The organism is Sphaerisporangium sp. NPDC005289, assembly GCF_040607455.1.
GTDB classification, from domain to species: domain Bacteria; phylum Actinomycetota; class Actinomycetes; order Streptosporangiales; family Streptosporangiaceae; genus Sphaerisporangium; species Sphaerisporangium rhizosphaerae.
Genome location: NZ_JBEXGS010000024.1, coordinates 1 through 115343, shown reverse-complemented (window position 1 = coordinate 115343; position 115343 = coordinate 1). Strand labels below are relative to the sequence as shown.

The window sequence follows — 115343 nt, the reverse complement described above, 5'->3', positions numbered from 1 at the left end:
GGGTGCCGTTGGCGATGTCCACGGCCTCGTCGACGGAGGTGTAGGGGATGAGCGAAAGCACCGGGCCGAAGATCTCCTCCTGCTCGATGACCATGCCCGGCGCGACGCCGGCGAAAACGGTCGGCTCGACGTAATAGCCGCGTTCGAGCGGCCGGTCGCCGCCGCCGGCGACCAGCCGGGCGCCCTCCTCCTGACCCCGGTTGAGGTAGTGGACCACGCGCTCGCGCTGGGCGGCCGACACCAGGGGGCCGAGGCGGGTGCCCTCCTCGAACGGGCCGCCGAGGGTGTAGGTGCGGGCGAGGGCCGCGGCCTGGCCGGCGGCCTCGTCGTACCGGTCACGGTGCACGAGCATGCGGGTGAGGGCCGAGCACGTCTGGCCGGAGTTGATGAACGCCCCCGCCACTCCGAGCTTCACCGCGGTCGCCAGGTCGGCGTCCGGGAGGATCAGGTTGGCCGACTTGCCGCCGAGCTCCAGCGCGACGCGCTTGACGGTGTGGGAGGCCAGCGCCGCGACGCGCCTGCCCGCCCCTGTGGAGCCGGTGAAGGACACCATGTCGACGCCGGGGTGGGAGGCGATGGCCTCGCCCACGACCGGCCCCGGGCCGCTGACCATGTTGAACACGCCGGGGGGCAGCCCGGCGTCGTGCAGGATCTCGGCGAAGGCGTAGGCGGCGAGCGGGGCGACCTCGCTCGGCTTGAGCACCACCGTGCACCCGGCGGCGAGGGCCGGGGCGACCTTGCACACCACTTGGTGCAGGGGGTAGTTCCACGGGGTGATCGCGCCGACGACGCCGACCGGTTCGCGCAACACCAGCGAGTCGCCGACACGGGTCTCCCGATCGCACCGCTCCTCGGCCAGACGGGCGTGGTCGGCGAGCACCGCGGCGGGCATCAGGGTCTGCACCTTGAGCGCGAAGGTGTACGGCGAGCCCATGTCGGTGGCGATGGTGCGCGCCATCTGCTCGGCGCGTTCCTTGAGGAGGTCGGCCGCCGCTTTGAGGATCTTGCCCCGGTCGGCGGCGGCGGTGCCCGACCACGCCGGGAACGCGGCGCGGGCGGCGGACACGGCCCGGTCGACGTCACCCGGGGAGCCCGCGGGAACCCGGTCGATGACCTGCTCGGTCGACGGATCGACGACGTCGATGCCCTCGCCGGACGAGGAGGATACCCAGGCTCCTTGCACGTAAAGCTGACGCATGCCCCTCGATTCTCGCGCGCGGTCGTCGCGGCGGACGGTCACCCCGCCGGGCGGCGCGCCTGCGCCGCCCGGCGGGCGCGACTGCCGAGACCACGGTGCCACGCCGTCGCCGCCATCTGCCGCCTGTCATCTCACATAACGGTCAGGGAAGGAGAACGGATCGAGTTGACCATGGCTTTCAGGCAGGGCGCAACCCTCCGCACGCATCCGGTCACGGACGGGCCGCGGCCCGTCCGGTCAGTCGAAGATCGGCTCCCGGGTGCGCGAGCGCTTCAGTTCGAAGAACCCGTCGGTGCCGGCGACGAGCCGCACGCCGTCCCACAGCCTGGCGGCCGCCTCCCCCTTGGGTGCCGGGGAGATCACCGGGCCGAAGAAGGCGACGCCTTCGACGGAGATGACGGGCGTGCCGACCTCCTGCCCGACCAGGTCGATGCCGTGCGCGTGCGACCGGCGCACGGCGTCGTCGAAGTCGGTGGAGTCGGCGGCGGCGACGAGCTCGCGGTCCAGGCCGGCCGCCTCCAACGCGTCGGCGAGCAGCGCGCGCAGGGCGGCGACGGCGTCGAAGTCCTCCTCGCCCTCGGCGGGCCTGAGGCGGCGCTCGTTGTGGATGCGGACGCCGATCTGGGTGTAGAGGTCGCCGATGACGTGCTCGCCGTACTTCTCGGCGGCGGCCTGCACGACCCGGACCGGGGCCATGGCGTCACGGAGATAGTCGCGGTACTGCTCGGGGATGTCCTTGTCCTCGTTGAGCACGAACAGGCTCATGATGTGCCATCGCGGCTCGACGGGCCGTACCTTCTCCACCTCCAGCACCCAGCGCGAGCTCATCCAGGCCCATGGGCAAAGGGGGTCGAACCAGAAGTCCACCGGGGTTCGTTCAGTCATGGCCAGCTTCCCTGCTCCTGCTCGTGGCGGATGTCCCGATACATCTGCCAGCCCCGGCCACGCGTGCGCTATTCCCAATTCCTGGTATCTCGGTGGGAAATCATTTCACCCGCGACCCCTGATGTCCCTGCACCGGTGCGGCATCATGGCGCCCGACGTGGCAGGATTCATGCATTCCTCTCGCGAAGGGGCAGAGGAGATCGGCGATGAGGAGCGGATGTGGCAGGCAATCTGACCCGTGACGAAGCCCGGGTGCGGGCTCGTCTGCTCAAGGTGCGGTCCTACTCGGTCGAACTCGACCTCACCGAGGGCGAAGAGCGCTTCGAGAGCGTCACCACGGTCCGATTCTCCTGCGCCGAACCGGGCGCGACGACCTTCATCGAGCTGGCCGAGGCGAAGATCCGCAAAGCCGTCCTGAACGGCGCCGAGCTCGACGTGACGACCTACGACGCCGAGACCGGCCGCCTGCCGCTGCCCGGCCTGGCCGCCGACAACGAGCTGCTCGTCGACGCCGACTGCAGCTACATGCGCACCGGCGAGGGCCTCACCCGCTTCGTCGACCCGCTCGACCAGAAGGTCTACCTGCACTCGCAGTTCGAGACGGCCGACGCCCACCGCATGTACGCCTGTTTCGACCAGCCCGACCTGAAGGCCGCCTTCGAGCTCGGGGTGCTGGCGCCCTCCGACTGGGAGGTCATCTCCAACGCCGCCCCCGACTCCGTCGAGGAGCTCGAGGAGCACCAGGGCCGCCACGGCGCGCTCCAGCGCGCCAAGCGCTGGCACTTCCCGCCCACCCCGGTGCTGTCGACCTACATCACCGCCCTGGTCGCCGGCCCCTACGCCGTGGTCCGCGACGAGCACGACGGCATCCCGCTCGGCGTCTTCTGCCGCGCCTCCCTGGCCGAGCACCTGGACGCCGGCAACATCTTCGAGGTCACCAAGCAGGGCTTCGACTTCTTCCACCGCGTGTTCGGCCTGCGCTACCCGTTCGGCAAGTACGACCAGGTGTTCGTCCCCGAGTTCAACGCCGGGGCCATGGAGAACGCCGGCGCGGTGACCTTCCTGGAGGACTACATCTTCCGCTCCCGCGTCACCGACGCCATGGTGGAGCGCCGCGCCGAGACGATCCTGCACGAGATGGCGCACATGTGGTTCGGCGACCTGGTCACCATGCGCTGGTGGGACGACCTGTGGCTGAACGAGTCCTTCGCCACCTACATGTCGGTGCTGTGCCAGGCCGAGGCCACCCGCTGGGGCCAGGGCGCCTGGACGACCTTCGCCAACGTGGAGAAGTCCTGGGCCTACCGCCAGGACCAGCTGCCCTCCACCCACCCGATCGCCGCCGACATTCCCGACATGCAGGCCGTGGAGGTCAACTTCGACGGCATCACCTACGCCAAGGGCGCCTCGGTGCTCAAGCAGCTGGTGGCCTACGTCGGGCTCGACAACTTCCTCGCCGGCGTGCGCGACTACTTCGACGAGCACGCCTGGGGCAACACCGAGCTGAAAGACCTGCTGTCGGCGCTCGAGCGCACCTCCGGCCGCGACCTGTCCTCCTGGTCCAAGGAGTGGCTGGAGACCGCCTGGGTCAACACGCTGCGCCCGTCCTTCACCGTGGACCCCGAGGGCCGCTTCCTGCACTTCGAGGTGCTCCAGGAGGCCCCGGCCGACTACCCGACCCTGCGCTCGCACCGCGTCGCCATCGGCCTGTACTCCCGGGTGAACGGCTCGCTCACGCGGGTCAAGCGGGTGGAGCTCGACGTCGTGGGCGCCCGCACGGCCGTGCCCGAGCTGGCCGGCGAGGCTCAGCCCGACCTGATCCTCGTCAACGACGACGACCTGACCTACGCCAAGATCCGCCTGGACGAGCGCTCCATGCGCACGCTCGTCGACGGCGGCATCGCCGGCTTCGCCGAGTCGCTGCCGCGCGCGCTGAGCTGGTCGGCCGCCTGGGACATGACCCGCGACGCCGAGATGGCCACGCGCGACTACGTCCGGCTGGTCACCTCCAACGTCCACGCGATCGCCGACATCACGGTCCTGCAGACGGTGCTGCGCCAGGCGCGCCTGGCCGCCCAGCAGTACGCCGACCCGGCGTGGCGGGCCACCGGCCTGGCAGAGCTGTCGGCGGCGCTGCGCCGGCTGATCGCCTCGGCCGAGCCCGGCTCCGACCACCAGCTCGCCTATGTCAACGCCTTCACCGCCGGGGCCACCACCACCGAGGACCTCGCCTTCGTCAAGGGCATCATCGAGGGCACGTCGGTCCCCGAGGGCCTGAGCGTGGACGCCGACCTGCGCTGGACGCTGACGCACGCGCTGGTGTCGGGCGGCGTGCTGTCCGCCGGCGACATCGCCGAGGAGCTGCGGCGCGACCCGTCGGCCCGGGGCGAGCAGTCTGCGGCCATGTGCCAGGCGGCCATCCCGACCCCCGAGGGCAAGGCCGAGGCCTGGTCCAAGATCACCGGTGGCGCGCTGAGCGGCGCGGCGCTGCGCTCGACCATCGTCGGCTTCATGGACCCCGACCACGTCGAACTGCTCCAGCCCTACGGCGAGCGGTTCTTCCAGGAGGTCGGCCGCATCTACAAGAGCTGGCCCTCCGACAGCGCCCAGCGGTTCGCGATGGGGTGCTACCCGGCGCTGCTCATCGACCCCGGGACGGTGGCGAGGACGCAGGACTACATCTCCGCCGAGCAGCCGGTGCCGGCGCTGCGCCGCCTGCTGATGGAGGGCGCCGACTCCATCGGCCGGGCCCTGCGCGCCCGCGCCAAGGACTCCTCGGCCGTCTGATCCACCCCTCCTCCGGGGCCCGCCCGCCGGCGGGCCCCCTCGCTCCGAGGTGCACCCTCCTTTGAGCCCGGCCCGCCTGGTGTCCAAGTCCGGTTGAACGCCAGGCGGGCCGGTCGGCCGCACGTTCCGCGGCCGGCCCTCCCAGCGGGCTGTAAGCCTCCTGCAAGCGTTCCGCGGTGACATGAGAGCCAGCGAAAACGGCAGCGGCCGTTCACAGCGGGCCACGACCGGTCTACTGTGCGCGCTGTCACCGTAAGCCGGGAGGCCCCCATGATCGCTCTCGCCGTCGTCGGCGTCCTCGCCCTCGTGTCGCTCTTCCTGGTGGTCTCCACCTACAACGGGCTGGTGCGCAGGCGCGGCGCGGTGGACAACGCCTGGGCCCAGATCGACGTCCAGCTCAAGCGCCGCCACGACCTGATCCCGAATCTGGTGGAGACCGTGAAGGGGTACGCCGCGCACGAGCGCGGCACCCTGTCGGCCGTGGTGGCGGCCCGCGGGCAGGCCCTCTCGGCCCAGGGCCCGCGCGACCAGGCCTCCGCCGAGAACCTGCTGTCCGGCGCGCTGAAGAGCCTGTTCGCGGTCTCGGAGGCCTACCCCGACCTGAAAGCGGACCACAACTTCGCCGCCCTCCAGGACGAGCTGGCCACCAGCGAGAACCGCATCGCCTACTCGCGGCAGTACTACAACGACGCCGTCCTGACCTACAACAACGGCATCCAGACGGTGCCGGCGAACATCGTGGCCGGCATGACCGGCTTCCAGGCGCGCGAGTACTTCCAGGCGCCGGGCGAAGAGCGCGGCCCGGTCCAGGTCCGTTTCTGACGCCCCGATCCGATGATCTTCGTTTGGGCCGCGGCCGCCGCCGTCGCGCTGTGGCTGGCCCTGCTCGCCGCGATGGCGTTCGCCACCCGCAATCCGGGCATCACCCCGGGGCCGCCCACCAGCGAGCTGGGCGAGGAGTCCCCCGCCCTGGTGGACCTGATCACCGGCGACTGGCGCCTGTGCGACGAGGCCGCCTCCGCCACGCTGCTCGACCTGGCCGCCAAGGGCGCGGTGCAGATCGAGGAGATCGGCCCCGAGCTGTCGCTGGTGCGGCTCGGCACGCCCCGAGCACCGCTCGCGCCGTACGAGAAGCTGGTGCTGGACCACGTGGCCTCGCTCGCCACCGACGGCGTGGTGGCCACCGGGGCGCTGGCCGAGGGGGCAAGGAACCTCGGCCGCTGGTGGAAGAGCTTCCGCAAGAAGGTCATCGCCGAGGCCCGCGAGAAGGGCCTGTCGCGTCCGCGGTGGAGCCGCGCGCAGGCCGTCCTGCTCACCGCCGCGGCGGCCGTGCCCGCCGTCGCCGTGGGCGTCGCGGTGGCCGCCACCGCGGACGACGGCCATGAGGGAGGCGGCATCGGCGCGGGGTTCATCGCGCTGGCCGTGCTGAGCGCTCTGATGGACAGGTTCAACGGCGAGCGCGGCACGGCCCTGGGAGCCCGGGTCGCCGGCCATTGGCTGGGCGTGCGCGCCCACCTGTCCGGCGGCGGCTTCGCCGACCGGCCCGCCGCCTCGGTGACGATCTGGGGCAGACATCTGGCGTACGCCGCCGCCCTGGGGCTGGCCAGGCGCGCGGTCACCAGCCTGCCGATCAGCGTCCCCGCCGACGACAGGCGGGCCTGGTCGGACTTCGGGGGCATGTGGCACGTGGTGGACGTGCGCTATCCCCGCCGCATCCTGTGGGGGCGCCCGCCCTGGCCGGTGGTGTTCGGCGGGGTGGTCGCCGGGCTCGCCACGGGGTTCTGGCTCTGGCTGCTGGGCGTCGTCGCCAAGGCCCTGACCGACTGGCCGGACGCGCTGGTCATGCCGGTCGCCTACCTCGGCGCGGCGGTGGCGGCGGGCGTCCCGATCGCCTTCGCCATCGCCGACATGACCACCAGGACCGAGGTCGAGGGCCAGATCGTCCGGCTGCGGGCCTTCCGGGTGGGCGGGGACGAGCATCCCAAGTACGCCTACTGGGTGGCGCTGGACGACGGCCGGCGGCGTCAGGTCAAGGCCCTCGGCGCCGAGGAGGAGCTGTGGCGCCCGCTGGCCGAGGGCGACAGGGTCAGGGCCCGGGTCGGGCGGAGGCTGGGCTGGATCCACGAGATCGAGATCATCGAGCGGTCGCGGCACCGCGGCGCGGCGTCCTACGACGACACCGGCGAGCACGTCCTGCACGCCCCGGAGAACCTCGGCGAGGTCCCCCTCCGCGCCAGGGACGAGGCCCACGGCCCCGACCACCCCGCGGACCCGTTCGCGCCGGCGGGTCTGGTGACGCCGGACGACCTGCGGCGCGTCCTCGGCGTCGCGGTGGGCGAGGCCGGGCCGTACCCGGACGCGCTGCCCACGCCGGCCTGGCTCGCCGTGCGGTCCTGCCGCTACCGGGCGACCGGCGGCACGCCGGTGACCGTGGACGTGCACGCGGCGGCGGGCGCGCGCGGCGGCTACCTGATGGTGCTCGGGCACCTGCTGACCCGGGTCGAAGGACGCCAGGTTCCCGGCATCGGCGGCGCGGCCATGCTCTACCCCGGCGTGGTCGCCGCCCGCACCGCCGAGGGCACCTTCGCCATCCACGTCCACTCCCCTGCCGGCCCGCCGCCGCCCGACGCGCTGGTCGAGCTGGCCCGCGCGGCCGCCGCCCGCATGGACGGAAGATCGCCGGTGGCGTGAGAGGGTGTCCGGGTGGACGAGCCACTTGTGCCCCCCTACCCCCTCGCTCCGCTCGACCTGCTCACCGCGCTGGCCCGGCGGTACGCCTTCGGCGACCTCGGAGCCCTCGCTCCGCTGGTGATGCCGGAGCCCGGCGCCATCCCCGCGTTGTGCGAGTTCGGCCAGCGCCTGCTCACCCTGGACGCGGAGGACTTCGCCGCCGAGGTCGACGCCAAGGCCGTTCCGGCCGCGCTGCGGCGCCGCGCGCGCGAGTGCCACATGCCGCAGACCCCGCGCGAGCAGCCGCGCGGCGCGCTGTCCTCGCTGCGGCCCGCGTACGGGCTGCTGCTGGAGGTCATCCAGGTGCGCTGGCAGCGGCGCGAGCTCAGTTCGGTGATGTCGGCGCTGCACATCGCCAGCGAGTACCTGCCGCTGCTGGCCTTCGAGCCGGTGCTCGGCCACGCCGGCGACCCCGCGCGCTGGCCGCAGGGCCTGCGGGCGGAGGGCAGCCGGTTCGGCGTGATCGGCGACCGCGACTGCGACCACACCAAGCCCGAGAAGTCCGCGGCCGAGCGCACGCTGCGCGTCGCCCACGAGCCGGGCGAGGGCTGGCGGGCGTACTTCGACCGGCAGCACAGCCAGCTCTCGGGCGCCATGGCGGCCTGCGTCGCCAAGTGCCGTAAGCCCTGCACGGCGATGGACTGGATTCCCGAGCCGGCTCGCGATGGGCTGGGCCTGCGCTGCAAGGTGGCGCTCACCTTCGCCGACACCCCGCTGGTCCGGCTGCGCCACGCGGCGCCCGTCGGCCACGGGTTCGGCGTGCCGTCCCCGGAGGAGGTGCTGGACGCCTGGGAGCGCAGCCGGTCCTATCTGGACAAGAACGACATCGGCCACGAGGCGACGCGCGAGGACGGCTTCCCGCTGCCCGGGCTGCCCAGCCTGTTCTCGGCCGTCGCGGCGGCGCCCATCGCCACCTCGGCCCTCCTGTCCGACGTGGCCGCCCACCTGGTCACGCTCATCGGCGCGCCGGCGTTGCGCGGCGCCGGCGTGTGAGCCCGCGTCCTCACCAGATCTCGGGGCGGCGGTCTCCCCAGAAGCCGCCCACCGCGGCCTCCACCTGCGCCGACAGCGAGATGAGGGTGGCCTCGTCGCCGAACCGGCCGGCCAGCATCACCCCGATGGGCAGCCCCGCGCCGGTCCAGTGCAGGGGAAGGTTGACCGCCGGCTGGCCGCTGATGTTGTACGGCGCGGCGAACGGCGCGAACCGCTCCATGCGGTGGAAGGTCTCCTCGGGGTCCTCGACGTCCTCGAACCAGCCGATCGGCACGGGCGGCTGGGTGACCGTCGGGCTGAGGATCGCGTCGTAGTCGTTCATGACCAGGAACGCGAAGCGCGTCGCGGTCTGCAACGTCGCCTGGGCCTGCAGAAAGGCCGGCGCGGGGGTGGCGAAGCCCCGTTCGCGCAGCCACCGCGTCAGGGGCCGCAGCCTGGGCTCCAAGGACGGGTCGACGGGGTGCATGCAGGCGAAGCAGAACCACAGCCGCTCGAACTCGGCCAAGATGGAGCCGTCGAAGGCCGGCGGCATGTCGACGACCTCGTGGCCGAGCGACTCCAGCAGCCGCGACGCCTCCTCGTAGGCGGCCATGACCTCGGGGTGCACCTCGGCGCCCGGCACGACGGGGGTGGCGTTCCTGCCGATGCGCAGGCGCCCGGGCTCGCGACCGGCCGCTTCGAGGAAGCCGACGGGCGAGGGCGGCGCGTGGTACAGGTCACCCGGCTGGTTGTGCGCCATCGCCTCCAGCAGCGCGGCGGCGTCGGCCACGGTGCGGGCGATCGGCCCGTTGGTGGACAGGCCGGCCAGGTCGGGGACGACCGGCGCGAACGAGATGCGCCCGCGCGTGGGCTTGATGCCGTACAGGCCGCACACCGACGCGGGGATGCGGATGGAACCGGCCCCGTCGCTGCCCTGCGCCGCCGGGGCGAGCCCGGCCGCGACCGCCGCCGCCGCTCCCCCGCTGGAGCCGCCGGCCGAGCGCGTCAGGTCCCACGGGGTGCGGGAGGGGGGGCGAGACATCGGTCTCGGTGTAGCAGGGCAGCCCGAACTCCGGGGTGGCGGTCTTGCCGAGCATGATCGTGCCGGCGGCGCGGAGCCGCTCGACCACGCTGTCGTCCACGGGCGCGACGAAGCCCTCGTAGGTGGCCGAGCCGAAGCGGATGGGCACGTCCTTGACGAGGTTCAGGTCTTTGACCGGGATGGGGACGCCGAGCAGAGGCGGCAGGTCGGCGCTCTCCATGACCTGGGCCTCGGCCCGGCGGGCCTCCTCCAGCGCGCGCTCGGGGGTCGGGGTGACGAAGGCGCCGACGCGGGGGTCGAGCCGTTCGATGCGCTCGATGTAGTGCTTGGTGATCTCGACGGGGGACAGCTCCCGGGCTCGGACGGCCGCCGCCTGCTCCAGGGCTGTAAGATCATGTATGTGCGCCACGCTACGGCACAGTAGGGCCTGTGACCACGACTTATCTAGAGAGAAAAGAAAGAGATACCCGTCCTTCCGCCCTACAATGCGCGAACGCGGGGCCACAAAAATGTGAACTAGCCAACACTAGGCACACCCTTGGGCGTCAACTACCGTGAGTTACGTGGATTCCGGTCTAGAACCCGATGACGGTCACAATGGGTCACCCATCTGGGTGAGTGACCGCCCTGCGCAGCCGAGGTCACGGCCCGCCGCCCCGGAGGAGACCTACGCCCCGGTCGGTCGCGCGTCGCTGCTCGGTCTGCTCCAGCAGCCCAGATACCGGCATCTGCGCGTGCGCGCGCTGATCGCCGCCGGCGCCGGGCTGCTGGTCGGCATCCCGCTGTGGAGCTGGCGGCTCGGCCTGGTCGCGGCGATCATCGCCGCCATCGCCGACACGGTGTACCGCGCCCGCACGGTCTCCTCGGTCCCGCCCTGGCGCCGCGCGTCGGCCGCCGAGCGGCGCACCGAGGCGCAGTTGAGGAAGCTCGAACGCAACGGCTACCTCACGCTGCACGCCCGGGCCATCCCGAACAGCGACGCGCAGATCGACCACCTGGTCGTCGGCCCGACCGGCGTGTACGCCGTCGACTCCGAGAAGTGGGACAAGCGGCTCCCGGTCCGGGTGCAGTCGCACCGCAAGCTGTTCCACGGGCCGTTCAACCAGAAGCCCCGGCTCGACGAGGCGCGCTGGGAGGCCTCCCAGGCCGGCGAGCTGATCACCAAGGCCCTCGGCCGCGAGATCACCGTGGTGCCGTCCCTGGCCATCTACGGGCCCGCGATCCCGTGGAAGATCCTGAACATCCGCGAGGTGGACGTCTTCGACGGCTCCCGCGTCCGCAAGTGGATCACCAACCGCGAGCGCTCGCTGACCGGCGAAGAGGTCGAGGACATCTACGCCGTCGCCGAACAGGTGCTGCCGGCGCGTTATCCCGAATAACCGAGAAGCCGACCCGTCGAGAAGGTCCTTCGGGATTCCCGTCCCTGTTCCACCACTGCCCCCGGGGATCCCGAAGGACCTTGTCATGTCCTCCTCCGCCGCGCGGGTGTCCATGCTGTGGACGGCGGGTCTCGTCAGGCGGGCGATGGCCGTACCATTTGAAGACTCAGCAGTCGTCGGATGGGAGAACGGTCATGCCGGCCCTCAGATCTCGCACGGTCACTCATGGCAGGAACATGGCGGGCGCGCGCGCCCTGCTCAGGGCCACGGGTGTAGCCGGCGGGGACTTCGGCAAGCCGATCATCGCCGTGGCCAACAGCTTCACGCAGTTCGTCCCCGGCCATGTCCACCTGCGCGAGGTGGCCGAGGTCGTGGCCGGCGGCATCCGCGAGGCCGGGGCGATCCCGCGCGAGTTCAACACCATCGCCGTGGACGACGGCATCGCGATGGGCCACGGGGGCATGCTGTACTCCCTGCCCTCGCGCGAGCTCATCGCCGACGCGGTCGAGTACATGGTCAACGCCCACTGCGCCGACGCGCTGGTCTGCGTCTCCAACTGCGACAAGATCACCCCGGGCATGCTGCTGGCGGCCTTCCGGCTGAACATCCCGACGGTCTTCGTCTCCGGCGGGCCGATGGAGGCCGGCAAGACGCCGGGCCGCAAGCTCGACCTCATCGACCCGATGATCGCCGCGGCCGACGAGAGCGTCTCGGACGCCGAGCTGCTGGAGATGGAGGAGAACGCCTGCCCCACCTGCGGCTCGTGCAGCGGCATGTTCACCGCCAACTCGATGAACTGCCTCACCGAGGCGATCGGCCTGGCCCTGCCGGGCAACGGCACCACCCTGGCCACGCACAAGGCCCGCAAGGCGCTGTTCGAGCAGGCCGGCCGCCAGGTCGTCGAGATCACCAAGCGCTACTACGAGGGCGATGACGCGTCGGTGCTGCCGCGCAACATCGCCACCCGCGACGCCTTCGAGAACGCCATGGCGCTGGACGTCGCCATGGGCGGCTCCACCAACACGATCCTCCACCTGCTCGCGGCGGCCCGCGAGGCCGGCGTCGACTTCGGGCTGAAGGAGATCAACGAGCTGTCGCTGCGGGTGCCCTGCCTGTGCAAGGTCGCGCCCGCCACCGCCAAGTACCACGTGGAGGACGTCCACCGCGCCGGCGGCATCCCGGGGATCCTCGGCGAGCTCGACCGCGCGGGGCTGCTCCACCGCGACACCCACAGCATCCACGCCTCCACCCTCACCGACTACCTCTCCGCGTGGGACCCGAAGTCCCCGACGGTGTCGCAGGAGGCCGTGGAGCTCTGGCACGCCGCGCCCGGCAACGTGCGCACCGTCAAGGCCTACTCCCAGGAGGCACGGTGGGAGTCCCTCGACCTCGACCGCGCCGAGGGCTGCATCCGCGACTTCGAGCACGCCTACACCCGTGACGGCGGCCTGGCGGTGCTGTACGGCAACCTCGCTCCCGAGGGCGCCATCGTCAAGACGGCCGGCGTCGACGAGTCGATCTGGCGGTTCAGCGGGCCGGCCGTGGTGTTCGAGTCGCAGGAGGACGCCTCCGAGGGCATCCTCGGCAACAAGGTCAAGGCCGGCGACGTGGTGGTCATCCGCTACGAGGGTCCCAAGGGCGGCCCCGGCATGCAGGAGATGCTCTACCCGACGAGCTTCCTGAAGGGCAAGGGCCTCGGCAAGGCGTGCGCGCTGATCACCGACGGCCGCTTCTCCGGGGGAACCTCCGGCCTGTCCATCGGGCACGCCTCGCCCGAGGCCGCCGAGGGCGGCATCATCGCCCTGGTGGAGGACGGCGACCTCATCGAGATCGACATCCCGGGCCGCGGCATCGAGCTGAAGGTCTCCGAGGCCGAGCTGGCCGCGCGGCGCGAGCGCCTGCTGGCCGACCTCGGCCGTTACCGCCCGCGCGACCGCGAGCGGGCGGTGAGCGCCGCGCTGCAGGCGTACGCCGCGCTGACCACCTCCGCCTCCACCGGCGCCTCCCGCGACCTGTCCCAGCTCTCCCAGCACTGAGCTCCCCCGGTCCGGCGCCGAGACCACTCGGCGCCGGACCGCGAGCTCGCCTGGCGCCGTCTTGAACGGCCCCCGCCGGGGCGCGGGGGGTGGTGCGCGGGTCGACGACGCCGCGCCCACCGCGTCGGCGGGCAGGGCGGGGTTGCCCCACGGAGCGATGGCGTGGAGGGAAGGCCGCCGTCACCGGAGGGTGAACAACAGTCACCCTCTGGATGCCCGTGACAAGATCTGGTGTTCGAAAAATGTCGGTGTCGCGACGTAGTGTGGACCTATGGCCAACGTCACCACGCCGCTCCTGACGACCGCCGAAATCGCCGCTCTCGCCTTGTCCCTCGCCCATCTCGGCGAGGGTCCGCAGGCGCAGACCGCCCGACACGGGCTGCGCCGCGTGTTCGACAAGCTCGACCTCGACGACGACGTCATCGCGACGACCCTCGAAACGCTGACCACGCCACTGCCCCCCGATGTCGCCCGGCGCGCCCGCACCATCGCGGGCGCGGTCACCGGCCGGCAGGTGGTGCGGCTCCACTACCGCGACGCGGCCGGGCGGGTCACCTCCCGTGACGTCGAGCCGGTCACCTGCCTGGTCCACCGCGACCATTGGTATCTGGTGGGGTGGTGCCGCTCGAAGGGCGGCATCCGCGCCTTCCGCTTCGACCGCATCGTCGCGGTGGAGCCGACACTGGTGCCGTCCCGGCCGCACCGCGCCGAGCGCTACCTGCCGTTCCAGCGCCGCACAGCTCCCGAACGACGCCCCGGCGGCACCCTCACCCCCCTGAGAGGCCGCCGCCCGGCCTAGCGTTCAACTGCCGACATTCGCCGACTGCCCAGCGGCGCCGACTTGTCGGCGCCGCCTACGGCGCCCGGCCCGGTGAACGTTCGCAGACAGCGCACTGGCCGAACCGGTCACCAGGCGCGCTGTGGCCCAGCCGGGCCACGGCGCGACCGCCATCGTGACCGGTCAAGCGCGCTCGGCCGGCCGTCCTGGCGACCGGCGGGCGGGGTGGGAGTCAGCCGCAGCAACCGCCGCCGCAGCAACCGCCGCCGCTGGGGCGGGGGGCCGCGGCGCCGCCGGTGACGGCGACCGTGGACAGCAGCTTCACCGTGTCGTCGTGGCCCTGCGGGCAGACGGCGGCGTCCGCCGAGGCGGACATGGGGCGGGACAGCTCGAAGGTCGATCCGCAGGCGCGGCAGCGATAGTCGTAACGCGGCATGGCTCAAGGGTACGACGGCCGCCCGCCCGGCGGGCAGAGACCTCCTTTCGCACCGGTCAGGCAGGAGACACCCCTCGTGAGGCGGGGAGACACTTCCTCCCCCGGTCAGGCGGAAGATGCCCTCCCGCCCGTCCGGCGGCGAGATGCCTCCTGTCGCCGGTCAGGCCGGCATGACCCCCCTTACCGCCACGACGACCAGGGCACCCCCGTCGGCCGAGCTGGGTTCCTGCTGGTCAGGCGGGCATGGCCCCTGTTCCCGCCGGAAGGAACGGGGCACCTCCCGCCGACCGGGGGGGCTCCGCTGGTCAGGCGGCGGTCTCGGTGAGGTACGGGGCCCACTGGGGGTCGCCGTCGAGTTGGGCGCCGATGAGCCGCCAGTGGACGCCGTGCGGCACCACCGGGGCCACGCGCAACGTCCAGCCGATCTCCTCCAGGAGCCGGTCGGCCTTGCGGTGGTTGCACGACATGCAGGAGGCGACGCAGTTCTCCCAGGTGTGCAGCCCGCCGCGGGAGCGGGGCAGCACGTGGTCGATGGTCTCCGCCCGCAGGCCGCAGTAGGCGCACCGGTAGTCGTCCCTGCGCATGAGCGCGGCCCGGGTCAGCGGGATGCGGGACCGATAAGGAATGCGGACATATCGCCGAAGCCGGATGACCGATGGGACGTCGACCGTGCGCGAGGCCGACCGGAGCACGGCGCCCCGGCCGTCGCGGTGGACGACGTCCGCCTTCTCCCTGATCACGAGCACGACGGCCCGATGCAGGTTGAGGGTGGTGAGCGGTTCGAACGTGGCGTTCAGCAGCAGGACCTGGCGCATCAGCGGGCCTTCCCCGCCGTCAGCGCCTCCATCGGTTGGGATGTGCCACGGCACACCCCGGCTTGCGGCCCGTCGTCTTGGGCTCCGGATGCTTCCGTCACGTGCACCTCCGCCGGACGGCCCAGCGGATGGGTTCCACGGCACCGCCCTTCAGCAAGTGTGGCCTCTCGGTCGACTCTCCCGCCACCCCAATTAACGGTCGTGTCTTCCAGACCCCGCCTCCCGGTTTATGTCCGGTTCACCCCGCTAAGCAAACCTATTGGGGAAAGATCACTCCAGATCAGGCCAACATCCGCTCTGTCCGCCACCAGCGCAACGGAGCGGAAATGTTGGCCCACGTCGGGTAACGGGGTGTCATAGGCTCGCTCCATGACGCGAACGCCGTACCCGAAGGCACGCCGTGACGACGTGGTCGACGATTACCACGGCACGCCCGTGCCCGACCCATATCGCTGGCTGGAAGACTCCGAGCAGCCTGAGGTCAAAGAGTGGCTCGACGCACAAGGCGACCTGTTCGGCGAGGCGATGGCCGCGTCACCCGGGCGGGTCGCCTTCCGCGACCGCCTGACCGACCTGGTGCGCTCGGGCACCGTGGGCGCGCCGGTGTGGCGGGGTGAGCGCGGCTTCTTCATGCGCCGCACCCCCGAGCAGGAGCACGCCGTGCTCTACACGGCCGACCCCGGCGGGCACGAGCGCGTTCTGCTCGACCCCATGGCGCTGGACCCCTCCGGGTTGACCACCGTCGACTCCTGGCAGCCGGACAAGGAGGGCCGGCGGCTGGCGTACCAGATCTCCGTGGGCGGGGACGAGGAGTCGCGGCTGCACGTCGTCGACGTGGTCTCCGGCGAGCGCGTCGACGGGCCGATCGACCGGTGCCGCTACTCCCCCATCGCATGGCTGCCCGGCGGCGAGGCGTTCTACTACGTGCGCAGGCTCGCGCCCGGCGACGTGCCCGAAGGCGAGGAGCAGTTCCACCGGCGCGTCTACCTGCACCGCCTGGGCACGCCGACCCAGCAGGACGTCATGGTCCTCGGCGAAGGACTGGAGAAGACCAACTACTACGGCGTGGCGGTCTCCAAGGACGGCCGCTGGCTGACCATCTCGGCCTCCCGGGGCACCGCTCCCCGCAACGACCTGTGGACGGCCGACCTGTCGGCGTCCTCGATCGAGGCGCCGGAGCTGACCGTCGTGCAGCAGGACGTGGACGCGCAGACCAGCCTGCTGTACGGCCGCGACGGGCGCCTGTACGTCTTCACCGACCGCGACGCCCCCCGCTCGCGCGTCTGCGTGACCGAGCCGGGCGAGGCCGGGTACGAGAACTGGCGCGATCTCATCCCCGAGGATCCCGAGGCGGTGATGTCCGACTTCGCGATCTTGGATGACCTGGACCATCCGGTGATGCTCGTCGGCTGGACGCGGCACGCCATCAGCGAGATCACGGTGCACGACCTGGCCACCGGCGCCAAGGTCGGCCAGGTGCCGACGCCCGGCCTCGGCACGATCGGCGGCCTGCACGAGCGGCCCGAGGGCGGCCACGAGGCGTGGTTCGCCTACACCGACCACACCACCCCGACGTGCGTCCTGCGCTACGACGCCCGCACGCGCGAGACGACCCTGTGGGCGGCCTCGCCCGGCGCCGTGGAGATCCCGCAGGTCGACACCGAGGAGGTCGTCTACCGCTCGGCCGACGGCACCGAGGTCCACATGATCGTGGTCTCCAAGCCCGGCGACGGTCCCCGGCCGACCATCCTGTACGGCTACGGCGGGTTCGGCCTGCCGATGACCCCGGGCTTCTCCATCTCGACCCTGGCGTGGGTGGAGGCCGGCGGCGTCTACGCGGTCGCCCAGTTGCGCGGCGGCGGGGAGCAGGGCGAGCAGTGGCACCGCGACGGCATGCTCGGCCACAAGCAGAACGTCTTCGACGACCTGCACGCGGCCGCCGAGCACCTGATCGCCACGGGGGTCACCACCGCCGATCAGCTCGCGATCTCCGGCGGGTCCAACGGCGGCCTGCTGGTCGGCGCCGCGCTGACCCAGCGGCCCGAGCTGTACGCGGCGGTGGCGTGCGCGGCGCCGCTGCTGGACATGGTGCGGTACGAGAAGTTCGGCCTCGGGGCCACGTGGAACGTCGAGTACGGTACGGCCGACGACCCCGAGCAGTTCGGCTGGCTGTGGGGCTACTCCCCCTACCACCACGTCCGCGAGGGCGTGCGCTACCCGGCGACGCTGTTCATGGTCTTCGGCTCCGACACGCGCGTCCATCCGCTGCACGCCTGGAAGATGTGCGCCGCGCTCCAGCACGCCCAAGGTGCCGACGAGCGGCCGGTCCTGCTGCGCAACGAGAACGAGGTCGGGCACGGGGCGCGCGCGGTCAGCCGGTCGGTGGAGCTCATGGCCGACCAGCTCGCCTTCCTCGCCGAGCACACCGGCCTGACCGGCTGAGGTTCTCTCGCGGGACCGCTGAGGCGGGCCGCCGGACGCTCCGGCAGGCCCGCCCGTCCCCCCGTTCCAGCCTTGCCCCTTCGCCTTCACCGCCTTGGCCGCCTGGGTGCCTTGGCCGCCTTGGCGCCGGACCTTCGCCCGCCGGCGGCTCTCCCGGTGCGGGACGGCGCCCGGTCAGCGGGGGAAGACGATGGTCTTGTGCCCGTCGAGCAGAACGCGCTGCTGGGCGTGCCAGCGCACGGCCCGGGCCAGCGCCAGGCACTCCACGTCGCGCCCCATGGCGGCCAGGTCCTCCGGCGAGTGGGTGTGGTTGACCCGCGCGACCTCCTGCTCGATGATCGGGCCCTCGTCCAGGTCGGCCGTCACGTAGTGCGCTGTGGCGCCGATGAGCTTCACGCCCCGCGCGTGGGCCTGGTGGTAGGGCTTGGCGCCCTTGAACGACGGCAGGAACGAGTGGTGGATGTTGATCACCTTGCCCGAGAGCTTCGCGCACAGGTCTTCGGAGAGCACCTGCATATAGCGGGCCAGCACGACCAGTTCGGCACGGTAGTGCTCGACGAGGGTGAGGACCTCGGCCTCCTGGCGGGGCTTGGTCTCGGCGGTCACCGGCAGGTGGTGGTAGTCGATGCCGTACGACTGGGTGAGCGGGCGCAGGTCGGGATGGTTGGACACGACCGCGACGATCTCGATGTCGAGCAGCCCTGAGCGCACCCGGTAGAGCAGGTCGTTCAGGCAGTGGCCGAGCTTGCTCACCATGACCAGCACGCGCGGCTTGACGGCCAGGTCGTGCAGGCGGAAGTCCATGGCCAGGTCGGGCGCGAGCTCGGCGAAGGCCGCGCGCAGGTCGTCCTCCGGCAGCGAGGAGGTGAACTGGACGCGCATGAAGAAGCGCGCGGCGCCCTGGTCGCCGAACTGCTGGCTCTCGGTGATGTTGCATCCGCGCGCCGCCAGCAGCCCGGAGACGGCCGCGACCACCCCCGGCCGGTCGGGGCAGGACAGGGTCAGGACATACTCGGAGATCACCGGGCACCCACCTCTTCGCTCACGTTGAGGCAGATTACCGCTCCGGGGCGTCGTTGCCCCGGCGACTTCCTGAAGCTTTCCCCGCGACTTGCCCGACGGGCGCGGCGGACGCCGCCGGCCCACGCGCGGCGGGCCGGACCGATCCGCCGGGTATTAGGGACGTCAAACTCTCTTACGGTCACCCAGCTATAAGGTGGCGTAATCCGACGCGGGCGGTTGCCCGCCGTTGACCTGGGGCTTCATACCCTTTATGACGTGAAATGGGTCGACAGCAGGGGATTTGAGGTCGAGGCGCTGGTGGTGGGCAACCAGCCCTGCCTCCGCGTGAGCAGGGGGCGCCAGTACGTGGCCTACTATCCCGACGTCGCGGAACTGTCCCGGCACCTGGACCTGACCGACCTCGTCGTCACCGCCGAATGATCGCGGCCTGACCGCCCACCGGGCGCCGCCCCGGCGGCGGTGCTGCCGCCGGCCCTCACCGGCGAAGGCGTACAGTGGCGCCCGAAGGAGCGGGAAGGAGCCGGCGGGTGCTGAAGTGGGATGAGTTGTCAGCTGGGGAGAAGCGCGCGGCCGTCGCCCTGGCGGCCATGCTGCCCGGTTACATCAACGCCGTGTTCGTCGCCGAGCATCTGGCCGAGGCCATCGCCTGGCAGCGCGGTGAACTGACCGACGAGCAGCTCATGGAACGCACCGGCTGGACGTTCAACGCCACGCCCGAGCAGTACGCCGACATGGCGATGCGGTCGGCCGAGCGTGCCGGAGTGGACCCGGTGGAGTGGCTCGACGCGATGAAGGGCGCCTACGAGGAGCAGCGCGCCATCGCCGCCGAACTGCAGCGGCAGAGCGCCAGGAAGAGCGCCGACCGGCCCGACGAGTTCTGGGACATCATCAAGGCCAACACCTGGCCGGACGACCTCAACGGCCCCGACGACCTCGCCGGGCCGGACGATCTGCAGGGCCCCAAGGACGGCCGGTCCTAGGCGCCGGCCCGATGCAGATCAGCGATCGCCCCGCCGCCCGCGTCCTCTGCCTGGACGGATCCAGCCGCGTGCTGCTGCTGCGCTGGCGTGATCCGGTCGCCGGCGTGGTGTTCTGGGAGCCGCCCGGCGGCGGCATCGACCCCGGCGAGACCCCGCTGGAGGCCGCCCGCCGCGAGCTGACCGAGGAGACGGGTCTGCCCGGTGACGCCGTGGCCGACACGTGGGTCCCCGTGGAGCGCGACTACCACTGGCTGGGCATCCGCTATGTGAAGGTGGAGCGGTTCTACCTGGCACGCTTCGCCGCCACCACACCGAAGGTCGTCCCCGCCATGCTGACGGGCGAGGAACGCGACCTCCTCCTCGGGCACGCCTGGTTCGCCCCGGCGGATCTGGCCGCGCCGCCCGACCTGGTCGAGCCCCCGTCCCTGGCCGAGGTGATCACCCTGCTGACCGACGCGGCCGGACGGGAGTGACCGCGCCGGCCGGGGTCAGGCCTCGCTGAGGGCCTTCAGGACGTCGGGGTCGTGCGGGTCGAGGTCGTGGGCGCGCCGCAGATCGTCCACCGCCTCCTCCCGCCTGCCGAGATCCCTGAGCGCGACGGCACGGTTGTAGTAGAGCGCGGCGTCCTCCCCCAGCTCTATGGCCGTGGTCAGGTCGGCCACGGCGCCTTCGTCGTCCCCCGTCTCGTGCCGCAGCACCGCCCGGTTCGCCCAGGCGGAGGCGAGCCCGGGGGCGCCCGAGATGGCCCGGTCGAAGGCCGCCATGGCCACATCGTGCCGTCCCACCGCCGCTTCCAACTGCCCGAGGACGCACGACAGGTGCGGGTTGCCCGGGTCCAGGGCCAGCCCCGCCGTCACGTCGGCGCGCGCCTGCTCCTCCAAGCCGAGCTGGACGAGCAGCCCGGCCCGGTTGATGCGGGCGTCCAGGTAGCCGGGGTCGAGCTCCAGGACGTGGTCCAGATCGGCCCGCGCCCCGTCGAGGTCTCCCGTGGCGACGCGGAGCTGGGCGCGGTTGTAGTACCCCTCGGGCAGCGGCGGACTGAGCGCGATCGCCTCCTCGTAGTCGGCCAGCGCCGCCTCCGGGCGGCCCATCCGGTAGAGCAGATTGCCGCGGTCGAGGTGGTGGTCGGGGTAGGCGGGGTCGATCGCGACCGCGGCGTCCATCTCGGCCAGCGCTTCCACCGGCCGTCCCAGCATGCCGAGGAGCTGCGCCCGGTTGGCGCGCAGGACCATGCGGTGGATCGGGTGCCGTCCCGGCGGCAGGTCGCTCTCGGCCAGCTCGATGGCCTCCTCCACCAGGGCCAGCGACCTGTCGGTGTGGCCGCCGCGCATCTCGATCAGCGCCTTGCCGTTGAGGTCGAAGCCGAGCTTGAACGCCCGCACGGCCCGGTCGGGCAGCAGGCCGGAGATGGCGATGGCCTGGTTGATCCAGCCCCGCGCCCGGCCAAGGTCGCGCCGGGCCGGGTCGGGATGGCGCGCGTCGAGCATGGCCGTGCCGTACGCCACCGCCGAGTGCACCTCCGCGTCCACGCTCTGGCGGCGAGCCTCCTCGTACAGCTCGCGGGCCCGGTCCCTGCGCCCGAGGCCCGCCTGGGCGGTCGCCGTGCCCTGCAGCAGTTCCCACCATCGCCGCGTCTCGGGCTCGGCGAGCCGCAGGCCGCGCTCGCCGAGGTCGGCGGCCGCCTCCAGGAACCCCTCGCGCATGCAGTGCTCGTGCGCTGCCCACAGTGCTTCGACGCCGGCGCCGCGCGGGTCGCCGCCGTGTTCGCGGTGGTAGGGGATGGCGCCAAGGGTCCAGGAGGGCCGGCCGGTGGCGGCGAGTTCGTCGGCCCGCCGGTCGTGCATGCGGGCGCGCTCGGCCTCGGGCAGTGCCCGGTACGCCGCGAGCGCCCGCGGGTCGTCGAGCACGCCGTCCGAGGCGACGTAACCGGCCGCGGAGCCCTCCGGGCCCGCCGATGCGGATATTTCCGTGTTTATGTCATGACCATAGAAAAATTCCGGCGGAGGTTTACTGGAAAGCACGACAATTGTCAATCGACCGGGGTCCGAACGGCGCATAAGCGTGGCGATGAGTTCGCGGTCGGTGCCGTCCGCATCGTCCACGTTGTCAACGGCGATGACGGGCGGCGCCACCCCGCCGTCCCGTACGAATTCGGCGATTCCGTTCGCAATGCGCATGCTGCGGCGGGGCGCCGGGACCAGGATGCGCTCCTCGGCGGACAGGCGCGCGTCGAGGGGCTCCCGGCGGGCGACCACCCGATCACGAAGATCGGGCGCCGCCGCCCGGATCTCGGCCCCGTGCCGCGCCACCGCGTCAGAGCAGTGCTCCAACGCGGGCGGCAGCAGCCGGGCGAGCAGGGATCCGCCGAAGGTATAGGGGCCGCACAGGCGGCGATGGGCGTCGAACACCGGAACCCGGCGGGCATCCATGCCCAGGCCGGCCTGTGCGCCGAGGGCATGGAGCGCGCCGCGGCGGTCCCTGGAGCGTCCTCCGTGGATCCAGAGGTGGTGACCGGTGCGGCCGGTCACCCCTTGTGGATCGCGCTGGCGGATCCGGTCAGGTGGACCATACCCGGCTTGCGAACGACGATCTTCTTCATTGGGTGTCCTCCTCGGCTCCCAGGTGCAAAGAACCCATTATCAGGAGGAAAATCACCAATTTGCAAGCATTGAACATGATTTGTACTAAATAAGTGAATACATGTCGCTAATGAGTTAGTTGGGTGGACGGGCGGGCGGCGAGCGTCTTCTCGCCGTAAACAACCACGAGGCCTCCCCTGTCCTCTCTGCGCACTTCACGCCACCCGTACTTGCGGTACAGCTCCAGCGCCGCACCCTGCAGCAGGGTCGTGTCGCCGCGGAGCGTGCGGTAGCCCAGCCGGACGGCGGCCTCCTCCAGCGCCTCCAGCATCAGCGTGCCGAACCCGCGCCGCTGGTGGTCGGGATGGACGCGCAGCCGGCACATCTCGGCGGACCGCTCATCGACGCGCCGCAGCCCGCCCATGGCCACGACCCCGGCGCCTTCGACCTCCCCCACCAGGAACTCGCCGCGGTCGGCCAGGTAGACCTGGTTGATCCGCGGCATGTCGTCCTCGTAGTACACCCCGTCCCCCTCGGTGATGCCCACCTGCGCCAGACAGGTGCGATGGAGCTCCCAGACGGCTTCCCGATCGGACCAGCGATACCGCCTGAGCGAAAGCGTCATACATCGACCTCCGAGGTCGCGGAAGTGGAAGGCGGCGGCGAGGCGAGGATGTCCTTGAAGGTCTGCAGCCCGGCGATGTCACCGCATCTGGCGTGGATGTTGCGCGCGAGCTCGGTGGCACGGCGCAGGATGATGTCGGTGCGAAAGCTCTCGCCGACCTGCCGCACGGCCTCCATGCCCATGCGCAGCGCCTCGTCGCCGTCCCCCTCGAGCAGCCGGCAGTGCGCCTGGTCGAACCGGATCAACGTCTGGTCGAGCAGGTCCCCCTCGTACTTCTCCAGCGCCTGCTCCAGGATCAGGTCGGCCTCGATGGTCTGCCCGAGACGCGTCAGCGCGTCGCCCTGGTGGAAGTAGAGCTGGCGCTCGGTGTAGCCGAACACCGTGTCCTCCTGCTGGGCCGGCGTCATCTGGGCGAAGGCCGCCCGGGCCCGCGACAGCGCCCGCTTGGCCTGGTCGACGACGTCCTTCTTGCCCCCGGAGTTCGCCAGCATCGACAGCGCCCGGGCCTCCACGACCGGGGCCATGGCCTTGGCCGCGCACGGCGTCTGCCCGGCCAGGTCGCGGCTCTTCTTGGCCAGGCTGAGCGCCTCGCGGGGGTCGCCCAGGAACAGGGGGACCAGCGCCTCGCGAGCGGTGACCCAGGCGCGCAGCGCGCGGTCGCCGGTCTCGTCGGCGGCCATGCGCGAGGTGCGGAAGAACGACCGGGCCATCCGCTGGTCGCCGAGATCGATCATGATGATGCCGGCCAGGCCGGACAGCCGGGCGGCGAGGGCGCACAGGCGCTCCTGAAGGTCGATGGGCTGGTGGCGCTCCATCGCCTGGCGCACGGTGCTGAACTCCAGCAGCACGTCGCACAGTTGCCGCATCGGCGGCGTGTTCATGTACTGCCGGCCGAAGGAGGTCGCCGCCTCCTCCCAGTGGTCGAGCATGGCCGGCGACACGGTGGTCGACACGAGGGTCTCGTCCATCCGGCGGCGAATGCCGTCGGCGGCGCCGAGCACCGGAGCGCTCAACGTTCCGGCGGCACCCGCGCCGCTCGCGATGATCTGCAGCAGCGTCCTGCGTAACACGTTCTCGTCCTCCTCACCCCCGTCCGACGAGGGATCGCTGAGCGGCTTGATCCACAGCTCGCGCGATTCGGGGGGACTGTCGGATTCGGCCTCCTGCTGACCGCCACGTACGACGCCCGGCATCCGGTGGCCGTGGCCACAGATGCACGGGCCCTCGTATCCGAGGGCGACCGGCTCCACCCGGTAGACCGAGCACAGGTAATGGAGGTACTCCGGACCGGGGCGCTTCAGCCCGCTCTCGTAGGCGCTCAGAAGCGTCTCTCCGATGCCGGGCTGGGCTTTCCCGTCACGTTCGAACAAGGCGCGCACCTGTTCGATGACGTCGGCCAGAGCGATGCCATGGGCGAGACGGTGAGATTTGATTCGAGTTGTCCTGAAATGAGGAGAACACTCATCGAAAATCTCCTCGGCGATTCGGGCCGTAGTGCGCCCCACCGCCAGGCCGCGCGCCCGGGTTCGCCGCGCTAACTCCGTTTCCTTGTGCTGTCTGCCGGACATCCCGGCCCCTCTCTCGTGGCCAGTCGCCATCCTGGTCACCGACCCCGACCGGTCCCATCTGCGCGGACGCGGCCTCTTGCCGGTCAACCGCGTCTAACGAGAATGATGGACCAGTAATGACAGGACCTGAAAGGACGCTCGAACCTGCTGACATAGAATCGTCCCCCGCCGGGGACGTTCTTTCAACCCACTTGAAATATCCCCTTACCCGAGACGCGACCGAGCTTCGTTGACCCATCGGCACGGGTGAGTCAGATTTGGCCAACCAGCCTCGATTCACCGGCTGTGATCGCCGCGAATCGGTCTAGAGGAAGGCTCGAAGTGGACGACAGCTTCCAACACCTGGAACGCCTGGCCGACGAGCTCGACGCTCGGGGGCTGCTCGCCCGGGTGGTGCACACACAGTCGGGGCGGGCGTTCGTCCGCGTGATCAACCCCAACGCCACCAGCCTCGCCGAGAACGTCACCTGCCGGCCGCAGGCGACCCCCGCCTACTACTGGTGGTCGTGGGGAGAGCGCATGCACCAGGTCGACGATCCGGCAGGAGCGGCCACCAAGGTCGCCCGCGTACTGGCCGCGGTGAGCGAGTAGGACACGTGACGGACGCGGTGCAGCGCAGTCACCGCCGTCCGCCGTGGACACCGCGGCTCTTCGGGGTCGGCGGGGTGCCCGGTGCGGAGCGTCCGGCGTCCGTGGAGACACGGCCGCACGGACGCTGGGCATCCCGTCGGCTCCACCTCCCTGGCACGTGCCAGAACCATCGCCCGGCGGCGCCACGCGGCGCGCGCCGGCATCCCAGAGCAGCCATCGGGTCCGAGCCTTCATCCTGGCCCGATGGTGATCGGGGATCTCCCCGATCGGAAACGGAGCGGGGCGCGCTTCCGGGTGCGTGCCCCGTCCCGGGCCGCTCGTCACCGGGGTGCCCGGGCCCGCCCTCCGCGGCCCCGGGTCCGGGCACTCCCGTCTTCCCCGGCGTCACGTGACGGCGGCCGGGCCGGTCGGCGGAGTCAGTCGGTTCAAGTACCGTTCCGTCTAGGTCGAGGACCGATAATTGTCTCCGCCGACCGACCCGATCCGAGAGGTGCCCACCGCGTGTCCATGCTCGCCGTCGACCCCACCGCCCCACCGGCGTCCGACCTGTCTGTTCTGGCCGATATGGGCAAGCAGGTGGCGGGCACCTGTGTCAGCGCCGGCGGGGACGACGTGACGTGCACGTTCCTGCTCAACTGGCTGTCGCCCGGGTGGGCCTCCCCCCTCGCGTGGCTGATCAGCGTCGTCCTCATCGCGGTGTCCGCGCTGGTCGCGCGGGCGATCCTGCACCGGCTGATCGACCGGGTCATCCGGCGCGCGGCCGACGGCGTGCTGCCCGAGCGCCTGCGCCTGAGGGGCGGCACGAGCGTGGACGGCGCCGCGGCCCTGCTCACCGAGCGCCGCCGCCAGCGGGCCGAGACCCTCGGCTCCGTGCTGCGCAGCCTCATCTCCGTGATCGTCTTCGGCACCGCCGCGATGATGATCCTCGGACGGTTCGGCCTCAACCTCACCCCCATCCTCACCAGCGTGGGCATCCTCGGCGTCGCCGTCGGCTTCGGCGCGCAGGAGCTGGTCAAGGACTTCATCGCCGGCATGTTCATGCTGATGGAAGACCAGTACGGCGTCGGCGACATGATCGACACCGGCACGGCCGTCGGCACCGTCGAGGCCGTGACCCTGCGCATCACCCGCCTGCGGGACGCCGACGGGCGCGTCTGGTACGTCCGCAACGGCACGATCAACCGCATCGGCAACGAGTCCCAGGGCTGGTCGCGCGCCCTCGTCGACGTCCCGGTGGCCTACGACGCCGACATCGCCGCCATCCGCGACCTGCTCAAGAACGTCGCCGAGGAGGTCTGGGCCGACCCCGCCTTCCGTGACTCGGCGATCGTCGAGGAACCTGAGGTGTACGGCCTCGAGCAGATCTCCGACAAGGCGATGATCTTCAGGATCACCGTCAAGACGGTTCCCGCCCACCAGGCCGAGGTGGCGCGCGAGCTGCGCATGCGCGTCAAGTGGGCGCTCGACCGCGCGGGCATCACCCTCGCCGGGGTCTGAGTAGGCTGGAAGGCGTGTCCGCTACCCCTGCCGAGTCCATGTCCTTCTACGACGCCGTGGGCGGCTCAGAGGCCTTCGAGCGCCTCGTGCACCGCTTCTACCAGGGCGTGAAGGACGATCCGCTGCTGCGCCCCCTCTACCCCGAGGAAGACCTCACCGGGGCCGAGGATCGGCTTCGCATGTTCCTCGTCCAATATTGGGGTGGCCCCACCACCTACGGCGAGCAGCGCGGGCACCCGCGGCTGCGCATGCGGCACGCCCCGTTCGTGATCGGCGAGCCCGAGCGCGACGCGTGGCTGCGTCACATGCGCGACGCCGTGGACTCCCTCGAACTGCCCGACGACCTCTCCGCCAAGCTCTGGACCTACCTGCAGTACGCGGCCCACAGCCTCGTGAACGCATAAGTGGCCGCCTCGGGGGGCAGCCAAGGACGTGTGAAGAACTCCCCTTGGTGGCGTGATGCCGTCGTTTACGAGATCTACGTTCGCAGCTTCGCCGACGCCTCGGGAGACGGCGTCGGCGACCTCCAGGGGATCCGTTCCCGCCTGCCCTACCTCGCGGAACTCGGCGTGGACGCGATCTGGCTGACTCCCTTCCAGCCTTCTCCCATGGCCGACGGCGGGTACGACGTGGCCGACTACCGGGGCGTCGACCCGCTGTTCGGCACGCTGGCCGACTTCGACGCCCTGGTCGCCGACGCCCATGCCCACGGCCTGCGGATCATGGTCGACGTGGTGCCGAACCACAGCTCCTCCGCCCACCGGTGGTTCCAGGCCGCGCTGGCCTCCCCGCCCGGCAGCCCCGAGCGCGACCGCTACATCTTCCGCGACGGCGACGCGCCGCCCAACAACTGGACATCGGTGTTCAGCGGGCCGGCGTGGACCCGCCTGCCCGACGGGCAGTGGTACCTCCACCTGTTCGCTCCCGAGCAGCCCGACTTCAACTGGCGCAACCCCGCGGTCCACGAGGAGTTCCTGGACATCCTGCGGTTCTGGCTCGACCGGGGCGTGGACGGGTTCCGCATCGACGTGGCGATGGGCCTGTACAAGGACGCCGACCTGGCCGACGTGCCGCCCTCGGAGGAGGGGTTCCAGTCGCGTTCGCCCATCTGGAGCCAGCCCGAGGTGCACGAGGTGTACCGCGAGTGGCGCAAGGTGCTCGACTCCTACCCCGGCGACCGCGCCGCCGTCGGCGAGGTGTGGACCGACACCGCCGAGGACCTCGCGCTCTACGTCCGGCCCGACGAGCTGCACCAGAGCTTCAACTTCGCCTGGCTTGAGGCCCCCTGGTCGGCCACCGCCTTCCGGAAGATCATCGACGACACGCTGACTGCCGTCACCGCGCCCACCTGGGTGCTGTCCAACCACGACGTGGTGCGCCACATCACCCGTTACGGCGAGGGCTCGCTGGACCCCTCGGCCGGCCTCGCCCGCGGACGTGCCGCTCTGCTCGCCATGCTCGCCCTGCCCGGGTCGGCGTATCTGTACCAAGGGGAGGAACTGGGCCTCCCGGAGGTCAAGGACCTTCCCCCGGAGTCGCGCCAGGACCCGATCTTCGCCCGCTCCAAGGGCGAGCTGCTCGGCCGGGACGGCTGCCGGGTGCCGATCCCGTGGTCCGGCGACGCCCAGCCGTACGGGTTCTCACCCGGCGGCGCCGGCCCGTGGCTGCCCCAGCCGGCCTCATGGGCGGCTCTCACCGCCGAGCGCCAGGCCGGCGACCCCGCCTCCACGCTGGCGTTCTACCGCCGCGTCCTTGAGCTGCGCCGGTCGCTGCGGGGCACGCTGCCCGACGCCATCGCCTGGCTGGAGGCTCCCGGCGACGCGCTCATGTTCACGCGGGGCGAGCTGATCTGCGCCATCAACTGCGGCGAGGAGGCCGTCCCGTTGCCGCCGCACCGGGAGGTCCTGTTGTCCAGCGGCAACGGCGAGGGGACTTCCCTGCCCCCCAACACCGCCGTGTGGCTCCGCTCCGCCTGAACCGGGGAAGACCGGGGGCGGCATCAGACCGTCTCGGAGGTAAGCACGTCCACCTGGGTGGTAAAGAATCCAACCCAGGCAGGACGACCGGCCGGTGTGTGTCACCGGGGAGGAGATATCTCCACCACAGTACGGCGAAACCACATCACAGCTCGGCCGAGTGCTACAGATCTCCACCCACCGCTCGCCCCCGGTTCACCCCACCCCCACCCGGTGGAACGATTCCCACCCCGGTCTCGCTCACCCGGCCTCGCTCACCCGGCGTTCACTCACCGGGCGTCGCTCACGGAGCGAGCCGGTGCAGGTCACGCGGGAACAGCGCGACCTGGCGGACGTTCGGCACGTCGAGCAGGCGTGCCATGAACCGTTCGAGCCCGAATGCGAAGCCACCGTGTGGTGGCATGCCGTAGCGCATCGCGTCGAGGTAGCCCGAGTACGCCGACAGGTCGGTCTCGCCGCGCGCGGTCAGCGCTCGCACGTAGTCGGCGTACCGGTGCATCCGCTGGCCCCCGCTGACCAGCTCCAGGCCACGGAAGATCAGATCGATCGCGCGCGAGTAGCCGGGACGAGCCGGGTCCGGATGGGTGTAGAACGCGCGATGCGCGGTCGGGTAGCCCTCGACGAACACGAAGTCCGAGCCATGCTCGCGCAAGGCCCACTCGCCGATCCACCGCTCGTGCGCGGGCGCGAGGTCGGGCTCGCCGGTCACGTCCTCGCCGGTCGCCCTGCTGATCATCTCCAGTACGTCGGCGAAGTGCACCACCACGGGTTCGTCCGTCAGCGCGGGCATGGTGACGTCGAGAAGCTCAAGTGAGGCGCCGGCCGATGCCTGGATGCCGGCCAGCATGCCCCCGACCGTCGCATGGCACGCGGCGATGACGTCACGGTGGTCTTCCACGAAGCCCATCTCGGCATCGAGAGAGGTGTAGGAAGCCAGGTGGCGGGCGGTGTCGCTCGGCTCGGCGCGGAAGACCGGTCCGACCTCGTAGACCCGCTCCAGGACGCCGACCATCATCTGCTTGTAGAGCTGAGGGGACTGCGCCAGGTACGCCGGACGGCCGAAGTAGTCGAGCTCGAAGACGTTGGCGCCGCTCTCGGTGGCCGCACCCACGATCTTCGGGGTGTGGATCTCGACGAACGACATCGCCTCGAGCGCCGTGCGGAAGCCGCCGACCGCGGCCGCACTGATGCGGTGGACGGCGGCGAGCTTCGGGTGGCGCAGCGCGACCGGCGCGTAGTCCAGCATCGTCGGCAGGCTCGCGCGCAGGTCGGGCCGGTAGAGGTCGAACGGAGCCGGCTCGGCCGGGTCGGTCAATGCCTCGATCACCGGCGAAGTGATCTCCACTCCGCCCGGAGCGGACGGCTCGACGGTGACCGTGCCCACGACGGCGACCGTCGTCTCTTCCGGCAGGGTCTCAAGCAGAGCGCGGGCGGCCTTCTCGGACACGACGATCTGGGTCAGGCCGGCGGCGTCGCGCAGAATCAGGAAAGCGACCGACTTCAGCAGCCGGCGACGATGTATCCAGCCCGCGATGCGTACGGTCTCACCGACGTGTGCGGACAGCTGGGTGGACAGGATGCGTTGCATGGTGGTGGCCTCCTCTGGTCGCAACGCGTCCCCTGAGAGGCGTGGGCGAGCGGGATCCTCGCGGTACCACCACACCTTCACCACGCCGTCGTGCGGCGTGGCCTCTGCAAACCCGTGACGTGGGCGATTCGGCGGGACTCTACTAGACGCGAAGGTCGTTCTTCCCCGCAGCTCAGGAGGGTCTTCACGCCCCGGCCGGAGTCCGCCTTCGCAGCTGCCGGCGGCTCTCTCCGACTCCGGTGATCGAGGTGCTACTCGGCTCCGTCGTCGCTGTTGGACGCCATCTTACGCAAATCTGCGTTCGTCGATGAGAGGCGACAGCGTCCGCCAACGAGTTCGGCCGGCACATGGTGACCGATTCGCACCGATATGACGGTGAGAGATGGCAGCGTGCCATGCCTTGCTGGACGTCGGTCAGCGTCCCTGGCGGTCGTCGGATGTGAGCTGCTCTCGTATGGCCGTGCGGTTCACGCCCAGGTGGTCGAGCAGTTCGGCCACCGGGTCTGGTCTCTGCTGGGCGAGCAGCGCGAGGAGGAGCTGGTCGGGCCCTTCGGTGTTCCGGTTCTTGCGTGTCGTGGCCTTGATCGCCCGATGGACGGCGGCTCTGGCGCTGGTGCTGAGCGCTGTCGCCGGGACTGGGGGATGCCTACGTGGCCGGGTCTGCGGTGCCTGTCCCACGTCCAGCCCGATCGCGCGCAGCGCGGCGGCGTCCAGTTCGGCCACGGCCGCGCGGGCGGTGGCGTGATCGACACCGAGCGCCCGAGCGACTGCGCACCCGGGAGTGCCCAGCAGTCCGAGCAGCAGATGCTCGGTGCCGACCCGCCGGTCGCCGCGCTGCCTGGCCTCCTCGGCCGCCGCCTTCACGGCGGCGGCGAACGCGCTTCTCGCCGTCCCTGGCATCGCCGGTCCTCACTTCCCGTATTTGGCGTGTACGGACTGCCGTGACATGCCGAGCGCATCGCCGATCTGTTCCCAGGTCCACCCTTGCTCTCTGGCCAGCGTGACCGAGACGGCCTCGACCTGCTCGGCCAGCCGGTGCAGCGCGCCCACGGCGCGCAGCCCCAGAGCGGGGTCGTTCGACCTGATGCGGCTCGACAGTTCTTCCAGCTCCACCCTGTCAGGCTAGATTGACACCGGTCACTTTGTCAATCTAGCCTGACAAGCATGGACGAAGTAGTGATCGTAGGAGCGGGCCCCGTCGGGCTCATGCTGGCCTGCGAACTGAGCCTCACCGGGGTCCGCCCGGTCGTGCTGGACAAACGCACCGAACCCGGCGACCTGCCCAAGGCCAACGGGCTCGGGGGGCAGATCATCGAGTTGCTGGACCACCGAGGGCTGCTGGAGAGACTGAGCGCCGGCAGCCCGTTCGTCGGCGTCCCGCCCGGTTTCGCGTTCGGATCGGTCCCGCTGCGTCTCGCCGGCGTGGAGGGCATCCCGCTCCGCATGCTGATGATCCAGCAGCCCCGGCTGGAACGACTGCTGGGTGAGCGCGCGGCCGAGCTGGGCGTGCAGATCCGCTGGGGCCACGAGCTGACCTCACTCACCCAGGACGAGACCGCGGTGACACTCCATGGGCCGGGCTTCGAAAGGCTCGCCCGCTACGTGGTGGGCTGCGACGGCGGCAACAGCCGCGTCCGCGAACTGGCGGAGATCGGCTTCCCCGGCACCGTCGACGAGGAGGTGCTGTGGCTCGGGCATTTCACCACCGACACGACGACCGGCGTCTTCGACGACCCCGAGGTGGCCGGGCTGCGACCGGGCTGGAACCGCACGGGCAACGGACGCCTGCTTCTCACCTCGCTCCAGCCGGGCATCCACATCGTCGGCGTGCGGGAGAAGGGTGTGCGTCCGGCGGGCCCCGTCACGCTCACCGAGTTCCGGGCGGCCGTGGCCAGAGTGCTCGGCAGGGACCTGCCGCTGGGCGAGCCCGTCTGGCTGTCGAGCACGGTCGCGCAGGCCCGGCTGGCCGAAAGGTACCGGGCAGGCCGGGTCTTCCTGGCCGGCGACGCCGCCCATCTGTTCCCCGCAGGCGGTTCGGCACTCAACGTCGGGATGACGGACGCGATCAACCTCGGCTGGAAAGTGTCGGCCCGGCTCGGCGGCCGAGCGGGGGACGGCCTGCTCGACACCTACGAGTCCGAGCGCCGCCCTGCCGCCGAACGCGCTCTCCTACAGACGCGCGCCCAGGCGGCACTCGACCGCCTGACGGGCGAGGAGGGAGAGGCCTTGCGGACGCTGCTCGCCGAGGTCTTCGCCTACGAACAGCCGGTGCGCCACCTCGCCGAGTTGCTGCAGGGCTCCGACCTGTCGTACGAGAGGGCCGAACACCCTCTGGTCGGCCGCCTGGTCCCCGACCTTCGCCTGACCACGGACAGCGGCGAGCGCCGGGTGGCCGAGCTCATGCACGCAGGACGCCCCGTCCTGCTCGACCTGGGCGCGAACGTCACGCTCGACCAGGGCGGGGACGAATGGATCAACGTGGTCAGGGCCCGGTGCGACGATCCGCCCGCCGACGCCCTGCTGATTCGGCCCGACGGCCACGTGGCCTGGGCCGGCACCGACCAGCTCACGGAAGCGATCAGACAGTGGTTCGGGCCCACAGCCGCTCATGAATGACGTTCATTCCGCAGACGCTGCCACGACTCCTCCGGGGCAAGGAAACGCCACCCCGGTCCGCGACCGGATCGCGGACCGGGGTGGCAATGCCGCCCGCTCGCCTACGGCATCAGCCGCGGACCGTCGGTCCTCGCCTGTCCTGCGCTGACCGTCAAGCGCTGGGCGAGCGAGGCCGCGGTGCGCGACCTGCGCTCCCAGCCCCGTCAGGCGTGGGGTGTCAGTCGCGGGTGAGCTTGCGGTAGGTGACGCGGTGCGGGCGGGCCGCGTCGGCGCCCATCCGCTCGATCTTGTTCTTCTCGTAGTCGGCGTAGTTGCCCTCGAACCAGAACCAGTTCGAGCCGCCCTCCCACGCGAGGATGTGCGTCGCGGTGCGGTCGAGGAACCACCGGTCGTGCGAGGTGATCACCGCGCAGCCGGGGAACTCGAGCAGGGCGTTCTCCAGGCTGGACAGCGTCTCGGTGTCGAGGTCGTTGGTCGGCTCGTCCAGCAGCAGCACGTTGCCGCCCTGCTTGAGGGTGAGCGCCAGGTTCAGACGGTTGCGCTCGCCACCGGACAGGATGCCCGCGGGCTTCTGCTGGTCGGGGCCCTTGAACCCGAAGGCTGCGATGTAGGCGCGGGAGGGCATCTCGACGTGACCGACCTTGATGTGGTCGAGCCCGTCGGAGACGACCTGCCAGACGTTCTTGGTCGGCTCGATGTTGCCGCGCCCCTGGTCCACGTAGGAGATCTTGACGGTGTCGCCGATCAGGATGTCGCCGTTGTCGGGCTTCTCAGCCTGCATGATCATGCGGAACAGGGTCGTCTTACCGACGCCGTTCGGGCCGATGATGCCGACGATGCCGTTGCGCGGCAGGTCGAACGACAGATCCTCCATGAGGAGCCGGTCGCCGAAGCCCTTGGTGAGGCCGGTCGCCCGGATGACCGTGGTGCCCAGGCGCGGGCCCGGCGGGATCTGGATCTCTTCGAAGTCGAGCTTGCGGTACTTGTCGGCCTCGGCGGCCATCTCCTCGTACCGCTGCAGACGCGCCCGGCTCTTGGTCTGCCGAGCCCTGGCGTTGGAGCGCACCCACTGGAGCTCCTCCTCCAGGCGCTTCTTGCGCTTGACGTCCTTCTGGCCCTCGACCTTCAGCCGGGCGGCCTTCTGCTCGAGGTAGGTCGAGTAGTTGCCCTCGTACGGATAGCAACGGCCTCGGTCGAGCTCGAGAATCCACGTCGCCACGTTGTCCAGGAAGTACCGGTCGTGGGTGACGGCCAGGACGGTGCCGGGATACTTCTCCAGGTGCTGCTCCAGCCACTGGACGCTCTCGGCGTCGAGGTGGTTGGTGGGCTCGTCGAGCAGCAGCAGGTCGGGCTGCTCGAGCAGCAGCTTGCAGAGGGCGACGCGGCGGCGCTCGCCACCGGACAGCTTGGTGACCTCGGCGTCCGGCGGGGGGCAGCGGAGGGCGTCCATCGCCTGCTCGAGCTGGCTGTCGACATCCCACCCGTTGCGGTGGTCCAGCGCCTCCTGCAGCTTGCCCATCTCGTCGAGCAGCTCGTCGCTGTAGTCCGTCGCCATGAGCTCGGCGATCTCTTCGAACCGGGCGCGCATGGCGAGCGTCTCGGCGACGCCCTCCTGGACGTTGCCCAGAACGGTCTTGGACTCGTTCAGCGGCGGCTCCTGCTGCAGCATGCCGACGGTGAAGCCGGGCATCAGCCGGGCATCGCCGTTGGACGGCTGCTCGATGCCGGCCATCATCTTCAGCAGCGTGGACTTACCAGTGCCATTGGGGCCCAGCACACCAATCTTGGCTCCGGGCAGGAAATGCAGCGTGACGTCATCAAGGATGACCTTGTCGCCGTGCGCCTTGCGGACACGCTGCATCGTATAGATGTACTCGGGCATGCTCCTAAGAGTAGGGGATTCCGCCATCGGAGTTGTCCCCTCACGCCCACCCACCACCCCCGACCACGAGCCCATCCCCCAGCAGGCCGCCAGCCACACGCGATATCGCCATAGTGTCGTCGTCCGGCATGGGATGGACGCGATGAGCCATGCTCAGGCGATACCGCCGTCGGTGTTCTCGGCTCGGGCGTGGGGTGGGGGCTCGGGCGCGACGGGGAGGCAGATGCGGTCGCGGCCGAGCTCTTTCGCCCGGTAGAGGGCCAGGTCGGCGGCGGCGAGCAGCTCGATCAGATCGTCGCCGTGCAGGGTCATGATGGCCACCCCCGCGGACACCGTCACCGAGATCATCGTGTCCTCGACGGGGATGGCCATGCGGCCGACACGTGACCGCAGGCGCTCGGCCACCCTTCGCGCCTCGGCGACGTCGGCACGCGGGAGCAGCACGACGAACTCTTCGCCGCCGAACCGCCCGACCACGTCATAGTCGCGGAGCTGGCTGCGCAGGGCCGTGGCGACGCCCGCGAGGACCTGGTCGCCCACCAGGTGGCCATAGGTGTCGTTGACCCGTTTGAAGTAGTCGATGTCGACGATCAGCAGCGCCAGCGTCTCGCCTGTGCGCCGCGCCCGGACGATCTCGGTGTCGGCCTCCCGCTGCCAGGCCGTCGCGTTGAGCAGACCGGTCTTGGCGTCCGTACGGGCCGCGGCCTTGAGCTGGGCGTGGAGCAGGCTGCGTTGCAGCAGGACCACGGGCGGAAGGGTGAGCACCAGCAGGACCACGCTCAGCCCGCACGCGATGGCGACCAGCACCCCTAGGCACAGCTCCACGACGTCGAGCAGCACACGCTCGCGATCCCACAGCACGTCGCGCCAGCGGGTGTCCGGATCGAACATGTGAAGCGCGATGGCGATCAAGGCGGTGTTGAGCACGGTGAACAGCGCAGCGCACCCCACCGCGATCGCCAGCGGCCCGCTCGACCCGAGCGCGCCGCCCTTACCGCTCGGCACAAGGGAATGGAAGATCACCGACGCCGCGCCGGCCGCGAGACCGATGGCGGCCGCGCTGAACACCCGCCGGTACAGCACGGTCGCCCGGACGCGTATCTGCAACAGGAACTGCAGTGGCAGCGGCGCGAGGACCGCGTAGACCGGTGGCAGCAGTAATGCGACGGGCAGCCACCAGGCCGAGAGCAGGTCACGAGACACACCCGCCGGCATGCCGAGACGACGGGTCGCCTCGATGCAGATCGCCCCACACGCCATCAACGCGAGGAAGGTCAGCATTTCGGACCAGCGGAACTCGGTGGAGGCCGCGAGATAGGCCGCCACCCCGAAGGCGAGGCCCACGGTGCCGCACAGATAGACGACCAGAACGGCTGGCTGCGCCAGCAGCGGCCATCGGTCGGCTAGCGAAAGCATGCCGCCGCGTGGCTCGACCGAGAGTTCACCGGACGTCATCACATCCCCCAACGCTCACTTCCATCCGGACCGGTTCGTTGCCTCGACTCTACGTCTCACGATGTGTAACACAATAGTCGCGCAGTGTGCGGCCCGCGATGGGAACCGCTACGTTGAGCACTGCGGCCGACACAGCCGGTTGGCCCGATGCGCCCGCTCCCCATCGAGCGGCCCATGCACGAAAGGAACAGCCATGGCGCGAGGCATCATCTGGACCTGACCAACCGCCAGGCCGTACAGCCCCATCCGGCACAGACACACGGTGACCCGACCCGACGCAATACTCATGAAACCCCAGACACCTCCCTCACCACGGTCAGCCAGAGGCTCACCCAAACCTCATGCACCTGCGTCACCCGAGCCCACCCCAGCGGCACCGTTCACCAGACACCTCCTCAGCCCAGCTCGGGCCCTCGCCGCTGCTGCGGTGGACAGGCGGCTGCGGGCGTCGGTTCGCCGGGTGCTCTGGATGGGCGGACTCATGGTTCACGCTGCTAGACGGTCGGTGGGGTCGGGGGTGGCCAAGGGCATGTCGTCGCCGGTCGCGCATTGCTCGCCCACCGCGTCCATCGGGTCGGCGAGGGCGGGAGCATGGGCGCCCCTCAAGGCGTCGGCGGCGTTGCCCGTATGGCCGGACTCGCCGGCCCTCTGCTCGCCTGCCATGGAGTCGACGCTTCTCAATCGGACCCCTTGGCCATCCGTAGCGGCCGGGCTCGCGGCCCCGATGAGCTCCCAGTCGCGGGTGGTGTCCGCGAACTGTTCCCGTGTCACCTCGTCGAACGCGGGGGCGGCGGGCCCCCGCTGCGGTCTTTCGAAGGTGCTCACCCCGCGTCGCAGGTCATGGCCGACGGAGGTGGCCTCGACCTCGGCGACGAACCGGCGCTCGCCGTCACGCTCATAGGAGCGGATGCGCAGCCGACCGTGGACGACGATCGGCTGGCCCAGCTTGATGGACTGGGCGACGTTCTCCGCGAGCGTCCGATAACACCGCACGGAGTAGAAGCTGGTCTCGCCGTCATGCCATGTCTGGGAAGACCTGTCGAACACGCGCCGCGTTGAGGCCAGACGCAGCGACGTGACGCGGGTGCCGTCGTTGAAGTTGAACTGGCGGGGGTCGGCGGTGACGTTACCGACCAACGTGATGTAGGTGTCGTTCATCGTGCCTCCCATGGCGGACCGGCGGACCGTCTCCGCCGACATGGGAGCCAGTCTGGCCCGGCCCGTCACTCTCCATGATTGCCGAACTGCATTCTGTGGATAGGACGCCGCGCCGCACGCGCACCTGTGGAGAACCGCGAAGGCGCAGGCCAGAGCACCACAGCGGCCGGATTCGTGCCGCAGAAAGCAGACACAACACCACGATCAGCGCGTCGAGGGCGCCTGCCTCACCGCTTCATCTGTTCACATCGCGACGCCATGAGGATGTCCACGCACGGTCCGCGGCGCCATGGTCCGCCTGCCGTCGGCGCCGCTCAGGGCCCGGTCTCCGAAGAGGGATGGCCCGGCGGCGCGGGAGGGGATGACTCAGAGGCGGGACGGCTCAGCGGCGGGCGGAGGGGTGGCTCGGCGACCGATGGCTCAGCGGCGGGCGGAGGTCAGGGCGGCGAAGAATTCGTTGTAGCGGCGCAGTTCCTGTTCCACCGGCTGGACGACCATCCGCTTGGAGACGGCCGAGATGCGGCGGCGCATCTCGCGTTCGAGTTGCTCGCGTTCGTTGCCGGCCCCGAGGACCACGAAGTTACGGCTCGCGATCGCCGAGAACAGGCCCAGCCCCAGCACGCTGACGATCATGAGCCCGAGCCATGGCAGCGTGGTCACATCGCCCAGCAGCTCGGCCGGCGCTCGGCCGATCTTGAAGACGCCGTACAGCAGGATGGCCCCCGCCCAGCCGACGCCGGCGACGAACAGCACGACCAGCAGGTACTGCCAGATCTTCAGCAGCCACCACCAGCGAGGCACGCGGTCGAGGCTCGGGGCGATCTCGGCGAGCTCGCCGGACAGGACCTCCGGCAGCTTGCCGAGTTGAGACCGGGCGGCATCCCGGACGCCGTTGCGCCATGCCTCGGGCATTCCGGAGCTCAGGCCGTCGGCGAGGGCCTGGACGGCGTTCTCCACCTCGGCGGGCTGGGCGCTCACCGAGGCCGCGGTCACGGCCCTGATCTCGTCGCGCAGATTGCCCAGACGCAGGCTGTGCAGCGGGTCGGGGCGCAGCCGCGCGGCCCAGCGCGCGTAGGGCCAGCCGACCCAGTCGATGGAGCGCACGCCGTAGACGTTCTCCAGAGCCTCGCCGACGGCCGGGACGCCGACGGCGTCGCAGAGGGCGTCGGTGAGCCCCTCCTGCCGGGCGAGGTCCACGGTGGGCTGCACCGCCAGGGCCTCAGGGGCGGGCATGACCTTGGCGAGCTTGCCCATGAGGCGGTTGAGGTCGGCCTCCAGGCGCTGGACGGCGGCCCGCCGCTGGGCGACGGACTCGGCGAGCACGCTCTTGAGGCTGTTCACTCCCCTGCCTGTGGTCGCCGAGGTGGGCACGATGCGCGGATGCTGCACGCCTTCGCGCTTCAGCAGGTCCGACAGGTCGACGACGCACTCGGCGAGCTCCTCGGGCGCCAGCCGGTCGGCCTGGTTGAGCGCGAACACGGTGACCGCCTCGTGCCCCGCCAGCTCGGAGACGTACTTGGTGTGCGTGGCCGCGTCGGCGTACTTCTGCGGGTCGAGCACCCACACGATCAGGTCGGCGACCTGGATCAGCCGGTCGGCCTCGTGGTCGGTGATCGCCCGGATGGAGTCGTGGTCGGGCAGGTCGAGCAGGATCAGCCCGTGGAGCTGGCTCTCTCCCCGGTCGAGGGCGCTCGCGCGGGCGAACCGGTGGCGCCACTGCACCTGCAGCCAGTCGAGCAGCGGCCCCGCCCCGTCCAGGCCCCACACGCAGGCGTGCGTGCGCGCGGTCGTCGGGCGGCGCACCCCCGTCGGGGACAGTTCGAGCCCGGAGATGCGGTTGAAGAGCGAGGACTTGCCGCTTCCGGTCCCTCCCGCGAGGGCGACGACGGTGTGCTCGCCGGACAGCTTGAGCCGGTCGCCGGCGCGCAGCAGCAACTGGCCGGACTCGGCGATCAGCGCCGGATCGACCCTGCCGGGACCGAGCTCCACGATCTTCGCCAAGGCGGAGAGCCGGTACGCCAGATCGCTTCGCGTATCGGTCGTCCCCGGACGAACGCTGACACTCATCGGGCGACCTCAAGGTTGTACGTTGCCTGGTAGAGCCGCTTGGCCGCGACCTCGTCGGGGATCCCCGCCTCGTCGAGCACCTGCACGTATCTGAACGTCTCCTCGTCGAAGAGGACGCTGATGCGGGCTCGCAGGTCGCTGCGCGCCTTGGTCCCGATGTTGCGCAGCGCCTCGGCGCCGAGCACGCCGCGCAGCAGCCGCTCGGGGAGGGTGCCGGTGCCGGAGACCGCGGCGACCTCCGAGCTCCCGTAGCCGAGCAGACCCATCATGAAGACCATCGAGAGCGCCTCCTCGTCGAAGGCGACCAGCTTGGCGACCGTGCGCTTGGTCACCCCGCCGGAGCGGATCAGCCCGATGACGTGCTCCTGCCAGGCCCCGATGGTACGGCCGACCCGGCGGGCGAACTCGTCGGACGGCCGGCCGAGTCCCGGAGTCTCGGCCAGACGGTCGCCGGCGCCGTCGCGCTGACGCCACCTCGCGATGACCTCCTCGGCCGCCCGCTGCCCCGAGGAGACGATCACCGCCTCGAGCCCGGAGCGGAGCGCCGAACGGAAGGCGTGCAGGCGGGCGGGGGCCTGCTGGGCGGTCTTGGTGGCCAGGCGGCCGGGACGGCGCAGGTGCAAGGTCTTCATCAGGTCGCCCGAGCCCGCGAAGTCCTGCCAGCGGGCCAGGACCTCTCCGCGCAGCAGCGAGCCGTTGCTCATCGCGTCGTCGATCTCGGCGAGCGCGCCCATGTACGCGGCGTCCACGTCGGTCCGCAGCTCGGCCCGGAGGGCGACCTGGGCCTCCATGTGCCGCGCCAGTGCGGGCACGCGACCGCGGAAGCTGTTCAGGACCCCTTCGAGGGTCGCCCGGACGGCCTGATCGCGGCGCTGGTCGTCGACCGACAGCTCGGTGAGCCACATGCGCAGGTCGGCGACCTCCTCCTCGGGAAGGCGGCCGGCGGTGACGGCGACCTCGTTGACCACGAACCGGTCGATCTCGCCGAGGCCGTACTCCTGGAGCATCCGGGCGAAATGCTTGTCGATCACGTCCCGGGACTTCGGCGGGACCCGGGACAGCACGATCGCCATGCGCGCGCCGCGCTCCTTGGCCAGACGTAACAGGTTCCACGCGGGCGCGTCGGCGTACCGGGTGGCGGTCGTGACGAAGATCCACAGGTCGGCGGCGTCCATCATCCGCTGCGCCACCTCGTGGTGGGTCTCCACCACCGAGTCGATGTCGGGGGTGTCGAGCAGCGCCGTCGCGGGGGGCAGCCGCTCGCTCGTGGCGAGCACGAGGCTGTCCAGCCCGCTGCCGGGCGCCGGCCGGTCGAGACGGACCAGGCCGCCGAGCACGTCACCCTTCGCGAACCACTCGCCGTCGTCGGGGTGGCAGACCAGGACGGGCGTCCCGGTGGTGGGACGGCGCACGCCCGTCGCGCTGACCTTGGCCGCGGCCAAGGTGTTCACCAGCGTGGACTTGCCCGCCCCGGTGGACCCGGCGACGGCGATGAGCGCCGGCGCGGTGCTCATGTGCACCCGGGGGATGACGTAGTTCTTGATCTGGGCGAGGATCTCGGCCTGCGCCTTGCGGGCCTCCACGACGCCGGGGACCTCCAGACCGAGCCGGACCCCGCTCACGGCGTCACGCAGCCCGGTGAGCGCCGCCGTCAGCGCCCGCGAAACCGGCTTGGGCAGCGCCACCTCGCGCACGCGGTTGTACGGATCGTGCTGCGCGTCCGGGCCTGGGTCCGCTTCTGGATGATCCGCCGAGCCTGTGGAGGACTCGGGCTGGGCGGTGGTCGCGGGGACGGAGGAGGCGTTCGCGTGGGACTCCCAGACCGAACGGGCTTCGGCGGTCGCCGCCGAGCGTGCGGGCTGGAACAGGCTGCCCGCGGTCGGGTCGGACGTGGGCGCCGCCTCCGGAGCGTCGGTGGCGGCGTCATCGCCGGCCGGCGTCACGCGGGCGTGCCAGATGTCCTCAACCGGCTGAAAGCCTCCGGCGTCGTCCGCCGCGCCCCCAACGCCCTTTACGCCGCCTGCGCCCTCGGCGCTTTCTGCATCCTCGGCGGCGCCTGGGCCCTTGGCGGTTGCTGAACCCTCGGCGTCCTCTGCGTCCTCGTGGTGCCGGAGGGTTTCGGCGTTCCCGAGGTCGTCGTTTCCAGGGTCGCCGGAGTCGTCGTTCCCGAGGTCGCCGGGGCCATCGGCGGGCTCGGCGCCGTCGCCGTCGCCTTCGTCGGCGCTGTTGGCATTGTCGGCTTCGTCGGCGTTCTGGACGGCCGCCGCGTTGTCGGCGCCTTCGACATCGTCGAGGTTCCGAACGTCCCCGGCATCATCGGCGCCGGCGGCCGCGTCGTCGACCGGGCCGGAGGCATGGGGAGCGTCGACGTCGTCCGCGGCGCCGGCGCTCTCGACATTTCCGAAAATCTCGACGTTGTCCGAGGTCTCAACGTTGCCGCTGTCCTCGCTGTTGCCCGAGGTCTGGACGTCATCCCGGTTGTCGGCATCCTCGGCGTCGCCGGTGTCGTCCGGGTTCTGGACGTCCTCGACGCCCGGGACGTCGCCGGCGTGCACAGGGTCCTGGACGTCGGCGGTGGCCGCCGTCGGGTCATCCGCGTCGACGGTCGAGGGGGCGAGGTCGGCGGCGGGACCGCCGGAGGAGTCCTCAGAGGCGGAAGCGTCGGCGGACTCGCTGTCGGTGGATTCCGCGTCGACGGACTCCGCTTCGACGGAATCGGTGTCGACGGAATCGGTGTCGACGGAATCGGCGGCGGCCGACTCGGCGGAAGCGGACTCGGCGGCGGTGGGCGCGGCGGCGTCGGCGGGCGCGGCGGCGGCCGGGCCATCGTCATCGCCCCGGATCGCCTGGAACGTTACCGTCCGCTCCTCCGGGGCCTCGGGGGAATCCTTGCCCTCGATCACCGTTTCACCCGACTGCTCGGTGTGTTCATCGGCCCGCTCGGTCTTCCTCGCAGCCGATTTCACGGAACCCGCTCCGCTCGAACCATCTCGATCTCCTGGCCGACCTTGACGACGTCACCGACGACCACGATCGCCGGCGGCCGCGTCCCAGCGGCGATCACTCGCTCCGCCACCGTGGAGAGGTCGGCATAAAGAGCTCGCTGGGTCGGAAGAGTACCGTCCTGTACGACCATTACGGGGGTTTCCGGCGAACGTCCCTCGCGTAGCAGGGTGTCAGCGATCATGGCTATTCGTTCAACAGCCATCAGAAGTACCAGGGTTCCCTGTGATCTCGCCAGTCCTGCCCAGTCAACAGTTGATCTCGGATCGTCGGGCGCGACGTGGACGGAGATGACGTGGAACTCCTGGCTCACTCCCCGGTGGGTCACCGGGACGCCGGCGGCGGCGGGAACGGCCACCGCGCTGGTGACGCCGGGAACCACGATGACGGGGATGCCGGCCCGCGCACAGGCCAGGGCCTCCTCGCCGCCGCGGCCGAAGACGTACGGGTCGCCGCCCTTGAGCCGGACGACGAACCGGCCCTTCCTGGCGTGCTCGACCAGCAGCTCGTTGATCTTCTCCTGCGCGAGATAGCGACCGTAGGGGATCTTGGCCGCGTCGATGAGCTCGACGTCGGGCGCGAGCTCGTCCAGCACCGATCGGGGTGCGAGCCGGTCGGCGATGACCACGTCCGCCTGGGCCAGCAACTGGCGCCCGCGCACGGTGATCAAGCCGGGGTCTCCGGGTCCCCCGCCGACCAGAGCGACACCGACGGGCTTGGTGCGGTCGCGGCGCGCGTCCACCGTGCCGTCGCGCAGAGCGTCGACCACGGCGTCCCGGATGCCCGCCGCGCGGCGCGGGTCGCCTCCGGCGGTGATCGCGACGCTGATCTCGTCCACGCGTCCGCTCGCGGGCGTCCAGGCGGCGGAGGCGTCGCGGTCGTCGGCGCGTACGCACCAGATGTGCTTGGCCTCGGCCTCGGCGGCGATCGCCGCGTTGACCGACCGCTCGTCGGTGCACGCCTGGACGAGCCAGGCCCCGTCGCAGTCGCCGACCTGGTACGGGCGGCGCTCCCAGGCCACCAGGCCGTCGGCGATGAGGTCGTCGAGCGCGGGCGTCACGCTCGGGGACACCAGGGTGACCGACGCGCCGGCCTGGAGCAGAGTGGGCACCCTGCGCTGGGCCACGCGCCCGCCGCCGACGACGAGCACACGCCTGCCGTTGAGACGTAGACCGAGCAGGTAGGGCGACGACATGGGACGGTGTTCCCTTTCCCGGGAAGAGGCAAAACCCGTTGTCCGTGAGGTAAACCTACAGGCCCGCCGCCGCGGGAGGCACGGCTCGCCTGCCTTCCAGGAGCGGCTTTCGCGGATCCCAGGGCTCGCCTCCCGCGGCCGTCTCGCGCCTGCGCGCGATGGCCGACAGCGCCTCCAGGATGACCCGGTTGCCGAGGTAGGCGGTGATGTCCGCGTGGTCGTACGGCGGGGACACCTCGACGACGTCGATGCCGACCACCGGCAGCTCGTAGCAGATGCGGCGGACGGCGTCGAGGAGCTGGCGGGAGGACAGGCCGCCGGGCTCGGGAGTGCCGGTGCCCGGCGCGTGCCCGGGGTCGCACACGTCGATGTCCACCGAGAGGAACACCCCGTCGCACTCGTCGGTGGCGATGGCGAACGCCTCGGTCAGGCACTCGGTGAGCCCGCGCTCCACGATCTCGGTCATCTCGTAGGAGCGCATGCGCTGCTGGGCCATCCAGTCGAGCGTGTCGGGGCCGGGCCAGTATCCGCGCAGCCCGATCTGCAGGAACCTGTCGCCGCGGATCGCCTCGGACTCGATGAGGCGCCGCATCGGCTGGCCGTGCCCGTAGAGGTTGCCGAACTCGACGTCGCCGGTGTCCGCGTGCGCGTCGAAGTGGATCATGGAGACCCGGCCGTACCCGTGGTGGCGCGCGACGCCGCGCGCGTCCGGAAGGGCGACGGTGTGGTCGCCGCCGAGGATCAGCGGGACGGCTCCGGAGGCGGAGATCGTGTGGACGGCCTCCTCGATGTTGCGGATGGAGGTCTCGATGTCGCCCGAGAAGCACTCGACGTCGCCGGCGTCCAGGACCTTGAGGTCCTTAAGGGGATCCACGCGGAGAGCGAGGCTCGGACGCGATCCGTCGTGGGGCAGGTAGCACGCCTGCCGCAGGGCCATCGGGCCGAACCGGGCGCCGGGGCGGTTGCTGGTGCCGCCGTCGAAGGGCGCCCCGACGATCACGACGTCCGCTCCCTCGAAGCTCGCCGGATCGCCGAGGTCGCAGCGCTCCACGCCGAGGAAGGTGATGTCGGGTCCGAACATCGGGCCGTAACGCATCGTGGTCCAATCACGCCTGACAGCAGAACGTCACCATTTAACCGCATTGTCGGCAGAATTCCCCTGCTAGCCGACTTTCCCGGAACGCCACCGAAGCCGGCGCCTCACACCACCGACATGGGCCATCCGGCGTTCGATCAGCGTCCACGGCTTCGGGCGCGCGTCCGCGTCCGTCAGGGGTCCCGGACGCGGACGTCGCTTCTCTGATCCCGAGGTGGGCGTTCCTTCCCGGTCATGGGGACGTGGGCCGGGTGTCCTTGTCGGTCACGCCGGCGGAGTCGAAGGTCGCGACCTCGTGCATGACGCGGACCGCCGAGCCGACCAGCGGGTAGGCGAGCAGCGCGCCGGTGCCCTCGCCCAGACGGAGCTCCAGGTCGACCAGCGCTCGGAGGCCGAGATGGTCGAGCGCGAGCCCATGCCCGGGCTCGGCCGAGCGATGGCCCGCCACGCAGTAGTCGATGGCGTGCGGGGACAGCGCGGCGGCGACCAGGGCCGACGATCCGGCGATCACCCCGTCCAGGATGACGGGGACGCGGGCCGCGGCGGAGGCGAGGATGAACCCGGCCAGGGCGGCGTGCTCCAACCCACCGACCGCCGCCAACGTGCGCAGCGCCTCCGGAACGCCTTCGGACACGCCCGGGGAGGCCGCTGACGCCGGGGGTGCGGAAAGGTTGTTGATCTCAAGGGCGCGGCGGATGACGGCGATCTTGAGCTCGAGGGTCGTGTCGTCGACGCCCGTGCCCCTTCCCGTGGCCAGCGCGGGGTCGTGTCCGGTGAAGGCGCAGATGAGCGCGGCCGAGGCCGTGGTGTTGGCGATGCCCATGTCGCCCGTGATCAGACAGGCCGCGCCCGCGTCGATCAGGTCGACCGCGACGGCGATGCCCGCCTCGAGTGCCGCGACGGCCTGGTCGAGAGTCATGGCCGGGCCCTGCGACAGATCGGCCGTGCCGTAGGCGACCTTGCGGGAGACCAGGCCGGGGGCCTCCGGCAGGTCGGCCGCGACTCCGACGTCCACCACGGTCACCGACGCGCCGGCCTGGGCCGCGAAGGCGTTGGCCACCGCACCGCCGGCGAGGAAGTTCGCCACCATCTGGGTGGTGACCTCCTGCGGCCAGGGAGTGACCCCCTGGGCGTGCACGCCGTGGTCACCGGCGAAGATCGCCAGGGCGGCGGGAGCCGGGAGCGGGGGCGGGCAGGCCCCCGCGACGCCGGCGAGGCGTACGGCGACGTCCTCCAGGGCTCCGAGCGCTCCGCGGGGCTTGGTCAGGCGGTCCTGATGGGCTCGCGCCAGGTCCATCGCCTCGGTGTCGGCGGGCCTGATCGCCGCCAGGGTGCGTGCCAGGGGGCCATCGTGCACGATCACACCAGTCCTTCCGCCGGGGGGCCTGGCGGCCCGACCACTTCGCCGCCAGGGAGTACGCGGAGGAAACCTCGCGAACGACCTGCCGCGCCGAGGAAGTCTCGCGCATGCGCTCCCGACCTCGCCATCCGGGGCCCCGGCCGGCCCCGGCCACGAAAGGTCACCGGGTTCCCGCCGCGAGCGGCGCCGGATAGCCGCCCTCCCTCTCGCCGGCCCGGCGCCGAAGGAAAGCCGACACAGGTGGGAGAGCCTGGGTCAGGGCACTCGCGAGCAGGGTCGACGGCCGGGCGTAGGGCGGCAAGGCGGAGGCACGGGCAGCGGCGACTTGGGGAGGACAACCGTACCTGCGCGCCCGGGAAGCCGCAGGACGGGCTACACGAGCCCTTCGGCGAGGGTGGCCTGGTCGCGGGTCAGGCGGCGGACGGGGGGTTCGTCTCCGCCCAGCACGCCGTCTCCCCGTAGCGGGTCGTCTCCCCGTAGCAGGTCGTCTTCGCGCAGGACGTCGGCGCCTCGCAGGACGGGGGCGGTCGGGTCTTCGAGGATTTCAGGGGCCGGGAGGGAGTCCAGTCCTTCCAGGGACAGAGGCTCGTCGGCGGGGTCGAGGACGGCTTCGACGGGATCGGTGAACGCCGGGAACTCCCCTTCGACCGCGCCGAAGGCGGCGGTGTCCGCGCCGAAAGCGGCGGCGGTCGCCGTGAAGGCGGTGGTCGCCCCGAAGGCGGTGTCCGATTCAAAGACGGTGTCCGCCTCGAAGAGGGTGTCCGATTCGAAGAGGGTGTCCGCGTCGAAAGCGGCACTGTCCGCGTCGAAGGGGGCGTCCGGGGCGAAGGCGGCGGTGTCCGCGTCGAAGGGGGTGCGCAGGGCGAAGGGGGTGCCGTTCTGGTGGCTCGGCCATGGGGAGGCGGCGTGGAGGGCTTGTTCGTATCTGTCGATGATCAGGTCGGCCAGGCCCTCGCAGTCGCCGATCACCTCGGCGCAGCGCACGTCGAGGTCGATGTGCCCGGCGGCGTAGGCCAGCGCCTCCGCCCAGATGCGTTCGAGGACACCGCCGGCGAACAGCAGGTAGGGAAGCACGACGACCCGCTTGGCGCCCAGGCGGCGGCAGCGTTCGATGCCCTGCGCGACCGACGGCGGGGCGTCGGAGACGTACGCGGTCTCGACGGTCAGCAGGTCGGCGGCGTGGGTCTCCCAGAACAGGCGGGACACGCGGTGGACCTCGGCGTTGGCGGCGGTGTCCGGTGACCCGTGCCCCACCAGCACCACGGCGGTCTCGGCAGGGGAGATCGGCTCCCAGGCCGCCTCGCCGTGCTCGTCCCCCACGGTGACAGAGGCGAGCCGGGGCATCTCGGCGAGCGCGTCCGCGAGCCGCTCGGCCATCAGGCCCAGCACCTGGGGTGAGGCGTCGAGCGGGCGGGCGAGGTCGCAGCTGAGGGTGGGGTGCATGACCTGCGCTCGAGCGATCTCGGCGGGAATATCACCATTGTCACCGAGGGCGAGCGGGACGGTCACGAGGCGGTGGTGTCCGCGGGCGAGGAGAGAGGCCACGGAGTCGTTCAGCGACGGCCGGCCCTTGGCCACGAAGCCACCGGACACGTCCGCGGCGACCTGGTCCAGACGGCACCGCAGTCGGTGAACGAAGCGGCCGAACTCTGCCGCGCCCGTGTCATCGTGGGCGCCGTGCCCTATGAGCAGAAGCGGCGGCTTCATATGGATCTCCGATCCTTTGACCTGCGGTTTTCTGGTCGGGTCGCGAGGATATCTGAATCTGTCAACGCTTGGACATGCCTTTGCCCACCTTTTGGGCGAACCCAGACCTTCCGTTCATGGTCGTCCGGCCCGCGGGCCTTACGTACCCTGGAGATGCCTTCCTATCGTCACAGCGCGCAATTCGGCGACCTCAGTGGGTGATCGGATGTCCGGGTGCGGCCGGGAGGGCGCATCGAACGGTCTCGTCAGACGGTCTCGCCCTTGAGCAGGCTGAACAGGACCGCGTCGGATATGCCGCCGGAGATGGGCAGCGCCCCGCGCAGGACGCCCTCCTCGGTGAAGCCGGCCTTGCGGGCCACGGCCTGGCTGGCCACGTTTCCGATGGCGACCAGCAGCGTGACCCGGTGGAAGCCGCGCATCATCAGAAACGTGCTGACGGCGCGCGTCGCCTCGCAGGCGATGCCCTGGCGGCGCGCCCACGGCGAGATCCAGTAGCCCACCTCGACGTCGCCGCGTTCCCAGTCGGCCCGCTGGATGCCGGCGGACCCGGCCAGGCGGCCGCCGGCCTTCGACTCGATGGCGAACTGCACGCCGTTCACCGAGTCCACATGGGCGAACCTGGTGCACCATTCGTAGGCCCTCTGCAGGTCGTATCCCGCGGCCCAGGGCATCCAGCGGTTGATCTCGGGGTCGCCGTCGACGGCCTCGAAGACGTCCTTGGCGTCGGTCCCGGTGAAGGGGCGCAGGATGAGCCGCTCGCTCTCGAGGCGCACGCCCGTCCCGAAGCCCCGGCCGTTCATCGTGGGCGGGCCCATCGCCAGGTCGCGGGCGAGCAGCCCGAACACGACCAGGTCGTGCGGGCCGTCGTCCTCGTAGCCCGCGCCGCGCAGCAGCCCCTCACGGGTGAATCCGGACTTCTCGGCGACGCGCAGGGAGGCGGTGTTGTCCAGGTTGGCGCGCAGCTCGACGCGGCGCAGGCCGCCCTTGGTGAGCGCCCACTCGGTCAGGCCGCTGACGGCCTCGGGGGCGTACCCCCGGCCACGGTGCAAGGGGTGGACTCCGTACCCGACCTCGGCCGTCCCGGCGCCCCAGACGGTCTTGAACAGGCTGATGGCGCCGACGACAGTGCCCTCGGCGACCATGGCCAGGTGGATGCCCTGGCCGGAGCGCCACAGCTCGTGCACGCCGTACGAGAGCCACTGCGGCACGCCGGACGGATGGCCGGGCACGCCCGGCGGGAGGAACTGCGCACCCGACTCGAGGATGGCGCGCACCCGGTCGGCGTCCCGTGGGCCGAAGGGCCGCAGGAGCAGCCGCCGGGTGGTGATCGTCAGGTGCTGATCGAAGCCGGTCAATCTTCATCCCCCTTGTGCGGACACATCAGCTCATCGCACAAGGGGGGGTGTCCGCAACTTGGCGGGCCCGGGTGAACCGGTACGGTGCGCCGGTTCGGCCGGGACCACGTGGTCTCCCGTCACACCGGTCCCAGCGGACGCGCACGCCGGGCGCCGTCCGCGGAGGCCGCAGGAGTTCACGGCCGTCCACGGAAGCCGCGGTGGTCAAAGAGCCGTCCGAGGAAGCCGCGCGGAGGCCGCCCGGAGGCCGCGGGGGTTCAGGAGTGGCGGCGCAGCACCTCGCTCCACCGCACCCGGGTGCCCGTGCGCAGCACCGCCCGCTGGTAGACCCGCCCGCCGGCGTACAGAACGGCGGCCACCGCGGCCACCATCAGGCCCATGGCCAGGGCGGTCTCCCACACCGGCACCCGCACGACGGTGGAGCGCACCGGCATGAGCATCGAGGAGAACGGCGGGACGATGGACAGCACCCGCGCCAGCGTGCTATCGGGCGACTGGCCCACGAAGAACCCGACCAGGTAGGAGGCCGTCATGAGCATCGTGGCCGGGCTCAGAACGCCGCTCAGCTCCTCCTGCCGCGACACCAGTGAGGCGATCGCGGCGAACATCGCCGCGTAGAAGGCGTAGCCGAGCAGGAACCACACGACCACGCCGGCCACCACCCCGTAGGTGCCGTCGGGCAGGTGGGGCACCGCGCCGGAGATCTGCGCGGCGGCGAGCCCGACGGCGGCGATGACGACCAGCTGGGACAGCCCGAGCACGCCGAGGCCGATGACCTTCCCGGCCAGCAGCTGCCATGGCCGTACCAGCGTCAGCAGGATCTCGACGATGCGGCTGCCCTTCTCCTCCACGACGCCCATCGCGACCCAGGTGCAGATCTGGAGGAGCAGCATGAACAGGACGACGACGATGGTCAACGCGATCACCATCCGGACGGTGGCGTCCTCGCCGCTGCCGTTCAGCGTGACCCTCGACATGACCGGCACCTGCTGGGCTTGGGCGACCTTCGCCGGATCCAGGCCCGCCGAGGCGAGATTCTGTTCCGTGGTGACCATGCGGTGGGCGGTGTCGAGCAGGACCGAGAGTCCGGTGCCCAGGACGGTCTTGGAGATCACGGAGGTGTTGTCCACGATCGCCGCCTCGACGTCGCCCGCGGCGACGGCCGCGCGGGCCGCAGCCTCGTCGGCGTAGCGCGTGACCTTGATGGACCGGTCGGCGTCCTGCGCCGCCTGGGCGCTGAGCGCGGCCTGCAGCCGGTCGGCCCGCGCGCCTGCGAGCCCGATGGCGTGGTCGTCCGGGCCGCCGAACAGTTTGGGGAGCATGGCGAGCACGGCGACCAGCACGGCGGTGACGAGCAGACCGTAGCGGTATCCCTTGGTGCGGCCGCGCACGGTGATCTCACGGCGGGCGACCAGGACGATGGGGTTCACGCGACCACCTCGCGGAAGATGTCGGCCAGGCCGGGCTCCTGCCAGCCGAAGTGCTGGACCCGGCCGGCCCGCGTGGCCAGCCGCAGCGCCTCCTGGTCGTCGGTCGGGACGAGGATCACCTCGTCGTAGCGCTCGTGCTCCTCGGCCGCCGCGAGCGGCGAGCGGTCGGTCCTGGCGACGATCTCCCCGGGCAGCCGGTCGGCCCAGCCGGCCTCGGCGCCGGTCACGACGATGCGCAGGCGCTTGCGCGACTCCCGTGCGCGCAACTCGGCGACGGTGCCCACCGCGACCATGCGGCCGGCCTTGATGATGCCGACCGAGTCGCAGAGCCGTTCGACCAGGTCGAGCTGGTGGCTGGAGAAGACGACCGGCACCCCGGCGGCGGCGCGCTCGGCGAGCACCCCGGCCAGCGCGTCGACGGCGATCGGGTCCAGGCCGGAGAACGGCTCGTCCAGGACGAGCATTTCGGGATCGTGGATGAGCGCGGCGGCGAGCTGGACGCGCTGCTGGTTGCCCAGGGACAGGCTGTCGACGTCGTCGCCGCGCCGCCCGGCCAGGCCCAGCCGCTCGATGAGGGCGTCGGCGGAGCGGCGGGCGTCCGGCGCGGCCATGCCGCTGAGCCGGCCGAAGTACTCGACCTGCTCGGCCACCCGCATCTTGGCGTACAGCCCGCGTTCTTCGGGCATGTAGCCGAACCTGCGGCGGGTGTCGTGGCCGACGAGCGCGCCGTTCCAGCGCACCCGCCCGGCGTCGGCGCCGAGCACGCCCATCACGATGCGCATGGTGGTCGTCTTGCCGGCCCCGTTGGCGCCGACGAAGCCGAACATCTCGCCCGGGCGAACGGTCAGGCTCACGCCGTCGAGCGCGACGGTGTCCCCGTAGCGCTTTTCGAGCCCTTCCACCTCAAGCATGGGGGGATCCCTTCATGATCTTCTCGAGCACCGAGACGTACTCGCGGAAGGCCTCGCGTCCCCGGGGGGTGAGCGAGAGCCAGGTGCCGGGCTTCTTGCTGATGAAGGCCTTCTCGACCTTGACGTAGCCGGCCTCTTCGAGGGTCAGCATGTGCTTGGACAGCAGCGAGTCGCTGACCTCGATGGTGTCGCGCAGGAACCGGAACTCCACGTTGTCCGCGGCGGCCAGCGCCGCCATGATCGACAGGCGGACCGGCGTGTGGATGAGCTGGTCCAGGTCGTGGCGGGGGTGGGCGCCGCTCTCGGTCACCTGGCGCCGTCCCAGGGGCGCAGGCGCCAGGCGGCGTACAGCACGGGGACGGCGGCGGCGACCGCGGCGGCGAGGCCCGCGGCCACCCACCAGCCGGAGGGCCGCTCGGGCATGACGTAGTACCCGAACAGCGCCACGCCGACCATGACGGCCACCCAGACGAGGGCCACCCGCGAGTGCAGGCGGGAGTGGCCGTAGACGCCGAGGCCGTAGGCGTAGACGAAGGACAGCGCGGTCATCGCCAGCCAGGCGATGCCGGCGATCCGCGGGATGGGCGACGAGGCGAAGAACATCGCCGGCCAGTACAGCAGCGCCGCGACGCCCCAGACGAGGTAGAGCCACCCCATCGCGGCGGCGGACCGTCCGACGCTCCTGCGCACGCGGCCGATCTGCGCGAGCGCCTCGCCCGCGCTCATGTCCGTGTCGGAGCCCGTGTGCGTCCCCGCACCCTGATCGTCACCGGCGTTCATGCCCTCATCCCCCTTTCCTGTACTCAACAAGTTAGCAAGCACTCAACTCCCATTCAAGTGCTTCACCGGACGTTGAGAACAACGAACCCCGGCACGGCGCGCGGCAGCCGTACCGGGGCGGACGAGGTGGACGTCAGAGGACGATGATCACCTCGAGCGTGCGGGGGCCGTGCACCCCCTCGACGCGGTTCAGCTCGATGTCGCTGGTCGCCGACGGGCCGCTGATCCACGTCATCGGCCGCGACGCGTCCAGGCGCGCGACCGCCTCGGGGACGCCGGGCACGATCTGCCCGGCGCGCACGACGCACAGGTGGTAGTCGGGCACCAGGGTGAGGGCCCTGCGTCCCTGGCCGGGGCCCGCGTCCAGGATGATCGTGCCGGTCTCGGCGATGGCGGCCGCGCAGCCGGTGACCACGCCGTCCGCCGCGTCCAGCTCGGCGGCGGACGGCGGCGGGACGTCGCCCAGTCGTTCGACGCCGGACGGCAACGCGCCCAGCCACTCCTCGGGCAGCCCGCCGGGGACGACCACGCGGTGCGCGCCCCGGCGGGCCAGCGCGTCCGCGACCGTGGCCGCCACCTGGCCGGCGGGGACGGCGTGCACGGTCGCCCGGTAGTCGCGGACCCGTTCGGCGAACAGTTCGACGTCGCCCGGCTCATCCCGGTAAGGACGGTAACCGCGCGTCACCTCCACCGGCGGCGCGCCGGCGACGGCCGAGCGGATGCGCGCCAAGATGGCCTCGCGCGAGCTCATCGGCCCACCTCGCGGACGCACGCCACGATCATCCCTCCGCACGAGCTCATCGACCCACCTCGCGGACGCACGCCACGATCACCCCTCTGTGCGAGCTCATCGGCCCACCTTCCGGACGCGCACCGAGACCATATCTCCCTGCGAGCTCATCGGTCCTCCTCCTGCGTGCGCCGCCACCAGTCGCGGAACGACTCGCGCGGCACGGGCGGCACGTCCCGGGTGGCGGTCCAGGCCGCGCCGGGGCCCGGCAGGTGCGTCTTGGGCACCAGCCCGCGAAGGCGGGTGGCGAGGCGCTGGGCGCTCCGCAGCCGCACGGGCTTGTCCAGCACCCAGCCGGCGGCCGCCAGCCCGGCCCGCTCGGCCGGGGCGTGCGGAGCCTTGGCCCGCAGGTGGACCAGCACCTCGGGGATGTCGATGGCCACCGGGCACACGTCGTAGCACGCCCCGCACAGACTGGAGGCGTACGGCAGCGAGGCGTCCAGCTCGGAGGTCATGCCGCGAAGCTGCGGGGTGAGGATGGCCCCGATCGGCCCCGGGTAGACCGAGCCGTACGCGTGGCCGCCGACCCGCTCGTAGACCGGGCAGACGTTCAGGCAGGCCGAGCAGCGGATGCAGCGCAGTGCCTGGCGCCCGATCTCGTCGGCCAGGACGTCGGTGCGGCCGTTGTCCAGCAGCACCAGATGGAACTCCTGGCCCTCCGCGGCACCGGTCCACATGGAGGTGTAGGGGTTCATGCGCTCCCCCGTGGAGCTGCGCGGCAGAAGCTGCAGGAACACCTCCAGGTCGCGCCAGGTCGGCAGGACCTTCTCGATGCCCACCACGCTGATCAGGGTCCGCGGCAGGGTGAGGCACATGCGGCCGTTGCCCTCCGACTCCAGCACGACGAGCGTGCCGGTCTCGGCGATCAGGAAGTTGGCGCCCGAGACGCCGACCTTGGTGGACAGGAAGCGCTCGCGCAGGTGCAGCCGGGCGGCGTCGGCGAGCGTGCCGGGCTCGTCCCCCAGCCCTTCGGGGGCGGGACGTCCCCACTCCCCCATGTGTGCGAGGAAGATCTCGCGGATCTCCGAGCGGTTGCGGTGGATGGCCGGCACCAGGATGTGCGAAGGCCAGTCGTCGCCGAGCTGGACGATGAGCTCGGCCAGGTCGGTCTCGTAGGCGGTGATGCCCTCGCGTTCCAGGGCCTCGTTGAGGTCGATCTCCTGCGTCGCCATGGATTTGACCTTCATGACCCGCGTCTCGCCGGTGGCCTTGATCAGGCCGGTGACGATGCGGTCGGCCTCGGCGGCGTCCGACGCCCAGTGGACGTGGCCGCCCGCCTTGACGACGGCCTCCTCGGCCTGGACCAGGTAGCGGTCGAGGTTGCGCAGTACGTCGTCCTTGATGGCGCGCCCGGCCTCGCGCAGTTCGTGCCAGTCGGGCAGCTCCGACACCACCGCGCCGCGCCTGGCCCGGATGGTGTGGGTGGCCTTGCGCAGGTTGAACCGCAGCTGGGAGTCCGCCAGCGCCTTCTCGGCGTTGCGCGGGAAGGAGGGCATTCCGAGAAAGGTGCCCTGCCCGGGGCCGCTCATCGCGTGTCTCCTTCACAGGTGTGGAAGCACGGGGCTCCTTCGCGGGCGGACAGGACCGCTTCGCAAGCGGACGGGGCTCCCTCGCGGGCGGACAGAACCGTTTCGCGTGCGGACAGGGCTCCCTCGCGGGCGGACAGGGGCCGCCTCACCGCTCGGCCTCGGTGCTCGCGAGGATCTCCGCCAGGTGCATGACCCGGACGCCGGAGCGCTGGCGGTTCAGCGTGCCGCCGATGTGCATCAGGCAGGAGTTGTCGGCCGCGCAGAGCACCTCGGCGCCGGTGGTCATGACGTTGGCCACCTTGTCGGCGCACATGGCCGAGGAGACGGCGGCGTTCTTGACCGCGAAGGTGCCTCCGAACCCGCAGCACTCCTCGGCCCCCGGCAGCGGGACCAGCTCGAGGCCCCGGACGTTGCGCAGCAGGGCGGCGGGGCGGTCGCCGACGCGCAGCCCGCGCAGCGAGTGGCACGTCGGGTGGTAGGTCACCCGGTGCGGGAAATAGGCGCCGACGTCGGTGGCGCCGAGCACGTCCACCAGGAACTCCGACAGGTCGTGCACCTTGGGCGCCGTCTCGGCCACCGCCCGCGCGAACGGCGAGCGCCCCGCGTGGGCGCTCGCGAACGCCGCCGGCCGCGTGGCGCCCATGCCCGCCGCCAGCTTCGGGTACTGCTCGCGCACCATCGCGGCGCACGACCCCGAGGGCGTCACCACGGCGTCGTATCCGGCGAAGACGTCCAGGAAGTGCCGGGCCAGCCGGACGCCCTCGTCCCGGTAGCCGGTGTTGGCGTGCATCTGGCCGCAGCACGTCTGGGCCTCGGGGAACTCCACCTCGCATCCGAGGCGGCGCAGCAGCGTCACGACCGCCTTGCCGGTGTCCGGGAAGAGCGTGTCGTTGACACACGTGATGAACAGTGCGACCCGCATCGCGGCCTTTCCTCAAGACGCTCCGGACCTACCCGGAACGAACGCGCCGGTGGACGCCCCTGGAACCGAGTATGGTCAGACCATACTCCAGGCGAGAGGGACGGTCACGTGGCGGACGGCACGCGACGCACGCGCGCGTTCGAGGAGGTGCTCCTCCAGGTCGAACGGCGCATCGCCGACGACGGCCTCAAGGTGGGAGACCGCCTGCCAGGCGAGCGGCAACTGGCCGAGCAGCTCCAGGTCAGCCGGTCCTCGGTCCGCGAGGCGCTTCGCGTCCTCGAGACGCTGGGGGTGGTGTCCTCGCAGGTGGGCCGCGGCCCGGACGCGGGGGCGGTGCTCACCTCCCGGCCGGACAGCGCGCTGACCGACCTGCTGCGCCTGAGCCTCGGCCTGTCCAGCCTCTCGCTGCGCGAGGTCATCGACACCCGCCTGATGATCGAACGCTGGTCCGCCGAACACGCCGCGCGCGCCGCCCCCCTGCCGGAGCCCGCCGAGGCGCTGATGGAGGCGATGCTGGCCATGGAGGCCGCCGCGAGCGCCGAGGACTTCGTGCGACACGACATCGCCTTCCACGTGGCCATCGCCGAGGCGTCGGGCAACCGGCTCATCGCCGCGGTGATGCGCGCGCTGCGCGGGGCGATGCGCAAGTACGCGATCGAAGCGGTCGACCGGCTCGGCGACACGCGCGTGCTGCGTGAGGACCACCGCCGCATCCACGACGCCATCGTCTGCGGCGACGCCGCCACCGCGGTCGACGCCGTGACCGCGCACCTGGCCCACGCCTACCCCGAGCTCTTCTAGGACTTCCGCCGGCCGTCCGGCCCCCGGAGCACCGGAGCACCGAAGCACCGAAGCACCGAAGCACCGGCATGGAACTACGCAGGGGGTGAACACGACAAAAGCCAAAGAAGTGTTTGACATCCGCCGATGCCAAAGTATTGTTTGACATATGCAGATCAGCGATCCGAAGGCGATCAGGGCCCTGGCCCACCCGCTCCGCCTCGACCTGCTCGAACTGCTCGCCACGATCGGCCCGGCCACGGCCGCCCGGTGCGGGCGCGTCCTCGGCTCCTCCCAGGCGAACTGCTCCTTCCATCTGCGCCAGCTCGCCAAATACGGCTTCGTGGAAGACGCCGGCCCAGGACGCGACCGGCGCGAGCGGCAGTGGCGGGTCCCCGACCGGCGGCCGGCGCTGCGCATCGCGGCCGGCGGCGACGCCGTCGTCACGCGGCGGCTCCAGCGGGTCGTGGTCGAGCGCGAGACGCAGGCGATCCTCGACCACATCGACCGCGGGGGCGGCGACGAGCAGGCGTGGGACCACAAGGCGGGCATGGTGACCGCGGTGGCCGTCCTGTCCGCCGACGAGGCCGCCGAACTCAAGGAGAGGTGGAAGGCGCTCCTCGAGCCCTACACGACGAGGACCGCGAGCGGCTCTCACCAGCTCGAACCCGGGCAGCTTCATGTCCGGTACTTCATGGCGGCGACGCCGATGCCAGATTTCAACTCACGGGACGACGATGATGAATCCGACGACTGACGGCCTGATCGACTTCGTGAGCGCCGCCCCTGCCACCGGCTCCCTGGACGTCGCGTGGAGCCACGGCGCGCCCCCCGGACGGCCCGCCCGCGATCCGCTGATCCAGGTCCACCACTACGACGAGCACACCGTCATCATGCGTCAGAGCAAGTCGGTGCATTACGAGGCCCCGTTCCTCTACCTGCTGTTCGGCAACGACCGGGCCCTGCTGCTCGACACCGGCGCCACCGCCGACCCCGGCCTGTTCCCGCTGCGCGAGACGGTCGACCGGCTCATCGCCGCCTGGCTCGAACACCACCCGCGCGAGGAGTACGAACTGATCGTCGCGCACACCCACGGGCACGGCGACCACGTGGCCGCCGACCCGCAGTTCGCCGGCCGCCCCGCGACCACCGTGGTGGCGCGGGACGTGGAGGCCGTGCGGGGGTTCTTCGGATTCGGCGAGGGCTGGCCCGCCGAGACCGTCGCCTTCGACCTGGGCGGCCGGGTCCTTTCGATCCTGGGCTCGCCGGGCCACCACAAGGCGGCGATCACCGTCTACGATCCCTGGACCGCGATCCTCCTCACGGGCGACACCGTCCTGCCCGGCAGGCTGTACGCCTTCGACTTCCCCGCCTACCTCGCGACGCTCGATCGCCTGGTCGCCTTCGCCGAGACCCACCCCGTGGCCCACGTGCTCGGCTGCCACGTCGAGATGACGAGCCATCCAGGCCGCGACTACCCGCTCGGCGCCGCCTACCAGCCCGACGAGCGCGCCCCCGAGATGACCGTGGCCCACCTGGCGGCCATCCGGGACGCGGCGGCGTCCGTCGCGGGCAAGCGAGGAGTCCACCGGTTCGACGACTTCCTCATCTACAACCAGCCCCGCCAGAGCGACATGCTCAAGCTCATGGCCCGCGGGCTGGCGCACAAGGCCCGCGCCGCGCTCTCGCGGCGGTGAAGCCCCCGCCGTGAGCCGACCGCTCGCGCCACCACCGCCCCTCGTTGTCCCGTCCCCGGCAGGCTCGCCACCACCTCACCAGTCCTTCGTGGGCCGGTCGCCGCATTCGGGGGCGCGTGTGCGTGTTCAGGTGAGCTGCCGTTCCTTCTGTTGCTGTATGAGCTCCTCGATGGCGGTGGGCAGGGTCGTCTCGAAGTCGATCAGTTTGGCCCAGGTCGGCTTCACCACGATCCGGACCATGCCGAGGTAGAGCGACTTCACGCCTTCCTCCCACTCGGCTCGTTGCTCGGGCGTCATCTCGTACGTGCCGTTCCACTGGAGGTACTCCTCCGGGATGCCGTCGACGACGTCCAGCTCTGCCCGGCCGCGGATGAGCAGGACCTTCGGCGGGTGCGACTCGGTGTCGATCGTCAGCGCGACCGCGGGATCGCGGCGCAACGCCGGGAGTTTCCGCGCGTTCGTCGCGGTGCACATGACGATCTCCACGCCGTTCCAGGTGAACCCGATCGGGATCGACCGGGGCGTCCCGTCGAGCGCGATGAAGGCCAGCCTGGCCAGGTCGCGGGCCAGCAGTTCCTGGCTGAGCGGGCGGTTCAGCACCTCGTCGATGGCGTGCTGGTCCATGGTCGGAGCTCCTCTAGTTGTAGTAGCGGCGGGCGCTGGACCCGACGCGGGTGATGTCGGTGCCGTAGATGTGCAGGCTGATGGCGATCTCGTCGCCGGCGTTGCGGATGCGGTGGATGTCGCCGGGCGGCGCGAAGCCGCTGACCTCGCCGGGCGGGTTGTCCCGCGTGCCGATGGGGTTGAGCGCTTCGTCGAACAGTTCCTCGTGCTCGATGCCGGACAGCACGCCCACGACGCACCAGGTGATGTGGTCGTGGATCCGGGTGGTCTGCCCGGGGCGCCAGACCAGGCCGAGGATGGAGAACGCCCCGTCGGGCTCGGCGTGCAGCAGGTGGCCCGCGACCCGGTCGGGCCGGCCGAGACGCTGATCGGGCGTCAGGACCTCGGGGCCGGGCAGATGCGCCCGAAGCCGATCGGCGACCAGGTCCGCGGTGTCCGTCCAGCCGGTCCGCACGTCGGTCGCCTGGCGCACGGCCGTGACGAGACCGGTGAGCGTCGTGAGTAGGCGTGTCATCGCCGCGTCCTCCTCGCAGAGCGGGTTCGTCCCCCTCAGCGTCCCGCGCGGCTACTCATTCGTCTAATGACAAGGATTGAGCGAACTCATGCGTAATCTTTATGCATGCTGGATATCCTGCGGTTACGGGTGCTCGCGGCGATCGCCGCGCACGGTTCGGTCACCAAGGCCGCCAAGCACCTGAACTACTCCCAGCCCGCCGTCAGCCATCATCTGGCCAGGCTGGAGGCCGAGACCGGCGCCAGGCTCGTCCAGCGGGTCGGCCGGGGCATCCGGCTCACCCCGGAGGGCGAGCATCTGGCCCGCCGCGCCGCCGAGATCGTGGGCCGGGTCGACACCGCCGCCGCGGAACTGTCCGCGATGGTGGGCCTGCGCACCGGCCGGGTCCGGGTCGCCGGCTTCCAGTCGGCGCTCGCCGCGCTGGTGCCGCACGCCGCGGGCACCCTGCGCCGCGCGCACCCCGGCATCGAACTGCGCCTGATCGAGGCCCACCCGCGCGTGGCACTCGATCTGCTGCGAGCCGGGCAGGTCGACGTCGCGGTCGTCTTCCGCTACGACGACGCGACACCGGACGACATCCGCGCCACGCACCTCTTCGACGACCCGATGTACCTGCTCAGCCTCGAACCCGGCCAGACACTGGCGGGCAACCGCGACTCCGCCTGGATCGCGGGCTGCGAGAACTGCCGCCGTGAGTTTCTCGAAGCCTGCGGCAAGGCGGGCTTCGTCCCGCCCATCGCCTACACCAGCGACGACATCATCGTCCAGCAGGCACTGGTCGCCGCGGGCATGGGCGTGACCACCATGCCGGGGCTGGCACTGCGCACCCACCGCGCGCCCGGAATCGAGGCCAGCGCACTTCGCGACTTCCGGCGGCACGTCTACCTGGCCACCTACGGCGACCCGCCGGACCCTCCGGCGACCACCGCCTTGGTCGGCGCGCTGCACCACGCCGTCCAGCAGGTCCGGCCAGGCGAGCCGGCCCCGCCCACGTAAGGCCCCGCACTCGGCCCACCTCGGCCCAGCGGGCGGCCCTCGACCCTGTGGATAGAACGTGTTCTAATTACGCCGGACGGACCTTGGAGGATGGGCATGAGCGGTGAGCTGAGGCTGGGGTTGAACCTGGGCTACTGGCAGCGGGACGCCGACGACGCCACCGAGGTCGTCCAGACGGCCGAGCGGCTCGGGTACGACTCGGTGTGGACCGCCGAGGCGTACGGGTCGGACGTGTTCACCCCGCTGGCCTGGTACGGCGCGCGCACCAGCACGATCAAGCTCGGCACGAGCGTGGCGCAGATGTCGGCGCGCGCCCCGGTCACCACGGCCATGACCGCCATGACGCTCGACCACCTCACCGGAGGCCGGCTGCTGCTGGGCATCGGGGCCTCCGGGCCCCAGGTGGTGGAGGGCTGGTACGGCGCCCCGTTCCCCAGGCCGCTCGCCCGCACCCGCGAGTACGTCGACATCATGCGCAAGGTGTGGCGCCGCGAGGAGCCGGTCACGAGCGACGGCCCGCACTATCCGCTGCCCTACCCCGGCGGCGCCGGGCTCGGCAAGCCGCTGAAGTCGATCACCCACCCGCTGCGGCCCGAGATCCCGATCTACCTCGGCGCGGAGGGGCCGAAGAACGTCGCGCTGGCCGCGGAGATCACCGACGGCTGGCTGCCGCTGTTCACCTTCCCCGAGAAGATCGAGAGCATGTACGGCCCGTCGCTGGCCGCCGCGCGGCCGGGTTTCGACGTCGCCGCGATGGTCTACGTCATGATCACCGATGACGTCCAGGCCGCCCTGGACGGGGTGAAGCTGATGCTCACGCTGTACATCGGGGGCATGGGCGCCAAGGCGCGCAACTTCCACGCCGACATCGTCGGCCGCATGGGCTTCGCCGACGCCGCCCACAAGATCCAGGAGCTGTACCTGGCCGGGCGCAAGGACGAGGCCTTCCGCGCCATCCCCGACGAACTGGCCGACGGCATCTCCCTGGTCGGCCCGCCCGGCCGCATCCGCGAGCGCCTCGCGCCGTGGCGCGCGAGCCCGGTGACCACCCTGCTGGCCATGGGCCCCCGCGACGAGCCGACCCTGCGCACCGTCCGCGACCTCGTGCTCGGCTGATCAGGCGGCGGCGCGGCACCGGGGCGGCGAGCACGAGCCGCGCCACCCCGATCCCGCCGAGGCGGCTTGGGGAAGGCCCCGGCGCCCGCGGGACGGGCGCCGGGGATCGGATCAGTTGAGCTGGGTGAACCTCCACTGCTGGTTGGTGCCGCTGTTACAGGTCCACTGGACGAGCTGGACGTCGTTCGCCGTGGAGGCGTTGGGAACGTCCAGGCACTTGCCGCCGTTCGCCGAGATGACCCGGTAAACGTTCGTCCCGACGGATTCCAGGCGCCATCTCTGGTTGGCGGCGCCCGAGCATGCCGACTGCTGGACCAGGGCGCCGTCGGCGGTGGAGGCGCCCGCGACCTGCATGCACTTGCTGCTGTGCACGGCGGCCAGGGTGTAGGTCCCGCTTCCCGCGTCGGTCACCTTCCACTGCTGGTTGGTGCCTCCGCCGGCCGTCCACTGGATGACGGCGGCGCCGTCGGCGGTCGACTGTCCTCTGACGTCGGCGACCTTGCCGCTGTGCCCGGCGGTCAGCGTGTAGTTGCGCCCGCTCTGCGGGCCACCGGTGTTACTGCCGCCCTGGCCGACGCCCTGGCCGTTGAAGGTGATCGAGTCGAGGTCGTAGGCGTTCGCCGTCGGCGCCCGGAACACCAGGTAGTAGTTGTGGGTGCCACCGGGGTTGGTGACCGTCGCCGCCGGCAGGGACTGGTAGGTGTTCGAGCCGCCGGTGCTCGGCACCGAGCTGGAGGCGACGAGCGTCCCGGTCGGCGAGTCGGCGCGCAGCTCGATCGATCCGCCCGTGTTGGACGCCGCCGAGACGCGGAAGGACACCGAGTCGATCCCGGACAAATTCATCGGCGTGTAGGAGACCCAGTCGCCGCCCGAGATCTCGCCGACGCGCCTGCCGCCCTCGGCTCCGCTCTGGTCGACGACCTGGACGCCCGACGAGCCGGTGAAGAACTCCGCCTGCTTGTGCTTGGGCTGCAGCGTGATCCCGGTGCTGCCCTTCAGGCCGCTCTTGTCGGTGTACTCGGCCAGCAGCACGTAGTAGACGTTGGCGGCCTCGTCGTGCCCGGACGCGGTGGTCGTGATCGTTCCGGAGCAACCGGTGACCTGGCCGGTGTCGTGGCTGTGCGTGTCGTGCCCGAGCGCGGGGATCACCGTCACCTTCGAGCAGTCGATGGTGCCGTCCTCGGGATCGGTGACGGTCACGTTGTAGTTGACGGTGTCACCGAAGTTGATGAACCCGCCGTCCGGCGGAGCGCTGAAGGCGACCGTGGGACGGGTGTTGCCCACCCCGATGGTCAGGGTGATGGTGCCGGTCTTCCCGCCGGAGTCCTTTACGGTCAGCCTGGCGGTGTAGGTGCCGTTGGAGCTGTAGGTGTGGGACGGGTTCGCGCTGGTGGAGGTTCCGCCGTCTCCGAAGTCCCAGGCGTAGGTGATCGCGTCGCCGTCCGGGTCCGACGAGCCGGCGGAGGAGAACGCGACGGTCAGCGGCGCGCTGCCGGTGTCCGGCGTGGCGCCGGCCTTGGCGATCGGGGAGCGGTTGCCGCCTCCGCCGCCGATGTAGTCGATCCGGTAGATGCCGTCGTCGGTGTTGCTGTGGCCGAAGCCGTTGCCCCAGTCGGCGTAGTACAGGGCGCCGTCCGGGCCGAACTTCATGTCGACCGGCGCGTGCAGGGAGAGCGACGGGACGAAGGAGTTGATCTTCAGCAGGTTGCCGGAGGAGTCAAGCCGCAGTTCCTTGACGAAGTTGCGGCTCCACTCGTAGAAGAACGGCGTCTTGTCGAAGTACTCCGGGAACTTGCGGTCGGAGGAGCTGTTCGGGTCGTAGTGGTAGAACGGGCCGCCCATCGGGGCCGCGCCGCCGCAGCAGTTGATCTCGGGGAACTCCGCGGAGGCGTGGTAGTTGTACCAGATGGTGGCGGACTTGGCCGCGGGCAGGTTGGTCAGCCCCGTGTTGTTGGGCGAGTTGTTCACCGGCGCCGAGCAGTTGAACTTTGAGCCGGAGGTGTTGGTGGAGAAGTTGAAGTCGTTGAACGGGATGTTGTTGCCGACGCAGTAGGGCCAGCCGTAGTTGCCCGGCTCCTTGATCAGGTTCCACTCGACGGTGCCCTCGGGACCCCGGTTGGAGTTCGCCGACCCCGCGTCGGGACCGTAGTCGGCCGCCGAGATCCAGCCGGTGTCCTTGTCGACCGAGAAGCGGAACGCGTTGCGGAAGCCCATCGCGTAGATCTCGGGGCGCGTCTTGGCGGTCCCGGGCGCGAAGAGGTTGCCGCTCGGGATGGTGTAGGTGCCGTCGGACTCGGGGTGGATGCGCAGGATCTTGCCGCGCAGGTCGTTGGTGTTGGCCGCGGACCGCTGGGCGTCGTAGTGCTCGCGCCCGGACCGCTCGTCGATCGGGGCGTACCCGCTGGAGCCGTTGGGGTTGGTGTCGTCCCCGGGTGCGATGTAGAGGTTGCCGTTCGGGCCGAACGCCATGTAGCCGCCGGTGTGGCCGGGCTCGTCGACGTTGCGGTACGCGGGAACCTCGAGGATCTTCTTCTCGCTGGACAGGTCGAGCGTGGTGCCGTTGAGCGTGAACCGGGACACCCGGTTCACCTCGCCGCCGTTGCTGGGCGAGTAGTTGAGGTAGATCCAGCGGTTGGTGGCGAAGTTCGGGTCGAGCGCCAGGCCGATGCCGCCGTCCTCGCCGCCGTCGTACACCGACAGGGTGCCGATCGTGCGGGGGGATCCGCCGGGGGCGATCATGTTGACCTTGCCCGACCGGGAGATGTAGTAGAGCGTGCCGTCGGCGGCCACTTCCAGCTCCATGGGCTGGTCGGGCGCGCCGTCCAGGGTGACCTTCTGGAACCGGGTCGAGACCGTGCCGCCGCAGTCGCCGGGTTCGTAGCCCGCCGCCCACTTGACCCCGCCGAGCAGGTGCTGCTTGAACAACGTCTCGGAGTAGGAGGAGGCGTTGTGGCCCATCGCGGTGGCCCACACCCGGCCGCCCTCAGGGTTGTGACACCAGGAGATGGGGTGGTCGGCGCCCATCTTGTTCGCACCGGCGTCGTAGGTCGTCTCGTCGGCCGTGACCAGCACGTGGACGCTGCCGCGCATGTTCTTGTCGAAGTTGTACCACTCTTCGGTGCGCGTCCACCGGTCCGGCAGCCCCACGGTCGACGGGTGCACCTTGTCGGCGACCTTGGCCGTGCCCTGCACGATGGAGGAGTGCTGGGTCATGTGTGCGCCGCCCAGCACGACCTGGTCCCACCAGGGGAACTGCGACTCGATGTTCTGGTCGACGGCGTTGTGGATCGCGACGATGCCGTGGCCACTGCGCACGTACGCCTGCGCGGCCGCGCGCTGCGAATCGTTGTCCCAGACCATGCCGGAGGTCTGGAGCATGATCACCGCGTCGTAGTTGTTCAGGTTGGTCGTGTTGAAGACGCTGGAGTCTTCGCTCCGGTCGAGCTGGAAGTTGTTGGCGGCGGCGAGTTGCTGGAACATCGTGATGCCGGCGCTGATCGAGTCGTGCCGGTAGGCGCCGGACGCCGTCTTGCTGAACAGCAGCACCCTGTACAGGGGCGCCGCCGCGTTGGCCGCCGGCACCGCGCCGAACGGCAGCATCAGCAGCACGGCGGTCAGGATGAGGAGCAGGCGTGGTCTTCGCATTCGGGATCTCCAGGGGACGGACGACGCCGGCTCTCGGCCGGCGCCGCGGAGGAGGAGCGGGATTTCGATGACGGGGGTGGTCACCTCCAGAGGGTGCGCAGGAAGGACAGTCCCTCGGTGGCGAGGGCGTCCTGGGTCGGGGCGAGCGGGCGCCAGATGGACGCGGCGGTGGCGATGGTCGTGTTGTCGGCGGTGAAGGACTCGATCACCAGCGGACCGGCGTAGCCCGCGTCGCGAACGGCGGCGGCGAAGCCGGGCCAGTCGAAGTGGTCGGCGCCCGGGGCGCCGCGGTCGGTCCCGCACACCTGGATGTGCGCGATCCGGTCGCCTGCCAGCCGTACCGCCCGCGCCGGGTCCTTCTCCTCGATGTTCATGTGGTAGGTGTCCAGGGCGAGGCCGCAGTCGTCCGGGAGGGCTTCGAGGGCCTGCTCGACGGTGTTCAGCAGGCTGGTCTCGTACCGGTTGAGCGGTTCGACGCCGATCCGGACCCCGCACTCGCCCGCGTGGGCGAGCACGGGCTTGAGGTTCTCCCCGAGTTCGGCGTAGACGGCGCGGCGCTCGTCCGGGCTCATCGGCCAGACCCGGCCGACGGAGGCGTAGGCGGGCCCGCTCACCGCGGGCGCGCCCACGGCCACCGCGACGTCCACGCAGTGCCGCAGATAGTCCTGGGTCTCCCCGATGGTCCAGCTCGGCGCGCTGACCAGTTCGCGCCCTATGGGCATCGTGAGCACGACCGACGCGCCCAGCCCGAGCTCGGCCAGCAGGTCCGCCGCCCTGCGGGGGTCCCATTCGCCCGGCCGCTCGACCGGCAGTTCGATGACGTCGAACCCCCACTCCGCGATGCGCGGCGCCAGGGCGGCCAAGGAGTCGTCGGTGAGCGGCGAGACCCACACCCAGGTGTTGACGCCGATCAAGGCTTGCCACCCCACTTCTCGGGGTAGCCGGGCAGGTCCTCGCAGCCGCACAGCGCGTAGTGCAGCGGCGGCATGCCGGGCTTGAGGTAGGTGGCGAGGTTCTCCTGGGTGACCGTCGGCTGGGGCAGGTTCCACACCTTCGGCACCTGCTCGCCCTTGAGGATCTTGAGCGCGGCGATCACCGGGGTCCGCCACTGGTAGGTCGGGTAGGTCGGGGCGATCGCGGTCAGCTTCGCGTCGCTCCACTTCTGCAGGAAGTCCTCCTGGTCCTCGCCGTTGATCGGCGGCACGGGCTGCCCCGCGTCCTCGAAGGCCTCGACCGCGGCGACGGCGTTGGCGCCCGCGTCCATCCAGACGCCGTCGATCTTGCCGTGCCGCTGGATGTAGTCGCCGACGATGCTCTTGGTCTTGGCGGCGTCGCCGTCGGTGAACTCCACCCCGACGACGTCGAGGTCGCTCTTGTCGAAGGCGATCTTCGCCGCCGACCAGCGGGTCTCCAGGACGTCCACGCCGGGAAGGATGCGCAGGGCGAGGATCTTCCCGCCGGCGGGCACCTTGCCGACGAGGAACTCAGCGGCCTCGGCGCCGAAGGCGTAGCCGCCGATCGGCTTGATGAAGGTGACCGGGCAGTCGGTCTGCACTCCCCGGTCGAACACGATCACGGGCAGCTTCGGGCACGCCCCGGAGACCGCGGGGGTAAGCGTCGCGGTGGTGTTCGGCGAGATGATCAGCGCGTCGCAGCCCTTGCCCTGCAGTTCGGCGATGTCGGAGATCTGTTTGTCGTCCTTGCCCTCGGCGTCGAGCATGGTGAACTTCTTGATCTCCTTGTGCAGGCCGACCTCCGCCTGCATGGTCTTCAACCCGACCTGCCGCCACGGGTTGTTGACCGCGGCGTTGGAGAAGCACAGGTGATAGGGCCCGTCCTTCTTGTGCTCGGCGGTGTCGACCAACTGGGGGTCGATGCTCTGCTCCCACGGCTTGCCGTCCGGGCCGGTCGGCTGCGCCGACCGCATCGCCATCTGGGCGTCGTAGTCGCCCTGCACGAAGAACTTCGACTGCTCTCCGGTGTTCGAGCCGGACGACGGAGCCGCCGAGGCCGCGGCCGTCGTCGGCGCGGCGGAGGCGGTGGGCCTGTCGGTGGTGCACGCGGCCATCGACGCCACCAGTCCGGCCAGTGCCACGCCGGCGAGGGCTTGCCGCGAGGAATATCGCAAGGTCGTTCCTTTCGATCGGTATCGGGTCAGGTCGCCGCGGCTCTTCTGCGCGGGAGGCTCACGGCTCCCAGCGCCACCGCGGCGATGATGATGACCCCCTGCACGGCCGGCTCCAGTGCCCCCGAGATGCCGTACAGATTGAGCAGGGTGAACAGCGCCTCCAGGGTGAAGGCGCCCGCCATCGCGGCGACCACGGAGCCGCGGCCGCCACCGAGGGCCACGCCGCCGAGCACCACCGCGGTGATGGCCTGGAATTCGAGACCGGCGCCGACCTGCGCGGAGACGCCGGCGAAGCCGCCGAGCAGGATCGCCGCGACCGCCGCGGAGAGCCCGGAGATCATGAACGCCACCGTCCGGACCCGCGCGACCCGGACTCCGGACAGGACCGCGGCCCGGTCGTTGTCGCCGGCCGCCACCAGCGTGCGGCCGAAGTCGGCGCGCATGGCCAGCACCGCCACGGCCCCGGCCACCACGAGGATCAGCACCGACCAGGGCACCGGGCCGAGGCTCCCGCGGCCGAGCTCGCGGAACTGCGAGGACAGGGCGCCGCGGGGCGCTCCGCCCGTCCACAGGAAGACGGCCCCGGACAGGATCAGCAGCATGCCGAGGGTGGTGATGAACGACGGCACCCGCAGCAGGGTGGTGACGACTCCGTTGACCAGCCCGGCCAGCAGCCCCAGGGCGATCAGCAGGGCCAGCACGGGCCAGGTCGCCTCCGCCGAGCCGTCGATGAGCCGGGCGGCGATCACCACCTCGGCGGTGACCAGCGAGCCGACCGACAGGTCGTACTCGCCGGACACGATCACGAAGTACTGCCCGGCCGCGAGGATCACCAGCGGCGCGGCGCGCTTGACGAAGGCGAGGAAGGCGGGCGGCTCCAGGAAGTACGGGTTGATGACCGCGATGGCCACCAGCAGCCCGGCCAGCACGACGAAGATCGGCAGCGCTCGCCTCATGCCGTACGCCTCCCGCGCGCGTAGATCGCCAGGGCGGCCACCAGGACCACGCCGCGCACGACGTCCTTGGCGAAGGAGTTGATCTCCAGCTGGTTGAAGACGCTGTCGAGGACGGCGAGGAGCAGGACTCCGCCGACGGTGCCGGCGACCCCGCCGCGGCCACCGGCCAGCGCCGTCCCGCCGAGCACGACCGCGGCGATCGACTCCAGGTCGTAACCGCCGTCGGTGCCCACCGTCGGAGCGCCCGCCCCGAGCCTGGAGGCGAGCAGCAGCCCGGCGATCCCGGCGCAGAGCGAGCACAGCACGTGGGCGACGACCACGACCCGCCCGGTCCGCACGCCCGACAGCCGCGCGACCTCGGCGTCCCCGCCGACGGCGTAGATCCGGTGGCCCAGGCGCGTCCTGCTCAGCAGGAACCACGCCGACACCGCCACGGCGGCCCACAGCAGCGCCGACACCGGCAGCGGGCCGATGCGGTCGTACCCGAGATGCTGGAAGGAGGGCGGCACGCTCCCGGCCGGCCCGTCGTACCGCCAGTCCAGCACTCCTCTGATGATCAGCGCGACCCCGAGTGTGGCGATGAAGGGGTGCACCCTGAGCCGGGTGACCACCAGTCCGTTCACCAGCCCGACCGTCGCGCTCACCGCGAGCGCCGCGGCGACCGCGGGCACCACCCCGGCGTCCCCGCCTGCCATGATCTCGGCCGCCACCAGGGAGGTCAGGCTGATCAGGTAGGCCACCGACAGGTCCAGGCTTCCGGTCAGGATCGCCACGGTCTGCCCCACGGCGACGATTCCCAGCGCCGCCGACCGCTGCTGGATCCCGACGACGTTCTCAAGGCCCAGGAACCCGCCGCCGTCCAGTTCGAACAGCACCCAGCCCAGCGCGATGAGCAGGACCAGGGCCAGGTACACCGCGCGCGCGGGCCGATCGGCCGACATCCACCCGAGATGGGCCACGCGAGCGGGGACCCGCCGCGGTTTGACGTGCTCGGTCATGACGCGGCCGCCAGGCGCATGACGTCCTCCTCGGACGGGCCGGCCGGCAGCACACCGGTGACGCGGCCTTCGCGGAGCACCACGATGCGGTCGCTCATGCCGATGAGCTCGGGAAGCTCGGAGGAGATCATGAGGATCGCCATGCCACCGCGTGCCAGTTCGCGCATCAGGTCGTGGATGGCGGCCTTGGCTCCGACGTCGACGCCGCGGGTGGGTTCGTCGAACAGCAGAACGCGCGGCGCGACCGCCATCCACTTGGCCAGCACGACCTTCTGCTGGTTTCCTCCGGACAGTAATCGGACCTCCTGCGCGGGCCGGGGTGGTCTGAGCCCCACGCGCTCCAGCAACCGGTCCACTCCCTCCAGGCGCCGCCCGGTGGCCCGGGCGACCAGCAGGGCGTTGTCGCGCACCTGCTGGTCCAGGAGCAGCCCCTCGGCCTTGCGGTCCTCGGTGACCAGCCCGATTCCGGCCACGATGCCCTCGCGGGGCGTCCGGGGACGGCATGGGATCATCTCGCCGGTGGTGAAGGGCTCGGCGCCGAACAGCGCCTTGGCCAGTTCGGTGCGGCCCGAGCCCTGCAGTCCGCCCAGCCCGACGATCTCGCCCGCCCGAAGGTCGAGGTCGATGCCGCGCAGCTTGGCGTTGCCGCCGCCGCGCACGCGCAGCACCACCTCCCCGGGCGGCTGCGCGGCCCGGGGCGGGAAATAGGAGTCCAGCTCCCGTCCGACCATCAGACCGACCAGCGCGGCGGGGGTCAGCGTGGACGCGGCGGCGGTGGTGACCCGGACGCCGTCCTTGAGCACCGTGATGCGGTCCGCGAGCTCGAAGATCTCGCGGAGCCGGTGCGAGATGTACAGGACCGCGATCCCGCGCCCGGTGAGCCGCCGCACCAGGGTGTAGAGCAACTCGACCTCGTGGTCGGCCAGGGCGGCGGTCGGCTCGTCCATCACCACGATGCGCGCGTTCAGCGACAGCGCCTTGGCGATCTCGACGACCTGCTGCTGCGCGACCGACAGCCGCCGGACGAGATCGCGCGGGCCGAACGACTCCTCACCGAGCGAGCGCAGCAGCTCACCGGTCGCCGACTCCATCGCGGCCCGGTCGACCAGCCCCCACCGCCCCGGTTCCCGGCCGAGGAACACGTTCTCGGCGACCGTCCGCTCCGGCAGCAGAGTGAACTCCTGATGGATGATCGCCACCCCGGACCGCTGCGCCTCGACCGGATGCCCGAACACCACACGCCGGCCGTCGATCTCGATCGTCCCCTCGTCCGGGATGTGCACCCCTGCGAGGATCTTCATGAGCGTGGACTTGCCGGCGCCGTTCTCCCCCACTACGGCGTGCACCTGTCCGGCGGCCGCTTCCAGGTCCACGTCCCGTAGGACCCGGACGCCCAGGAAGCTCTTGCCGATGCCGGTCATCTTCAGCACGCGACCCGCCCCGCGGGGCATGCGCCGGCGCCGGCCGGGGCGGGAACGGCGCGCGGTGTCACGGCGGTGAGCCCGGCCATGACGAGTCTGCGTACCGCGTGTGGCGCGGCTTCGCGCATGGGCGCTCCTAACGAGGATGCGGGGGTGGGCGGATGACCAGGGCGGCGGCCGTGGTGGTGGCGGTCGGCCGTCGCCATCGCGGCGAAGGTCACTCGTCGCGGCGTGGAGGTCCTCCGGGCGGATCTTGTGCGGATGCGGGTATGGGTGTGGGCCGCGGGTGCGGATGTGGGGCGCGGGTGCGGGTGTGGGTGTGGGGCGCGGGTGTGGGTGTGGCGTGGCCGACGTCCGGCGCGGTCCGCCGGACGATCCGGCAGGCGTCGCGCCGGAGCCCGCACGCACGGGTCGGGAGCCGCCGGTCCCGGCGGTCTCCACCTCTGGTGGTGCGGGGGCCCTACCTGGCCGCCACGCGGCCGGACGGGCGCACCCCTCCACCGGCTGCGATGAAGGCGGCGGACAGGGCACTCTGCGTGCGGCCCCGCGGGGTGGCCGGGGTCAGGTGTCCCGCGACCACCGTGCGCGACCGGGTGTAGCCGGTGCGTCCCTCCGGGGGTCGCCTCGTCCGCGAAGCTTGTTCCGATCGGTCACGTGCTTCTCCAGGTTGGCATGGCCTCGCGAGGCATGACATGGGATGTCTCCGAAGCCGGCAATGGAAGCCGACGTGGCCGACCACGCTGTGAAGGAGCCGTGAGGCGCCTCCACACCCGCCGAGATGTGGCCCAGCCGTACAAGTCCTCGAAGGATGTGTGACCCGAGGTCTTGGCTACCAATTACGTTGGATCGCCTCGGGCGCGTCAAGACCTTAGGCATGCCTATTTTCCGGGATCGGCGGTCCGGCCTCCGGTACGGCCGACGTCATTTCGCTGCTCACCAGCCCGAATGGCCGCGCCGCGCACCCTGGACACCTGGTGTCTCGATCCCGCTCCGTCGAAATGATTCATACACATAGATGGGATGTCTCGGGCTCGTCCACGGTCATCGACGCCGCGGACCCTCCTCACCACACCCGCCGACCCGCAAGGCGCATGAATGTTTCATTCCTCGCACGCTCCGAGGCGGGCGAGCGTCGCTGACGAAGTACCGGTTGGCGCCTCAAGCAGCTGGAGGGAAGCGGCCGGAGGCTTGACAGGCGCCGTGCGGCCATGTGTGCTCTCTGGACCTGGCGTCACATCCAACCGCCGATGGAGAAACGCCGGGCTTTTCCGACAGTAGCCATCATCGACACCATGGCCGCGCCCGTCTTCGGGTATGCGGCGAGGCCGTTCGGCCGCGCCCGTACTCGAATCGGTTCGACGGCCACTGCCGAGGGCGCTTCGGGAGCGGCCACTCGATGCGCCCGTTCCCGCGGCGATCCTCCCTCGGGGCGTGCCGGCTCCCGTCGGCTTCTCCGGGGCGCGGTAATGCCTCCTGCACCTCGTCAAGGATTCGACGACGAGGCCCTTTGCCGGATCGCGCAGGTCTGAGCACCGGGAGGGAGGGCGGCCAGCCCCGGTACGCCCTCCCCCTCCGGTGCTCGCGGGTACGGTGGCCATTCTCGAAGAGTGCGCCCCACTCCTCTCACCGCACCCGAGCTTGTCACCCGTGAATCACACCTTCAACGGTAGGCGGCCGGGCGGCAGTTTGCAACTATTCCTACTAGCTTTACATGGTTAGTTCGCGCTTCCCCATAAGCCGGCGGACCGGCCGACAAGCATCGGGCAAGTGATCCACGGCATCGTGGGAAGGGTCCTAGGAAGGCCGCGGCGACGGTGTGGAGACAGCAGCCATGAGCGGTACGGTGCTCGTCCTCACCGAGGACGGCGACCCCCAGGCGCGGCACGTCGCCCGCGCCCTCGCCGGACGGGGAGCCGACACGCTGGTCCTGGTGCCGGAATGGTTCCCCGGCTCCGCGCGGCTGTCGGTGACCCTCGACCCGTCGGGATCGGCCCGGCGCACACTGGTCACCGGAGACCGCCGCCTCGACCTCGACCGGCTCACCTCCGTCTGGTTCCGGCGCCCCGGCCCCCCGGCCGGGGCCGGTTCCGTCGAAAGCGCCGTCCAGCAGAACGGGTTCGCCTCGGACGTGTGGGACACCCTGGCCTGCCCTGCCGTCCCGGCGTCCCGTGCGGTGATCCAGCGGGCCCAGCGCAAGCTCTACCAGCTCTCGGTGGCCGGCCGGCTCGGCTTCGAGCTGCCTTCCACGCTGATCAGCACCGACCACGACGAACTGCTCGACTTCTACCTCGCCCACCAGGGGCAGATCGTCACCCGGGTGCTCGACCGGCCGTGGGCCATTCCCGAGCGCAACCCGTCAGAGGACGAGGTCATCACGCTCTCCGACCCGCACGGGACGGGCCCGTTCCCGCTGGTGGCCCAGGCGCACGTGCTGCGCCGGCTGGCCCTGCGGGTGGTCGTCACCGGCGCGCGGCTGTTCGCCGCCGAGATCCACTCGCCCAGGAGCACGCGGCGGCTGCGCCCGCACCGGCTGCCCGAGGACGTGCACCGGCGCTGCCTGCGCCTCATGCGGCACCTCGGGCTGTCTTTCGGGACGATCGACCTGACCCTGACCCCCGAGGGCCGCTACGTCTTCCTGGAGGTCAACCCCGAGGGAGGCTTCCTGCTGATCGAGCAGATCACCGCCATGCCCATCACCGAAGCCCTCTGCGACCTCCTGCTCACCCCGCCGGCGCCGGAACAGGCATGAATCCCCCGCCGTCGCCCGGACCGGCGGAGACCCGCCGGTCCGGGCGACACGGTCAGAGGCGGAGGAAGGCGAGGTCCACGGCGTCGGCCATGGCCTGGGCGCCCGCGTCGTTGGGGTGCAGGTGGTCGCCGCTGTCGAGGTCGGGGCGGATGGCATCCGGCTCGCTGGGGTCGGCCACGGCGTGCGCGTAGTCCACGACCGCGTCGAACACCCCGGAGGTGCGGATCCAGTCGTTGACCGCTCTGCGCACGACCTGGCCCTCCGGGGTGTCCACACCCGGGTAGATCGTGCCCAGGTACGGTCCCATGGTCCCGCCGATGACGGTCAGGCCCGCGTCGCGGGCCCGCCGGGCCAGCTCGGCGAAACCGGCCGTGAGGTCGTCGGCGGACGGCGGCCGATCGCCGTTCGCGGAGCCGAGGCCGATGTCGTTCAGCCCGAAGTGCAGCAGGACGTGGGTCGCGCCCGGCACCGACAGGACGTCCCGGTCGAAGCGCGCGAGCCCGCGCAGGCCCACCTCGTCGGTCAGCAGGCGGTTGCCGCCGAGACCCTGGTTCACCACCCAGCCGCGCTCCAGCCGGGCGTTGAGGAGGTTGGGGAAGCGGCGGTTGGCGCCGTGGGTGGTGCCGGCCCCCTCGAACCAGGAGTCCCCGAAGGCCACGGCCACGGCGGTCCCCTCGGGGGCCAGGACGTCCACGCCGGTGATGAAGAAGCGGGAGTCGACCTCCTCGGCGGCCGGAAGCGAGGACGCCGACACCGCGTCGCCCTCGGCCACGTAGCCGGTCTCCAGCGGAGTGTGGGAGTAGGTCGCCGGGCCGGTCTCCTCCGGCAGGTACAGGCTCACGGCCAGGTCGGTCCCCGCGCTGACGGCCAGATGCACGGTGTCGGAGGTCACCTCGGCGCCGGGGGCGAGGGTCACCTCGGCGGCGCCGCCGAACGTGAGCGGCGCGTCGGTGCCGGGAAGGATCTCGTCGCCGGACTTCCGTAAGGCCACCCGGCCGGCGGCCACCACGAGCGGCCGGTCGCCGAAGCGGTTGGTGAGCAGCACGCGAAGCGCCTCTCCCCCGCCGTCGAGGTGGAGGATCTGCCGGAGGGTCTGGCCGGCGAAGCCGCGGGGCTCCTTGAAGCTGAAGCTTTCACCCGGGCTGAGAACGGCTGAGCGGAACGCGGCGGTCCAAGTCGTCGTCATGGCGGTCCAGAACACCCGCGCGTACCACCCTGTTCCCGATATAGGCGGCAGATGACTTCCTCAGCTGATCCTCCCGGCATATTCTCCAGCGATACTCGCCCGGGAAGCGGCTCAGAGGAGGAACACGATGTCACGGCGTTCCGGAGCAGTGAAATGGTCGCTATGCGCACTCGGGCTGACGCTCCTGGCTCAGGGGCAACCCGCCTCGGCAGCCGCCAACGGGCCCGTACGCCCGGTCGGCGGCCCGGCCGCCGCCACCGGCACGACTGCGAACCGGGCGGCCGATTTCACGGTCTTCGCCTTCAGCCAATCCGACGTGGAGCAGGAAGACCCGCAAGTGTACACGCTGGTCCCGGACGTCAACATCAGGGCCATCGGGAAATGGTCCACCAACGGTGATGAGCCGGCCGACTACAACTTCGGCCAGATCAGGCGTTACCACGACAAGGGCATCACGTTCATGGGCAGCGGGACGTCCAGCGTCATCTTCCCGCAGGACTTCCCCAGCGCCGAAGTGTTCGACGACATGTCGACGCGTGACGCGAACGGCGATCCGGTCCCCCACGACGAGTTCGGGTTCCCCGAGCCCGCACGCCGGGGCAACCTGTTCAACCCGAAATATCGCCGGTACCTGCTGCACTGGGCCGAGATCCAGGTCGACGGCGGCGTGGACGGGGTCACCTTCGACGAGGTGAACGCCGGGTTCAGCGGCGGGCAGAAGTACGGCTTCAATGGCAACGAGGGATTCGACGACTACGCCATCGCCGACTTCACCCGATACCTGCTGAACAAGTACCCCGCTTTCACGGCCGCCGACTGGAAGAGCCGTTTCGGGATGACCGACGGCAACCTCCCGAGGCGCGACGTCCCCGCCGGAGACCTGACGCGCAACTTCGACTACCGCACCTACCTCAAGGCGAACGGCTGGAACGCAGACCCCCTCGCCTCCGCCAATCCGCTGGCCGGCGAGTGGGGGCGGGTGACCGCCAACCGGATGTACGCCGAGGACACCTCGTTCACCGGGATCTACCTGCGGCGCTACTGGAAGCAGATGGTGGACGAGCTGCGTGCCTACGCGCTGCGGACGGCGCACCGCCGGATCCTGATCTCCTCCAACGGGCTCCTGCCGTACGTGGACTTCAACAGCGTCGGGATGTATCCCTGGAATCCCGACGAGCAGACGCCCGACTACCGGGGCGCCGACTACGTCCCCGTCGTCGGCGGCCACCTGAACGGCGCCAAGTCGCTGCAGGCCAACTACCGGTACCTGAAGGACCAGAGCCGCCGGATCGCCGGCGACGTCCCGGTGACCGTCTTCATCGACTGGCCGAACGACATGATGACCAACTACCTGAACCTGCCGCTCGCCGAGAAGCAGGACTACTGGAAGATCTTCGGCGCCGAGGCCTACGCCAACGGGCTCTTCCCGGCCTTCCACCTGAAGGACACGGTCGGCAGCCCGACCGCCGAACAGTACGGCATGCTCGACTTCTTCCGGACCTACACCCGGTTCTACAAGGATCACCGGTCGCTCTTCCAGCGCAACGACATCGGGGCGCAGGCCGTGACCGTCGGGACGGCAGGCGTGTCGGCGAGCCTGCTCCAGCAGCGCGGCACCGGAGCGCGGTCCATCCACCTCGTCAACCACAACTACGCCCAGGGAATCGTCCCGCAGAGCCGACTCAGCGTGCAGACGCGGCTCCCGCAGTGCCCGCGAAAGGTCTCCCTGATCTCCCCCGACTTCGCCGGATCGAAGACCCCCGCCTCCTCCTGTCACCAGGGCCAACTGACCATCACCGTCGACCGCCTCGACCACTACGACATCCTCACCCTGAACTGAGGTCCCGCTTCCTCCTCCACAGCATCCAGTGCGGTGACCGCAGACGTTCACCGGGTGCGGCCCTCCACCCCGGCCACATGCTGCAGTGACCGGCGCCGAGTCGGCGAGTCGCGGTACGGCGATGCCGGCGCCCGCTACGGCGCCCGAGTCGGTGAACGTTCGTGGAGAGCGCACTATTTGCACGCCCCGGCGGTCAGGGTCACGCCAGGTGCACGCCCTGGGCTGTGGCGAGGATGCCGAGGGAGCGGAGCTCCTCATCGAGGGCCCGCACGTGCTTGTTGCCCGCCCAGGGCTGCAGGCGTGCGCGGGCCTGCCGTACGGAGTCTGCGAGCCGGGTTGAGCTGTGCCTTACGGTGGTCCGCGCCGCGCCACGGATCTTGTCGACCGCGCCGGGGATCTCCCGTTTCCGGGTGAGCGCCTCGGCGTAGTGGAGCAGGGCATGCCCGCGCGCGAGGCTGAGGGTCGTCGGCGCCGCCAGTGTGCGAAGGACGGATCCGATCGCTTCATCGGGCCGCCCCCAGTGGAGTTGGCAATCGGCGGTGCTGGCCTGCACTTGGCCGACCGTCCACCAGTACAGATAGGCGGGGTCGGCCTCGGTTCTCGGCTGCTCGACCATGCCGCTCGCATAGGCCAGCGCTCGCTCACTCTCGTTCGTCTCGCCACGGCGAGCCAGCACGCGGGCGAGTTCCATCGCGTGAACTGAGCGCGTCAGATTGCTGGGACTGTGCCGCGCCCAACCTTGGGCGGCGTAGACGTGGTCGAGCGCCTGCCCTATCTGGCCTCGATAGACGGCCACGTAACTGAGGCAGGTGTGGAGGTAGGCGATCATCGTGCCGTCGCGGATCTCGTGGGCGGCGGTGAGCCCCTCCTGATAGCGCAGACGTGCGCCTTCATGATCCATCAGGTCGTGGTGGAGCCAACCGGCGAACTGACTGAGCTCGGCGTAGGAGTAGGTGAGGCGGTCACGCAGGTCCGGGAGCAAAGTAGTGCGGCTGAGCAGGTCGGTGACGAGGCGGCGTTGGCCGTCGACGATGGGCAGGACGGTCTGCGGGCCGAAGTCGTCGTCCAGGCGGCGGCACCGGGCGGTGAGCTTCTCGATCACCTCCACGGTAGCGGCGTCCACGCGGGCGGAGGCGCGGACGGCCGCGGCCAGACGGTCCTTCTCCGGCGGGGACAGATGGCGGAGCAGGATCACAGCGGGGGCTCCGCCGAGCGCCAGGGCCAGCTCGAACAGCAGATCGCGGCGCTTCACATCGGCCTCCTCGGCTCCGAGAGCACGCAGCAGCGAGGCGCAGTCCTGCGGCGTGGGGACAGGAACCGTGTCGCGTGCCGCTTCCAGACTCATGGTGACATGACCGGGAATCGGGCTCGGGACGCGAGAAGGCCGCTGTGCCGGGAGGTGCCGATGATCCGTCCGGTCGATGAGCTGCCGGTCGCGGACGCTGTAGGAGGCGTACACCTCGTCGGTGATCAGGTGGCGGGCGGCGGTGCGATAGACCTGCGCGAACAGCGCCACCGTGCGCGCGGTCGGCCGCTTGCCGCGCCTCGGCCAGTGCTCGAAGTCGTACAGCCGTGACTCCCGCAGCGCGGCGGTGCCGGCCGGATCGAGATCGTTGTACAGCGCCACGGCCTCGGTGGCGGTACGCCCATGGGCGTACCGGTACAGCCGCAGCGGACTCACCTCGTGGTACACCGAGAACAGCTCGGCGATCTGCTCGAAGCCGTAGCCCTTGGCCCGCAACGCCTCACTGCGCCGCCGGCATTCGAGCAAGGTGTGGACCGCTTCGCCTGACATCACGCAACGCCTCCCCGGGTACGACGCGGTAGAGGAAATCTTACACACAACGTGCCCATATGATTACCTTGAGCGACGAAGATTGTGATGCTCGCCGTCGCCCGCGAGAGGCGGCGATCCGGGCGATCCTCCTCGTCCGGGCAGTTCACCGGCCCGTCGCAGGAGAGTGGTCCGGCCGGGCGAGGCGGGGATCAGCGAGCCGCGTCACACCGGCCATGGTTCTGGCTTGTGCACCCGCCCTTCGATTCCCGTGACGAGGAGGCCCGCGTGGCCGCCGATCCGGTCACGCTCCCCGACCTGCTCGCCGACGCCCATCGGTCCGGAACCCCACTCCCCGACCCGCTCCCGGACGGCCATCGGTCGGGGATCTCACTCCCGGACCCGCTCGCCGACGGCCATCCGCCGAGGTCCGAACCGATCAACGAGGCCGTACGGCTCGGCCCCGAGGTCCTCATCTGGCGGCGCGCCTTCTCCGCCAGGCCGGACCAGGCGGCCGAGGCCAGGAGGTTCGTCCGTTTTCTTCTCGGCAGCACCGTCTTCGTCGACGACGCCGAGTTGATCGTCGGCGAGCTGGCGGGCAACGCGATCCGCCACACCCGCAGCGGGCCGCCCGACGGCCACTTCACCGTGGAGATCACGCTGACCTCCGCCCGCCACGAGGCTCTCACCGTTCCGGCATCGGCGGTCAGCGTCCTGGTCACCGTGTACGACCTCGGCGGCGGCGGTGTCCCCCGGTTCGGCGACGACCGGCACGGCTCGTACGAGGAGAACGGACGCGGCCTGGCGATCGTGACCGCGCTCGCCACCCGCGCCGGCTACCAGGGCACCCCGACAGGCGGCCACCGAGTATGGGCCTACCTCACCACCCCGGACCCACGACCGCCACCCTCATGACCGCGCGCCGACCCGCGACGACCTCGTCCGGACCCGCTCCTTGAGCGCCGGCTCGTCGGTGTCGGCGATCCTTCGGCCCGGCACGCCTGGCCGGCCTCGTCACCGGACATTAAAGTGGTGAGCAGGCCGCCCCGGGGCCGATGGCCACCTGGGAGTCACGGCCTCGACTGTGTGTAGGTCCTCTTTCAGGCGTCACAGCCTGCTCGGATCGCGGGTCGTTCCGGGCGAAGCGTCACCCTCCGGGGGCGGCAACCCCCGGAGGCCGCCTCGCTTCGGCCGGCATGCGTTTCCGATAGGCCGCCTCAGCCGCCGAGCATGCCTTGGATGGCGGTGACCACGCCCACCAGCGCGGTGCCGGCCGCGCCCGCGTCGGTGGCGATCTCGAAGATCGTCTTCAGCCTGGTCTTCAGACCGCCCTCGCTGCGCTTGCCCGGCTCCTTGTCCAGTTCGCGCTCCACACCGCCGGCCGCGTCCTCGACCGCCACCGCCTGCTCCTCGGGCAACTGGTCGCGCAGCACGTAGACGGCGTCGAGCAGTTCCTCCACCAGGGCGCGCAGGTCGGCCGCCTCGTCGGCCATGTTGTTCACGGTGGCGTCTCCGCTGCCTGTGCTGATCGCGCTGTTGCTGAATGTGTTGCGGTCGAACGTGGTCACGTTGACCTCCGAGGAGTAGTGGAACGGCCGGTCGGAATCGGCGGCGGCCATGAGCACGCGTAGTTGTTCGACGCGGGCGGCGATGACCGGGTTGGCCGAGGAACCGGCGAGGAAGTCGAGGGTCTGCACGGTGTCGGCGTACACCTCGCGGGTGCGGGCGAGCATCTGCGCCAGCATCTCGGCGGCGGCGAACCCGTGCCGCGAGGGCCGCAGCAGCAGATCGAGTGCCCGCATCAGGTAGCGCTCGACCTCCGGCCTCCCTACGTCCAGCCTGCCGTCCTCGCACAGCGCCAGCACCTGCTCGACGGCGGCGTACTCGGCGTGCAACCGTGACAGCAGCATCCGCATCCGCCGCAGTTCCTCGTCCGACCTGTCCTGCTCGTGGGAGGGGGTGACGTGCCACATCGACACCCGCTGCCCCGCCTCGCGCACCCAGGCGTGGTGGACGGCCTTGTGGCGCCACCAGTAGTCCTCCACGACCACCGACGGCGTGCCCGCGCGCACCCACCACTCCTCCGGTTCCGCCGCCGCCGAGGTGCTGTCGAGCAGGTGCCGCGCGAATCGCGGACCGAACGCCACCAGCGGAACGTGCGCCCCGCGCTCGCCTCGCAGCCACGCCGGCGCCGACATGGCCAGCCGTACGACGTTCTCCTGGCCCTCCCAAATCTCGTTGGGGTCGAGCCATCGTCGCTGGAAACCCACCTCCAGCCGGTTCACGACGCGGTCGGCGTAGAAGTTGCGCAGCACCGGCGTGACCGTCACCGACTTGCGGAACCCCTCACTGTGCCGCTGCCGGGTGAGCCGGACCAGGTTGCCGACGTCGACGTAGTACGACTCGGAGATCCAGGGCGCCACCCCGCCGCGCAGCCGCGGCCGTACCGCGCCCAGGCCTCGCACATGATCGGAGCGATGGTGCTCTAGTGAACGGCCCGGGAAGGCCCGGTCGGGGCGCGGCCAGCGCGGCGGCTCGCGGCGCCGGGTCTCGGCAGGCAACAGCGGACGCAGGTCCACGATCGGTAACTGGACGGTGACGTGCACCCCCCAACAGTGACGCGGAACCCCGGCGACCTCAACGCGTTGACGTCATTTCCCGGACGCGGGACCGCTGATGCCGGACCGCCGCGGTGACGGTGGTTCAGCGGGTGGGCTGGGTCGGGTGGGTGGGCCAGGGGCCGGGGGCGAACATGGTGTTGGTGAGTGCCCAGCGTTCGTGGTCCGCCCAGGTGCCGTCGATGAAGAGCAACTCAGGCGAGATGCCCTCGTAGCGGAAGCCGAGCCGCCGCACCAGGTTGATCGAGGCGTGGTTGCCCGGCTGGATCTGTGCGTCCACCCGGTGCAGCCGCGCCCGCTCGAACGCGTACCGCAGCACCAGGCGAAGGCCCTCGGACATGTAGCCCTTGCCCGCCGTCGGGGCGAAGGCCCCGTAGGCAAGGGAGGCGTTCTGGAAGCGCCCCCGGATGATGCTGTTGAGGAACACCGTGCCGGCGATCGTCCCGGTGTCGCGCAGGCAGACCAGCAGGCCCTGCGCCGTCACGTGGTCGAATCTCGCGAGGTACGCCTGGTAGTCCTCCGGCGTGGCCGGCAATGACATGTAGGGTCCGTGCAGCTCCGCGCTGTCCCGGACGAGCGCGACGAACTCGTCCTGGTCGTCCCGGGTGAGCGCCCGCAGGGTCACCCGGGAGGAGTCCTCCAGCCGGTCCGACAGGAACGCCTCGACCTCCGCCGCCGTCCGCAGGACGCCGACGCCATCACCGTGATCCACCCGAGGAACCGTACCTTGTTCTACTCAACCGGACATAACGTGAATCTCTGTGGCAGCCTGGAGCCTGGCATTCTCTATGAATGCGACAAGTAACCGTTCTCGGCAGTTGTGGTGCGTTCCCGGAGCCGGGCCGTGCCTGCAGCGGGTTCGCAGTGGACTGGAACGGTTATCGCCTGCTGCTCGACCTCGGCTACGCCACGCTGCCGCGGCTGCTCGCGCACTGGCCGGACGGCGCGGTGGACGCTGTCGTCATCACTCACGAACATCCCGACCACTGCATCGACCTGCACGGGCTGTTCCGGATGCGGTTCTACGGCGACCCCGGTGGGCCGCGGCTGCCGTTGTACTGCCCGCCGGGCGTACTCGACCGGATCAGCGGCCTGGAGCCCGATGCGGACCTCCACGCGGTCTTCGACATGCATCCGCTGCCTGGCAGCCACCAGGTGGGGCCATTCGCCCTCACCGGACTGCCGCTGCCGCACTATGTGCCCAACGCCGGCATCCGTGTCGAGGCCGACGGAGTCGCGCTGGCCTACACCGGTGACACCGGCCCGGCCTCCGCGCTCGCCGACCTGGGTCGCGACGCCGATCTGTTCATCGTCGAGGCCACCGATCACGTCGGCGAGACCGACCGCCCTTCCCGCAATCTGCTGACCTCTGCGGAGGCCGGCCGATGGGCCGGCCGCGCGGGTGCCCGACGGCTGATGCTCACCCATTTCTGGCCGGGCAACGATCGGGCCGTCTCCGTGGCGGCCGCGCGGCGGGAGTTCGGCGGTGAGGTGCTGGCGGCCGAGGAAGGACTCACCGTCGCGCTCGGACCGAAGTAGCGCGATGACCACTCAGGTGGGGTCACCCACTAGTCGGGCCGGGGGGCCGGGTCGGTGGTGACGGAGCGGAGGAGGGGGCGGCTGAGGGCGCCGGCGCCGATGACGCCCGCGAAGCCGGCGGCGGCGCAGACCAGCAGGGTCAGCCCGCCGGTCGCGCTCATCGCCAGACGGGCGAACGGGGCCGCGCAGAACATGCCCGCGACGATGGAGCCGCCGCCCATGACGGTCAGCGGGATCAGCGTCTCCAGCCGCCGGGCGCGGTCGAGCACCGAAAGGTCGGTGCCGGCCAGGCGCAGCAGCGCGTAGGTCTGGCGACGGTCCAGGACCGCGGACGCGGCGGTGATGCCCGCGCTGACGATCGCCACCAGGAAGGACACCAGCAGAACGATCAGCGTGCCCGTTCTGATGTCCTGTAGAAGCCAGGCCGTCACCGGGTCGTTCTCGACGGAGATCGACGCGCTCGGAGTGAGCAGCCCGATGAACCCGGCGACGAACCCGGTCAGCGCCACCCCGCTCACCGTGCGCCAGGCGGAACGGGGGTCGTCCACCAGGCGCCGGCCGGCCAGCAACCTCGCGGGTCGCTTGGCCGTGCGGGCCGTGATCCGGCCGATCATCGCCACCACCCACGGCCCCACGAGGTTGACCGCGAGGAACGACAGGCTCAGCACGACCACGACGACCGTCACACTGGCCCCGGCGCCGAAGGCCGGCACCGCGGCCAGGCACGCCAGCAGCGCCACCACGCGCACGAACCGCATCGCGGGCGGCGTCTCGCGCCTGGCCACGCCGAGCGGGCTGACCACGACCCGCCGCAGGCCCACCACGGCCGACAGCCCGACCAGCAGCGGCACCGCAAGCAGCACGGCCGCGATGGGCAGCGGCCCGGGCCAGATGTCGGAGGCGAACCAGGCGCCCCCGGCGATCCGCACCTGGCTGAGCGGCGGGATGGCGACCGTGTACAGCAGCAACCCCAGCACCGCCCCCGCGAACGCCGTGATCACCGCCTCGGCCACGGTCATCGCCACGACCTGGCCGGGGGTCGCCCCGACCAGGCGGAGCGCGGCCAGGCGCCGGTCCCGGCGCGCCACCGTCAGCCGGGCCGCCGCGCCCCCGAACACCAGCAGCGGCACGACCATCAGCACGCTCGCGATCGCCGCCAGCGCCTGGTAGGCACCCGCGTCAGGTGACGGGCTCCCGGTGAGGTCGGGCACCTTCGTCGCGGACACGCCGAGGCGGTAGTCCCCCTTGTACTCGGCCGTCATGATGTCCTCGCCGGGCGCGTGGCCGACGACGGCGACCAGCTCGCCGGGGTGGACCAACGCCTCGTCCCCGATCGTCCCGGCCCTCTTCTGCGGGAAGCGGCGGCCCACCGAGCCGTCGTCCCGGGCCAGCTCGGCGAGCGCGGGCGACATCACGACCTCGCCGGGCGCGGGCAGGCGGGAGAGGCCGCGAGGCGGGGAGACGCCCGGCGACAGGACCGCCACGTGGACCACGGTGATCCGCCGATCGCCCGAGAACTCGCTGCGGACGGCTTCGACCGCCCGTGGCGGCCCGCCGGCCGTAGCACCGGGTGGCGGCTCGGGGTTGCGCCAGGCGCCTCGCTCGGCCCGTCCGGCGAAGGCGAAGTTGATCGCGACCGCGAACAGCAGCAGCGCGGTGGACACGCCCACCGCCGCCAGCGTCAGCGACGACCCGAGCAGCCCGCGCCGCCCGCCACCGCGCAGCAGCCGCCAGGTGAGGTCGAGCAGGTTCCTCATCGTCCGCTCCCCTCGGCCCCGTGGACGGGAGCGTGCGAGGCGGTCGGCACCTGGCCGAGCACCTGCGTGTGCGGAGTCGGCGGCATCTGCCCGAGCACCTGGGTTTGCGAGCCGGGCGGCGCCTGGCCCGGTGCCTGGCTGTACGGACCGGCCGGCACCTGCGGGTACGGACCGGGCGGCGTATGGCCGGGTACCTGGGTGTGCGGGCCGTCCGAGATGGACGGGATCGGGGCCGGCGTCCCTGCGATACCGACGCCGGACGTTGGGAGGATGTGGCCGTCTCTGACCTCGACCACGCGGTCGCACCAGCGGGCCACGTGCGGGTCGTGGGTGACGACGACCAGGGACGCGTCGTTGTGCCTGGTCGCCTCCACCAGCAGGCGCATCGTGTCGTGCCCGGTGGCCTGGTCCAGCGCGCCGGTGGGCTCGTCGGCGAACACCACCGCGGGCCGGGTCACGAGCGCGCGGGCGATGGCGACCCGCTGGGCCTGCCCGCCGGACAGCTCGCCCGGGCGACGCCCCTCCATGCCGGCCAGGCCCAGCGGCCCGAACCAGGAGCGGGCCTGGCGGACGGCCTGCGCGCGCGGGACGTCGCCGAGCATGAGCGGCAGCGCGACGTTCTCGTCCACCGGCAGCTCGGGCAGGAGCTGGCCGAACTGGAAGACGAACCCGAAGCGGGTGCGCCGCAGCGCGCTGCGCCTGCGCTCCCCCAGGTTGTCGATGCGCTCGCCGAGCAGGTGGACCTCACCTGCGTCCGGCTTCATGATCCCCGCGAGGCAGTGGAGCAGGGTGGACTTCCCGGAGCCGCTCGGCCCCATGATGGCGACGGCCTCACCCTGGTGGACCATCAGCTCGACACCGGCCAGGGCGACGGTGGACCCGAAACTCTTCCTCAGGCCGAGCCCGTGGAGAACGATTTGCGACGGCATGAGCAGAGCCTCTCCCGCGGGCGGCGGCCCGCGGATCGGCCGCCCGCCCGATCCACCGGACGGCCCATCGGCCGAAAGGCCGATAGCGCCCGCCCCTCCCAGCGTGCGGACGCTCTTGCGTGCGGGCGCTCTCGCTTCCCGGCGTGCGGGCGCTCTCGCTTCCCGGCGTGCGGGCGCTCTCGCTTCCCGGCGTGCGGACGCTCTCGCTTCGTGGCGTGCGGGCGCGCGCTTGCTGGCAGAATCGGGCGGGTGAGGGTACTCGTCGCGGATGACCAGGAACTGGTGCGCACCGGCTTCCAGATGATTCTCGACGCCCAGCCCGACATCGAGGTGGTCGCGGCCGTGGCCGACGGCGTCGCCGCGGTCGAGCAGGCCCGCCGCCTGCGGCCGGACGTGTGCCTGCTGGACATCCGGATGCCCCGGCTGGACGGCCTGGAGGTCACCAGGATCCTGGCCGGCCCGGGGGTTCCCGACCCGCTGCGCGTGGTCATCGTGACCACCTTCGACCTCGACGAGTACGTGTACGGCGCGCTGCGCGCGGGCGCCTGCGGGTTCCTGCTGAAGGACAGCGGCCCCACGCTGCTCATCGAGGCGGTGCGGGCCGCCGCCAACGGCGACGCCCTGGTCTCGCCGTCGATCACCGTGCGGCTGCTGTCCCACCTGGCCCGGCCGATCCCGGTCGCGACGCGCCCGCCGCGCGAGCCGCTCACCGACCGCGAGATGGACGTCGTCCGCCTGATCGCCCGGGGTCGCACCAACCAGGAGGTGGGCGGGGAGCTGTTCATCTCCCTGTCGACGGTGAAGACGCACCTGGCGAGCATCTTCGCCAAGCTGGGCGCCCGCAACCGCGTCGAGATCGCCGCCTGGGCCTGGGAGGCCGGCGTCGTCCGCTGACGACCCCGGCCCCGCCTCGCGCGGTCAGGGGGTGGTCGTGGCGGTTTCGGTGATGACGGTGTGGTGGGTGACGGTGGGGTCGAAGGCGGTGAGGACCTTCTGTGCCTCGGGTTCGACGACGGCGGCGTCCACATCGGGCGCGGCGAAGTCGCGCACCGCGTCCATGGACGCCCACAAGGTGATCACCTCGATCTCGACCTGACCGTCCCTGTCGCGGTTGAGCAGGTAGGCGCCCCGGTGGCCCTCGATGCCGCTCAGCTCGGGGATGACGGCCTGGGTGAAGTGCCGCCGGTAGGCCTCGGCGCCCTCGGTGGTGGCGGTCGCACGCCAGATTCTCGCGATCATCACGCTCTCCTCCGGTTCGGACGGGTTTCGCCGGTGGTTGGGCAGTGCCGGGCAAACCCTAGATCATCTCGGGGAGATCCAGGATCTTCTCCTCCGCGTCGCCGATTAACGGAGAGGCGCACGGGATAGGAGTGAGTCAGGCGTCGCGCTACGTCACAGATGAAACCACGACTTTCAGCGCATGCCGGGGGGAGACACTCATGCGCTATGCCCGATCCGCAGTGAGCAGGTCGGCGGTCGGCGTCTACCTGGCGCTCGCCGCCCAGATCGCCACCCTGACCTGCCTGGTCGTCTTCGAGGAAGCACGCGGCAAGCAGCTCGCGCGGCAGGTCGCGCGGCTCGGCAGCGACCCGCACGCGCCCGGGGCGGAGGCCGTCGTCGGCGCCGTCACCTGGTTCGCCATCCTCATCCTGCTGGTGGCCGCCGCGACGGTCGCCGCCGGCTGCTCCTACTTCGCCTGGCTCCGCCACGCCGGGGCGACCCCCCGCATGATCGCCATCGCCTGGTTCGTGCCGGTGCTCAACCTCGCCGCGCCCGCGCTGCTCGTGCACGCTCTGCGGGAGGACGCCGGGCTGCGGGAGGGCCGCCGCCGGTCATGGGTGGTGCTGCTCGCCGCGTGGTGGGGGTGCTGGCTGGCCATGGTGTTCCTCATCCTGATGCGGCTGCCGTTCACCCACTCGCCGCAGGGCAGGGACCTGACCGGTCTCGGCGCGGCCGAACTGGTGGTGGCGGTGGTCGCCGCGCTGCTGTGCGCGGCGACCGTCAGGGAGATCACCCAGGCCAGGGTCAGCGCCCGTCCTTCGTCGATCGCGCATTCTCTGAAGCTGCTGCCCGCGTTGCGGTCGCTTCCCCGGCACACCTACCCGGCGGGGGACTGAACCCGAGCGGCCCGGAGCTTCCCGGGCTGGCGTGCCACAGCTTGCGGGGCGGCCCGGTCACCCCGGGCGCGGCGCCGAGGTCGGCGTAGGGGGACAGCCGGTAGCCGTTGCCGTACTCGATGCGGCGCCCGCCGACGCCCGCCCGCTCCTCCCGCGAAGCGCGCGACCTCGCCCCGGCCGCCTGCGGGGTGAGGCCCAGGGCGGCCCGCACCGCGTCGAGACCTTCCTCCCGCCACAGCCTGTCGAGCTCGGCCAGGTCCCAGCAGTCGACGGCGCGCAGCGACACCGCCCGCGCGCCGACCCGGCGCACGACCCCTCTGGCGACCAGCATCCAGGACCCGAACACCGTGGCGGCGCAGCGCGCCTGGACCGACTCGAAGAAGGTGAGGTCGACGGGGCCGGTCGAGTCGTCCAGCGTGGCGAAGATGACGCGCTGCCCGGAACGGATCGCCGGGGTCTGCGTGGCGACCTTCACCCCGGCGACCAGGATCTCGGCGCCGTTGCGCAGCGTGAGCAGCTCGCTGGACCTGACCACGCCGATCGCGTCGAGCAGTTCGTCGTAGAAGCCGATCACGTGCCGGCTGACGTCCAGGCCGAGGATGTCCAGCTCGGCCTCCACGGCCTCGGCCTCGGTCATCTCCGGCAGCTCGCCGGGCGCGATGTGCTCGGTGAACGCCATGGGGATCTGCACGGCGGACGGCGGCCCGCCCGCCCCTGAGCCGGACGATCCGGGATCCGGGCCGGGGCCAGGAGGGGAGGCGGGCGCGGCGGGGCGGGGGCGACCGCCCGGGCGGGCCTTGCGCCGCGCGGTCACGCCGGTGGAGGACGCGCGGTCCAGGACGCCGATCTGGGCGATCAGGTCGCGCCTGGTCAGCTCCCCGGGACGCCAGCGCGGGCCGCCGGGGTGCAGCCCGTGCAGCGCGTCGAGGCCGCCGACCTGCACGATGCGCTCGGCGACCGGCCGGGACGGGCGGGCGCGCTCCCAGAAGTCGGCCAGCGAGGTGTAGGGCCGCCCGGTGACCATGCGGTCGACCTCCGCCTCACTGATCCCCTTGACCGCCGAGAACGGCACCCGCAGGCCGTACCCCGCGGAGAACGTCCCGGGATCGCCGCCGACGGCCCCCGCGCCGCAATTGTTCTCCGCATCACCTGAACGCGTCGCATCACCTGGACGCGTCGCGTCGCCGAAACCCGGCGCGCCGCCGAAACCCGGCGCGCCGCCGAAACCCGGCGCGCCGCCGAAACCCGGCGCGCCGCCGGGGGGATTCCGGAGGCGTTCGACGAGCCAGTGGCGGCCGGAGTGGTTGACGTCCAGGGGCAGGACGGCCACGCCGCACTTGCGGGCCTCGTCCAGGATCACCCTCCCGGGGTACATGCCGGGGTCGTGCGTCAGCACCCCGGCGAGGAACGCCGCCGCGTGGTGCCGTTTCAGCCAGGCCGACTGGTAGGTGGGCAGGGCGAACGCCGCCGCGTGCGCCTTGCAGAACCCGAACGAGCCGAACGCGTCGAGCACCTGCCAGGCGCGGTCGGTGGTCTCGCGGTCGAACTCGGGCAGCACTTCGGCCTCCCACCACGCGCGCACCCGTTCGCGGCCCTCGGGGGTGCCGAGGGCGCGGCGGACCTTCTCGGCCTCCGACAGGCCGCAGCCGGTCATGACGTCGACGACCCTCAGGACCTGCTCGTGGAAGACGACGACGCCGTTGGTCTCCTGCAGCGCCGGCCGGAGAAGGGCATGGGGGTAGGACGGCTCGCGCCAGCCGTGCCGGGATTCCAGGTACGGGGTGACCATGTCGGAGTTGACCGGGCCGGGCCGGAACAGGGAGATGTCGACGATCAGGTCGTGCATGGTGCGCGGTTCGAGCTTGGTCACCAGCTCGCGCTGGCCGGGCGACTCGATCTGGAAGCAGCCGATGGTGCGGCCGGTGCAGATCATGTCGTAGGTGGCGCGGTCGTCCTGGGGGACGTCGCGGTCGAGGTCGACGTCCTGGCCCTCCACCCGCCTGATCTCGCCGAGCGCGTACGCCATCGCCGACTGCATGCGCACGCCGAGCACGTCGAGTTTGAGCAGCCCGGCCTCCTCGACGTCCTCCTTGTCGAACTGGCTCATCGGGAAGTCGAGCAGGCTGCGCTCGACGGGGGTGCGGTCGCGCAGCCCGGAGTTGCCGACCAGCACGCCGCAGGGGTGCAGGGCGATGTGGCGGGGCAGGCCGTCGAGCCGCTCGGCGAGCTGGAACATGGCCGACAGGGCGCGGTCGTCCAGGCCGCTGCCGCGCAGCTCGGGCAGGTCGGACAGGGCGGCGCGGATCTGCCGGGCCCGGACGTGCGGGAACGCCTTGGCGATGAGGTCGGTCTCGTGCGGCGGCAGCCCCATGGCGGCGCCGACGTCGCGGATGGCGCTGCGCGCGCGGTAGGTCTCCATCATCGAGACGCAGGCGACCCTGTTCTCGCCGTAGCGGTCGAGGATGGCCTGGTAGCAGTCGAGCCGCCGCGCCGACTCCACGTCGATGTCGATGTCGGGCAGCCCTTTGCGCCCCTCGGACAGGAAGCGCTCCATGAGCAGGCCGTGGTCGAGCGGGTTCACCTCGCCGATGCGGATGAGGTAGTTGACCAGGCTGCCCGCGCCGGACCCGCGGATGGCGCAGCGCACCCCCATCGCGCGGATCAGGTCGGTGATGCCGGAGACGACGATGAAGTACCCCGAGAGCTGCTTGCGCTCGATGATCCGCAGTTCCTCGGCCAGCCGTTCGCGCGCATGTCTGGATCGTTCCATGCCGCGCGCGTACAGCCCGTCCTCGCACCGGCGGCGCAGCAGGGGGACCGGGTCCTCCTCGACCTCCGGCAGGTGCACGCGTTCGGGGTCGTTGCGCAGCGCGAGGATGTCCAGCGGGTCCAGGACGCACCGTTCGGCGACCTGCCGCGTGGCGGCGAGCAGGCGGCGGGCGTGGTCGTGGTCGCCATCGCAGACCCGCGCGGCGACCTGCGCCATCTCTTTGCCGCTTTTGAGGTAGGCGTGCGAGGCGGAATGCTCCAGGTGCCGCGTGTGCAGCGGCACGAGTTTGCGCGCGGCGTCGAGCACGTCGCCGACCCGGTAGTCCCCCGCGTCGAGGTGGCGCACGGCGTTGGTCAGGACGGCCGGCACGCCCAGCGAGCGGGCGAGGGCGAGCATGCGCCTGGCGGTGCCCGCCTCGTGCTGACCGTACTGGTCGACGACCTCGACGACCAGGTCGGGGACGGCCGCCCGCCAGGGGGCGAGCAGGGCGCGCGCCCGCTGGTCGTGGCGCGCGGCGACGGCCCGCCCGACGTCGGACCTCGGGCCGAGCATGACCAGCAGCCCGGCGGCGTGCCGGGCGACCAGCTCGCGGGTCACCCGCGGCTCGCCCCGCCGCCCGGCGTGGTGGGCGTCGGTGGTGAGCCGGCACAGGTGCGCCCACCCGCCCGTACGCGCGAGGACGGTGACGCGCTCGTCGCCGCCGTCCTCCGCCGGGCCGCGCAGCGCCAGGTCGACGCCCACGACCGGGTGGAGGCCGGCGTCGAAGCACGCCTGGACGTGCTTGACCGCGCCGTACATGCCGTCGCGGTCGGTCAGCGCGAGGATGTCCATCTCGTGCTCGGCCGCCCGCGCGACCAGCTCGCCGGGGAACGCCGTGCCGTATCGCAGGGAGTAGGCGGAGGCGACGTGGAGGTGGGGGAACATCAGTCCCACGCCCTGAGCATCAGCCAGCCGTCGCCGGCGGTGTCGAACCGCAGCTCGTAGGTGCCGGTCGCGGCGCCGGGGCTCGCCTCCACCCGCCAGAAGCGGCGCTCGCCCGGGTCGTTCTCGGAGATCTTCCACCACTCGCGGGAGGTCACCCAGTGGTCGAGGACCCGGTGGACCACGTAGAGACGGTCGCGCCAGACGAAACGGGCGGGCTCGCCGTCTCGCGTCCACACCTCGATGGGGTCCCCGTAGATTCTGCTCAAGGCGCTCCTTCTCCCTGGGCCGCGGTGGAACTTCGTGAGCACCCGGGGGAAGGCGGGTCGTGCTACATCGAACATATGTTCTCAGAGTCCAGAGGGCAAATCACCTCACCCTTCGCGTGTCGCCCCGGCCGTCGCGCCAGTGAACGATCACGTCACCGCGTGTTCACACAACGACACCCGAACGCAGCGGAGTAGATACGTTTTGTTGTCCGGCCCGGCCTATGTTCATCCCCACAACCTCGAAAGTGGGATACAAGCGTGCAAACACCTCGAAAGCGGCTCGTCGGGCTGGCAGCCGCACTGACCGTCGCAACCTCCCTGGGCGCGGCGTGCGGCGCGGCCCCGACGGCCGGCTCCGGCGGCGGCGCCTCCCTCGGCGGCGCCGTCACGACGGCGACCTCCGCCGCCGACCTCGGCGGACTGGACAAGCTCGTCGAGGCCGCCAAGAAGGAGGGGCAGCTCAACGTCATCGCCCTCCCGCCGAACTGGGCCAACTACGGCGAGATCATCAAGGCCTTCTCCGACAAGTACGGCATCAAGGTCAACAGCGAGAACCCCGACGGCTCCAGCGCCGACGAGATCAACGCCGTCAAGACCCGCAAGGGCCAGGACCGCGCCCCCGACGTGCTCGACCTCGGCCAGGCGTTCGCCCTCAGCGGCGCCCAGGAGGGCCTGTTCGCCCCCTACAAGGTGCAGACCTGGGACAAGATCCCCGAGGGCCAGAAGGACGCGAACGGCACCTGGTACAACGACTACGGCGGCTACGTCTCCATCGGCTGCGACGCCAAGCGCGTGAAGACCTGCCCCGCCACCTTCACCGACCTGCTCAAGCCCGAGTACAAGGGCCAGGTCGCGCTGAACGGCAACCCGACCAAGGCCGGGTCCGCCTTCGCCGGCGTCTTCGCCGCGGCCCTCGCCAACGGCGGGACCTTCGACGACATCCAGCCGGGCCTCGAGTTCTTCAAGAAGCTGAAGGCCGCCGGCAACTTCAACCCCGTCGAGTCCACCCCGGCGACCGTGCAGAGCGGCGAGACCCCGATCAGCATCGACTGGGACTACCTCAACGCCGGGTACACCGACGAGTTCGTGAGCAAGGGCGTCGACTGGAAGGTCGCGGTCCCCTCGGACGGCAAGTACGCCCAGTACTACGCCCAGGCGATCAACAAGGACGCCCCGCACCCGGCCGCCGCGCGGCTGTGGCAGGAGTACCTCTACAGCCCCGAGGGCCAGAACCTCTACCTGAAGGGGTACGCCCGCGCCGTGCTGCTGCCCGCCATGCAGACCGACGGCACCGCCGACGCGGCGCTGGTCGGCAAGCTGCCCAAGGTCGAGGGCACCCCGCAGTTCCCCACCGACGCGCAGGTCACCAAGGCCAAGGAGACCCTCGCCTCGGGCTGGGGCGACGCGGTCTCCGGATGACCCGCACATCGACGATGCGATCGGCTCTCCCCCATGGCTGAAACGCACTCGGCGGCTCCCGCCGGCCTTCCTCTCAACACCAAGGTGAGGGAAGGCGGGAGCCGTCCCCGCTCCAAGGGCTGGACCGGCGCCCTGCCGCTGCTGGTGTTCGTCGGCCTGGCCTTCGGCATCCCGACCGTGGCGCTGCTCGGCGGGGCGTTCACGGCGGACGGCGCGCCCAGCACCGCCAACCTCACCGCCTCCCTCAAGGGCGCCTACCTCACGGCGCTGCTCGGCAGCGTCAAGCTGTCCGCGGTCGTCGCCGTCGCCGGAGCCGTCGTCGGCACCTTCCTCGCCCAGGCGGTCGTCACCTCCCGGTTCCGCGCCCTGCGCGAGGCCGTGCTGACCGCCTCCGGCGTGCTGGCGAACTTCGGCGGCGTCCCGCTGGCCTTCGCCTGGACGGCCACCCTCGGCAACTCCGGCGTGCTCACCCGGCAGCTCAACCTGGGCGACCACGGCTGGAACCTCTACAGCTTCTGGGGCCTCGCCCTGGTCTACCTGTACTTCTCGGTCCCGCTGATGGTGCTGGTCGTCGTGCCGGCACTGGACGGCCTGCGGCCGCAGTGGCGGGAGGCGGCGCAGAACAACGGCGCGAGCGCGTGGCAGTTCTGGCGCTACGTCGGCATCCCGGTGCTCACCCCGAGCCTGCTCGGCGGCGTGGTCCTGCTGTTCGGCGGCGCCTTCGCGGCGTACGCGACCGCGGCGGCCATGGTCGGCACCGTGGTCCCGCTCGTCACTTTGCAGATCGCCGACGCGCTCACCGGCAACGTGCTGATCGGCCACGAGAACGTGGCACTGGCCCTCAGCCTCGACATGATCGTGGTGGCCGGCCTGGTCATGGCCGTCTACCTCCCCCTCCAGCGCAGGAGCGCCCGATGGCTCCGCTGACCCCCCGCCCGCACGCGGCCCCCGACCACCGGAGCCCGCGATGGCCACGCTGACCCCCACGGTGCTGCCCGACGCCGGCGCCCCGGCCGCGCACCCCGGCCGCCCGCGCCGCGTGCGCGTGTGGCGCGGCGTGGTGCTGCTGGTGGCCGCGCTGTACTTCCTGACGCCGCTGCTCACCTCGTTCGTGTTCACCGTGAACGACCCGGCGCGCGGCTTCACCCTGGACGCCTACCTGGAGATCTTCTCGGCCGAGGGCTTCGTCCAGAGCCTGCTGCTCTCTCTCGGGCTCGCGGTCGCCACGATCGTCGTCGTGCTGGCCCTCACGCTGCCGGCGATGCTGGCCGTGCGGCTCAGCGCGCCCCGGCTGCGGCCGGTCATGGAAGTGGTGTGCACGCTGCCGCTGGTGGTGCCGCCGATCACCTTCGTGGCCGGCATCAGCACGGTGCTGCGCTGGGGGCCCGACTACCTGGCCACCACACCCTTCTACCAGACGATCATCGCCGTCCAGAACCCCGCCTTCCCGGCGGTGCTGGTCATCGCCTACGTCGTGCTGGCGCTGCCGTTCGTCTACCGGGCGCTGGACGCCGGGCTCGGCGCGATGGACGTCCGCACGCTGGTGGAGGCCGCGCGCAACTGCGGGGCCTCCTGGCCGCACGTGATGCTCCGCGTGATCATCCCCAACCTGCGGACCGGCCTGGCGAGCGCGTCGTTCCTCACCCTGGCCCTGGTGCTCGGGGAGTACACCGTGGCCCGGCTGCTCGGCTACCAGCCGTTCCCCGTGTGGATCGTCACGATCTCCGGCTCCAACGCCGCCATGTCGGTCGCCGTATCGATCTTCAGCCTGCTGTTCGCCTGGCTGTTGCTGCTCATCCTTTCCACCGCCGGCAATAGGCAAAGGAGTGGTTCGTGAACGGGGCTCGGGTGGAGTTCCGGGGGCTTCGCCGCGCGTTCGGCGCGACCGTCGCCCTCGACGGCCTCGATCTGACCGTCGAACCGGGCGAGCTGATCGCCCTGCTCGGCCCGTCGGGCTGCGGCAAGACGACGGCGCTGCGCTGCGTCGCCGGGTTCGAGAGCCCCGACGCCGGGGCCGTGCTCGTCGACGGCGAGGACATCACCAACGTCCCGGCCAACCGCCGCGACGCCGGGATGGTCTTCCAGTCCTACAGCCTGTTCCCCAACCTGAACGCCTTTGACAACGTGGCGTTCGGGCTGCGGGTGCGCAAGGTGCCCGCCGCCAAGCGGCGCGCCCGCGCCGCCGAGCTGCTGGAGCTGGTCGGCCTGCCCTCGCACGGCGACCGCTATCCGCACCAGCTCTCCGGCGGCCAGCAGCAGCGGGTGGCGCTGGCCCGCGCGCTCGCCCTGGAACCGCGGGTGCTGCTGCTGGACGAGCCGCTGTCGGCGCTCGACGCCAAGGTCCGGGTCACGCTGCGCGAGGAGATCCGGCGGCTCCAGCTCTCGCTGGGCATCACGACGATCTTCGTGACGCACGACCAGGAGGAGGCCCTGTCGGTCGCCGACCAGGTCGCGGTGCTCAAGAGCGGGCGCCTGGAACAGGCCGGGCCGCCCGCCGAGATCTACAACCGCCCCGCGACGCCGTTCGTGGCCGAGTTCGTCGGGACGATGAACCACCTTCCAGGCCTGCTCGACGGCCAGGAGGTGCAGGTCGCCGGGCAGCGGCTGCCCGTCCACGGCGCGACGCCCGGCACCCCGGAGGTGGACGTGCTCGTCCGCCCCGAGACCGTGCTGGTCACCGCGGCGCACGACGGCGAGGCGCTGGTGGTGACCAGCTCGTTCCGCGGGTCGTCGGTGCGGCTGCTGCTGCGCCTGGCCGACGGCACCGAGCTGCTGGCCGACCTGCCCGCGCACGACGCCGCGCGGCTGTCCCCCGGCGTCCAGGCCGCCGTCCGGCTCGTCGAGCGCCCCGTCCTGGTGGCCGCCCGCACCCCGGCGGCGACCCCGGCCACCCCGGCCACCGCGGTGGCCGCCGCCGAGTAGGCCGCTTGACGGCCCGGTGGCGGTTCGCAGGACGACCGCCGCCGGGCCGTTATGCGAGGGAGGCCGCCGGGGGGCGCGCTCTCGGTAGGCTTGCCGTCCCGAAAAGGTGCATAGCGGTAAGGCGACGTGGTGAACAACCTAGGTCCGGGCGACCCCCTCCAGATCGGCCGATACCGGCTGCTCGGCCGGCTGGGCCGCGGTGGCATGGGCACCGTGTACCTCGGCCAGGACGAGACCGGGCAGCGGGTCGCCGTCAAGGTGATCAACCACGAGTACAGCCAGCACGACCAGTTCCGCGTGCGCTTCCGCCGCGAGGCCGAGGCGGCGGGCCGGGTGCGCCGCTTCTGCACGGCGGCCGTCCTGGACGCCGCCCTCGACGGCGACCAGCTCTACGTCGTCACCGAGTACGTCGACGGGCCGAACCTGTACGACGCCGTGCGGTCCTCAGGGCCGCTGCGCGGCTCCAGCCTGGACGCGCTGGCCGTCGGCGTCGCCACCGCCCTGACGGCCATCCACAGCGCGGGCGTCGTCCACCGCGACCTCAAGCCGTCCAACGTGCTGCTCTCGCCGGTCGGCCCGCGCGTCATCGACTTCGGCATCGCCAGGGCCCTGGACACGCTGAGCGGGATCACCGGCACCGGGCAGCTCATGGGCACGCCCCGGTACATGGCTCCGGAGGTGCTGCGGGGCGCTCCCGCCTCGCCCGCCTGCGACGTGTTCTCATGGGGCTGCCTGGTCGCCTTCGCCGCCAGCGGCCGCACGCCGTTCGGCGGGGAGTCCCTTCCCTCGATCGTGTACCAGGTGCTCAACAGCGAGCCCTCGCTGGAGGGCATGGAGGCGGCGCTGCGCGGACTGGTTTCGGCGACGCTCGACAAGGACCCAGCGCGGCGGCCCACCTCGCAGCAGATCCTCGACCACATGGTCGGCCGCACCACACCCGAACGCGCCCAGCACACGGTCGTCCAGACCTGGCAGGCGGAGCGGCCGGAGGCAGGACACCCGGAGGCGGGGCGTCCCGGTCAGAGCACGGTGTACCCCGGCCAGAGCACGGCGTCCCCCGGTCAGACGCCCGCCCACCCGGCCCCGTTCTCCACCTTCGCGGGGCCGCCGCCCACCGCCCCGCTCACGGGCGGGCAGACCACGGCCGCCTGGCAGCCGCCCGGCCAGGCGCCCACCGTCGCGGGACAACCCCCCACTATCTCAGGGCAACCCCCCACCATCGCAGGACGACCGCCGACCGTCGCCGGGCACCCTCCCACCGTCGCGGACGGGACCGCCGGGCCGGAAACCGGCTGGCCGGGGGCCGGCGGGGCTGGGGCCGGCGGGGCGAACCGGCGTACGCGGCTGATCGGGCTCGCCGTCGCCGGCGTCGTCGTGCTCGCCGCGGGCGGGCTCGGTCTGCGCGCCTGGCTCACGCCGTCCGGGCCACCCACCGAGCTGAGCTACCTCTACCGGGACGACTTCAACGACAGCGGCACCGGCTGGGGCGGCAGCGCGTACACCGGCCAGGAGTACAACACCTACGGCTACGCCTCCGGCGGGTACTACGCCATCGACGTGACCGACGAGCGCGCCGAGCGCATTGAGACGGCCCCGCTGCCGTTCGTCCCCAAGCAGCCCGCCACGCCCGATCCGTCCGCGACCCCGACCCCGACGACGCCCGAGCAGTTGCTGATCACCGTGACGACGGGCGTCCGCGAGTCCAAGGGGCCCGGCGAGTACGGGCTGTTCTGCCGGGCCGACCAGGAGTCGCGGCGCAGCCGGTACGAGTTCCTGCTCACCGCGCAGGGAGAGGCCCGCATCCGCCGGGTCACCAAGGGCACCGGCGGCAACCTCACCACGCCGGTCAAGGTGGGCGATCTGTCCAAGGGCGCCACCCTGCAGGCCGAATGCGCCGCCACCGGCGAGGGGGTGCGGCTGCGGATGTGGGTGAACGGTGAGGCGGTGCAGTCCTACGTCGACGACTCCGGCGCGCCCGCGAGCCTGCCCAACGGCGACGTCGGCTTCCTCGCCCGCGTGCCGGACAAGGCCGGCGCGACGCTGAAGACCTCCTTCGACGACTTCGTCGTCCAAGGCCCCTCCCCCAGCGCCTCCGGCCACGGCTGACCGCACCACACGAAATCCGAGCGGGTGCACCAGGCTGGGCGCCGTAGGGTCGGCGCCGGCATCGCCGTACCACGACCCGCCGACCCGGCGCCGATCACCTCCAGCACATACCGGACGGGAAGCCGTGCCCGCTGAACGTAGGTACCGAACCGGCAGGCGAGGGCCGGCCGGGAGGATCAGGTGGTCGCCGGATGGCGAGCCGATCACCTCCAGCACATACCGGACGGGAAGCCACGCTTGCCGAACGTGGTCGTCACCAAACCGCAGGCAAGGATCGAGCGGAGCGGAGCCGGGAGGATCAGGTGGTCGCCGGATGGGAGCCGGCAGGGACGGGGGCGGGGGCGCGGTTGAGTGCGGCGGCGCGGGCGATCTCCTCGGCGATGACCTCCCGCGTGGGCCAGGTGGTCACCGCGACCGCCATCAGGACCAGGCCGCACAGCGCCCAGGCGCCGACCACGACCGGCACGGGGAACCGTTCGGCGAACGCGCCGGCGGCGAGCACGGCCACCGCGTGGGTGAGCTGGATGCCGCCCAGCATGATGCCGAAGGCACGGGCGCGGTAGGCGTCGGGCAGCATCTGGACGAACAGCCCGTTCAGCGGGACCAGCACCGTGTTGACGGCGGCGGCCGCCAGGAGCACCAGCGTGAGCACCACCGGGAACGGCGGCGCGGCCAGGACGCCCACCAGCAGCAGCGGCCCGGCGAGCAGGAGCGGCTTGAGCAGCCGCAGCCGCCGCTCGGGACCGGTCATGCGGGTCACCAGCGCCCCGATGACGGCGCCGATCGGCAGCGCGGCCATCAGCAGGCCGGTGATCTGCGAGCCGCCTCCATAAGTGGGCGCCCACGCCGCGGCGAGCCCTTCGGGGACGATGGTGATGCCCACCACGCTGAACACCACCACGGCGGTGGGCCGCATGACCCGGTGCCCGAACACCAGGCCCAGCCCGTCGCCGGTCTCCCGCAGCAGCGAGCGCCGCGCGAGGTGGGTCACCGGGAGCGGCCGGGGACGCACGCCCCGCCAGAGCAGCAGTGTCGACAGGGCGAACGTCGCGGCGTTGATCAGCAGCGCGGCGTGCGGGTCGATGGCCGTGACCGCGCCACCGACCGCGTACCCGGCGACCTGCGCGGCCTGGCCTGCCATGTTCTGGAAGGACAGCCCGACGACGTACCGGTCGCCGGTGAGCAGTTGCGCCACCATGGCCGAGCGGGCCGCCTGGAACGGCGGGGTGAGCAGCGAGGCGCCGAGCAGCAGCAGGAGCAGTCCGGGCATCGGCATCCCCGGCAGGGCCATGAGGCCGACCAGCGCCATCCGCGCGACGTCACAGATGATCATGACGCGGCGGTACGGGTAGCGCTCGGCCAGCGCCGCGAGCACCGGCCCGCCGGCCACCCAGGGGAGGTAGCTGATGGCGAAGCCGATGGCCGACAGCAGCACCGAGCCGGTGTCGGCGAAGACCAGGAAGGTCACGGCCACCTTGGCGAAATAGTCCCCCACCCAGGACAGGACGGCGGCGCCGAACAGCGCGCGGTACTCCGCCACCCCGAACACGTCCCGGAACGTCGCCGGCCGGTCGCCCGCGTCGGCGTCCGCGTCGGCACCCGCCTCCCCGGTGACCGGTTCCCGATGTTCTCCGGCCTCGATCTCTCCACGCTTTTCGCTCACCGGCGTCCGTCCTCGTGTCAAGGGTCGCAGGTGGCGTGGTCCAGCGTGGGAGCCCGCGTCACGCCCGTCGGGTCGGCATAGCCCCCCACGACGCCATGTCGCATTTCTCCCTCTTCGACATGGCAAGGCTACAAAAAGTCATGATTACAGAACGAGGAGAGGTCTGTGGGACATTCTGCCGTGGATCCCTGGAATACCGTGGGGTCCCCCCTAGCCACCCCTATTGCCTCTTGAGCGATATCTCCCCCTGAATCCCGTTCAAGGGCTTATGAGGGGTAATCGACGCTGTTGACACAATACGTTCCGCTTCCGTCACCAGCGCCGCCAGCCGGGCGCCGTGCGCGCCCCGCCAGTACACCCGGGCGCACACCGCGCAGCGCGCGAAGGCGTCGTAGCTGCGCCGCGTGCCCGGGCGCAGCGCCGGCGCCACCCGCTCCTTCGGGACCGCCGCCAGCCGTCCGTTGCAGGCCGTGCATCTCGTCCAGGGCGCCAGCGGCGGGGCGAACCGTTCGAGGACGTCCTCGAACTGCTCCTTCGGCCGCGCGCCGCGCACGTAGGCCCCCAGCCACAGGCTCCGGCGGCACAGCAGCCCGCGGTCCTGCGTGAGCAGCACCCGCCGCTCGGCGTTCGCCCAGGCGATCAGCGCGTCGTCGTCCCGGTCGTTCTTGTACGCGGCGTCCACCCCGACCACCCGCAGCCACCGCGCCGGCGTCCCCAGATGCACGTCCAGCAGGAACCGATGCTCCGGCACCGTCTGCGGCCGCCGAACCCCGAGCACCGACACCACGGCCCCCGCCCCCGGCCGGAACGACGGCCCCACCGGCCGGCCGTCCACCTCCAGCCCGCCCACCTCGGTCAGCGGCACCCCGACGGACTCCACCACATGCCCCACCGACGACGTCCCGTCATAGGCGACGACGACGTCATCGGCGGCCCCGGCCCCCAACCGCCGGTGCCGTCCGGCGAGGAACACGCGGAGCCCGTCGTCGAGCCGGACCGCCAACTCCCCCACACCGTCCAGCATGCCAGGCGGGCCTCACGCCGAGCTTCTGACCACCAGCTCCGCCGGGAGGATGACCGAGGAGACCGGGCCGCCGTCGAGATGGCGGAGGAGGAGGCGAACGGCGGCGCGGGCCAGGTCGGCCGGGGAGGTGCGGACGGTGGTGAGCGGCGGGACGGTGTAGGCGGCGGCCTCGGCGTCGTCGAAGCCGACGACCGCGACGTCCTCGGGCACGCGGCGGCCCGCCTCGCGCAGGACGCTCAGCGCGCCGACCGCCATCAGGTCGCCGGCCGCGAAGACCGCGTCCAGGCCGGGATCGTCCTGGAGCAGCTCGCTCATGGCCCTGGCCCCCGACGAGCGGCTGTAGTCACCCATGGCGACCATCGACCGGCGCCCCGCGTCGCGCAGGCCGTCGCGGTAGGCGGCCAGGCGGTCCTGCGCGGCGGTGCCCTCCAGCGGGCCGCAGATCATGGCGATCCGGCTGCGCCCCTGGGCGAGCAGGTGGGCCACCGCGGCCCTGGCGCCGCCGGCGTCGTCGCTCGCGACGTAGGGGACGGTGATGGGGGCCGAGGGCCGGCCCAGCGAGACGATGGGGACGCCTGTGCGCACGAGCGCGCTCAGCAGCGGGTCGGCGCCCGCCGTCGAGACGAAGACCACCCCGTCCAGGTGACCGGCCCCGACGTGCTGCTCGACGCGCTGCCGGCTGCCCACCGAACCGCCCAGCATCAGCGTGACCTGCTTGCCCGACGCCTCCAGGGAGTGGGCCGCCGCCCGGACGACGGCCGCGAACAGCGGGTCGTCGGCCCCGTCGGGCGACCCGGGCACCACCAGGCCGACGGTGTCGGTGCGCTGGGTCACCAGGCTGCGCGCCGCGGAGTTCGGCACGTAGCCGAGCTCGTCCACGGCGTTCATGACGGTCTGGCGGAACTCCGGGCTGACCGTGGCCTGCCCGTTGATCACCCGCGAGACCGTGGAGCGCGACACGCCCGCCCGCGCGGCGACCTCCTCCAGCGTGGGACGCCTGGCGCGCTCCCTCCACAGCCCGTTGCGCCGGATCACCTCGCGGTACCACAGGCCGCTGTCCTTGAGCAGCCTGCGCTGGCTTTCGTAGTCGACGTGCACGATGCCGAACCGCTTGCTGTACCCCTCGGCCCACTCGAAGTTGTCCAGCAGCGACCAGACCAGATAGCCCCGCAGGTCGGCCCCCGCCTCGATGGCGGCGTGCGCCGCGCGCAGGTGGCCCTCAAGGAACGCGGTGCGGTCGGCGTCGTGCACCCGCTCGCCGCTCACCGCGTCGTCGAAGGCGGCGCCGTTCTCGGTCACCAGCAGCCCGACGCCGGGGTAGTCACGCGTGAGCCGCAGCAGCAGCGCAGACAGGCCCGTCGGCACGATGGGCCAGCCGGTGGCCGTCGTCGGGGCGTAGGCGCCGGTGAACTCGATGTCCTCGGTACCGGGGTAGGCGGGGTTGGCCGGCTCACCCGGCCCGGACCGCACGACGCACGGGGTGTAGTAGTTGACGCCCAGCAGGTCGATCGGCCGGCCGATGGCCGCCAGGTCGCCGTCGTGGATGTGGCCGAGCCCGGCGACGCGCTCGATGATCGGCAGCACCCGCTCGGGGTAGCGCCCGCGCAGCACCGGGTCGAGGAACTGCCGGTTGATCAGCGCGTCCACCCGGTCGACCGCCTCGGCGTCCTCGGGCGACAGCTCCAGCGAGGGATCGTTCACCTGGCCGGGGGTCAGCACGGGCGCCAGGTTGACGGGCAGGGTGATCTCCTTCGCGCCGCCGCCGCGCAGCACCTGCACGCCGAGCCCGTGCGCGAGCAGCATGTGGTGGGAGGCGCGGAAGGCGTCGGCCCAGGATGTGCGGCCGGGCGCGTGGACGCCGATGCCGTACCCGAGCACGGCCGCCACCCACGGCTCGTTGACGGTCATCCAGGTGCGCACCCGGTCGCCGAGCCGGTCCTGCACGATCTTGGCGTAGTCGGCGAACCGGTACGCCGTGTCACGGTCGGTCCAGCCGCCGCGGTCCTCCAGCGCCTGCGGCAGGTCCCAGTGGTAGAGCGCCACGTACGGCGTGACGCCGGCCTCCAGCAGGTCGTCCACCAGCCGCTCGTAGAAGTCCAGCCCGGCGGCGTTGACCGCGCCGCGCCCGTCGGGCTGCACGCGCGACCAGGACACCGAGAACCGGTAGACGTCCAGGCCGAGCCGGTCCATCAGGCGGATGTCCTCGGCGTGGCGGTGGTAGTGGTCGCAGGCGGTGTCACCGGTGTGGCCGCCGGCGATCGCGCCCGGCCTGCGGCAGAAGGTGTCCCAGATCGACGGCCCCCGGCCGTCCTCCCGCGCCGCGCCCTCCACCTGGTAGGCCGCCGTCGCGGCCCCCCAGACGAACCCGTCGGGGAAAGCGAGCGTCTGCCCGCGGGTGGCGGTGCTTGTCACGGACATCCTCTGGAAGCTCCCGTCCTGCCGTGCCTCTGGGCCCTGCCCGTTCCACCCGAACCAGGTGGAACGCGACACAGCCATTCTGGCCGTCCGGCCCTTCCCGCGCACCTCGCCATCGACGCCGATGTGAGCCGGAGGGAAGAGACTGGAGGGGGAACAACCGGGCGGCCACGGGTGGTTGGCCATCGCGAGGCACGGCCTCACGCCCCGCCGCTCGCAGAAACACGATCGCGAAGGAGTTCAGCGCCATGCATGCCATCGTCGTCGCCGATCCAGGAGATTCGTCCGCGCTCGTCGCCACCGAGGTGCCCGACCCAGAGCCCGGCCCCGGCGAGGTGCTCGTGGACGTCGCCGCGAGCGGCGTGAACTTCATCGACGTCTACCACCGCGAGGGGCGCTACCCGCTGCCCACGCCCTTCGTCCCCGGCTCCGAGGGCGCGGGCACCGTCGCGGCCCTCGGCCCCGGTGTGGCGGGCATCGCCGTGGGCGACCGGGTCGGCTGGCAGGGCGTGCTCGGCGGGTACGCCCAGAAGGCCGTGATCCCCGCCGACAGGGCCATCCCGCTGCCGGAGGGCATCGACCCCGAGCAGGCGGCGGCCGTGCTCCTGCAGGGCCTCACCGCCCACTACCTGGCCACCTCGACCTACGCCGTGCAGCCCGGCGACGACGTGCTCGTCCACGCGGCGGCGGGCGGCGTGGGGCTGCTGCTCACCCAGATCGTCAAGCTGCGCGGCGGCCGGGTGATCGCCACGGTGTCCACCGCCGAGAAGGAGAAGCTCGCACGGGACGCCGGCGCCGACGAGGTGATCCGCTACGAGGGCTTCGCCGAGGCGGTGCGCGCCCTGACCGGCGGGCAGGGCGTCCACGTCGTGTACGACGGCGTCGGGGCGGCCACCTTCGACGACAGCCTCGCCTCGCTGCGCCCGCGCGGCGTGCTGGCCCTGTACGGCGCGGCCAGCGGCCCGGTGCCGCCGTTCGACCCGCAGCGGCTGAACTCGGGCGGCTCGCTGTACCTGACCCGGCCCACGCTGGCCCACTACGCGGCCACCCGCGAGGAGCTGCTCGCCCGCACCGGCGACGTGCTGGGCTGGGTGGCCTCCGGCGAGCTCAAGGTGCACATCGGCGGCCGGTATCCGCTGGCGGACGCCAAGCGCGCCCACGACGACCTCCAGGGCCGCCGCACCACCGGCAAACTCCTGCTGATCCCCTGACCCGCCGCTCGTCCCTGGCCATCGGCTCCCTAACGGGGCCGATGGCCATGCGTGATGACCACATACGTTTCTCACCGGGCGCGGCTTTCCACTCCGGCCATGTGCTGGAGATGATCGGCGCCGGGTCGGCGGGGCGTTGTGCGGCGATGCCGGCGCCGGCTATGGCGCCCGAGCCGGTGAACGTTCGTGGCCGGCGCAGAGCGATCCCCACAGATCAAAGCGGTCCGCTCCCGGAAAACGCCGGCGTGGTCAGCCGGAGCCGGCGGCGAGGCCGAAGATCCAGATCCCCAGGTAGACGCCGCCCGCGATCGCGATCACGTGCAGTGCGATGGCCCAGGCGCGCAGCGCCGTCTCGTTCCTCATCGCGTCCTCTCGTCTCAGTGCCGGTCGCCTCGGTGCCGGTCGCTTCAGTGGTGGCCGTTGAGCAGCCGCGCCTTGGCGGCGGCGTACTCGGCGTCGTCGAGCCGGCCGTCGGCGTGCAGCGCGGACAGCCGTTCGAGCCGTCCGACCAGGTCGCCCGGGGCGGCGTCGGCCGGGGCGTTCTCCGGCGTCAGCTCGGCGAATCTCGAACCGTCCGCCCGGGCCGCGCCCGCGAGCCGCGAGGCGTCCCCGGGGGGCGCGTCGGAGGGCCGTGCGGCGTCCGCCGGGGGCGCGTCGGTGGAGCGCGGCGCCGGACGCGCGGGACGGCGGTCCGGCGGCGCGTCCTGCGGCACGTCGCCGGGCGGGTAGTCGGCCTGCGGCCTGAAGTCGCGTCCCCGGCCGCGGCTCCGGTCGTCCTCCCCCGGCAGCACCACCGACCGCGTCCACCGCACGGTGCCCGGCGACGTCCTGTCCGGCGGCGCGGACGGCGCGGGCGCCGTCCCCCAGAACACCGACCGCAGGGCGCTCCGGTTGAACAGTGCCAGCAGCGGCACGCCGCCCATCAGCACGAACACCACGCCGCAGACGACGAACCCCCCATCGACGGAGGAGCCGGAAAAGGCGCTCTCCAGGAAGGCGTAGCCGAGGCTGAGGAACAGGGCGGGCCATGCCAGCATCGTCAGCCGGGGCCCCACCGGCAGCCCGCTGAAGGCGTAGACGAAGATGCCCGCGATGCCGGCGAAGATGGAGGCCGGGACGAGCCAGGCGACGCCGTCCGGGCAGGACGCGGCCACGACGTACGGCCCGCCCGACCCGCAGCTCCCGCCGATGCTCATGACCGCGCGGGACCCCAGGAACAGAACGGTCATGCCGCACGAGACGCCGCCCAGCCCCACCAGAATGCCGATCGACCGGCGGACGAGCTGAAGGGGGGTGATCACGCTCCGTATGGTAGGGCAGAGTCCCCGTACCAGGACAGAACCCCGTTCTTTCCGTTCTAGACCACAAAGCCGCTGGACCAGCCCGGTTCAGGAGGTGGGGCCGGGTGGCCAGCCGAGCAGGCGGGCGCCGAGGACGGCGGTCTCCAGGGTGAAGCGCTGCGTCGGATCGTCCGGCGAGAAGCCCGTGAGCCGGCGGACGCGCTCCAGCCGGTAGGTCACCGCCCGGGTGCTGATGCCGAGCCTGCGCGCCGCGGCCGTCTGATTGCCCTGCGCCGCGAACACCGCCTCCAGCGTCTCCAGCAGAGGCCCCGCGCCGCCGCGCGCGTTCACCAGCGGGTCCAGGACGGTGGACACCAGGTCCTCGATCGCGTCCCTGTCGCGTAACAGCACCGGGAAGACCAGCAGGTCGGACGCCTTGAGCACCTGCGGGCGCAGTCCCAGCCGCTCCCCCAGCCCGATGGCGTCGCCGGCCTCGCGAAAGGAGGTCACCACCCCGCCCGGGCCGCGATGCGGGCGTCCGATGCCCACCCGCCACTCGCCCGCGAGCGAGCCGCGCACGTGGTGGGTGAACTCTCCGGTGGCCGCCGCCAACGTCCCGGGCGCCACGCAGACCAGCAGCCCGTCCCGGGCCGCGACCAGGATGTTGTGCGAACCGAACCGCGCGATGAGCGCCTGCTCGATGCGGCGGACGATCGGATCGCCCTCGGCGATCGGCTCGGCGTCCTTGGCCACCGCGACGACGTACGCCTCGGCGAACCGCAACCCGAAGTGCTCGGCGCGCTCGGCCAGCCGGTCCGCCCGTCCCTGGAGCAGGTCGTCGATGAACTCCCGCCGCGCCTGCTCCTCCTGCCGCAGGGCACGCGACTGCGCTTCCTCGTATCCCTCGAAATAGGCGCCGAGCGCGCGCCGCACCGCGCCGAGCACCAGCGCCTCGGCCGGTCGGGCGGTCAGCTCGGAGGTGAGCAGGCAGGCGTCGGCCAGGGAGCGCATCGGCACGCCGCGCTCGGCGGCGGCCGTCCCCAGCGCGCGCAGCGCCTCGACGGCGTCCCGGCCGGGCAGGCGGCCGGTCGCGCCGGCCGCGACGAGCACCGGAAGGCACCCTTCGAGCAGGTCGGAGGGCACCCCGGTGGCCTCGCTCACATGAGCGAGAACGTCCATCACACTCCTACGTCGCGCCGGTCGAACGACAGCACAGCGGTCAGGGCGAGCACGGCCGTCCCGGCGAGCAACACCAGGTAGTCCCCCACCGGCAGGCCGTTGGCCAGCGGGTTTCCCTCACTGTAGTAGTGGAAGGGCGACACCCGGCTCAGCCATCTCATCACCTCGATGTCATGGGCCAGCACGGTGACCACGTAGCCGGCGACCGCGTACACGCCCGCCACCGCCAGGGCCGTCCCCTTGCGGCCGGTGGCCGCCCCCACGGCCAGCGCCAGCGTCCCGTAGAACAGCACCAGCAGGTACAGGCCGAGGTGCGCGGCCAGCAGCCTGCCGAAGGGGACGCCGAGGTCCACCACGGCCCCGAGCACGACGAGCACGGCCAGCGACACCGCGGCGACGGCGAGCAGCCCGGCCGCCAGGGCCGCCAGCCGCTCCAGCACCAGCCGCCTGCGGGTCACCGGCAGCGTGAGCGTCAGCTCGAGCGTCCCGGACTCCTCGGGCGCCGCGATCGCCTTGTTGCCCAGGACCACGGCGCACATGATGAAGAGCAAGGGGATGAAAAGCTGGTAGATGACCGCCTGCAGGAAGCCGGCGCCGGAGGTGAAGTTCTCCAGGCCGCCCATGAGCTTGCGGACGCTCTCGGGGTACTTGGCCATGGCGATCTGGCTGTAGAGGTCGGGGTTCGCCCGCATCTGCGGGTAGAACGAGGTGTACATGCCGATGAACGCGCAGATGCCGATCGTCCAGCCGATGAGCGCGCGGCGGTACTCCCGCAGGGTCTTACGCACCAACGTGGGCATGGTGCACGTCCTCGCTGTAGTAGGTGAGGAAGATCTCCTCCAGGTCCGGCTCCGCGGAGATCAGGTGGACGACGGTGAAGCGCGCCGCCGCCTTGATGAGCGCGTCGGGACGGCCGTCGATCGTGCAGCGCAGACTCGCGCCCTCGATCTTCAGGTCGCGCACCCCGGGCAGGTCGCGGAACGCCTCCTCGGGGATCGGCGCGTCGAAGTGCAACTCCACCTTGCGCACCGCCTTCTCCCGCAGCGCCGCGATGTCCTCCACCGCGACCAGCCGCCCGCGCCGGACGATGCCCACCCGGTCCGACACGTGCTCCACCTCGGCCAGGACGTGCGACGACATCAGCACCGTGCGCCCCGCCGTGCGGACCTCCCGCACCATCGCCAGGAACTCCTGCTGCACCAGCGGATCAAGCCCGCTCGTCGGCTCGTCCAGGATCAGGAACTCTGGCTCGTGCATGAACGCCTGGATCAGGCCGACCTTCTGCTTGTTGCCCTTGGACAACTGGCCCATCCTGACCGACAGGTCGGCCTCCAGCCGCTCGGCCAGCGTCTCGATCTTCCCCTTGGCGACGCCGCCCCGCACGCTCGCGAGGAACTCCAGGTACTCGCGGGCCTTCTCGCGGCCCTCCAGGGCCAGCTCGCCGGGCAGGTAGCCGATGCGCCCGCGGACCGCCGCGTCACGCGGGTCGGCGCCGAGCACCCGCACGACGCCGCGCGTCGGTCGGATCACGTCCAGGAGCAGCCTGATCGTCGTCGTCTTCCCGGCGCCGTTCGGCCCGAGATACCCGAACACCTCGCCGGGACGGATCTCCAGACTGAGATCCTCAAGCCCCCGGCGCCTCCCGTAGAACTTCGTCAGCCCTTCGGCCTCCACCACTGCTGTCATGCCCGCATCTTGATCCCCACCCGGACACCACCAACAGCCCAACCCCCGGACACTTACACCCCCCTTCCTTTCCACACCCCGGCAACCACGCCCCCCCCACCCGGTGTGGCCGTCTCCGCCCCTCCCACCCGGACTGCCCGCCCCCGCCCCTCCCGCCCGACCCGGCCGCTCCCACCCAACCCGGCGGCTCCCGCCCAACCCGGCGGCTCCCGCCCTTTTCACCCGACCTGGCCGCATCTGAATGGCGCCGGGTCGGCGGGATGGTGTACGGCGAAGACGGCGCCGCCGTACGGCGGGCTAGCTGGTCAGCGGGTCTCGCCGATGGCGCAGGCGGTGGTGCCGCCGGGGAGGCGGTGGCGGTAGCGGGCGATGAGGCGGTAGACGCCCTCGGCGGCCCAGCTCACCGGGGGCGCCAGCATCACCACGCCGGCCGCTCGAAGGACGGGCCGCGGCTGGAGCGCGAGCAGCACCGCGACGGCCCGTGCCCCCTCGGCGCGCAGACCGTGCGGGCCGAGGAGCTGCACCGACCGGGTCACCTCGTCGAGGGTCAGCCCGTGCTCGGCCAGGTCGAGCTCCTGCCAGGGACGCGTCTCGGGCATGAAGGGAAGGTGTTCGCGGCCGAAGTCCACGCACCGCCGGCAGAAGCCGCAGTCGCCGTCGTACACCAGCATCCGTCGATTCTCGCACGCGCCCTCGACACCTCACCGTCCCCCGGCGGCACCACGGGTGTCTTCGGCGACATGGCGAGAGTGCCTTCGACGGCACCGAGGTCCTCGGGTGACGCTACGGTGCTCCCGGCGGCAGTACGGGGAGACCAGCGGGTGCGCCCTCCTCCAGGAGGCGGAGCAGAGCGTCGGTGTCCACGTACCGTTCGATCAGGTCGCCGAGCGCGTCGAGCTGGCGTTCCCTCAGGGCCGCGAACGAGACGCTGGACGCGGGCACGAAGCGCCGGTCCGCCGCCGCGGCCACCTCCGCGAGGAACGCGCGGCGGAACCCGTCGTTCTCCAGCGCCCCGTGCCAGGTCGTCCCCCACACCGCCCCCACCCGGCACCCGTCCAGAAAGGGTTCCACCTGGTCGAACGGCGTGACCCGGCCATCGGCGGACGGCTCGGTCCCACCGTCGCCCTCGGAGCCGGGCCAGGCGACGGTCACCGTCCCGTGGTGGATCTCGTAGGCGGCGACGCGGCAGCCGTACGCCTCCCCGACCGGCCGTGCCAGGGTCTTCTCGGCGGCGAACTCGACGGAGGCGGGCAGCAGCCCGAGTCCTTCGACGAGCCCGGCCTTCGACTCCACCTCGTCCCGGATCGAGCGGGCGAGCATCTGGTACCCGCCGCAGATGCCGAGGATCGGCCCGCGCCTGGCCACGAGCGCGGCGGCGAGCCCGGTGCGGCGCAGCCAGTCCAGGTCGGCGACCGTGGCTCGCGAGCCCGGCAGGACGACGAGATCGGCCTCCCGGAGCTCTCCCACCTCGGCGCCGGAGGTGACGAACCGCACCACGACGCCCGGCTCGGCGGCGAGTGCGTCCACGTCGGTGAAGTTGGAGATCCGCGGATACCGCACCACGGCCACCCGCAGGACGTCCCCGTCCGCCGGACCCGCCACCGCCGGCCGGGACCGGCCGTCCAGGGCGAGGGAGTCCTCCAGATCCATCCACAGCCCGTCGAGCCAGGGCAGCACGCCGTACACCGGCCGCCCGGTCATCGCGCGCAGCATGTCCAGTCCGGGTTCGAGCAGTTCTCTCGCGCCCCGGAACTTATTGATCAGGAAACCGCTGATGAGCGCCTGATCGCCGGCGTCCAGCAGAGCCAGCGTGCCGTACAGGGCGGCGAACACCCCGCCACGGTCGATGTCCCCGACGACGACCACCGGAATATCCGCCGCCCGGGCCAGGCCCATGTTGGCGATGTCCCCCCGGCGCAGGTTGATCTCCGCGGGACTCCCCGCGCCCTCGCAGACCACGACGTCATACGCGGCGCGCAGCCGCTGATAGGACTCCAGCGCGACCTGCCTGAGACGGTCCTTGTAGGCGCCGTACTCCATCGCGTCGACGTCGGCGAGCGGCCTGCCGAGGACCACCACCTGGCTGCGCCGGTCGCTGCCCGGCTTGAGCAGGATGGGGTTCATGTCCGCCGTCGGCTCCACCCCGGCCGCCTGCGCCTGGGCGACCTGCGCGCGCCCGATCTCGGCGCCGTCCGCGGTCACGAACGAGTTGAGCGACATGTTCTGCGCCTTGAACGGCGCCACGCGCACGCCCCGGCGGGCCAGCCACCGGCAGATGCCCGCCGTGACGACGCTCTTGCCCGCGTCCGACGTCGTCCCCGCGACCAGCAACGTCCCTTTTGGCACGGACCAAGGATGCCAGGGCCGATCACGACACCGAGACCCGCGGTGCCGCGCGATTAATCGAGTGGCCCTCACCTGGGCCTCTGCACTTTGATGGTGTTCATCACCGGCGGCTCCGACGGCTCCATCACCGTCCATCGAGACCGGTCCTATGCGTGCGATGGCCATGCGATGGAAACGCTCCAGGGAGGCGAGGCGGAATGACGATCGTCCCGGCGGCGGGTGTGCGACGTCCCTGGCAGGACGTGCCGGACGAGCTGCGCGACGCCATCGAGTCCCACATGGGGGCGAAGGTGACGCGGGCCGTGACGCAGAGCGGCGGGTTCTCCCCCGGCGTGGCCGCGAGACTGCTCTTTCAGGACGGCAGCCGCGCCTTCGTCAAGGCCGTAAGTCCGACGCCCAACCCGCACAGTCCGGACATCCACCGGTCGGAAGCCCGCGTCGCCGCGCTGCTTCCCCCGCAGGTTCCGGCGCCGCGGCTGCTCGCCTCCTTCGACCTCGACGGGTGGGTGGCGCTGCTCTTCCAGGACATCGACGGCCGCCAGCCCGCCCAGCCGTGGCGGGCGGACGAACTGACGCGGGTCCTGGACACGCTGGACGAAATGGCCGCGCGGCTGACGCCGTCCCCGATCGCCGTCCCGTCCGCCTATGAGCGGCTCACCGGCATGTTCGAGAACTGGCGCACCGTGGCCGCCGCCCGCGACGCGGGCGAGGACGATCTCGCCGACCTGGGCCCCTGGGTGGTGGCGCACCTGGACGACCTCGCGGAGCTGGAGAGCCGATGGCCTGCGGCGACCGAGGGCGACAGCCTCGTCCACGGTGACATCCGGGCCGACAACCTGCTGCTGACCGATGACGAGGTCTTCGTCGTCGACTGGCCGCACGCGTTCCTCGGTCCGCGATGGTTCGACGTGGTCGCGATGCTGCCAAGCGTGCGGATGCAGGGCGGGCCGCCGCCTGAGGAGGTGATCGCCGGGCATCGCGTGGCCCGCGAGGCCGACCCCGCCGCGCTGACCGCCTTCCTCGCCGCGTTCGCCGGCTACTTCGCCTGCCAGTCGCGCCTGCCCGCCCCACCCGGCCTGCCGACCCTCCGCGCCTTCCAGCACGCCCAGGGCCAAGCCGCCTTGGAGTGGCTGCGCACCCGCACCACCTGGCCCTGATACCACGACCAGGCACACCAAGACCTTCCCGTCCCCTGACTCCTACTCCGCGACGTGGGCCGCGCCACGGCCGATCACCTCGGGCGACGGCCACGCCCGGGTTCATGCGCCTCGGCGGCGCCCCCGGTCCAGGGCCCAGGCGGTCGCGACGGCGAGCCCGGCCGCCGCCAGGTTGACCGCGCGGGCCAGCCGTACCGACCTGGCGATGTCCCCTGCCCTCGGATCGCGGCCGTCGCCCAGGACGGGCCGGTGCTCCACCCTGCCGGCGTACACGTTCCGGCCGCCGAGGCGCACGCCGAGCGCCCCGGCGAAGGCGGCCTCGCAGCGCCCGGAGTTCGGGCTCGGGTGCCGCCCGCCGTCCCTGCGCAGCACTGCCGCGGCCCGTCGCGGCGACCCGCCGACCAGCGGCGCCAGCACGCAGGCCAGCGCTCCGGTGATCCGTGCGGGGACGTAGTTGGCCACGTCGTCCAGGCGAGCGGCCGCCCAGCCGAACCGTTCGTAGCGCTTGGAGCGATGGCCCACCATCGCGTCGAGCGTGTTGATCGCCCGGTACGCCAGCAGCCCCGGCACCCCCGCCACGGCGCCCCACACCAGCGGCGCCACGACGGCGTCGGAGGTGTTCTCGGCGATCGACTCGACGGTCGCCCGCGCCAGCTCGTCGGCGGACAACCCGGACGGATCGCGTCCGCACAGGTGCGGCAGCCGGTCTCGCGCGGCGGCGAGGTCGTCCGCCTCCAGGGCGCGCGCCATGTACGCCCCCTCCCGGCCCAAAGTGGTCCCACCGAGCACCGCCCACGTGGCCAGCGCGGTGAGCGCGGTGAGCCCCACGCCCGCCGCCGACATCCCCCGCGAGCCGAGCACCCCCCGCGGCCCGGGCATGCCCCGCGTGTCGAACACCCGCTCCGTTCCGGGCAAGCCCCGCGTACCGAACCCGCCCCGCAGCCCAGGCAAACCGCCGGTACCGAACACGCTCAGCAGCCCAGGCAAACCGCGGGTACCGAACACGCTCCGCGCCCCTGGCGTACCCCGCGTGCTCTGCTTCCCCTGCCTTCCCCGCGTCGACCACTCGGCCGCTACGCCCAGAGCCGTCATCGCGCCGACGCACACGGCCACGTGTCCCACGCCCCGCGCGCGGTCATCCCCGTACAGCCGGCGTTCCACGGCCGCCGCGCCGCGTCCGAACACCGCCACGGGGTGCAGGCCACTTCGCGGATCGGCGAACACGGCGTCCAGCGCGACCCCGAGCGCGATCCCCACGGCCCTGCCCCGCCACGGCGACGTCCTGGACGACACAGGGCGCGCGTCCCCCGTTGTACCTCGGCGGGCGACCGACTTCACGAAAGACACAGAACACTCATTCGACGGAGGATCATTCGACAGACGCTCATTTCGACGGTCGGCTCAGACCAGGTGAGCATGAACCTCATCCACCGCCGGGTGAGCACGGAGCTCATCCACGGCCGGCTCACACCAGGTGAGCATGGAGCTCATCCCAGTTGGCGTCCAGCCAGGCCGCCGCCCTGCGGATGCGCTCCCCCGCGCCCTCGCGCCACATGCGGGCCCAGCCGCCGCCGTCCCGCTCGGCGCGGGCCCGCATCGCAACGTACGAACGGCCGAACCGGAGCCTGCTGACCTCGAGCAACCGGCGCCGGTCGCGGGCCGAGAAGCCGTACGCGTCGCAGAACAGCCGCAGGCGCGGCCCCGCGTTCAGGCGCCGCTGCAGCGGGTCGCGGTCGACGGGGTCGGCGATGGGCGCCCAGTGGCGTAGCACGGTCGCCGCGTCGAACAGCCGGGTCGTCGGGCGTGCCATGTCGAAGTCGATCAGCGCCCACGGCCTCTGGTCGCGAAATATCACGTTTTCCGGGGTTATGTCGCAATGCCCGACCAGCTCGGGCGGCGCGTCGTCCAGCGCCCCGTCGACCCAGACCGCTCCTCGCGGAGGGACGAACCCCTCCACTGCGTCATGGAACCGGCGCACCAGCACCGCGAGCAGCACCAGCGCCTCATCGCTCACCACGTGAGCCTGCAGCGGGCGCGTCGCCGCCTCCCCCGGGACATAGGAGAGGATCTCCCGCCCCCGCTCGTCGACCCCGTACACCCGCGGCACCCGGTCGAAGCCGGCGGCCTCCAGATGACGCAGCAGAGCATGCACGGCCGGACTGGACGCGCGCATCGGCCGCCGCACGGTGTCGCCCACGCGCACGACCCCCTCCGTCACATCACCGCCGTACAGGGGGATCTCAGGAGCTGACGTGCCGACGAACATGGCGCACCAGCATAGTCCTCCCGTTCCCCGCCAGATGACCCCTTCGTCCCAATTTTTCGCCGACCTCGCCACCGCGGCCGCTACTCATAGAAACGGAGCCGCCCGCGACACCACCGCTTCCGCTCAACGGCCGCAGACGCACAGAGACAGGCACGAGCCGTGTAAGCAGCGCCGCACCTGTTCCGCAGGCGCTCGCAGGCGCCCGTGTGAGCACCCCGGAGCGACGCGAGCCCGGCGCGAGGCATCCGCCCGGTGAGCAGGGAATCCAGCGGTGAGGGCGACAGTCCGTCCGAAGCCGGTCCCCCGGACCGACCACCGCTCCAGGTTGTCTACGGTTACCCCATGCCCATCGCGCTGGCCTTCGCCGCCTTCGTCACCACCCTGCTGGGCGGGCTCGTCGCGCAGCGCGTCCGCGACCGGCGGCACATCGTGCTCGGCGCGGCCGCCGGCGTGATGCTCGGCGTGGTGGCCTTCGACCTGGTCCCGGAGAGCCTGGAACTGTCACCCCACCGGCTCCTCGGCGTCCCCGTCCCGGTGCTCGCGCTCGCGGCGGGCTTCCTCACCATCCACGTCGTCGAACGGTCGCTCGCCGTCCACGACGTCCAGGACGGTCACTACGCCAGCCACAGCCACCGGCACTCCGCCGTCGGCCTCGGCGCCGGATCGGCGCTGGTCGTGCACAGCTTCATCGACGGCACGGCGATCGGCGCCGCCTTCCAGTCGGGCGGGGAACTGGGCCTGGTGGTGGCGGTCGCCGTCATCGCGCACGACTTCACCGACGGCTTCAACACCTTCACCCTGACGACCCTGTACGGCAACGCCCGCCGCCGCGCCCTGATCCTGGTACTGCTGGACGCCATCGCCCCCGTGCTCGGCGCCGCGCTGACCTTCCTGGTCGCGATCCCCGAGGCCGTGCTCGCCGGCTACCTGGGTTTCTTCGCCGGTTTCCTGCTCTACCTGGCGACCTCCGACATCCTCCCCGAGGCCCACACCACCGACCACCCCACCCAGGCCACCCTCCTGGCCACGATCGCCGGCACCCTGTTCATGTGGCTGGTCATCGGCCTGGCCGCCCACCATTCATAGAGGCTTGTCCCCCACGGGCCCGGGTGAACGCGTCCGGCACGCGGCCGTGTGACGATTCGGCCGAGAGGGTCAACCCCCCGGTTGAAGGGGCGCGCCCGACTCACCAGGCACGTGTCCCGTTGTCAGGGTCCTCCCCAGATCGCTCCGTCGCGTGCACAACCTGGCGAAACCGGTGCGAGTGAGACCAGCGAACGTGGTGTCGGCCCAAAGGTCTCACGGCGCTCTCGTCGAAGGACGTCTACGCAACGACGAATGTACGAGCGTTGACGACTTGTCGCGACGGACTCCCTTCCACATCGGAGGACGTTCGGTGGCGTTGGTGGGAGTAAACACAATCACGTCCGCTCGGTCAAGGATCTGTCACCTGGCTCGAGGGGGGCCGGAAACCAGACACGCATCCGCCGGGCGATCCCGGACACCGACGTCGCGCGACCAGCGGATACGTCGCGACGAAACCTTCAGCACTCCAGCGCAGGAGAACTTCGTGCCGAAACTTTCACCCCGGTGAGCACGCGCCACGCGAGCGGACTACGCCTTTTCCTCTCACTCCGACCGAAAGTTTCAGTAAGGACTTGACACATTTCAGAAGTGTTTCCAGACTGAGCACCCAGGCCGCCCTTGTCAGTCGGTGGTGCGTGTCGCATGGGCCCTGGCCGCGACGTCCCGTGGTGTGCGTCTCCGTTGCAGACGCGACGTCGAGTCGGCGGATGATTCCGCATTCTCTCCGTTTCCTTATGCATTCTCAGGAGCTCACGCATGGGCATGAACGACCTGGCCCCACCCGGGCCCCGCCGCCGCGTCGGCGGTCTCCGCCAGACGCTGATCGCCGGCGCTCTGGGCGCCCTCGGTCTGACCACCGTGCTGATCGCGCCGGGTACCGCCGGCGCCGCCGAGAGCACGCTCGGCGCGGCGGCCGCGCAGAGCGGGCGGTACTTCGGCACCGCGATCGCCTCGGGCAAGTTGGGCGACTCGCAGTACACCACCATCGCGAACCGTGAGTTCAACATGGTGACGGCCGAGAACGAGATGAAGATCGACGCGACCGAGCCCAACCAG

General features: G+C 71.5%; 93 protein-coding genes and 1 pseudogene (1 of these 94 running past the window's edge). 36 read left to right on the top strand and 58 right to left on the bottom strand.

The genetic code is table 11. The features are described from left to right. Together ABZT47_RS32335 and ABZT47_RS32330 are read right to left on the bottom strand one after the other, a co-directional pair. A protein-coding gene (locus tag ABZT47_RS32335; RefSeq protein WP_354850636.1) for an aldehyde dehydrogenase family protein crosses the window boundary here: on the bottom strand, window positions 1–1198 show its 5' portion. 209 nt of this gene lie to the left of the window's left edge; the window shows 1198 of its 1407 coding nt (coding positions 1–1198); it begins with the start codon at window positions 1196–1198; its stop codon lies off the left edge, out of view. A 237-nt stretch (window positions 1199–1435) separates the two neighbouring features. Then, window positions 1436–2083 (bottom strand): disulfide bond formation protein DsbA, encoded by a 648-nt coding sequence (locus ABZT47_RS32330; protein WP_354850634.1) that lies wholly within the window; start codon window positions 2081–2083, stop codon window positions 1436–1438. A gap of 219 nt (window positions 2084–2302) precedes the next feature. Here ABZT47_RS32330 and pepN point away from each other — a divergent pair, with 219 nt between their 5' ends. The 4 genes from pepN (at window position 2303) to ABZT47_RS32310 (ending at window position 8593) form a co-directional block, all read left to right on the top strand. Next, window positions 2303–4870, top strand: coding sequence for an aminopeptidase N (gene pepN, locus ABZT47_RS32325; RefSeq protein ID WP_354850631.1), 2568 nt, complete (start codon window positions 2303–2305; stop codon window positions 4868–4870). 270 nt (window positions 4871–5140) lie between these two features. Continuing rightward, window positions 5141–5692 carry a LemA family protein gene (locus ABZT47_RS32320; RefSeq protein ID WP_354850628.1) on the top strand — a complete coding sequence of 184 codons (552 nt, stop codon included), beginning with the start codon at window positions 5141–5143 and terminating at the stop codon, window positions 5690–5692. Between the two features lie 12 nt (window positions 5693–5704). Further along, window positions 5705–7561, top strand: coding sequence for a hypothetical protein (locus tag ABZT47_RS32315; RefSeq protein WP_354850625.1), 1857 nt, complete (start codon window positions 5705–5707; stop codon window positions 7559–7561). 12 nt (window positions 7562–7573) lie between these two features. Next, complete coding sequence (locus tag ABZT47_RS32310) at window positions 7574–8593, top strand: hypothetical protein (protein ID WP_354850622.1); 1020 nt, start codon at window positions 7574–7576, stop codon at window positions 8591–8593. Window positions 8594–8603: 10 nt separating this feature from the next. Here the strand turns inward: ABZT47_RS32310 and ABZT47_RS32305 are convergent, their stop codons facing one another. Next, window positions 8604–9614: an amidase gene (locus ABZT47_RS32305; RefSeq protein ID WP_354850620.1), complete on the bottom strand. Its 1011-nt coding sequence runs from the start codon at window positions 9612–9614 to the stop codon at window positions 8604–8606. Window positions 9615–9666: 52 nt separating this feature from the next. Beyond that, window positions 9667–10023 (bottom strand): annotated as a pseudogene (locus tag ABZT47_RS32300) (amidase family protein); the annotation flags it as partial. A 205-nt stretch (window positions 10024–10228) separates the two neighbouring features. Here ABZT47_RS32300 and ABZT47_RS32295 point away from each other — a divergent pair. The 3 genes from ABZT47_RS32295 (at window position 10229) to ABZT47_RS32285 (ending at window position 13828) form a co-directional block, all read left to right on the top strand. After that, a complete protein-coding gene (locus ABZT47_RS32295) occupies window positions 10229–10993 on the top strand; it encodes a nuclease-related domain-containing protein (RefSeq protein ID WP_354850617.1) in 765 nt (254 codons plus the stop codon). Between the two features lie 194 nt (window positions 10994–11187). Further along, on the top strand, window positions 11188–13029 hold the full coding sequence (gene ilvD, locus ABZT47_RS32290; RefSeq protein ID WP_354850614.1) for a dihydroxy-acid dehydratase: 1842 nt from the start codon (window positions 11188–11190) through the stop codon (window positions 13027–13029). A 271-nt stretch (window positions 13030–13300) separates the two neighbouring features. After that, window positions 13301–13828, top strand: coding sequence for a WYL domain-containing protein (locus tag ABZT47_RS32285; RefSeq protein ID WP_354850611.1), 528 nt, complete (start codon window positions 13301–13303; stop codon window positions 13826–13828). 211 nt (window positions 13829–14039) lie between these two features. Here ABZT47_RS32285 and ABZT47_RS32280 read toward each other — a convergent pair whose 3' ends face one another. Together ABZT47_RS32280 and ABZT47_RS32275 are read right to left on the bottom strand one after the other, a co-directional pair. Continuing rightward, the gene (locus ABZT47_RS32280; protein WP_354850608.1) at window positions 14040–14243 is read right to left on the bottom strand and encodes a zinc ribbon domain-containing protein; all 204 of its coding nucleotides are present in this window, start codon (window positions 14241–14243) and stop codon (window positions 14040–14042) included. A gap of 305 nt (window positions 14244–14548) precedes the next feature. Then, complete coding sequence (locus tag ABZT47_RS32275; protein ID WP_354850605.1) at window positions 14549–15058, bottom strand: HNH endonuclease; 510 nt, start codon at window positions 15056–15058, stop codon at window positions 14549–14551. A 369-nt stretch (window positions 15059–15427) separates the two neighbouring features. Here ABZT47_RS32275 and ABZT47_RS32270 point away from each other — a divergent pair, with 369 nt between their 5' ends. After that, window positions 15428–17500 (top strand): prolyl oligopeptidase family serine peptidase, encoded by a 2073-nt coding sequence (locus tag ABZT47_RS32270; RefSeq protein WP_354850602.1) that lies wholly within the window; start codon window positions 15428–15430, stop codon window positions 17498–17500. Window positions 17501–17674: 174 nt separating this feature from the next. On the opposite strand, the gene purU is transcribed toward ABZT47_RS32270, so the two are convergent. Beyond that, the gene (purU, locus tag ABZT47_RS32265) at window positions 17675–18520 is read right to left on the bottom strand and encodes a formyltetrahydrofolate deformylase (protein WP_354850747.1); all 846 of its coding nucleotides are present in this window, start codon (window positions 18518–18520) and stop codon (window positions 17675–17677) included. A 258-nt stretch (window positions 18521–18778) separates the two neighbouring features. Between purU and ABZT47_RS32260 the strand changes: the two genes are divergently transcribed. The 3 genes from ABZT47_RS32260 (at window position 18779) to ABZT47_RS32250 (ending at window position 19976) form a co-directional block, all read left to right on the top strand. Next, the gene (locus ABZT47_RS32260; RefSeq protein ID WP_354850600.1) at window positions 18779–18943 is read left to right on the top strand and encodes a hypothetical protein; all 165 of its coding nucleotides are present in this window, start codon (window positions 18779–18781) and stop codon (window positions 18941–18943) included. Window positions 18944–19050: 107 nt separating this feature from the next. Then, entirely contained in the window at window positions 19051–19503 is a 453-nt protein-coding gene (locus ABZT47_RS32255) for a hypothetical protein (protein WP_354850597.1), read from the top strand. A gap of 11 nt (window positions 19504–19514) precedes the next feature. Beyond that, window positions 19515–19976, top strand: coding sequence for an NUDIX domain-containing protein (locus ABZT47_RS32250; protein ID WP_354850594.1), 462 nt, complete (start codon window positions 19515–19517; stop codon window positions 19974–19976). 15 nt (window positions 19977–19991) lie between these two features. Here the strand turns inward: ABZT47_RS32250 and ABZT47_RS32245 are convergent, their stop codons facing one another. The 3 genes from ABZT47_RS32245 to ABZT47_RS32235 form a co-directional block, all read right to left on the bottom strand. Further along, on the bottom strand, window positions 19992–22031 hold the full coding sequence (locus ABZT47_RS32245) for a tetratricopeptide repeat protein (protein WP_354850592.1): 2040 nt from the start codon (window positions 22029–22031) through the stop codon (window positions 19992–19994). Window positions 22032–22209: 178 nt separating this feature from the next. Then, window positions 22210–22707 (bottom strand): GNAT family N-acetyltransferase, encoded by a 498-nt coding sequence (locus tag ABZT47_RS32240; protein ID WP_354850590.1) that lies wholly within the window; start codon window positions 22705–22707, stop codon window positions 22210–22212. Then, complete coding sequence (locus ABZT47_RS32235) at window positions 22704–24086, bottom strand: XRE family transcriptional regulator (protein ID WP_354850587.1); 1383 nt, start codon at window positions 24084–24086, stop codon at window positions 22704–22706. The genes ABZT47_RS32240 and ABZT47_RS32235 overlap by 4 nt, the downstream gene beginning before the upstream one ends. Window positions 24087–24596: 510 nt before the next feature. Here ABZT47_RS32235 and ABZT47_RS32230 point away from each other — a divergent pair. From ABZT47_RS32230 to ABZT47_RS32215, 4 genes are all read left to right on the top strand, one after another. Next, window positions 24597–24866 (top strand): hypothetical protein, encoded by a 270-nt coding sequence (locus ABZT47_RS32230; RefSeq protein WP_354850584.1) that lies wholly within the window; start codon window positions 24597–24599, stop codon window positions 24864–24866. 507 nt (window positions 24867–25373) lie between these two features. Next, a complete protein-coding gene (locus ABZT47_RS32225) occupies window positions 25374–26363 on the top strand; it encodes a mechanosensitive ion channel family protein (protein ID WP_354850744.1) in 990 nt (329 codons plus the stop codon). A 14-nt stretch (window positions 26364–26377) separates the two neighbouring features. Next, the gene (locus ABZT47_RS32220; protein ID WP_354850582.1) at window positions 26378–26767 is read left to right on the top strand and encodes a globin; all 390 of its coding nucleotides are present in this window, start codon (window positions 26378–26380) and stop codon (window positions 26765–26767) included. Between the two features lie 30 nt (window positions 26768–26797). Continuing rightward, the gene (locus tag ABZT47_RS32215) at window positions 26798–28339 is read left to right on the top strand and encodes a glycoside hydrolase family 13 protein (protein WP_354850579.1); all 1542 of its coding nucleotides are present in this window, start codon (window positions 26798–26800) and stop codon (window positions 28337–28339) included. Between the two features lie 283 nt (window positions 28340–28622). On the opposite strand, the gene aspS is transcribed toward ABZT47_RS32215, so the two are convergent. From aspS to ABZT47_RS32200, 3 genes are all read right to left on the bottom strand, one after another. Beyond that, the gene (gene aspS, locus ABZT47_RS32210) at window positions 28623–29927 is read right to left on the bottom strand and encodes an aspartate--tRNA(Asn) ligase (protein WP_354850576.1); all 1305 of its coding nucleotides are present in this window, start codon (window positions 29925–29927) and stop codon (window positions 28623–28625) included. A 414-nt stretch (window positions 29928–30341) separates the two neighbouring features. Then, window positions 30342–30827 carry a Clp protease N-terminal domain-containing protein gene (locus ABZT47_RS32205; protein WP_354850573.1) on the bottom strand — a complete coding sequence of 162 codons (486 nt, stop codon included), beginning with the start codon at window positions 30825–30827 and terminating at the stop codon, window positions 30342–30344. 9 nt (window positions 30828–30836) lie between these two features. Beyond that, window positions 30837–31040 (bottom strand): hypothetical protein, encoded by a 204-nt coding sequence (locus ABZT47_RS32200; RefSeq protein WP_354850570.1) that lies wholly within the window; start codon window positions 31038–31040, stop codon window positions 30837–30839. Window positions 31041–31091: 51 nt separating this feature from the next. Between ABZT47_RS32200 and ABZT47_RS32195 the strand changes: the two genes are divergently transcribed. Beyond that, window positions 31092–32543 (top strand): FAD-dependent monooxygenase, encoded by a 1452-nt coding sequence (locus tag ABZT47_RS32195; RefSeq protein ID WP_354850567.1) that lies wholly within the window; start codon window positions 31092–31094, stop codon window positions 32541–32543. Between the two features lie 217 nt (window positions 32544–32760). Here ABZT47_RS32195 and ettA read toward each other — a convergent pair whose 3' ends face one another. The 17 genes from ettA to ABZT47_RS32110 form a co-directional block, all read right to left on the bottom strand. Next, window positions 32761–34425, bottom strand: coding sequence for an energy-dependent translational throttle protein EttA (gene ettA, locus ABZT47_RS32190; RefSeq protein WP_354850565.1), 1665 nt, complete (start codon window positions 34423–34425; stop codon window positions 32761–32763). 153 nt (window positions 34426–34578) lie between these two features. After that, on the bottom strand, window positions 34579–35841 hold the full coding sequence (locus tag ABZT47_RS32185; protein ID WP_354850562.1) for a GGDEF domain-containing protein: 1263 nt from the start codon (window positions 35839–35841) through the stop codon (window positions 34579–34581). A 525-nt stretch (window positions 35842–36366) separates the two neighbouring features. Beyond that, window positions 36367–37080, bottom strand: coding sequence for a single-stranded DNA-binding protein (gene ssb, locus ABZT47_RS32180; RefSeq protein ID WP_354850559.1), 714 nt, complete (start codon window positions 37078–37080; stop codon window positions 36367–36369). A gap of 378 nt (window positions 37081–37458) precedes the next feature. Next, a complete protein-coding gene (locus tag ABZT47_RS32175) occupies window positions 37459–39105 on the bottom strand; it encodes a GTP-binding protein (protein WP_354850556.1) in 1647 nt (548 codons plus the stop codon). Next, entirely contained in the window at window positions 39102–42071 is a 2970-nt protein-coding gene (locus tag ABZT47_RS32170) for a hypothetical protein (RefSeq protein ID WP_354850553.1), read from the bottom strand. The genes ABZT47_RS32175 and ABZT47_RS32170 overlap by 4 nt, the downstream gene beginning before the upstream one ends. Then, a complete protein-coding gene (gene cobA / locus ABZT47_RS32165; protein ID WP_354850551.1) occupies window positions 42068–43303 on the bottom strand; it encodes a uroporphyrinogen-III C-methyltransferase in 1236 nt (411 codons plus the stop codon). Before cobA ends, ABZT47_RS32170 begins: the two co-directional genes overlap by 4 nt. A gap of 55 nt (window positions 43304–43358) precedes the next feature. Further along, on the bottom strand, window positions 43359–44384 hold the full coding sequence (gene speB, locus ABZT47_RS32160; protein ID WP_354850548.1) for an agmatinase: 1026 nt from the start codon (window positions 44382–44384) through the stop codon (window positions 43359–43361). A 247-nt stretch (window positions 44385–44631) separates the two neighbouring features. Beyond that, window positions 44632–45762 carry a nicotinate-nucleotide--dimethylbenzimidazole phosphoribosyltransferase gene (gene cobT, locus ABZT47_RS32155; protein WP_354850546.1) on the bottom strand — a complete coding sequence of 377 codons (1131 nt, stop codon included), beginning with the start codon at window positions 45760–45762 and terminating at the stop codon, window positions 44632–44634. Between the two features lie 369 nt (window positions 45763–46131). Next, window positions 46132–47466: a sirohydrochlorin chelatase gene (locus ABZT47_RS32150; RefSeq protein WP_354850543.1), complete on the bottom strand. Its 1335-nt coding sequence runs from the start codon at window positions 47464–47466 to the stop codon at window positions 46132–46134. Window positions 47467–47711: 245 nt separating this feature from the next. Further along, on the bottom strand, window positions 47712–48821 hold the full coding sequence (locus tag ABZT47_RS32145; protein WP_354850540.1) for a GNAT family N-acetyltransferase: 1110 nt from the start codon (window positions 48819–48821) through the stop codon (window positions 47712–47714). 257 nt (window positions 48822–49078) lie between these two features. Then, complete coding sequence (locus ABZT47_RS32140; RefSeq protein WP_354850537.1) at window positions 49079–50251, bottom strand: ABC transporter permease; 1173 nt, start codon at window positions 50249–50251, stop codon at window positions 49079–49081. Continuing rightward, complete coding sequence (locus ABZT47_RS32135; protein ID WP_354850534.1) at window positions 50248–51162, bottom strand: ATP-binding cassette domain-containing protein; 915 nt, start codon at window positions 51160–51162, stop codon at window positions 50248–50250. The genes ABZT47_RS32140 and ABZT47_RS32135 overlap by 4 nt, the downstream gene beginning before the upstream one ends. Continuing rightward, window positions 51155–51472 carry a transcriptional regulator gene (locus tag ABZT47_RS32130; protein ID WP_354850531.1) on the bottom strand — a complete coding sequence of 106 codons (318 nt, stop codon included), beginning with the start codon at window positions 51470–51472 and terminating at the stop codon, window positions 51155–51157. Before ABZT47_RS32130 ends, ABZT47_RS32135 begins: the two co-directional genes overlap by 8 nt. After that, window positions 51469–51942 carry a hypothetical protein gene (locus ABZT47_RS32125; RefSeq protein ID WP_354850529.1) on the bottom strand — a complete coding sequence of 158 codons (474 nt, stop codon included), beginning with the start codon at window positions 51940–51942 and terminating at the stop codon, window positions 51469–51471. Before ABZT47_RS32125 ends, ABZT47_RS32130 begins: the two co-directional genes overlap by 4 nt. 133 nt (window positions 51943–52075) lie before the next feature. Further along, a complete protein-coding gene (locus ABZT47_RS32120; RefSeq protein ID WP_354850527.1) occupies window positions 52076–52693 on the bottom strand; it encodes a lactate utilization protein C in 618 nt (205 codons plus the stop codon). A gap of 146 nt (window positions 52694–52839) precedes the next feature. Continuing rightward, complete coding sequence (locus ABZT47_RS32115) at window positions 52840–54261, bottom strand: lactate utilization protein B (protein WP_354850524.1); 1422 nt, start codon at window positions 54259–54261, stop codon at window positions 52840–52842. A 145-nt stretch (window positions 54262–54406) separates the two neighbouring features. Then, complete coding sequence (locus ABZT47_RS32110; RefSeq protein ID WP_354850521.1) at window positions 54407–55183, bottom strand: (Fe-S)-binding protein; 777 nt, start codon at window positions 55181–55183, stop codon at window positions 54407–54409. A gap of 108 nt (window positions 55184–55291) precedes the next feature. On the opposite strand from ABZT47_RS32110, the gene ABZT47_RS32105 reads away from it, so the two are divergent. The 3 genes from ABZT47_RS32105 to ABZT47_RS32095 all read left to right on the top strand — a co-directional run bounded on the left by ABZT47_RS32105 (window position 55292) and on the right by ABZT47_RS32095 (window position 57660). Beyond that, on the top strand, window positions 55292–55984 hold the full coding sequence (locus ABZT47_RS32105) for an FCD domain-containing protein (protein ID WP_354850518.1): 693 nt from the start codon (window positions 55292–55294) through the stop codon (window positions 55982–55984). Between the two features lie 148 nt (window positions 55985–56132). Beyond that, the gene (locus ABZT47_RS32100; RefSeq protein ID WP_354850515.1) at window positions 56133–56720 is read left to right on the top strand and encodes a helix-turn-helix domain-containing protein; all 588 of its coding nucleotides are present in this window, start codon (window positions 56133–56135) and stop codon (window positions 56718–56720) included. Next, complete coding sequence (locus ABZT47_RS32095) at window positions 56704–57660, top strand: MBL fold metallo-hydrolase (RefSeq protein ID WP_354850512.1); 957 nt, start codon at window positions 56704–56706, stop codon at window positions 57658–57660. The genes ABZT47_RS32100 and ABZT47_RS32095 overlap by 17 nt, the downstream gene beginning before the upstream one ends. Window positions 57661–57786: 126 nt before the next feature. Here ABZT47_RS32095 and ABZT47_RS32090 read toward each other — a convergent pair whose 3' ends face one another. Together ABZT47_RS32090 and ABZT47_RS32085 are read right to left on the bottom strand one after the other, a co-directional pair. Next, window positions 57787–58284 carry a pyridoxamine 5'-phosphate oxidase family protein gene (locus ABZT47_RS32090; RefSeq protein ID WP_354850509.1) on the bottom strand — a complete coding sequence of 166 codons (498 nt, stop codon included), beginning with the start codon at window positions 58282–58284 and terminating at the stop codon, window positions 57787–57789. Between the two features lie 13 nt (window positions 58285–58297). Further along, window positions 58298–58798 (bottom strand): cysteine dioxygenase family protein, encoded by a 501-nt coding sequence (locus ABZT47_RS32085; RefSeq protein ID WP_354850506.1) that lies wholly within the window; start codon window positions 58796–58798, stop codon window positions 58298–58300. 105 nt (window positions 58799–58903) lie between these two features. On the opposite strand from ABZT47_RS32085, the gene ABZT47_RS32080 reads away from it, so the two are divergent. Together ABZT47_RS32080 and ABZT47_RS32075 are read left to right on the top strand one after the other, a co-directional pair. Next, window positions 58904–59794, top strand: coding sequence for a LysR family transcriptional regulator (locus ABZT47_RS32080; protein ID WP_354850503.1), 891 nt, complete (start codon window positions 58904–58906; stop codon window positions 59792–59794). A gap of 96 nt (window positions 59795–59890) precedes the next feature. Further along, window positions 59891–60910 (top strand): LLM class F420-dependent oxidoreductase, encoded by a 1020-nt coding sequence (locus ABZT47_RS32075; protein WP_354850500.1) that lies wholly within the window; start codon window positions 59891–59893, stop codon window positions 60908–60910. Between the two features lie 111 nt (window positions 60911–61021). Here ABZT47_RS32075 and ABZT47_RS32070 read toward each other — a convergent pair whose 3' ends face one another. The 6 genes from ABZT47_RS32070 to ABZT47_RS32045 form a co-directional block, all read right to left on the bottom strand. Then, window positions 61022–64555, bottom strand: coding sequence for a ThuA domain-containing protein (locus ABZT47_RS32070; protein WP_354850498.1), 3534 nt, complete (start codon window positions 64553–64555; stop codon window positions 61022–61024). 80 nt (window positions 64556–64635) lie between these two features. After that, window positions 64636–65469: a sugar phosphate isomerase/epimerase family protein gene (locus ABZT47_RS32065; RefSeq protein WP_354850495.1), complete on the bottom strand. Its 834-nt coding sequence runs from the start codon at window positions 65467–65469 to the stop codon at window positions 64636–64638. Then, window positions 65466–66623, bottom strand: a complete 1158-nt coding sequence (locus ABZT47_RS32060) for a substrate-binding domain-containing protein (RefSeq protein WP_354850741.1) — start codon at window positions 66621–66623, stop codon at window positions 65466–65468. Before ABZT47_RS32060 ends, ABZT47_RS32065 begins: the two co-directional genes overlap by 4 nt. A gap of 86 nt (window positions 66624–66709) precedes the next feature. Continuing rightward, window positions 66710–67639: an ABC transporter permease gene (locus tag ABZT47_RS32055; protein WP_354850492.1), complete on the bottom strand. Its 930-nt coding sequence runs from the start codon at window positions 67637–67639 to the stop codon at window positions 66710–66712. Beyond that, window positions 67636–68580 (bottom strand): ABC transporter permease, encoded by a 945-nt coding sequence (locus ABZT47_RS32050; RefSeq protein WP_354850489.1) that lies wholly within the window; start codon window positions 68578–68580, stop codon window positions 67636–67638. Before ABZT47_RS32050 ends, ABZT47_RS32055 begins: the two co-directional genes overlap by 4 nt. Before the next feature lie 53 nt (window positions 68581–68633). Next, window positions 68634–70058, bottom strand: coding sequence for a sugar ABC transporter ATP-binding protein (locus ABZT47_RS32045; RefSeq protein WP_354850739.1), 1425 nt, complete (start codon window positions 70056–70058; stop codon window positions 68634–68636). Window positions 70059–71889: 1831 nt separating this feature from the next. On the opposite strand from ABZT47_RS32045, the gene ABZT47_RS32040 reads away from it, so the two are divergent. Further along, window positions 71890–72807, top strand: coding sequence for an ATP-dependent carboxylate-amine ligase (locus ABZT47_RS32040; protein ID WP_354850487.1), 918 nt, complete (start codon window positions 71890–71892; stop codon window positions 72805–72807). 52 nt (window positions 72808–72859) lie between these two features. On the opposite strand, the gene ABZT47_RS32035 is transcribed toward ABZT47_RS32040, so the two are convergent. Continuing rightward, the gene (locus ABZT47_RS32035; RefSeq protein ID WP_354850484.1) at window positions 72860–73993 is read right to left on the bottom strand and encodes an SGNH/GDSL hydrolase family protein; all 1134 of its coding nucleotides are present in this window, start codon (window positions 73991–73993) and stop codon (window positions 72860–72862) included. A 337-nt stretch (window positions 73994–74330) separates the two neighbouring features. On the opposite strand from ABZT47_RS32035, the gene ABZT47_RS32030 reads away from it, so the two are divergent. Further along, window positions 74331–75833, top strand: a complete 1503-nt coding sequence (locus ABZT47_RS32030) for a hypothetical protein (RefSeq protein WP_354850481.1) — start codon at window positions 74331–74333, stop codon at window positions 75831–75833. Between the two features lie 199 nt (window positions 75834–76032). Here ABZT47_RS32030 and ABZT47_RS32025 read toward each other — a convergent pair whose 3' ends face one another. Next, on the bottom strand, window positions 76033–77628 hold the full coding sequence (locus ABZT47_RS32025) for a hypothetical protein (RefSeq protein ID WP_354850478.1): 1596 nt from the start codon (window positions 77626–77628) through the stop codon (window positions 76033–76035). A gap of 267 nt (window positions 77629–77895) precedes the next feature. Between ABZT47_RS32025 and ABZT47_RS32020 the strand changes: the two genes are divergently transcribed. Continuing rightward, the gene (locus ABZT47_RS32020; RefSeq protein ID WP_354850475.1) at window positions 77896–78522 is read left to right on the top strand and encodes an ATP-binding protein; all 627 of its coding nucleotides are present in this window, start codon (window positions 77896–77898) and stop codon (window positions 78520–78522) included. A gap of 302 nt (window positions 78523–78824) precedes the next feature. Here the strand turns inward: ABZT47_RS32020 and ABZT47_RS32015 are convergent, their stop codons facing one another. Further along, entirely contained in the window at window positions 78825–80213 is a 1389-nt protein-coding gene (locus ABZT47_RS32015) for a hypothetical protein (RefSeq protein ID WP_354850473.1), read from the bottom strand. A 97-nt stretch (window positions 80214–80310) separates the two neighbouring features. Beyond that, window positions 80311–80937 carry a GNAT family N-acetyltransferase gene (locus ABZT47_RS32010; protein WP_354850470.1) on the bottom strand — a complete coding sequence of 209 codons (627 nt, stop codon included), beginning with the start codon at window positions 80935–80937 and terminating at the stop codon, window positions 80311–80313. A gap of 80 nt (window positions 80938–81017) precedes the next feature. Here ABZT47_RS32010 and ABZT47_RS32005 point away from each other — a divergent pair, with 80 nt between their 5' ends. After that, window positions 81018–81764, top strand: coding sequence for an MBL fold metallo-hydrolase (locus tag ABZT47_RS32005; RefSeq protein ID WP_354850468.1), 747 nt, complete (start codon window positions 81018–81020; stop codon window positions 81762–81764). A gap of 29 nt (window positions 81765–81793) precedes the next feature. Here the strand turns inward: ABZT47_RS32005 and ABZT47_RS32000 are convergent, their stop codons facing one another. Together ABZT47_RS32000 and ABZT47_RS31995 are read right to left on the bottom strand one after the other, a co-directional pair. After that, a complete protein-coding gene (locus ABZT47_RS32000) occupies window positions 81794–83521 on the bottom strand; it encodes an FtsX-like permease family protein (RefSeq protein ID WP_354850466.1) in 1728 nt (575 codons plus the stop codon). Next, window positions 83518–84450 (bottom strand): ATP-binding cassette domain-containing protein, encoded by a 933-nt coding sequence (locus ABZT47_RS31995; protein WP_354850463.1) that lies wholly within the window; start codon window positions 84448–84450, stop codon window positions 83518–83520. The genes ABZT47_RS32000 and ABZT47_RS31995 overlap by 4 nt, the downstream gene beginning before the upstream one ends. Window positions 84451–84699: 249 nt before the next feature. Here ABZT47_RS31995 and ABZT47_RS31990 point away from each other — a divergent pair, with 249 nt between their 5' ends. Next, window positions 84700–85344, top strand: a complete 645-nt coding sequence (locus ABZT47_RS31990) for a response regulator transcription factor (RefSeq protein WP_354850460.1) — start codon at window positions 84700–84702, stop codon at window positions 85342–85344. A 24-nt stretch (window positions 85345–85368) separates the two neighbouring features. On the opposite strand, the gene ABZT47_RS31985 is transcribed toward ABZT47_RS31990, so the two are convergent. Beyond that, window positions 85369–85689 carry an antibiotic biosynthesis monooxygenase gene (locus ABZT47_RS31985; protein ID WP_354850457.1) on the bottom strand — a complete coding sequence of 107 codons (321 nt, stop codon included), beginning with the start codon at window positions 85687–85689 and terminating at the stop codon, window positions 85369–85371. A 200-nt stretch (window positions 85690–85889) separates the two neighbouring features. Here ABZT47_RS31985 and ABZT47_RS31980 point away from each other — a divergent pair, with 200 nt between their 5' ends. Beyond that, window positions 85890–86567: a DUF4328 domain-containing protein gene (locus ABZT47_RS31980; protein WP_354850454.1), complete on the top strand. Its 678-nt coding sequence runs from the start codon at window positions 85890–85892 to the stop codon at window positions 86565–86567. Here ABZT47_RS31980 and dnaE read toward each other — a convergent pair. After that, window positions 86476–90261: a DNA polymerase III subunit alpha gene (dnaE, locus tag ABZT47_RS31975; RefSeq protein WP_354850736.1), complete on the bottom strand. Its 3786-nt coding sequence runs from the start codon at window positions 90259–90261 to the stop codon at window positions 86476–86478. The two genes, ABZT47_RS31980 and dnaE, sit on opposite strands and share 92 nt — an antisense overlap. Then, entirely contained in the window at window positions 90261–90527 is a 267-nt protein-coding gene (locus tag ABZT47_RS31970; protein WP_354850451.1) for a DUF6504 family protein, read from the bottom strand. The genes dnaE and ABZT47_RS31970 overlap by 1 nt, the downstream gene beginning before the upstream one ends. 258 nt (window positions 90528–90785) lie before the next feature. Here ABZT47_RS31970 and ABZT47_RS31965 point away from each other — a divergent pair, with 258 nt between their 5' ends. The 5 genes from ABZT47_RS31965 to ABZT47_RS31945 all read left to right on the top strand — a co-directional run bounded on the left by ABZT47_RS31965 (window position 90786) and on the right by ABZT47_RS31945 (window position 96974). After that, window positions 90786–91946, top strand: coding sequence for an ABC transporter substrate-binding protein (locus tag ABZT47_RS31965; RefSeq protein WP_354850448.1), 1161 nt, complete (start codon window positions 90786–90788; stop codon window positions 91944–91946). Window positions 91947–91979: 33 nt separating this feature from the next. Further along, complete coding sequence (locus ABZT47_RS31960) at window positions 91980–92873, top strand: ABC transporter permease (RefSeq protein ID WP_354850446.1); 894 nt, start codon at window positions 91980–91982, stop codon at window positions 92871–92873. A gap of 40 nt (window positions 92874–92913) precedes the next feature. Then, on the top strand, window positions 92914–93783 hold the full coding sequence (locus ABZT47_RS31955; RefSeq protein ID WP_354850443.1) for an ABC transporter permease subunit: 870 nt from the start codon (window positions 92914–92916) through the stop codon (window positions 93781–93783). Continuing rightward, window positions 93780–94868 (top strand): ABC transporter ATP-binding protein, encoded by a 1089-nt coding sequence (locus tag ABZT47_RS31950; protein WP_354850440.1) that lies wholly within the window; start codon window positions 93780–93782, stop codon window positions 94866–94868. Before ABZT47_RS31955 ends, ABZT47_RS31950 begins: the two co-directional genes overlap by 4 nt. A 129-nt stretch (window positions 94869–94997) precedes the next feature. Then, a complete protein-coding gene (locus ABZT47_RS31945; protein ID WP_354850437.1) occupies window positions 94998–96974 on the top strand; it encodes a protein kinase in 1977 nt (658 codons plus the stop codon). Between the two features lie 298 nt (window positions 96975–97272). On the opposite strand, the gene ABZT47_RS31940 is transcribed toward ABZT47_RS31945, so the two are convergent. From ABZT47_RS31940 to ABZT47_RS31930, 3 genes are all read right to left on the bottom strand, one after another. Further along, window positions 97273–98637, bottom strand: coding sequence for an MFS transporter (locus tag ABZT47_RS31940; RefSeq protein ID WP_354850434.1), 1365 nt, complete (start codon window positions 98635–98637; stop codon window positions 97273–97275). Window positions 98638–98857: 220 nt separating this feature from the next. After that, window positions 98858–99649, bottom strand: a complete 792-nt coding sequence (locus ABZT47_RS31935; RefSeq protein WP_354850431.1) for a Mut7-C RNAse domain-containing protein — start codon at window positions 99647–99649, stop codon at window positions 98858–98860. A gap of 24 nt (window positions 99650–99673) precedes the next feature. Beyond that, complete coding sequence (locus ABZT47_RS31930) at window positions 99674–102073, bottom strand: GH1 family beta-glucosidase (protein ID WP_354850429.1); 2400 nt, start codon at window positions 102071–102073, stop codon at window positions 99674–99676. Window positions 102074–102324: 251 nt separating this feature from the next. Here ABZT47_RS31930 and ABZT47_RS31925 point away from each other — a divergent pair, with 251 nt between their 5' ends. Continuing rightward, the gene (locus tag ABZT47_RS31925; RefSeq protein WP_354850426.1) at window positions 102325–103287 is read left to right on the top strand and encodes a quinone oxidoreductase; all 963 of its coding nucleotides are present in this window, start codon (window positions 102325–102327) and stop codon (window positions 103285–103287) included. Between the two features lie 407 nt (window positions 103288–103694). Here ABZT47_RS31925 and ABZT47_RS31920 read toward each other — a convergent pair whose 3' ends face one another. The 6 genes from ABZT47_RS31920 to ABZT47_RS31895 form a co-directional block, all read right to left on the bottom strand. Beyond that, window positions 103695–104588, bottom strand: coding sequence for a hypothetical protein (locus ABZT47_RS31920; protein ID WP_354850423.1), 894 nt, complete (start codon window positions 104586–104588; stop codon window positions 103695–103697). A gap of 87 nt (window positions 104589–104675) precedes the next feature. Continuing rightward, window positions 104676–105746 carry a helix-turn-helix domain-containing protein gene (locus tag ABZT47_RS31915; RefSeq protein ID WP_354850420.1) on the bottom strand — a complete coding sequence of 357 codons (1071 nt, stop codon included), beginning with the start codon at window positions 105744–105746 and terminating at the stop codon, window positions 104676–104678. Further along, window positions 105746–106546: an ABC transporter permease subunit gene (locus ABZT47_RS31910; RefSeq protein ID WP_354850417.1), complete on the bottom strand. Its 801-nt coding sequence runs from the start codon at window positions 106544–106546 to the stop codon at window positions 105746–105748. The genes ABZT47_RS31915 and ABZT47_RS31910 overlap by 1 nt, the downstream gene beginning before the upstream one ends. Next, window positions 106527–107432, bottom strand: coding sequence for an ABC transporter ATP-binding protein (locus ABZT47_RS31905; RefSeq protein WP_354850414.1), 906 nt, complete (start codon window positions 107430–107432; stop codon window positions 106527–106529). Before ABZT47_RS31905 ends, ABZT47_RS31910 begins: the two co-directional genes overlap by 20 nt. 305 nt (window positions 107433–107737) lie before the next feature. Further along, the gene (locus ABZT47_RS31900) at window positions 107738–108103 is read right to left on the bottom strand and encodes a DCC1-like thiol-disulfide oxidoreductase family protein (RefSeq protein WP_354850411.1); all 366 of its coding nucleotides are present in this window, start codon (window positions 108101–108103) and stop codon (window positions 107738–107740) included. Between the two features lie 112 nt (window positions 108104–108215). Further along, entirely contained in the window at window positions 108216–109778 is a 1563-nt protein-coding gene (locus ABZT47_RS31895) for a cobyric acid synthase (RefSeq protein WP_354850408.1), read from the bottom strand. A 197-nt stretch (window positions 109779–109975) separates the two neighbouring features. On the opposite strand from ABZT47_RS31895, the gene ABZT47_RS31890 reads away from it, so the two are divergent. Beyond that, entirely contained in the window at window positions 109976–110935 is a 960-nt protein-coding gene (locus tag ABZT47_RS31890; protein ID WP_354850405.1) for an aminoglycoside phosphotransferase family protein, read from the top strand. A gap of 102 nt (window positions 110936–111037) precedes the next feature. Here the strand turns inward: ABZT47_RS31890 and ABZT47_RS31885 are convergent, their stop codons facing one another. Next, on the bottom strand, window positions 111038–112159 hold the full coding sequence (locus ABZT47_RS31885) for a cobalamin biosynthesis protein (RefSeq protein WP_354850733.1): 1122 nt from the start codon (window positions 112157–112159) through the stop codon (window positions 111038–111040). Between the two features lie 241 nt (window positions 112160–112400). Then, window positions 112401–113201, bottom strand: a complete 801-nt coding sequence (locus tag ABZT47_RS31880; protein WP_354850402.1) for a phosphotransferase — start codon at window positions 113199–113201, stop codon at window positions 112401–112403. Window positions 113202–113543: 342 nt separating this feature from the next. Here ABZT47_RS31880 and ABZT47_RS31875 point away from each other — a divergent pair, with 342 nt between their 5' ends. Then, window positions 113544–114287, top strand: a complete 744-nt coding sequence (locus tag ABZT47_RS31875) for a ZIP family metal transporter (protein WP_354850399.1) — start codon at window positions 113544–113546, stop codon at window positions 114285–114287. Between the two features lie 756 nt (window positions 114288–115043). Continuing rightward, a partial coding sequence (locus ABZT47_RS31870; RefSeq protein ID WP_354850396.1) for an endo-1,4-beta-xylanase occupies window positions 115044–115343 on the top strand: 300 nt, incomplete at its 3' end.

Bases quoted from the DNA above. Each gene is read 5' to 3' on its own strand.
- ABZT47_RS32330 (WP_354850634.1), bottom strand. From the start codon at position 2,083: ATGACTGAACGAACCCCGGTGGACTTCTGGTTCGACCCCCTTTGCCCA.
- ABZT47_RS32320 (WP_354850628.1), top strand. From the start codon at position 5,141: ATGATCGCTCTCGCCGTCGTCGGCGTCCTCGCCCTCGTGTCGCTCTTC.
- ABZT47_RS32315 (WP_354850625.1), top strand. From the start codon at position 5,705: ATGATCTTCGTTTGGGCCGCGGCCGCCGCCGTCGCGCTGTGGCTGGCC.
- ABZT47_RS32305 (WP_354850620.1), bottom strand. From the start codon at position 9,614: ATGTCTCGCCCCCCCTCCCGCACCCCGTGGGACCTGACGCGCTCGGCC.
- ilvD (WP_354850614.1), top strand. From the start codon at position 11,188: ATGCCGGCCCTCAGATCTCGCACGGTCACTCATGGCAGGAACATGGCG.
- ABZT47_RS32285 (WP_354850611.1), top strand. From the start codon at position 13,301: ATGGCCAACGTCACCACGCCGCTCCTGACGACCGCCGAAATCGCCGCT.
- ABZT47_RS32280 (WP_354850608.1), bottom strand. From the start codon at position 14,243: ATGCCGCGTTACGACTATCGCTGCCGCGCCTGCGGATCGACCTTCGAG.
- ABZT47_RS32275 (WP_354850605.1), bottom strand. From the start codon at position 15,058: ATGCGCCAGGTCCTGCTGCTGAACGCCACGTTCGAACCGCTCACCACC.
- ABZT47_RS32270 (WP_354850602.1), top strand. From the start codon at position 15,428: ATGACGCGAACGCCGTACCCGAAGGCACGCCGTGACGACGTGGTCGAC.
- ABZT47_RS32250 (WP_354850594.1), top strand. From the start codon at position 19,515: ATGCAGATCAGCGATCGCCCCGCCGCCCGCGTCCTCTGCCTGGACGGA.
- ABZT47_RS32240 (WP_354850590.1), bottom strand. From the start codon at position 22,707: ATGACGCTTTCGCTCAGGCGGTATCGCTGGTCCGATCGGGAAGCCGTC.
- ABZT47_RS32225 (WP_354850744.1), top strand. From the start codon at position 25,374: ATGCTCGCCGTCGACCCCACCGCCCCACCGGCGTCCGACCTGTCTGTT.
- aspS (WP_354850576.1), bottom strand. From the start codon at position 29,927: ATGCAACGCATCCTGTCCACCCAGCTGTCCGCACACGTCGGTGAGACC.
- ABZT47_RS32205 (WP_354850573.1), bottom strand. From the start codon at position 30,827: ATGCCAGGGACGGCGAGAAGCGCGTTCGCCGCCGCCGTGAAGGCGGCG.
- ABZT47_RS32195 (WP_354850567.1), top strand. From the start codon at position 31,092: ATGGACGAAGTAGTGATCGTAGGAGCGGGCCCCGTCGGGCTCATGCTG.
- ettA (WP_354850565.1), bottom strand. From the start codon at position 34,425: ATGCCCGAGTACATCTATACGATGCAGCGTGTCCGCAAGGCGCACGGC.
- ABZT47_RS32185 (WP_354850562.1), bottom strand. From the start codon at position 35,841: ATGCTTTCGCTAGCCGACCGATGGCCGCTGCTGGCGCAGCCAGCCGTT.
- ssb (WP_354850559.1), bottom strand. From the start codon at position 37,080: ATGTCGGCGGAGACGGTCCGCCGGTCCGCCATGGGAGGCACGATGAAC.
- ABZT47_RS32175 (WP_354850556.1), bottom strand. From the start codon at position 39,105: ATGAGTGTCAGCGTTCGTCCGGGGACGACCGATACGCGAAGCGATCTG.
- cobA (WP_354850551.1), bottom strand. From the start codon at position 43,303: ATGTCGTCGCCCTACCTGCTCGGTCTACGTCTCAACGGCAGGCGTGTG.
- speB (WP_354850548.1), bottom strand. From the start codon at position 44,384: ATGTTCGGACCCGACATCACCTTCCTCGGCGTGGAGCGCTGCGACCTC.
- ABZT47_RS32150 (WP_354850543.1), bottom strand. From the start codon at position 47,466: ATGAAGCCGCCGCTTCTGCTCATAGGGCACGGCGCCCACGATGACACG.
- ABZT47_RS32135 (WP_354850534.1), bottom strand. From the start codon at position 51,162: ATGCTTGAGGTGGAAGGGCTCGAAAAGCGCTACGGGGACACCGTCGCG.
- ABZT47_RS32125 (WP_354850529.1), bottom strand. From the start codon at position 51,942: ATGAACGCCGGTGACGATCAGGGTGCGGGGACGCACACGGGCTCCGAC.
- ABZT47_RS32120 (WP_354850527.1), bottom strand. From the start codon at position 52,693: ATGAGCTCGCGCGAGGCCATCTTGGCGCGCATCCGCTCGGCCGTCGCC.
- ABZT47_RS32115 (WP_354850524.1), bottom strand. From the start codon at position 54,261: ATGAGCGGCCCCGGGCAGGGCACCTTTCTCGGAATGCCCTCCTTCCCG.
- ABZT47_RS32110 (WP_354850521.1), bottom strand. From the start codon at position 55,183: ATGCGGGTCGCACTGTTCATCACGTGTGTCAACGACACGCTCTTCCCG.
- ABZT47_RS32100 (WP_354850515.1), top strand. From the start codon at position 56,133: ATGCAGATCAGCGATCCGAAGGCGATCAGGGCCCTGGCCCACCCGCTC.
- ABZT47_RS32095 (WP_354850512.1), top strand. From the start codon at position 56,704: ATGAATCCGACGACTGACGGCCTGATCGACTTCGTGAGCGCCGCCCCT.
- ABZT47_RS32090 (WP_354850509.1), bottom strand. From the start codon at position 58,284: ATGGACCAGCACGCCATCGACGAGGTGCTGAACCGCCCGCTCAGCCAG.
- ABZT47_RS32085 (WP_354850506.1), bottom strand. From the start codon at position 58,798: ATGACACGCCTACTCACGACGCTCACCGGTCTCGTCACGGCCGTGCGC.
- ABZT47_RS32080 (WP_354850503.1), top strand. From the start codon at position 58,904: ATGCTGGATATCCTGCGGTTACGGGTGCTCGCGGCGATCGCCGCGCAC.
- ABZT47_RS32075 (WP_354850500.1), top strand. From the start codon at position 59,891: ATGAGCGGTGAGCTGAGGCTGGGGTTGAACCTGGGCTACTGGCAGCGG.
- ABZT47_RS32070 (WP_354850498.1), bottom strand. From the start codon at position 64,555: ATGCGAAGACCACGCCTGCTCCTCATCCTGACCGCCGTGCTGCTGATG.
- ABZT47_RS32060 (WP_354850741.1), bottom strand. From the start codon at position 66,623: ATGGCCGCGTGCACCACCGACAGGCCCACCGCCTCCGCCGCGCCGACG.
- ABZT47_RS32055 (WP_354850492.1), bottom strand. From the start codon at position 67,639: ATGAGGCGAGCGCTGCCGATCTTCGTCGTGCTGGCCGGGCTGCTGGTG.
- ABZT47_RS32050 (WP_354850489.1), bottom strand. From the start codon at position 68,580: ATGTCGGCCGATCGGCCCGCGCGCGCGGTGTACCTGGCCCTGGTCCTG.
- ABZT47_RS32045 (WP_354850739.1), bottom strand. From the start codon at position 70,058: ATGACCGGCATCGGCAAGAGCTTCCTGGGCGTCCGGGTCCTACGGGAC.
- ABZT47_RS32040 (WP_354850487.1), top strand. From the start codon at position 71,890: ATGAGCGGTACGGTGCTCGTCCTCACCGAGGACGGCGACCCCCAGGCG.
- ABZT47_RS32035 (WP_354850484.1), bottom strand. From the start codon at position 73,993: ATGACGACGACTTGGACCGCCGCGTTCCGCTCAGCCGTTCTCAGCCCG.
- ABZT47_RS32025 (WP_354850478.1), bottom strand. From the start codon at position 77,628: ATGTCAGGCGAAGCGGTCCACACCTTGCTCGAATGCCGGCGGCGCAGT.
- ABZT47_RS32005 (WP_354850468.1), top strand. From the start codon at position 81,018: ATGCGACAAGTAACCGTTCTCGGCAGTTGTGGTGCGTTCCCGGAGCCG.
- ABZT47_RS32000 (WP_354850466.1), bottom strand. From the start codon at position 83,521: ATGAGGAACCTGCTCGACCTCACCTGGCGGCTGCTGCGCGGTGGCGGG.
- ABZT47_RS31995 (WP_354850463.1), bottom strand. From the start codon at position 84,450: ATGCCGTCGCAAATCGTTCTCCACGGGCTCGGCCTGAGGAAGAGTTTC.
- ABZT47_RS31985 (WP_354850457.1), bottom strand. From the start codon at position 85,689: ATGATCGCGAGAATCTGGCGTGCGACCGCCACCACCGAGGGCGCCGAG.
- ABZT47_RS31980 (WP_354850454.1), top strand. From the start codon at position 85,890: ATGCGCTATGCCCGATCCGCAGTGAGCAGGTCGGCGGTCGGCGTCTAC.
- dnaE (WP_354850736.1), bottom strand. From the start codon at position 90,261: ATGTTCCCCCACCTCCACGTCGCCTCCGCCTACTCCCTGCGATACGGC.
- ABZT47_RS31960 (WP_354850446.1), top strand. From the start codon at position 91,980: ATGGCTGAAACGCACTCGGCGGCTCCCGCCGGCCTTCCTCTCAACACC.
- ABZT47_RS31955 (WP_354850443.1), top strand. From the start codon at position 92,914: ATGGCCACGCTGACCCCCACGGTGCTGCCCGACGCCGGCGCCCCGGCC.
- ABZT47_RS31925 (WP_354850426.1), top strand. From the start codon at position 102,325: ATGCATGCCATCGTCGTCGCCGATCCAGGAGATTCGTCCGCGCTCGTC.
- ABZT47_RS31915 (WP_354850420.1), bottom strand. From the start codon at position 105,746: ATGGACGTTCTCGCTCATGTGAGCGAGGCCACCGGGGTGCCCTCCGAC.
- ABZT47_RS31910 (WP_354850417.1), bottom strand. From the start codon at position 106,546: ATGCCCACGTTGGTGCGTAAGACCCTGCGGGAGTACCGCCGCGCGCTC.
- ABZT47_RS31905 (WP_354850414.1), bottom strand. From the start codon at position 107,432: ATGACAGCAGTGGTGGAGGCCGAAGGGCTGACGAAGTTCTACGGGAGG.
- ABZT47_RS31900 (WP_354850411.1), bottom strand. From the start codon at position 108,103: ATGCTGGTGTACGACGGCGACTGCGGCTTCTGCCGGCGGTGCGTGGAC.
- ABZT47_RS31890 (WP_354850405.1), top strand. From the start codon at position 109,976: ATGACGATCGTCCCGGCGGCGGGTGTGCGACGTCCCTGGCAGGACGTG.
- ABZT47_RS31880 (WP_354850402.1), bottom strand. From the start codon at position 113,201: ATGTTCGTCGGCACGTCAGCTCCTGAGATCCCCCTGTACGGCGGTGAT.
- ABZT47_RS31875 (WP_354850399.1), top strand. From the start codon at position 113,544: ATGCCCATCGCGCTGGCCTTCGCCGCCTTCGTCACCACCCTGCTGGGC.